Consider the following 115,343-nt stretch of genomic DNA (forward strand, 5'->3'; position numbering starts at 1 on the left):
CCCGCGGTTCGCCGAGCCGCAGCTGTCCCGGCACCTGGCACTGGTCGCGCGGCTCCAGGTGGTCGCCGACCGGCACGGCGTGACCCCGGGGGCCGTCGCGGTCGCGTGGACGCTGCACAACAGCGCGGTGGACGGCGCGATCACCGGATTCCGTCGCCCCGCCCAGGTGGACCCGGTCGTCGCCGCGGCGGCCCTGGAACTCACCGAACAGGACATCACCGAGATCGAAGAAACCGAAGGAAGGTGACGACCATGACCACGATCGGATTCGTCGGTCTGGGCGCCATGGGCAGCCGGATCGCAGGCCGCCTATTGGACGGCAACCAGGTGTACGGCACGAACCGCACCCAGTCCAGGGCCACTGAGCTGATGGACCGGGGCATGGCCTGGCGCGCGACCCCGCGCGAGGTCGCCGCGGAGGCCGAGGTGGTCTTCAGCATGGTCAGCGACGACGCGGCCCTGGAGGCGGTCACCTCCGGCCCGGACGGGATTCTCGCCGGACTGGCCCCCGGCGACGTCTACGTCGACATGAGCACGGTCAGCCCGCAGGCCAGCCGGGAGCTGGCACAGCGTGTGCAGGCCCTGGGCGCCACCCTGCTCGACGCCCCGGTCTCCGGCAGCGTCACCGCCGCCGCCGACGGCACCCTCGCCATCATGGTCGGCGGGCCGGACGAGGTCTTCCACGCGGTTGAGCCGCTGCTGCGCCAACTCGGCCGTACGGTCACGCATGTCGGCGCGAACGGCCAGGCACTGCTGCTCAAGCTCGCCATCAACATCAGCCTCGCCGCGCAGATCCTCGCCTTCAGCGAGGGCGTCCTGCTGGCCGAACGCGGTGGAATCGACCGGACACTGGCAGCGCAGGTGATGTCCACCAGCGCCATCGGATCGCCGACCGTGCAGGCACGCGTCCCGCTCATACTGGACCTGCCCGAACACGGCTGGTTCGATGTGGAGCTCATGCACAAAGACATCGGGCTCGCCCTGGACGCCGCCGACGACCTGGGCCTCCCGGTTCCCTCGGCCTCCGTCACCGACATCATGCTGACCAAGGCCGAACAACTGGGCTACGCACACCGCGACATCGCCTCCCTCTACGAGGTCCTCGACCACACGGCCGCGGGACCCCACCGGCATGCCGGTCCGAACCCCGTGGACGTGCCGGAACGAGAACCGGCGGGAGTCGCGCGTGAAGCCTGACCAGCAGGAGGCGGCCCCACAGCGCGGCAGACCGCGCAGCGAGAAGGCCCGCGAGGCCATCCTCGACGCGGCGGGGGAACTCCTCCTGGAGCGTGGTCTGTCCGCCGTGAGCATGGACACGGTCGCCGCTCGGGCGGGCGTCAGCAAGGCGACGATCTACCGCTGGTGGCCCACCAAGGAGACCCTCGCGGCGGACGCGCTTTACCACGAATGGGCCGAGGTCCCACCGGCCCGTGACACCGGATCGCTCCGCGGCGACCTGCGCAGCCTCCTGCGCCCCTGGGTGGGGCTCGCCGACCGGCGTCCCTACGGACGTGTGGTCGCGGCCCTGCTCACCCAGGTACAGACAGATCCACAGTTCGCCGAGGAGTACCACGCACGTTTCGTCGAACCCCGTCGGGACCAGGCCCGTGTGATTTGCGGGCGCGCGATCGAACGCGGCGAGATCTCCGCGGACACCAAGATCGAGGTCGTACTCGACCTGCTCTACGGCCCGGTCTACCACCGGCTCCTGCACGGTCACGCGCCGCTCAGCGACCGGTTCGTGTGCGACGTCATCGACACCGTCCTCGACGGTGTCGCGCCGGCCCGGCCCCCGGTGGCCCCCGCGGGGTGATCCGTTCAGCCGACCGCCGGCCGGCCGAGTCGCGGGCCGAGCTCGGTGGCGATGTCGGTGAGGATCTGGACGTAATCGTCGTGGTCGAAGGTGAAGGGCAGCGCGAACGCCACCTCGTCGACCTCCCGGAACGCCGCGTGGGCGTAGAGCCGTTCGGCGATCTCCTCGCTGCTGCCGACGAGGTCCGGGGCGAACATCATGCGCGCCGGTCCCTGTGGCGTGGCGGTACGCGGCATCCGCTTGTGTGCGTACTCCTCGTACCTCGCGCGCTGCTCCGCAGTGGCGCTGTCGGTGGGGATGACGACGAGGCCCTGCGAGACACGGGCGCGGTCACCGTCGGGATGGTGGGCGCGGAAGGCCCGGATGTGCGAGAGCTGGATCTCGGCGAAGTCCTCGGACTCCTCCGCCTTCACCACGCTGCTGGTCAGGAAGTTCATGCCGTGTTCGCCGGCCCACCGGGCCGACCGCAGGCTTCCGCCGCCGTACCACATACGCCGGCCCAGGCCGGGGGAGTGCGGCTGGACGCGGTCGGAGAACACCTCGAATCCCTCGACGCCGCTGAAGTCCGTGGCGGGTTTCCCGCGCACGAGGTCCAGCAACCGCTCCATCCGGTCGTAGCTGAAGTCCTCCGTGTCGGCCGTGTCGGGGTAGAGCGCGCTCTTGACCTGGCCGTAGTGCATCGGCGGGCCGACACTGAGGCCCGGATTGAGGCGGCCCCGGGACAGGATGTCGACCGTCGCCAGGTCCTCGGCCAACCGCAGCGGATTTTCCCACCCCAGGGGGATGACCGCGGTGCCCAGCTCGATGCGGCTGGTGCGCTGCGAGGCCGCCGCCAGCACGGCGACCGGGGAGGAGATGCCGTACTGGAGATGACGGTGTCGCACCCACGCGCTGTCGAATCCGAGCCGCTCACCCAGCTCGATGATTTCCAGTGTCGATTCGTGGCCCTGGGCGGGGTTGTCTCCGTCGAACAGTCCGATGGTCAGGAAGCCCAGTTTTCGCAACGGGTCCGAGGGCAGTGGCACGGGGCTCCTCCATCATCCGCGGCGACTTCCGCCGAACACCAGTGCTGACTCCATTGTGGCAGGCGGGGCCCGTGTGCCGACGGCCAGGCACCGGTCGAGGAGCAGACGCTCCGGTTCGGTGATGTTTCAGGAGGGGCGGAATCGGCAACCCGCTCACTATGGTGCAAATCGGCTACACGATGATGACCGAGCAGACCGGCCCCCGGGCCCTCGTGGAGGACCTGGTAGCCGCGGAACGGGCAGGCTTCGACTTCTCCGTCATCTCCGACCACTACTTCCCCTGGCTTGCGTCCCAGGGCCACGCTCCCTACGCGTGGAGTGTGCTCGGCGCGGCGGCGCAGGCCACCGAGCGGATCCCGCTGATGACCTACGTGACCTGTCCGACCGTCCGCTATCACCCGGCCGTGATCGCGCAGAAGGCCGCGACCATGCAGCAGCTCTCCGAGGGGCGATTCCGGCTCGGGCTCGGGTCCGGAGAGAACCTCAACGAACATGTGGTGGGTGCGGGCTGGCCCTCTCCGCGGATTCGCATCGAGATGCTCGAAGAGGCGGTGGAAATCATCAGGGCACTGTTCGCCGGGGGCAACGTCAACCACCAGGGCGCCCACTTCGACGTGGCGAACGCCCGGCTCTGGGACCTGCCGGACGAGCTGCCGCCCATCGGCGTGGCCGTCTCCGGCGAACTCTCCTGCTCGCTCGCCGGCCGACTCGCGGACCTGGTCATCGCCACCGAGCCCAAGCCCGACCTGCTCGACTCCTTCGACCGGCACGGCGGAAGCGGCAAGCCTCGTGTGGGCCAGCTCCCCGTCTGCTACGACACCGACCGGGACGCGGCCGTCGCTCGCGCGCACGACCAGTTCCGCTGGTCCGTCGGGGGCTGGCCGGTGAACTCCGAGCTCCCGGGTCCTTCGGGATTCGCCGGGGCGACCGAGTACGTCACTCCGCAGGACGTGGCGCAGACGATCCCCTGCGGTGACGATGTCGACCTCTTCGTCAAAGCGGTACGCCCTTATGCGGAAGCCGGATTCACCGAGATCGCCCTCGTCCAAGTGGGCGGCGACCAGCAACTCCCCTTCATCGCCTGGGCCGAGAAGGAGCTCCTGCCCGCACTGCGCGAACTGTGACCGACGAAGACACTGGAGAGACCGGACACCATGAGCGACAACGAAACCTCGTCAGTCAAATCCTCCGGCGACCCGACCGCCGCGGAGGCCTCGTCCCCCGATCTGGTGCAGGTGGTGCTGGGCGCCTGTTCGGCTGCCGACGCGGACACCGTGTTCCGGGCGCTGGGTTCCCGCTTCGCCTCCGATCGCGGCGACGACACACCGGCGCAGCTCACCGACACCCACCCCGATACATGGACCAGCGCCTTTCTCGTACCGCACGGAGCCGCGCCGCTGTCCGGGACGATCCTGGCGGGGGCCGTCACCGTAGACCTCCAGGGAGGTCCCGTGGCCGTCGGCCGGTTGCGCGAGACTCTCGCCTCCGGCTTCGCCGTCGAGGCGACCGGATCGGCCTCCGGCGACCAGGAGGTGGATCTCCAGCTCCGGCTGACGGGCGCCGGCAACACGGCGTGACGAGGACAGACTCCAAGCCCGGGGTGGACCCCAAGCCCGGGGTGGACCCCAAGCCCGAGGTGGACCCCAAGCCCGAGGTGGACCCCAAGCCCGGGGAAGCGCTCGCTCGCAAGGCGTGAGGCGCGTCGCAACCCGGGATCAGTCGAAGAAGTCGGCGACGACGGCGGCGAATTCGTCGGGGTCGGCCAGTCGGATGCCGAGGGTCTCGGCCTTGGCCCGCTTGGAGCCCGCGTTGTCTCCGGCGACGACCAGGCTGGTCTTCTTGGAGACGCTGGAGGAGGAGCGGCCGCCGGCGCGCTCGATCAGCTCGTTCATCTGGTTGCGGCTGAGCTTCTCCAGCGCGCCGGTCATCGCACCGGTGACGACGACCGTCATCCCGGCCAGCGGTCCGCCCGACGGCTCGGCGGAGGCGCTCTCCGCGTCGGCGGCGACAGGGACGGGCGGCGTGGCGCCGGGCTCGGTCATGTTCACCCCGGCCGCGACGAGCTTCTCGATGAGCGGGGCGAGTTCGGTGAGCTCGGCGACGATGGTCGGCGCCTTCTCGGTGCCGATGCCCTCGACCTGCTCCATCGTGTCGGCGTCGGCGGCCCGGACGTTGTCCATGGTGGCGAAATACCGGGCGATCCGACGGGACATGGAGCGGCCGGTCCCACGGACACCCAGCGCGCACAGCACCCGCGACAGCGGCCGCGTCCGCGCCGTGCCGATCGCGGTGAGGAGATTGTCGGTGCTGGTCTCGCCCATCCGCTCCAGGGTCAGCAACTGCTCACGGGTGAGAGCGAACAGGTCGGCCAGGTCGGCGACCAGGCCCGCTTCGACGAGCTGGACGACGCGGGTCGTGCCGAGGCCCTCGATGTCGAGCTGGTCACGGCCGACGGCGTAGGAGAGGGAGGCGACCAGATGGCAGTTGCGGCCGTTCGCACAGCGCCAGCGCTGTTCACTGCTGTCGATGCCGGAACCGCACCGCGGACACACCTCGGGGAAGACGATGGGCCGTTCCTCGCCGGTACGCAGATGGGCGACGGGGGCTTCTACGCGAGGGATGACGTCGCCGGCCCGGTGGACCATGACGTGGTCGCCCAGGTGGAGGTCGCGGCGGGTGATGTCCGCGGGGTTGTGCAGGGTGGCGTAGGTGATGGTGGCGCCGTCGATCTCGACGGGTTCCAGCACCGCGCGCGGGGCGATGATGCCGGTGCGACCCACGTTCCACTCCACCGCCAGCAGTCGGGTGATCTTCTCCACGGCGGGCAGCTTGTAGGCGATCGCCCAGCGCGGGGCGCGTGAACCGGATCCGGCGGCCTGCTGGTCGGCCGCGAGATCGGCCTTGATGACGATCCCGTCGATCCCGAACGGCAGCTCGGCGCGCAGCGCCGCGATCTCCTGGACCCGGGCCAGCACCTGCTCAACCGAGTCGGCGGTGGTGCCGGGCACGGCGGTGGTGGCGGTGGTGTTCACCCCGAATCCGGCCGCCTGCGCCATGAGCTCGCTGTGCGCGAACTCGCCCAGCCGTGTCGCGAGCACCTCCTCGGTGTCGGGCAGCGGCAGCAGACCGTAGCCGAAGAACGTCATCGGCACGGTGTAGGCACGGTCCTTGGCGCGCAAGGTACCCGCCGAGGCACCGCGCGGATTGGCGAACGGCTGCCCACCGTGCGCGGTACGCACCTCGGTGGCGTGCTCGAACTGTGCCGTGGTCATCAGGACTTCGCCGCGCACCTCCACCGTGACCGGCTCGGCCAGCTCATCCGGCAGGCCCTCGATGGTGCCGATCGCGTGCGAGACGTCCTCCCCGGCCGTCCCGTCACCGCGTGTGATCAGCCTGGTCAGGCGGCCGCGGGTGTAGCGGGCCGCGATCGCGAGTCCGTCCAGCTTGGGCTCGACACTGAACCGGCCGACGTCATGGCCGATCCGCCGGGCCAGTGACGCCGTCCAGGTGGCGAACTCCTCCGCGGAGAACACGTTGTCCAGGCTCAGCATCGCCACCGTGTGCGGCACATCCCCCTCCACGGCGCCGCTGGCGACCTTCCCGCTCGGCGAGCCCGGCAGCACCTGATCGGGATGGTCGGCCTCCCACGCCGCGATGCCACGCACCAGCCGGTCGTAGGCGTCGTCGTCCAGTACCGAGGTGCCGCCCGTGTAGTAGCCGGCCGAAGCCTTCACCGCGTCCTCGACCGCCTGCGCGTAGGCGGCGGCATCCACGATCACAGCAGCTGGTGATGTCATGCCAGTCATCTTGCCCGCCACCACTGACAACGCCCCGGCACGCGGGCCGGGCCCCGCGCACGTCAGGTGAGTTCGAGAAGCCCCCTGCGTACGGCTTCCGAGACGGCGGCCGGTCTGTTGGCGACCTCGAGTTTGCGGTAGATGCGGACGAGGTGGGTCTTGACCGTGGCCTCGCTGAGGAACAGTGCCTCGGCGATGGCACGGTTGCTGCGGCCCTCCGCCATCAGGCGGACGACCTCGATCTCGCGCCGGCTCAACTCATGGTCCGGACCGACCACTTGGCCGACGAGCGCAGCGATGATCTCCGGAGCCAGCCCCACGGAACCCGTGGCCGCCGTGCGGACCGCCCGGAACAACTCCTCGGGCGCCCCGGCCTTGGGCACGTAACCCCGGGCGCCCGCCTCCAACGCGCGGACGACATCGGCCCGTCCGGCATAGCTGGTGAGCATCACCGCCGCCACCTTCGGCGCCTCGACGGCGAGCCGTCGGATGGCCTCGACGCCGTCCATCCCGCTCCCCGAGCCCCCGAAGCGAAGATCCATCAGCACGACGTCCGGCATCAACCGCGCGGTCAGCCGGACAGCTTCCTCAGCGCTGCCGGCCTCGGCGATCACCTCGAGGTCCGGTTCGCCGTCCACGAGGGCGCGCAGCCCGGCCCGTACGACGGCATGATCGTCCGCGATGAGCACGCGCAGCGGTTCCGCGGTCATCCGGCGGTCACCGGGGGCGGGGGCGCCACCGACTGGAGGCGGGGCCGTACGGACACCGTGGCCCGGATCGTGGTCCCCCCGCCTTGCGCGCTGCTGACGTGAAGGTCACCGCCGTACTCGCGCAGGCGTGCCCGGGCGGCGGGGAGACCGAATCCGCGGCCCGTCCGCGAGTCGGTCAGGAGGATCCAGGCCGGGTCGAAGCCGACTCCGTCGTCGGACACCTCGAGGTCCACCTGGTCCGGCTGATGGCGGAGCGTGAGGAGTACGTGCACCGCGTGGGCGTGCTCGCGTACGTTCGCGAGCGAGCTCTGTGCGACACGGAACAGGGCCACGGCCGCGTGCTCCTCGAGGACCGGCTGGTGCTCTCCCACCGACCGGAACCGCACATGAGCCGCGGTCCCGCCCGCCTCGGAACGGGCGCACAGCAGACGCAGCGCGCCCTCCAGGCCGGTCTCGGCGACGTCGGAGGGGGTCAGGTCCCGGAGGATCCGCCGGGTCTCGGCGAGGTTGGTGTCGAGGCCGTCGGCCACGGCACGGACGCGGGTCCGCGCCACGTCCGGCCGCTTCTCCCAGTCACGCTCGGCGGCCTGCAGCAGCATCAGACTGCCGGACAGATCCTGGGCCAGCGTGTCGTGCAGATCGCGGGCGATACGGGTCCGCTCGGCCAGCACACCGGCCTGGCGTTGCTGCCTCGCCAAAGTGTCGCGGGTGTCGCGCAGTTCCTCGACCAGGCGCTGGCGGACCGCAGCGTCCCGCTGCTGGGCGCGGTACATGGCAACGGTTCCCCAGACGGCCGCCACGGGGATCAGCACGAGCTCCCCGCCGAACGGACCACGGGAACGGATCAGCGCCAGAACGAGTACGACGGTGATCGCGGCGACCGCCGCCAGCGCGGAGCGGCTGCCGAGCACACGCAGTGCCGCACAGGCGAGCGGGACGGCACACCACACGTAGTCCGGCGTCAACGGCACCGGAGCGATCCAGATGAGGAGGATCCACAGTGCGAGGAGCAACGGAATCCAGAAACCCCGCCCCAGCCGACCGAGCCGGTCCAGCAACGCCAGCCCACCCGCGTACACCACTGCCAGCAGCACGCTGACGGTCACTATGTGCCAGCACAACGGGGAGTTGAGGCGGGTGAGCCGTACGAGGGAGGCGCCGACCACGAGGAAGAACGCGAAGTGTGACAGGTGCGCCAGGGTGGGGCGACCGCCACGAACGGTCGGCGGAACGCAGTCGGGCACGGCAGATTCCCTCCGGCGGGCCAATCCCTTCGGCCCGGCCAGTGAGTCTATCGGCGGTTTGTATGACTCACGTGAAGGGTGGGGCTGTTGGTCCGTCCGGTCCGCGCCCGGACGGACCAACAGCCCCAACTGACGCTAGGCGCCCGGGTGCAGGCCCAGCCAGCCCGGTGTGGCGTCGCCCGTGACCTCGCCGAAGTACAGGGCGAAGGTCTGCTTGAGGCGTTCGACCTCAGCGCGGTCGGCCATGAACTGGGGGAAGTCGAGGTACACGTCCGGGTACTCCCAGAGGGGCTTCATGCCCGCCGGAGGCGTCACGTCGGTGCGTACCGACCAGCCGTTGGAGGTGGTCTGCTGCCGGGCGGTCGAGAGCTGCCAGTTCAGATAGAGCTTGGCGGCGGTCGGGTTCTTCGCCTGCTTGAGGATCGCGGCCCGCTGGCCCCACGCGATGAAGGGGTGGCCGTCGGGGACGATCAGCTTCGTCGGAGAGGTGGCGGACTGGAGCGGCGAGCCGCCCACGCCGACGGCGATCGTCCTCTGCCCGGCGACGACAGCGTCCACCGCCAGGCCACCCCGCAGGTACTGGTTGTCCTGGGCGGCGTACGCGGCCACCCAGTCCCAGCCGTACTTCTCGACGTACTTCGTGAAGAGGTAGAGGGTCGCGTCGTCGTCGTGCGGGTAACGCGACGCGATCTTGCCCTTCCACTTCGGGTCGATCAGGTCGAGCGGGGTCGTGGGGGCGTCCGACCCGGCCGCGGCGATGTTGTAGACGAAACTGAAGGCGTTCGCCTGGACCGCGACGCAGGAGCCGTTCTGCTCCTTGAAACCGTCGTAGACCTTGGAGAAACCGGCCGGCTTGTAGCGCAGCAGACGGCCCTCCTCGTCCCAGCGCGTGAAGTCCTGCAGTGTCTGGAGCTGTACGACGTCGGGGACGAGGGTGTCGGTCGCGAACTGATTGTCGACGCGGGCGTCGTGGAACTTGCTGTAGTCGACGATCAGCGTCAGCTCGATACCGGGGAAGCGGCTGCGGAAGGCCTGCCTGGTGGCTTCCTGCTGTGCCTGGAAGTCCCCGCCGGCATAGATGACGAGTTTGCCGTCCTCCGCCAGTGCGGCCTCGTAGAGCTCGTCGAGCGTCCTGGTCTCCTCGGCGCCGGTGGCGGACCGTGACGCGGCGGGCGAGGCCGCGGCGGCGGGGGCCGTGGTGGCACCGAGCGCTCCGAGACCGAGGGCGGTACCGGTGGCGAGCACACGTCGCCTGCTGATGAAGCTGGACACGCTGAAGCACCTCTCTGCGGGGGGTGAGGTCGTACGGGCCACGGCGCCATGGTCAGGAGTGATTCTGCTGCCGCCGAGACGCACCGCGCGTCGCCCGTACGGAGCGGCCGACCGGCGGAAGGTGGAAGCCGCGTTCAACCCAACGGTTGAACGACCGCGGTGACAGCGGGCGGAGAGCGCCCCTCGGCTCCTGGGGCGCTCTCCGTCGGACTGCCGCCGCGGCTGCTGTACGGCTCCTGCGGCTCCGGTGGATCACACGGCGGTGAGCCCCGGTTCGCCTGCCGTTACGGCCCAGGAAGCGGTGGTGCTGACCGGCGACCGGCGGACCGCGATGCTGTCGACGGTCCGGGCGTCGGTGGTCCACTGCTGTCGGCCGATGTCGAGCCGCAGGTATCCGCGGCGCGAGCCGTCGAAGTAGCGGACGTGCGGATTCAGGAGCGGGTTGTAGGCCTTGAGCGGCGCGTCGAAGGCGATGGGGAAGTCGGAACTGATGCTGGTCGCGGTGAACTCGACCGCGACCGGGTCGCTGTCCAGGTCGTCGCGGTCGATCCGCAGATCGCTGAACCACGACGAGTGGATGTCCCCGGCGAGCACGACAGGGTTGGCCACCTGCGCGTCCCGCAGGAAGCGCAGGAAGCGGGCGCGGGCCGGGTCGTATCCGTCCCACTGGTCGAGGTTGGCGATGGGCGGCAACGGGTGTGTCGGGTCAAGGAAGTTGGGGAATCTGATCTGGCTCATCATGACCTGCTGGGCGATGACGTTCCAGCGCGCGGGGGAGCGCCGCAGCCCCTGGCTCAGCCATTTCTCCTGCGCCACGCCGGTGAGGGTCCCGTCGGTGTTGCCCAGGCCGGCCGCGATGCTGCCGAAGTCGGTGGAGAAGCCGCCGGGCTGGTCGGTGCGGTACTGGCGGGTGTCGAGGACGTTCAGCCGGAGCAGGTCGCCGAAGTCGAAGCGGCGGTAGAGCCGGTAGTCCGAGGAACCGTTGACGAATCTGCGCCGCAGCGGCATGTGCTCGTAGTACGCCTGATAGGCGGCCGAGCGCTGGCGGGCGAGGGCGGCGGGGTCCTGATGGCGTGCGCCGGTGTCGTCGATCTCGTCGACGAGGCCGGCGTAGTTGTTCTCCACCTCGTGGTCGTCCCAGGTGACGATCCAGGGAAAGGCGGCATGGGCCGCCTGCAGGGCGGGATCGGTCTTGTACTGCGCGTGCCGGCCACGGTAGTCGGCGAGGGTGACCAACTGGTCGAGTCCGGAGGCCTGCGGGGCGGTGTGCAACCGGTCCGCGTAGGCGCTGCTCGGGTCGTACTCGTAGATGTAGTCGCCGACGTGCAGGACCACATCGAGGTCCTCCTCGGCCAGCGCGGTGTACGCGGGCCAGTAACCGTTCTGCCAGTCCTGGCAGTTGACCAGCCCGATCCGCAGCCCGTCGGGGCGCGAGCCGGGCGCGGGGGCGGTACGGGTCCGGGCGGCCGGCCCGATCTGACGGCCCGTACGGAACCGGAACCAGTAGTCGCGACCCGGCGCCAGGCCGCGTACCTCCGCGTGGACGCTGTGCGCGTGCGCGGGTTCCGCGGTCTCGCTGCCGCGCCGGACGACCCTTCGGAACCGCTCGTCAGTGGCGATCTCCCACTCCACGCGCACCGGGCGGGTCCCCATGGACGCGGCGTCGTAGGGGTCGGCGACCAGCCGGGTCCACAGGACGACCCCGTCCGGCAGCGGGTCGCCGCTGGCCACACCGAGCTTGAAGGGATCCTGGTGCACCGGCTCCGCGTGGGCGGTTCGGATGTTCAGCGCCTGTGCGCCCGCCACGACGGCGGAACCGACCAGCAGGCCGCGCCGGCTCAGGGCGGCTTGCCGGGGCCGGGGTCTGGCAGGGGACGAGGAAGGTTCGTTCGTGGGTGACACCACAGGCCTCCGTATGCCGATGCATGGGCTGAGCCAAGGACCGGGGTGAGCCAAGCACACTGTGATTGACCCGCCAAGAACAAGTGGCGATTTACGAGAGGGAGTTGGGCACGGCGGCCCCCGTTCGCACGGGCGCGGCACTGTCCTGGGCCGAGTCGGCGCGAACGGCTCCGGGAGGCGCGTCCCCGACCGCGACCGCGACCGCGCGTCGGGCCTGTGACGGCCTTCGGCTGCTACTTGGTGCGGTCGACGTGGTCAACAGCGGCATCTCCGGCTCGGCCCGGCACGAGGCGAGGGGCACGTCACGTCTCGCCGCGCTGTCGGCGGGCTCGTGCGTGAAGCAGCGAGACAGGCGGGTAGGTTCGCCCGTCATGCGGCACTTCGGCCCGGACATCCTCACTGTCGCCGACGAGCTCACTGAGGCATACGTCGAGATCTTCACCGCCCCGCCCTGGGAGCACCGGGACCCGGAGACGACCCGGGCGGCGTTCGGCGAACGGCTGAGGACGGATGCGCGCCGCCCCGGTTTCCGCGCCATCCTGGCCATCTCGGACGACGGCAAGGTGGGCGGCTTCGTCAGGGGCTGGACCACCGAGGCCCCGTTCCGTACCGACCGTGTCTACGGAAAGGTGACCAGGCGACTCGGTGCAGACCGGGTGAACGAGTTCCTGGTCGGAGCGTTCGAGATCGACGAGCTGGGGGTACGGCCAAACGCCCGCGGCAGCGGTCTGGGGCGCCGACGGCTGTACGCCCTCACCGCCACCGCCACCGCCACCGCGCCCGGCGGCAGGGCGTGGTTGCTGACCTGGAACCAGGCGCACGACACGCTCGCGTTCCACCGCCGCGTCGGCTGGTGGGAGCCCGACCCTGTACCGGGCGACGAGGCGGACATCGTCGTGTTCCTGGCGCCGGGCTGATCTCGGGGTTCACCTGCGGTGACAAGTGTCCGTGGGGCCTGTTGCGCGACCGCCGCGACCTGTGACTGCCGCGATGTCGCGCTGTTGCCGCGGTAAGCGGAGACGGTAAGCGGAGACGGTCAGCGCAGAGGGTCAACGGAGACGCCCCGCGGCGCAGGGCACGCAGGTGGTCGCCGCCGGGCGCACCTCCAGCCGCTCCGCCGGGATAGGCTCGCCACATCGCTCGCACCGCCCGTAGGCGCCTCTCTCCAGCCGTTCCAGAGCCCGGTCCAGCTCAGCCAGGTGGTCGGAGGCCTGTGCCAGCAACGAGGCGACATGGGCCCGCTCGAAGGCTGTGCTCGACCCCTCCGGGTCGTGCTCGTCGTCGACCGCCACCAAGGCATTCGCCTCGACGATTGCGTCGAAGTCACGACTCAATGCCGCGATCCGCGCGCTCGTACTGGCGCGTTCGACCGCCAACCGCCGGAAAACGGAACCGCGGTCGATTGGCGGAAAGGCGGGGGACGAATCGCTCATCGGCGGCACAACATCAGCGCCCTGGTTCGTATTCCGCACACCGAACGCTCGGGCCGCTCGGAAGGTGCTCACGGCCTGTGACGCACGGATTCTCGCGGGTGGCCCCTGGTCCTGGTTCTGGTGGCCGTGTGAAGGTCAACCGCCGAACAGAACGGACCGACTCCACTCCGACGGACGTCAGTGTCGCCCGCGGAGTTTGCCCAGCAGTCGCTGGGCCTGGGACCGGCGCCGCGGATCGGCGGAGGCGCGACGGACCTGCTCGATGGTTCGGCGGCCCTGCGGGCTCCTGGTGAACTGCTTGATCTTGTCCATGAAACCAGGCATAACTCTCCTCCTGTCACGAGGCGGTTGAAACGGATCGGTGCACAGCCCGTATACCCCGCTGCCGCGAGGAAAGCCCACGTCCTGCGAGGTGAGACGAACGAGTCTCGCCGACCCGCATCGGAGGCCCGTCAGCCGGCGAGAACGCGGCGCAGTTGCAGGGCCAGGTGGGTTTCCAGGGCGCGCTGTGGGGTGTTCCATCCCTCGCCGAGCACCTGTCCGACGCGCTCCAGACGCTGGGTGACGGTGTTGACATGCACGTGCAGGTCCGCGCTGGTGCGCGTCAGGCTCTGCCCGTGCTCGAAGTACGAGTCGACCGTGTGCAGCAGGCTCGTGCCTCGCCGTTCGTCGTAGGTGATCAAGGGGCCGAGGAGGCGGTTGACGAAACCGTGGGCGTCGGCGTGCCGGCCGAGGACGAGGCCCAGGAAGCCGAGGTCGGTCATGGCGGCGGCCGAGCCACCGCGGCCGAGGGCCTGCAGGGTGCCGAGGCACCGCAGCGCCTCTGTGTACGCCTCGGGCGCGTCCGTGCCGGAGAGCGCGCCGCCCGCCCCGACGGTCACCGGCCGCGCGAGCGCGGTGCGCAGTTCGGACGCGACATCACGGGCGACGGCGGAGGCGTCTTCGCCCGGGACGAGGAGCACGATACGACCCTCATGGCGGCCGGCCAGGCCGCGGCGGGCCTTCGCCCACGCGCCGGCGGCGCTCGCGATTCGCTCCGCGGGGACGGCGTCGCAGGCGGTTACGGCGACCACATGCGGCTCGTCGAGATCGGTGCCGAGCCGGCGGGCCCGTTCCTGAACGGCGAAATAGTCGCCGTGGCGTTGTGTGAGCAGATCGGTGAGCAGTTCACCGCGCACCCGCTCCTCGGCCTGTGCGAGCGAGGAACGGAACAGCAGAAGGAGCGCGGTCACCAGAACCCCGCGTTCGAGGATCACCCCGTCCGTGGCGTCGAGTTCGCCCGCACCGGAGATCAGCAGAGCACCCAGAAGTTGCTGATCGGCCGCCACCGCGGCGACCGTGCAGGGACCGCAGGTCACATTGTGTCCCTCGGAATGCGAGCGGGCCATCGCGTCGGCCAGGGTCGGCTCGTCGGGGAAGCCCTCAGCCGGAGGCGTCGCGCCGGTCCGGCTCAGCGGACGCGCGTCGGGCCCCACCACGACCACGGAGCCGCCCAGCACGTCGGCGACCGCACGGGCGATGTCGTCGACACCGCCACCTCGTACGGCGAGATCGGTGAACCGCTCATAGGCCGCCGCGGCGCGCTCGACGGACGCGCTGCGGGCCTCGACCTTCCGGTTGGCGGTGTTGAGCTCTTCCAGGGCGGTCCGCGTCTCCTGGAGCAGACGAGCGTTGTCCAGGGCGACGGCCGCGTGCGCGGCGAGGGAGCTCAGCAGGTTGACCTCGTCGCGCGCGAAGCGGCGCTCGCTGCGGTCGGCCGCGTACAGAACTCCGATGACGTTCCCGCGGAGGCGCAGCGGCACGCCGAGGATGGCGACCAACCCCTCTTCGGTCACTGCTTCATCGATCGCCCGCGTGTGCTGGAACCGGGCGTCGCCCAGGTAGCTGCTGCTGAAGTAGGGCGACGCGGTCTGCACCACGAGGCCGCCGAGTCCCGCTCCCAGGGGCATCAGCAGCTGCTGGAACTTCGCTGACACCGATCCGTTCGTCTCGCGCATGTACGCGTGGCCGCGCACCGGGTCGTACAGGGCGAGGTAGGCGGTGTCGGTGTCGAGCAGTTTGCGAGCCCGGCGCACGATCGCCTCCAGCACAGCGTCGACGTCACGCAGCGCCACGAGGTCGCCGACCGTCTCGTACAGGGCGGAGAGTTCGGCCTCCCGGCGGCGGCTCCTGTCCAGTGCCGCCCGCACCCGCAGCGCCAGGAGCTTCGACTGCTCCAGCTCGGCGAGGGCCTCGGCGCTCGCCCCGCTCGCTCGGGCGGCGATGAGCGGCTCCTCGAACTCGGCTGAAGGGGCGTTTCGCGCGAGGAACTCCAGGAACGTCCGGTCGCTGTCCTCCAAGGTCACAACGCCGACCGTACTTGCTCACGTGCGGCACGGGAAGGCGATGACCCACATGAAGCCCCGCAGGGCTGTGTGGTTCATCTACATTGCCTTTCGACCAGGTGGGATTGAAGATCATCGACACCGTATACCTGGGCGACCCAGCCCTCACGCCTACAGGAGGACACGCGATGGCAACGGCGCCCCCGCAGGATTCGGAACGGACAACGCGCCGGGAGAACTGGCTGGCGCGCATGGCACTGCGCTTCACCGCCTTCACGGAGAAGTGGCTGCCCGACGCGCTGGGCTTCGTACTGGTGGGCACCTTCGCGGTCTTCGCACTCGGTCTCGCGACCGGCGAGAAACTCCTCGGCGCACCCTCCGATCCGGCGGCGACGACGGGTTACGGCCTTGTCGACGCGTGGGGTCAGGGATTCTGGTCGCTGATCACCTTCACCCTGCAGATGGCGATGATCATTATCGCCGGGTACGCGGTAGCGGTGTCGCCACCGGTCGGCCGGCTGATCGCCAGGGTCGCGCGGGTGCCCCGTACGCCGCGCGGCGCGATCGCGTTCACCGCGGCCGTCGCGATGGTGAGTTCATATCTGAACTGGGCGTTCAGTCTCATCTTCACCGCCATCCTCGCCAAGGAGATCGCGCGCCGGGTCACGGGCGTCGACTACCGGGCGCTCGGCGCGATGGCCTTCCTCGGCCTCGGAACCGTATGGGCCCAGGGACTGTCCGGATCGGCGGCGCTCCAGGTGGCCAGCGCCGCGTCCAGTCCGCCCGCGGTCCAGGAGGTCATCGCGGAGGGCCGGGGCAGTGGCCTCATCCCCCTGACGGAGACCATCTTCCTCTGGCAGGGCATCGTGGCCACGGCGATCATCTTCGTCATCGCCGTCGGAACGGCCTGGCTCCTGTCGCCCTCACCGGAGCGCGCGAAGACCGCCGAACAACTGGGCATCGACCTGGGACCCAGTGTCGGCGAGGAACGCTCGCAGCTGCGCCGCAGCCGGCCCGGAGAGTGGATCGAGTACAGCCCCGTCTTCGCGATCCTGCTGTTCGCGCTCGGTGCCTGGTACCTGGCCCGGCACTTCGCCCAAGCGGAGGGCAGCGCTCTAAACGCCCTCGACCTCAACACGATCAACCTCATCCTCATCCTGCTCGCGCTCATCCTGCACTGGCGGCCCGTACGCCTCGCGCAGGCCGTCAAGGACGGAACGCCGGCGGCCTCCGGTGTCCTGCTCCAATTCCCTCTGTACGGCGGCATCTTCGGGATGATCGCGTTCACCGGGCTGAGCAAGACCATCGCCGGCTGGCTGGTGTCGGTGTCGAACCAGTTCTTCTACCCGGCGTTCATCGCCGTCTACAGCTGCATTCTCGGCGTCTTCGTCCCCAGTGGCGGCAGCAAGTGGGTCATCGAGGCGCCCTACGTGCTCGACGCGGCCAACCAACTCCAGGTGAACCAGGGCTGGGTGGTCGTCGTCTACGACCTCGGTGAGGCCAGCGCCAACCTGCTCCAGCCCTTCTGGATGCTGCCCACACTCACCATCCTGGGGCTCAAGGCACGCGACATCATGGGCTACACCTTCGCCATGTTCCTGGTCTGCTTCCCCGTCGTACTGATCCTCGTCACCCTCCTCGCCCGCACTCTCCCGTTTCCCTGAAGACCAGGGCCTGAGCAACTCACTACCCAGGCCCCACCGGACATCGGCCGGATGCCTCGCCTTCGTCAAGGCGATTCGGGGAGCGGGGTGTTGAGGGGAGCGATCGGAAAGTTCAGGGCGCGGAGTGACCGGCAGGCGCGAGGGATCACGCCGGTGGGTCCGTTCGGCCGTGCGCGCGAGGTTGCGGCCCGCCCTACGGCAGCGGCGGGCGGCGGCCCCGGGTCGGCCGGGCGGTCCGTTCCGGATCCCTGGGTGGCGAGGACGCGTCGACCTCCGGAGTCAGGGCACCCGCGGGGGATGAGGCGAAGAGAACGACAGGAACGAGCAAGCGGGCGAGACGCGGCAGGCGTGAGCACACTCACCGGCCTGGAACGAGCGCTGGAGCGCTTCGGACAGCGGATGCTCGGGCAGATCCGGGACAAGGAACCGGTCGAGCTCCTCGATGCCCTGCGTCGGGAGTGCGACGACCACGCCATCGTGTGCAGCGAGAGCCGCGTTGTCGTCCCCAACGCCTACGACGTCGAACTGGCCGAGTTCGCCCACGAGGAACTGGAGCGCAACGGTGACGACCGCATCGACCAGGTACTCACCGACACCCTGGCCCGGCACGGCGAACGCAAGGGCTACGAATGGGCCGGCCCGCTCGCCGTGCATGTCACCAAGTCCCGCCACGTCCCCAACGGCCGGTACCGCGTGGCGAGTCGAGTGATGCCGCACGTACGGGCCGACGCGTTCCTGCCGCCTGCCCGAGCGTAGGCGGCGGCCCTGCGGGTGGCGTGACGGTGCCGCGGGGGCCTTGCCTACTCTCCTCGGTGTCGCCAGTACCAGACGGCACAGATCAAGGCAGCCACCAGAAAGGTGACCGGCAGGATCAGGCCGGGAACGCGGGCGACCGTCACAGGGCGGCCTCGACGGGAGATGAGCCGCGTGAAGACGTGGTCTCGGCCATGGTCGTCTTTCTCTTCGGTGGTCTTTCTCTACGCGATGCCGGAACGGGTCGGTCGGCCGTGCAGGACCGGCCGGATGTCGTAGCGGATGGTGCGCGGGCACGCTCGCCTTGAGCAGGTGGCCCGCCACACGGGATCAAGCCAGATCCTGATAGTGACCTCAGGCTCGGCCTTCTGGCCAGCCCTCGGGCAATCGGAGGTCTGTGCTGGTGGTCGGGGGCACTCTGCTCCGTGTCCGCGGCGGGTCGGGCGCGGACACGGGTTGCAGCTCCTGCGGGTAGGTCTTCCCGCAGGACCGGGGTGCGGTGAGCAGGCCGGCGCCGCCCGGTACGCCGGCCTGCGGCCTCTCCCCAACACCCCGGCGTGTGTTGGCTGAATGGTCAATGGTCGACACGGGACGCAGCGATGGCGGCGGGTCAGGTTGCGGTCAGGCGGCGGGTCGTGGCCGCGCCGGAGCGGTCGACGGCGGCCCTGACGACCGCGAAGGTGGCGCCCTGGAGGGCTGCGGCGAGCAGAACCTGCCGCCAGGGGCGGTCGAGGTCCGTGGTGGCGTCCGCGTTCTCGTCGTGGCCGAGCAGCCGCCAGGTCTGGTTGAACGCGGCGCCGGCCAGCAAGCTGCCGACCGCGCCGAGCGCCAGGCCGACAGGCTTGTAGAGGAACTTGGAGGCTTTCACCGGTGCCCCTTGCGCACACGGCGCGCCTTGCGGGAACGGCGCGCGAGCAGCAGGACGACGGCGGTGCCCGCGCCGGCCAGCAGCGCAGTGCGGTTGTCCCGTGCCATCTGCGCCGTCCGGTCGGCCCTCTCGCGGACCGGCTGCGGGGCCCTGTCGTGCGCGAGATGCCCGGCCTCGGTGACCTTCTCCCGGATCTGTACGGCTGCACGGCCGGCCTTGTCGCGTACGGGCTCGGGGGTCTTGTCCTTCACCAACTGCGCGGCGTGGGCGGCCGTGGCACGTACCTGAGCAGAGACCTGAGCGGCCTTCTGGCCTGCCTGCTCCCTGGCCTCGGCGGCAGTCTCCATGGCGCGGCCCTTGACGTCGGTCTTGGCGGCCAGGGCTTCGACGGTCTGCCCCAACTCCTCGCGGGTGTGCTCGACCTGCTCGCGCAGCTCGTCGGGCGTGGGCACGTGGCGGCTGTCCTCGGGCTTGTGCTGGGTCATCGGTGAGCCTTCTCCCTGATCTCGGCCGCGTCGGCCTTGACGCTGCCTATGGTCTGCTCGGGCACGGGCGGGGTCGCCCTGCTGATCTGCCGCTTGGCGGTCACGGCGAGAGCCACGGCGATCACGGCCAGGGCAGCGGTGACGATCAGAGCCGAGGCCCACACCGGCAGCGTCAGCGCCAGGGCGGCGATCACGGTGGCGGCCAGGGCCTGCAGAGCCAGCGCGCCGACCAGCCCGGCGCCGCCGAACAGCCCGCTGCCGAGGCCGAATTGCCTGCCTTTCCGCGCCATCTCCGCCTGCGCCAGCCGCATTTCGTCGCGCACCAGCTGCGACAACTGCTGCGAGGCGCGCTGGACCAGCTCGCCCACCGGTTGCTCGGTGTCGCTCCGGTTGCCTTGGGGGTTGACCGTGGCCATGGCAGTTCACCCTCTCTCTTCGCCGTCGTAGTGGTCGTGTTGGTGCCGGGTACCCGGTGAAGCGATCCGAACCCTCGCCGTCATGTGCCGGACGGGGTTACTACTGCTCCCGGAGACGCCGCTTGTCCCGCTCGTCCCACTTCCGCGTGTCGCGTGCCTCGACGTAGGGCTCGGCCTCGACGGGAAGGCCGCCGACGACGGCGCGTTCGCGGGCCAACTCGGCGTCGAATTCCAGGCCCAGGAGGATCGCCAGATTGGAGATCCACAGCCAGAGCAGGAAGACGACGACTCCGGCGAAGGTGCCGTAGGTCTTGTTGTACGAGGCGAACGTCGCCACGTAGAACGCGAACCCGGCGGAGGCGATCATCCAGATCAGCAGCGCGAGGAAGCTGCCCGGAGTGATCCAACGGAAGCCGCGGACACGGGCGTTGGGCGTCGCCCAGTAGAGGATCGCGATCATGATGGTGGCCAGCACCAGCAGCACCGGCCACTTGGCGATGGACCACACGTCCAAAGCGGTGCCGCCGATCCCGAACGCGGCGCCGGCCTGCCGGGCCAGAGCGCCGGTGAAGACGACGATCAGCGCACTGGCGACCGCCAGGACCATCAGCACAACGGTGAGACCCACGCGGACCGGCAGTACCTTCCAGACCGGCCGTCCTTCGGGAATGTCGTAGACGACGTTCGAGGTGCGGATGAACGCGGCCACATATCCGGACGCCGACCACATCGCCAGCGTCAGACCCACGATCGCCATCACCGAGCCGGTGTCCGCGTTGCCCTGCAACTGCTGCACCGCGCTCGTGATCACATCACGGGCTGAGCCCGGGGTGAGTTGGGTGAGGTTGTCGAGAACGCTGTCCGTCACCGACCTGCCGGCCAGTCCCAACAGCGAGACCAGTACCAGCAGTGCGGGAAACAGCGACAGTACTCCGTAGTAGGTCAGCGCCGCGGCGCGGTCCGTCAGTTCGTCCTCCTTGAACTCGCCGATCGTCCGCCGCAACACCGCCCACCACGACTTCTTCGGCATCTCCGAAGGAGTGTCCGGAGCATCCCGCTCCACGTCCGCGTCCGGACCGAAGCCCTCGTTGGGCACGAGGTCGCCCGACGAGGTCTGCCCGGGGCCGTCGCTCCCGCCACGCGTCGCAGGATCCTCGGGTGTGTGGTGCGGGGGCTCCCCGTCGTGCCGATCCGAGGTGCGCCGGTGTCCGAAACCGCGAAGGCGTGTCATGCACGACGGGTGACCCGGTATTCGCGTCCCACACCGCCCCGGCTCTGTCTGCGTGTACGACGACAGTCGGTCGGCGCAAGTGGCTGAGCGCCGGCACCCCGAAACGGTGCCGGCGCTCAGCCACTGAGCCGCGATTCCATCAGCGTCTGCGGGCCCGGCTCGCCCAGCCACTGCCGATCCCCGCCACGTGCAGTGCCAGCAGGGTGAGGCCGAGGAGCATGACATTCCCGGACGAGAATGTGTCGTTCGTGTCGATCTCGGCAGCGTTGATCAAAAAGGCGATGAAGAACAGCACCGCCGCGGCAATACCAAGCATGGAACAGCTCCCCTGATTCGTCATGTCGTCGTGGTGCGTTACGTGTTCCCCCGAATCCCGCCGCCAGACCCGCAACTCCGAACCGGGCAACGCACGTTCGCGTGTCCGCTACAGCGAGGCGGCTGCCGGCCGGTCGGTGAGAGGCCGATGAGGCAGGGATGCCTGCGAGCGTCGGTTTCGAGTCGTCATCCTCGAATCGACAGTGCCCGTGATTCTCTCCGTTCTACGATCCCCCGCATGCTGCTGAGCCGGATGTTGCGGATGCTCATGGTCATCGCTGTGGCCCTCGCCGTCGCCCTCACGGGGGTGGTGGAAGGTGGCGTGAGTGTGGCGCGGGCCGAGGGGAGCCGGCAGTTGCCCGACCGGCAGCTGCTGTTCTACAACCACGCCTACGGAGTGCTCGACCGGGAGACCGCCGATGCCATCGAACACTCCGAATACCTGAGGGAGTTCGCCAACTTCCAGGTGCGCACCACGACCGGTGCCGGCGGGCAGACCTGGACCGGTCGCTATCTCATGGGCCGCGAGACGTACGTCGAACTCTTCGGGGTCGGCGATCTGCCCGGTCAGGACGGCGCGTTCGGCTCCACGGGGATGGGCATCTCGACCGAGCGTGCCGGCGACCTCGTCACGGTGACGGAACGGGTGCGGGACCAGGGGGTCACCCCGGTCGAGTTCCGCCAGACGCGCGACTTCGGTGACGGTGTCCCGGTCCCGTGGTTCGACGCCATCCTTACGACCGACCAGTACGACGCCTTCGGGGCCTGGGCGATGGAGTACCTGCCGGAATACTTCGCCGATCCGCGCAGCAAGACCGAGCCGGCCGACTACCCCGGTGACATGGGCAGGGAGCGCTACCTGTCCGACGACTACAGCAGCCATCTGATGCGTGACGTGACCTCCATCCGCCTCGCGGTCACCGAACGGGACGTCGCCAGCACGGTGCCGTTGCTGCGGGCCGGCGGGTTCGTCGTCAGGTCTACGGCAGGCGGTGGCGTCGTCGCGCTGGGCGGCGGGACCACGATCCGCCTCGACGCCGTTGCGCGCGACCAGGTCGGCCTGCGGCAGATCGGCCTGTCACTCAACCGCTCCGTGGGGTACCGGCATCAGGAACAGATCGGCCGGTCGACGCTGGCCGTCGGCCCGGGCACCCGTGCCGTCTGGACTTTCGACGACACGGAGTGAGCCAGACGGTCGGGAGTCCCAGGAGCGCCGAACGGTGCGGACCAGGGGAAGGTGTCCGAAAGGAGGGGGCAGGCCGGCGCCCCTTCCCATCGGGCCGCGGCGCCGCGCCCAGGTTCTGACCGAACAGGTGTGAGCGATCTCAGTCGAGGGCGTGCTCGCGGCCGGTCCGCAGGATTTCGGTGGAGAGGCCGGGCTGGACCTGGTGGACGGCGCGGGCAAGCGTCATCGCGCCGACCAGCTCGCTGAGCAGCCGGATGGCGCGCTGCCGGGCCTCGACCGGATCGGGCCGCTCCCCGTTCTCCTCGGCTTCGCGCATGATCTCGGCGGTGAAGCCGGTCAGGTAACCCTCGACACCTTCGGCGTACGCGCTCTGTACGCCTTCGCTCTGTCGTCCGGCGTCGGTGACCAGGGAGGCGGAGGGGCAGCCGCCGTCCACGGCGTCGCGGTGGCCGGCGGACAGGTACCCGGCGACGACCCGCTCAAGCGGTGAACCGGCCTGGCCGGGGCCTTCCTCGATCGTCCGGGCCAGCCCTCCCAATGAAGCGTCGAAGGCGGCGTTGCACACCTCCACCGCCAGGTCGTTCTTGGACGCGAAGTGGTTGTAGAAGCCGCCGTGGGTGAGCCCCGCTTCCTTCATCAGTTCGGCGATCCCGACCGCGTCGATGCCCTGCGAGCGGAACATACGGCTCGCCGCTTCGACGATGTTCTGCCGGTTGCGGGCCTTGTCTTCCTTGGTGATCCGCGGCATGACCGTCCTTTCTCCTCACCCTCGGCTTGACCTTTTCGATGATGCTCCTCATCATAGTTGGTAGTTCTGATGACGCCCATCATTAATACATGCTGTGGGAGAGAGTTCCATGCGCACGATCGCCTACGACCAGCAGGGAGACGCCGCACAGGTGCTGAGCCTGCGCGAGGAGCCGGCCCCGCCCGCCCCGGACGCCGGGCAGGTGGTGGTGCGGGTGTTGTCCCGGCCGATCCACCCCGGAGATCTCATCGCAGTGGAGGGGCTGAGGGGCGGGCCACTTCAGCGGTACGCCGTGCCGCGGAGCCCTGGTGTGGAGGGGGCGGGCGTCATCGAGGCTGTCGGTGAGGGTGTGGAGGGTCTGCGAGCCGGTCAGCGGGTGGCGTTCTTCCCGGTGCCGGGCGCGTGGAGCGAACTCGTGACGGCGCCGGCCGAGCTGGTGGTGCCGGTGCCCGAGGGAGTCAGCGCCGAGACCGCGGCGTTGATGCTGGTCAACCCGCTCACGCTGCTCACCTTGTTGCGGGCCGTCGACGATGCCCGGCACGGCGAGGGCGGGCCGGTGGTGCAGACAGCCGCTGGTTCGTCGATGGGCAGGCTGGTCGGCGCGGCCGCGCTGATGCATGGCTTCCCGCTGGTCAACCTGGTGCGGAGCGCCGCGGGTGCACAGGCGTTGCGGGAGCGTTTCCCCAGGCTGCCGACGATCTCGACGGCAGACCCGGACTGGCGTACCCAGGCCCGGGACGCCATCGGTGGCCGAGGTGCCCAGGTCGTGCTGGACGCGGTGGGCGGATCACTGACCGGTGATCTGGTCGCGCTGCTGGCCGACAGCGGCACGCTGATCACGTACGGCGGCCTCGGCTCCGGCAGCACGCCGGTGGAGTCGCTGGGGCTGGTCCCGCGGGAACTGACCGTGCGGGGAGCGTCGGTGGGCCGGTGGCTGACCCGCACGACCGAGCAACGGGCCGAAGACGTCGCCTTCGCCACCCGCATGGCCGAGACCGCCCCGGAACTGCTCGAAGTCGCCGCCACCTACGACCTCGCCGACTTCGCCGAGGCCATCGCCCACGCCCGCCGCCCGGGCAAGAGCGGAACCGTCCTGCTCACCAGCCCCGCACCGCGGGAGTAGCGACGTAGTCCCGTTCAGCAGCCGCGCACCGCGCCCAGGAGTGGAACAACTCTGGCCACCAGCCCCGCACCGCGGCAGGAGCGGAACAGCCCTGCCCACCAGGCCCGCACGAATACCTCGACGAAGGGCACCTCGTGATGAAGATCGGAACGCTCGGCGCCGGAACCGTCGCCCAGGCCATCGTCCGGCACGCCGTCAGCCACGGCCATCAGATCGTGCTGAGCAACAGCCGCGGCCCCGCCTCGCTGACCGGCATCGCGGAAGGCCTCGGCCCGCTCGCCGGCGCGGGCACCCCCGAAGAGGCCGCCGCGGCGGAGGTCGTCGTACTCGCCGTCGGCTGGCCCCAGGTGCCGGACGCGGTGGCCGCCCTGCCGCCCTTCGACGGGCGCATCGTCATCGACGCCACCAACCAGTTCGTCTCGCCGCCCCCGCACTTCGAGATCGCCGACCTGGGCGACCTGACGGGCAGCGAGTACGTCGCCTCGCTGCTGCCCGGTGCCCGCGTGGTGAAGGCGTTCAACACCCTCTACGGCCAGTACATCGCCGCCGACCCGCACCACGAGGCGGGCCGCCAGGTGCTGTTCCTCGCCGGTGACGACGCCGAGGCCAAGGCGACGGTCAGGGACCTCACCGCCGGTTTCGGCTTCGCCCCAGTGGATCTCGGCGGGTTGCGTGAGGGCGGACGCCTCATGCAACTGGGCGGCCCGCTCTCCGGCCTCCACGTCCTCAAGCAGGACTGAACCAAGCCCCCTGCCCACCCATCACTCTCAGCCGGATGTCCCCGGCCCTCGAACAAGGAAGCCCCTCTCATGGCCAGCCAGTCAGGAACCTCCACCGTCCAGCCCCTGCTGCAGCCCGTCCGACTGGGCGCGCTGGAACTGCCCAACCGTGTCGTCATGGCCCCGATGACCCGTGCCCGCGCCCACAACGCGGATCTGGCCCCCACCGAACTACAGGCGACCTACTACGCCCAGCGGGCCGGCGCCGGTCTGATCATCTCCGAGGGGACCTGGGTCAACGACGAGGCAATCGGCTACATCAACGTGCCCGGCATCTACAGCGACGCCCAGACCGTCGGCTGGAGGAAGGTCACCGAAGCCGTCCACGAGGCGGGCGGGCGGATCGTCTCCCAGCTCGGTCACGTCGGCTCGGTCTCCCACCCCGACCACCTCGGCGGCCGTCTGCCGGCGGGGCCGTCGGCCGTCAACCCCGGCGAGAAATCCTTCACCCCGGCCGGGCCGAAGGACACCGTCACGCCGCGTGCGTTCACCGCCGCCGAGATCGCCGAGACCATCGCCGGTTACCGGCAGGCCGCCGCCAACGCCCGCCGCGCCGGGTTCGACGGACTGGAGATCCACGCACAGGGCTCCCATCTGATCCCCCAGTTCCTCAACCCGCGCCTCAACCAGCGCACCGACGCCTACGGAGGCAGCACCGAGAAGCGTGCCCGGTTCCTCCTCGACGTCGTCGACGCCGTCAGCGAGGTGTGGGGCAGCGACCGCATCGGCGTCAAGCTCTCCCCGTACTGGACAGGCGGATCCTTCACCGCGGACGAGCAGACGCTCACCGACTACGACCAGGTGATCAAGAAGCTCGGCGACAGTGACCTGGCCTACCTCCATCTCCTGGGCCGCCCCGACGCGGTGACCGGCACCACCGAGGAGCGCATCGCCCCCTTCGCCCGGTACCGCGCCCAGTACCGGGGCAGCCTCGTCGCCAACCTCGGCTTCACCCAGGACACCGGCAACGAGATCATCGAGCGCGGGTTGGCCGACGCGGTGTCCTTCGGCGCCCCCTTCATCGGCAACCCCGACCTGGTCGAGCGGTTCGCCCAGGGCCACCCCTTGGCCGAGAGCGACCGGGCCACGTACTACGCCGGTCGTACCGAGGGCTACACCGACTACCCCACCATCGCCCAGGCGTGACATCGAAGTCGGTGAAATCGCAGTCACCCAGGTAAAACCAGCAAACCACTCAAGGAAGACCAACATGAGCAGCAATATCCGAGCGATGATCGCGGACGTCGAAGTCGAGAACCTTGATGCCGCCATTCCCTTCTACCGCGAACTGGCAGGGGACGTCGAAGTACGGCGATTCCCCTACCAGGAGCTGGAGTTGGCCTTGGTAGGGCCGTTCCTGTTGTATTCGGGCCCACTGGACACGCACGTCTCGCAGACGGCGACCGTCCTCGTCGACTCCCTGGACCTCGTGCTCGAAACCTTGGACAAAGCGGGGGCCGAGCTGCTGGAAGAACAGAGTGAAGTTCCCAACGGCACCCGGATCGTGGCGCGCCACCCGGACGGCTCCGTCTTCGAGTACCTGCAGCCGCGTAGTTGATATCAGGGCCGTTCGAACCCGGACGGTCGGGCCCTCCGGAGGACGGCCGGAAGCGGTCGGCGTGTGTTTCGCCCGCCCGCTCTGTACGCCGAGGCTAGTACGCGGGGTTACTCCCGCTGTCAGACGTCCTCCGGGGCTCCGCCCGGCACCGTGGGTCAGGTGAAACTAAGCCGCCCCGCACGCCGGGCCAACCTGGTCGTCCATGTAGCCGCCTCCGCAAGCTGGCTCGGGCTCACGCTCGGGCTGCTCGCTCTCGGGATCACCGCGGCCACCACCGGCTCCGCGGTGACCGTGGAGGCCTCCGTCCGGGCCATGAAGCTCTTCGCCGACTGGCTCCTGCTCCCCGTCGCGTTGCTCACGTTCCTCAGCGGGCTGGTGCTGTCCCTGGGCACTCCGTGGGGGTTGGCGAGGCACCGATGGGTCTTCACGAAGTTCTGGCTGACCATGGCCACGATCACCGCCACCGTCTTCGCGCTGCGCCCGGGAGTGAACCACGCCGTTGCCGCCGTCGCCGCGGGCGGACCGCTGCCCGACGCCGGCGACGTCCTGTTCGGGCCCATCGTCTCCCTGTCCGCGTACGTCTTCATGACAGTGATCTCGGTGCTCAAGCCCTGGGGACCGACCCGACGCGGCCGCAAGCTGCGCGCGGTCGCCCGCACTCCGGTGGATGCTGGCCGAACCCACCAGACCGCCTGAACCATTCAGATCGGCATACCCTCCCGGTGTGCCGCGGCGGATCCCTTGACGGTGGCCGCGAGTTTCCTCACCGTCGGGTCGGACCCGTTCTTCCGCAGGTCGACCGACAACTGCTCGGCGTGGGTGAGGTGTTCGCGCAGCGCGGAGCGCAGGAGTCCGTCGAACTGCGCACCTGTCGCGTTGCCCAGCGCCTTCAGCTCCTCGGCGTTGACCATCCCCGGCATGTCATGGCCCTCGTGCGGGTTGGTGTCCGGTACGCCGGTCGCGGCGAGGAGTTCGCGCAGGGCTGTCAGGTGGCTGCGGTTGTCACGGGCCACACCGGCGGCCCAGGTCTTGAGTGCGGGTTCACCGCCATGGTGCGGCACGAGTTCGAGGATGGACCGGGTCTGGTCGTCCATGGCGATCAACAACTGGAGCCAGGCGATGTCCGTCGTACTGAACGTGCTCGTGGCTCCGGAAACGCCCGCCGGGGAACTGTTGGTGACGGTTGCTCCGGAGGATGTGCCGGCCCGTTGCTGGGAGCCGGCACACCCGGACATGATCAACAGGACACACAGCAGCGTCACGACGAGCTGTGCCCGGCCCCCACGGTCCGTTGGCGGTGCGGGTTTCGCCATGACCGTCTCCTGTCTCGGGGCCGTGGTGCGTGCCATGTCCCCCGTGTGTGGGGCAGGTTGGTCGCGCCGCTCAGGAGGGGTTGCCGTCAGCACCGCACTTGACGATGGCGTTGATGCAGTTCGTGGTCCTGCGTGCCATCTCCGCCGCCGGCCAGGCGTTGAAGAAGTCGGCATGCATCGTGTAGCCGGCACCGGATGCCAGACGTAGTCCCGCTGTCGCGCCGGTGACGGGGTAGCGCAGTACCTGGCGCAGCTTCGGCACGGGCACGGGGTGGCTCGCGGGGCACGCGCCGCCCACCGGGTAGGCCATGTGGCTCTTGTGGTCGGCGGAGTCCAGGTCCCTGCCGTTCCAGCACTGTGGGAAGTCGAGGTAGGACTCCAGGTACGAGTCGGCCGGGCAGGTCACGAAGTCCTTGGAGGGATTGACCTCGCCGTGCCACAGGCACGACCAGCGGGCGACGGACGAGGGGTCGGTCGCACTCGTCGCCTTCGCGTTGCCGGCGACGATCCTGAGGCCCTGGGGGAGGGGCTGGGTGCGCTGGATGATGTCGTCGCGCACGCCTTCACCGAGGTAGTAGAAGGTGGTGCCGGTGGGCTCGACCGGCTGGTCGTTGCGGTACAGGGTCGGCACCCAGTAGGCCGAGGTGTCCACGGTCGGGTTGCAGGTGCTGGCCGAACCCAGCAGATTCGTCACCGTGGTGTTGGCGTTGGTCACCCGGCTGCCGAAGAAGCTGTGCATGTGGGACGCGCCGGGCAGCCCGGGGGCGACGATCGGGTCGTCGGGGAGGCGGTGGCTGTAGGGACACTCGGCCAGGAACTCAGCGACCTTGACGACTTCGGCCCCTGTGGTGGTCGAGCGGTCGGCAGTTGCCTGCGTCGCAGCCGCGTACATCGCGGTCACCACCAGAGCGAACGCCGCCAACACGGCAGTCCAGCCAGGTCGTTTGCGAACTCGCGCGGTGGATGGGCGTGGGGAATCTGCTAACACGGCACTCCTCCTTGGGGAGTGGGGGGTGAGCGGAACCGGTACCGGAACCGGTTCCGGCGCTCTGTCTCGGGAGTGAAGTCACATGACATGGCATTGTCAATGCTTCTCGTCGGCATTAGTACGCCTGCGCGCCGTGATGGCTTCAAGACTTCAAGTCGACCGGAGGGGGAGTGCCCACGCTCTCGGTCCGCGGGAGGCCCGCGCTCGCGTCCCCGGAAAGCAGCGGGGCACGTGCTGCGCAGGGACTGCGTGCCCCACACACCCGTCGGGCACCGTCGCGACGCGACGGGCAGCGGCGCTCGTACGAATGGACGGGCTCGCCGTGCCCCGCCGTGACCCGCCTTCCAGTTTCAGGAGGTTGAGGCATCTTGGTGCGACGTTGGGACGGGCATGCCGTGCTTCGGGCACGAGCCGGAGGCTCCGCCGCGTGCTCGGTCGGCACGCTGTCCGGCCGCCATGGAGGGGTCGGCGAGGACGACGGTGAGCAGGAGTTGCCGGGCCCGATCGACATCGAGCTCCGCGGCCCCTTGTCACACCGCCGTCCCTCGCCGAGACTGCCGCGCCAGGCCCTGCCGTCACATTCCCGTCGTCGCCCGGAGGGCGGCGTCAGGTGCGTGCATGGCGTCGCGAGGCAGACGGGAATGTGACGACAGGGCCTAGTTGCCGCCAACCGGCAGCACGTTGTCCGCGTTGATCCGCGCCGCGTCCGAGCGCACGGTCACCGACGAGGCGTCCATGGACTCCGTATCGGCACGGGCGTTGAGCCCGCCGGCGTACCGGTTGCCCTCGATGAGTACGTCGTCCGAACCCCGGAAGACGTACAGCCGGGAGGAGTACGGAGCCGTCGCGCCCGTGGCCCGCCTGATCACGTTGTCCGTGAAGGACAGCCCGCCCACACTCTTGGCGTCCACCACGGTGACATCGCCGACCTCGAACGTGTTCCGCTCGATCCGGATGCCGTGGTGCACCGGATCCGCGGCGTTGAGCACCTGGTTGGTCGGCTCGACGAAGATGACCGGGCCGGTCGAACTCACAAAGGTGTTGCGGCGGATGAGGACGTCCGAGACGGCTCCCGACTCGTACCACTGGTAGGCGTCGGCGGAGATGTAGATCGCCGCCATCGTCGTGCGCTCGAAGCGGTTGTTCTCGATCACGACGGGCTTGGGCGTGGTCACGAGGATCCCGCGCGTGGGCACGTTGCGGAAGACGTTGCCGGAGATCCGCACGCTCGGCGTGTACGTCAGGTTCTCCACGTCCGTGCCGCCGATCTTGACGCCGACGGGCACCGGCCGGTCCAGAGTGATCGTCATGTCGGTCAGTGAGGTGTCGTGGTCCTGCCCGCTCGGCCCGTCGACGGCGGTCACCTTCGCCGTACCGCCGGGAACCGGAAGCATCGTCGCGCTGTCGACCAACTGGACCTTGTCACCGACGTAGAACTGAGGGAATCCCGCGGTCTGCGGGTGCTTGTAGCTCACCGTCAGGCTGTTCGCCGAGGGCTGCGCCGCGACCTGCAGATAGGTGCCGTGGATGTTGATCGGGTCGTCGTGCGGGCCGTCGAAGACGCAGTTGGTGATCGACACCTTGCCCTTGACCCCGGACATCTGGATGAAGTCGGCGAACCCGGCGGTGGCGCGGCCGGAGTCCGGATCCGGTGAGAAGTCGACCCGGTCGATGGTGATGTTCTCGCTGAACTGCCCGACCAGACCGAAGGTCTGTAGCTCCCGGGCGACCAGATTGCGGACCGTGACGTCGGAGGACTCCCAGATGAACGCTCCGGGCTGCTCCCGCTCGATCTGCCGCATCTGGTACACCAGCCCCTGGTCCGAGGGGGTCGCGGAGCTCGTGTAGTCGATGCGGATGCGCTGACCGCCCAGGTCGGTCATCGACGCCACATCGCTGAACAGCGGGTTGTCACCGCGCCAGGATCGCTGCGCCGTCGGGTCCTTGATCTGGGTGTACTCCAGACCGTTCACGCCGGACCAGTACGGCTGTCCGGTCACCGGGCTGCTCTCGCCGAGCCAGGTCACCTTGTTGTCCGCCACGGTGTACGGGCTGTCGGCCGGCACGCTCAGGATCCGGTAGGCGCGCCCGTTCTCCACCCCTGCCGTCCTGACCGTGGCGTCGACGACCTTCGGCGCGACATAGTCGAAGGTGAAGCCGGTGAAGGTCACGTTGTGCGAGCGGATACTGGCGAACGCCGTCTGTAGCCCGTGGAACAGCAGGGTCGATCCGCGGCCGTCCACCACCACATCGCGCATGTCCTCGATGAGCAGCCCGATCGACTTGTCGCGGTAGCGCTGATCGGCGCCGACCGTGTTCGACACGTACAGTTCGCGCACCTCGGCGCTCTCCGGGTACAGCTGGTAGGTACCGCGCGGGAACACGATCCTGATCGGCCCCTTCACGGTCTTGGCGTGCCGGAGCGCAGCCTTCACCGCGGGTGCCGAGTCGGTGCGTCCGCGCGGATCGGCACCGAAGTCCGTGACGTCCACCGTGGTGGACCTGGCCGCGCTCACCGTTGCTCCGGTGGCGGTCGGCGCCCCGATCAGGCCGAGGCAGGCGGAGAGAACGGCGAGCACCAGCAGTCCGGCGAAAGGGCGGGATCTGCTCGGAGTACTGCGCTGCGAGGTGATCAAGGCTGCGGCTCCTTGTCCTGGCATGGACACGCTGGGGGGCGTGTGCGCGTCATCCTGCCCCAGGAACCCACGAAACAGAACAGCAACCACCAGTTTCAAAAGTTTTACGGACTTCAGGCCGCGCCCGGGCCCCTGGTACCCAACAGATCCCCACTGACACGACGAGAGGGTGAGGCGGTGGGGTGGCCACCGCCTCACCCTCGGAGCCCGGAGAGGAGCGCGTCGTGCGGAAGAACGCGGCTCAGCGCCGGGTGAGCCCCTTGTCCACGGCGTGGATCAACTCACCGTCGGCGGTGTCTCCGTCGAGCGACCAGATCATCGCCCCGCCCAGCCGATGCCGACGGATGTAGTCGGTCTTCGCGGTGAGGACCTGCGGATCGTCGTACGTCCACAGGGTGGTGCCGTCGAAGAGCCAGGCGTGGCCGTTTCCGCGATCGCGGTAAACGGTGTAAGTGCCGGAGTCCGCAAGCTTCTTGAGCGCCTTGTAATCCTCGTACCCTGCCTGCCAGGTCGCCGGCGCGGGGGCCGTCGCGGGCTGGTTCAGGCCGTCACCGCCCCCGGTCACGCCGGTCCAGCCCTGCCCGTAGAAGGGCATGCCGACGACCAACTTGCGCGCCGGTGCGCCCCGTTCGAGCCAGGCGTCGACAGTCTGGTCGACGCTGAAGTCGTTCTTGGCGTACAGCGCGGACTGCTGGTTCGTGGTCGCCTCACCGGAGACATGGAAGTCGTAGCCCTGAAGGTTGACGAAATCCAGATCCCGAGTGATGCGCGGTACGTCGAAGCCCGCGTCGATCTTCTCGGGGGCGGTCGGCACGAACGCCGTCAGCTCGTAGTGCTTGCCCTTTTTCTGGGTGGTCGCGTACGCGTCGAGCTGCCGCCGGAACTCGTGCACGAGCGCGGTGAAGTTCTGCTTGTCCTCGGGGCGGTAGACCGTGTCGGTGTCCCCTGCGGACCCCGGCCACTCCCAGTCCAGGTCCACACCGTCGAAGAGGCCGGCCGCGGCGCCCTGGCCGCCACGTGCTCCGTCGACGGGAAGGTTGCCCTTGATGTACAGGTCGAGGCACGAGGCCACGAACGCCTTGCGGGAGGCGGCGGTGCGGGCCGCGTCGGAGAAGTGGGTGGACCAGCTCCAGCCGCCGAGGGAGATCAGCACCTTCAGGCCCGGGTTCTTCGCCTTCAGCTCGCGCAGCTGGTTGAAGTTGCCCGCCAACGGCTGTGTGTCGCTGTCGGCGACGCCGTCCACGGAGTTCTCCGCGTCCAGCGGGCGCACGTAGTCCGCCCAGGCGTCGGCCTCCCCGGGGATGTTCCCCGTGAAGCACTTGCCGTCCGAACTGACGTTGCCAAAGGCGTAGTTGACGTGGGTGAGGCTGGCTGCCGCTCCGCTCGTCTCCAGGTCGGCGACCTGGAAGTCGCGGCCGTAGACACCCCATTGGGTGAAGTAGCCGACGCTCTTGTAGGCGGGGGACTTCGCAGTGTGAGGGCCATCGGCGGACGCGGGGGCCGTGGCGAGGAGAGTGACGGGAAGGGACACGGCGCAGGCGGCAAGTGCCAGCCTGCTGAGGAGTCTTCGACGCATGCCCGGAAGCTATTGGTCTGTACCATCTGCGGTCAAGAGTACGGCTGGTGCTCGACCGGGATGATTTGAGGCTTGCCCCCGCGCTGCCGGACCACCGCAACGCGTAGCTGCGTACGGAACGTGTGCTTCACCTGTCCGCTTCACGTTCCCGGGGCCGTCTCAGGCACCCACGCGGCCGGACCGGGCGTCGTTCATCTCCTCCTCGTGAAGCACCGCCCAGTCGGCCAGGGCCGAGAGCGGTTCGAGGAGTGTGTGTCCGAGTGGGGTCAGGCTGTACTCGACGCCCGGCGGCACGGTCGGGTGCACCTCGCGCCGCACCAGCCCGTCGGTTTCCAGAGCGCGCAGCGTGCGGGTCAGCATGCGCTGGCTGATTCCTTCGATGGCACGGTGCAGTTCGTTGTACCGGTGGGGGCGGCCGCCCAGGAGGATCACCAGCAGCATGCTCCACTTGTCGCCCAGCCGCTGGAACACGTGCCCGACCGGGCACGCCGCCAGCTCGTCCTCCGGTACCGGGCGCGGCAGTTCGTGAGCGAGCACCGAGGGAACACGGGTGTGCGTACCGGACATAAAAGTGCCTTCTTTCAGCATCCGACCCCGCGGCCCACGATGGACCGGTCGATGCCGAGCCTATGGAGGACACCGTGCCTGGCCAACCACCGAAGACCGTGATCATCAGCGGCGGTACCGACGGCATGGGCCGTGCGACCGCTCTGGCACGGCTGGCCACAGGTGACCACGTCACCGTGATCGGCAGCAGCGAGGCCAAGGGCCGTGCACTGCTCGACCTTGCCGCGAACCCGAACCTGCGTTTCCTGCGGGCGGACTTGTCCTCGGTCGCCGAGACCGAGCGGGTCGTCGCCCGCATCGCCGAGGAGCACGACAGCGTCGACGCGCTGGCGTTGTTCGCGAACCGGGTGAGCCCGAAGCGCAAGGAGACCGCGGACGGACTGGAGTTCACGTTCGCTCTCTACTACTTGAGCCGCTATCTGCTCAGCCACCGGTTGCGCCCGCTGTTGGACGCGGGCGCCGACCCCGTGATCATCAACGTGGCCGGCGTCGGAACCACCTCCGGCCGCATCCTCTGGGAGGACCCCCAGCTGACGCGCCGCTACGGCCAGGTACGCGCCCAGCTCCAGGCCGGCCGGGCGAACGACCTGCTTGGCGTCGCGTTCGCCAACCAGGCGGGGAGCAAGGCGCGTTACGTCCTCTACCACCCCGGATTCACCCGCAGCGGGACCGGCAGCCTGCAGAACCCGCTGGTCCGCGGATCGGTCGAACTGCTCGCGAAGTTCTTCGCCCGCCCGGTGGCCGACGCGGTTCAACCGATCGTCCGGTGGATCGACCGACCGCCCACGGACCCGCTCTCCGCGATCGACCGGGGCAAGCCGGTGGACAAGACCCTGAAGACACTCAACCCAGACGACGCCGCACGCCTGGCCGCCTACACCGAAGACCTGCTCCGCGGCCGCTGAGGCGTCGTGCCGAGGTGGGCCAGGCGGTCCGGCGCAACACCGCCGGTACGGCACCCGTGAACTCGGGAGCCGTACCGGAACGGCCGGCGCGGTGGGATCAGTTGGTGAAGGTGAGGTACTTCCAGGCCCCGTGCGTCGTGGAGTTGACGCTGTCGCCCGAGGAGCCGTTGATGTACGACGAGCGCACTCGGGCGCGGATGCCGGACGTACCCGGCGCTTCCAGGCTCACGGCCGACTTGCCGTTGCTGCCCAGTGCGAAGTACTCGGACCCTGAGTCGTACCAGGTGCCCTGGGCGTAGACCTGGAGCTGGAAGCGCTGCTTGCGGCCCGCGTAGTAGTTCATGGTCGTGGTGAACACCGGGTCGGTGTTCTTCCGGAAGTAGTAGTACGTCGTGGAGCCGATCTTGCCCGTCTTGTAGTGCTTGGAGACGGCGGTGGAGATCTTCGCCTGCGCGTACGCGGTCGACTTCACGGTCTTGGCGGCGGAGCGGGCGTCTCCGGCGAAAACGGCGGTGACGGCGGTGTCCCGGGTCATGTCGACGGTCGCCGACAGATTGCCACTGGAGTTGACCTTTGCCGTCTTCAGCAGCTTCTTCGGCTTGTCGGTTCCGAAGGGGTCGGCGTAGATCGCGACCGTGCGGTTCTTGTACGTCGCGCCGAGATGAGCGGTGAAGGTGACGTCCTTGCCGTACGAGTACAGCTTGCCGTTGTTGGTCAGGCTCAGCGTGGTCGCCTTGCGCGAGACCTGCACCGCATCGGAGCCCGAGGCGGAAGCGTGCGTGGCGTCGCCCGCGTAGGACACCTTGTAGGTGACCTTGCCGCCGGCGGGCGGTGTGTCCGCGAAGGAGAAGCTGCCGTCGGCCTTCGTCGTGACGGCGGCCAGTGCCTTGCCGCTCGGCGACTCGATGTCCGTACGGGTCACCTGCAGGCCGGTGCCCGCCGGAAGAGGTGCTTTCGAGGTCAGCTTGCCGGTGACCGTGAGCTTCTTGGCCCGGTCCGACGTCGCGGGGGCCGACACCTTGAGGGTGGGCAGCTCCTTGGTGGGGTCGGTCAGGGCGCGCAGGGTGTACGTGCCATAGGTGTTCACGGAGACGGCGAACACCCGGCTGCTGTCCGGAGCCCAGGCCAGCGCACCGTCCACGAGGGTGTCGGCGCCGCTGCTGTTCCCGGCGTTGGGGAAGTCGTACTCCCGCACCGGCGTCAGGTCACCGGGCCGGTGGATGTGGACGTCCGGCTCGTACCAGGAGAGGCTGCCGCCCGCGACGCTGCCGTCGGGCGCGATCTGTACCGCGTTCGGGTACGGGTCGATCGGGTAACCCGCCTGCTCGGTGAGGTCGGTGGCCGAGTAGGCGCCGATGCCGTAGCCGTACTCCGGGTCGCCCCACGAGGTGAGGACCTGGCTGCCGTCGGGCGTCAGGTCCAGCTGCTTGACGGCGGTGTCCATGTTGCCCTTGACCCGCAGCGTGGCCCCGTCGGCCGAGACGTCGTACACGGCGAGGTCGCCGCCGTTTCCGGCCACCAGGACGCCGGGGACGGCCGGGTCGGAGGCCAGGAACATCCCGAAGGCGCCGTAGAAGTCGACGTCGCCGCGCTGGGCGAGGTGGACGACGGGTTCGGCGCCGGAGACGTCGAGCGAACCGAAGTCGGTGCCGTGGGCGAACCAGATCCGGCCGTCCACCACCTCCAGGTCACCGGGAGCCGCGCCCACCGGGTAACTCGCGGTCTGGGTGTACGTGCCCGTCTCCACCGAGACGATCCGGTTGGCGTTCTTGACGGCCGCGTAGATCTGCCCCGAGTCGGCGGACAGTGCCAGGCCGCGCACGCCGGACAGCCCGGTCAGGGTCGCCTTGACGGCGCCCGCGTAGTCGGTGACGACGATCTTGCCGCCGGTCGGGTCGGATATGTACACCCGACGGTGGGCGCCGTCCACGACGATGTCGCCGACCGACTTCACCGGAAGGACCTTGGCGGAGTCGGCCACTGCCACTCCCGCCGTGCCCGCGGTGAGCGCCACGGAACTGAGGACAACCGCGAGTGCCGTCGCGGTCGAGATGCTGCGCCTGCGCACAGTGATTGAACCCCCACAGAGAAAGCCCGGTGGTCACCGGGCTGAAACGGCTCGGCTGTGTGTCCCCCCTAGCGCCGCGTACGGGCGCGTGGACACTGCCGAGGAGGCAGCGTATGACATGCCAGTGACAGTTGATGACTGGATTGACGTGGGGGACGGGGAACCGGCCGCTTCGACGTCCGAGCACTGCGAGGGTTGTACCGTCCAGGTCGGTTCCGGCCTCGCCACCTGCGCGAGTCGCCGCACCGGCGACCGATCCACCGTCGAACCAAGCACAGTCGACTGAAGAGAGGGCCGATCATGTCGGCGCAGGAGGGCCCGCCCCACAGTGACACCACGCAGTCGCGCCCGGGTAGGCCGGAGCACCTGGCCGTTGAGGACCGCTGAAACGTACGACCGGAGGGGACACGCTCGCCATGGGGACCGCTGTGCACGTGCCGCAGACGCGGGACATGATCGGGGACGAACTCTCCGGAGACGAGGCGCTCACCGCGCTGCGGCACTACGGAGGCCGCCGGCTGCTTCTCGACGCCTTCGCCCGGTTCCGCTATGCCGACGGATTCACCAGCTCCCGTTCACTCGCGTTCCAAGTCGTCCTGGGCATGGTGCCGTTCACCATCGCGCTCGTCGGTGTGGCGACCACGGTGCATACGGAGAGCGTGGGACGGATCATCGAACTCACCCTCGGGCACATCGTGCCGGGTGCCAGCTCGCGGCTGGTCGCGGAAGCTCTGGACGGCACCGAACGCAGCGCCGGTTCCGGAGCCTGGAGCGCCGTCGCCATGTGGCTGGGACTGGCCTTCGCCGTACTCAACCTCGCCTCGGCGATGGCGCAGGTCGAGCGAGGCGCCAACCGCATCTACGGCATCGAACGCGACCGGCCCTTCCTCGCCAAGTACGGGCGGGCCCTGCTCCTCGCCCTGGCCGCGGGTATGCCGATGGTTCTCGGGTTCCTGGTGCTCGTCGCGGGGGATGCCGTCGGGGACGCGGTGGGGGAGACCTTCGGCTGGCCCCGGGAGCGGCTCGACTGGTGGGGTGTCCTCCAGGTGCCGCTGGGTGTCGCCCTCGCCTGGGTCGCCTCGGCGGTGATCTTCCGCTGGGCTCCGCGCAGGGACCAACCGGGATACACCTGGCTGGCGTTCGGCTCGGCGGTCCATCTGGTGCTGTGGGTCACAGCCACGTGGCTGCTGTCGCTGTACGTCGCCGAGAGCGGATCGTTCGGCACGGTGTACGGACCGCTGACGGCCTTCGTCGCACTCCTGCTGTGGGCCAACCTCACCGGCGTGACGCTGTTCCTCGGCATCGCCTTCGCCGCTCAGCTCGAAGCGGCCCGGGCGGGAATCACCGACGCCGTCAAGCCGGACCCGGGGCCAGGTGCGTGACCTCGGGGCCCTGCGGCTCCCGGGGTTTGTGTTCAGCCTTGACGTGTCTGGTTCAGACCTTTAGTTTTTGCGCGATTGGTCACACACTGGCCTTCTGGTCATGGATCTGAATGCCTTGCACTGCCCCCACCATTGCGAAGGGCGACAGCATGACACGATCCCATCCCCGGTCCTCCCTGTCTCGGGCAACTCGCTTCCTTGTGGCCGGTGTTGTCGCGGCGGCGACGCTCGCCGCGACCGGCGGCACCGCTCAGGCGGTGAACGAGCCCGTCAACGTCTGGCTGACCACCACATCCGACTCCGCCGGACGGAACGTGACGCGTGGTCTGGCACAGCAGACAGCGTTGCAGTTCGGCCCCGCGGGCGGAACGGCCCAGCACACGATCACCGTCGACGAGAACACCACGTACCAGCAGTTCGAGGGCGCCGGTGCCTCGATCACGGACACCACCGCCTATCTGCTGCGTGGCGGCCCGATCAGCGCCGCCACCCGCGACACCGTCATGCAGAAGCTGTTCTCGCCGACCGCGGGCATCGGGCTGTCCTTCGTCCGCAACCCCATCGGAGCCTCCGACCTGTCCCGGCCGGGCAATGTCTCGCTCGACGACACCTGCTGCACCCTCAACGACTTCGGCGCCAACGGATACGACACCAACGTCCGCCTCCTGACCGCGCAGGCCAAGCAGCTCAACCCGGCACTCCGGGTCAAGGCCGTGCCGTGGAGCTCACCGGGGTGGATGAAGGACAACGGGCGCATGGACCAGATGGGCTGGCTCAAGTGGGAGTACTACCCCATGTACGCCCAGTACCTGGTCAAGTACATCCAGAGCTACCAGGCCGCGGGCGTCCCCGTGAACTACATCTCGGTGCAGAACGAGCCCAACTGCTGCCAGGCGAGCAACCCGACGGCGATGAACTACCCGGGCATGAGCTGGAACCCCTCGGGACTCGTGGAGTTCACCAAGAACCACCTCTACCCGGCCTTCCGCGCCGCCGGCATCACCACCAAGGTTCTCGTGCACGACTGGAACTACGGCGACTACGCCAGCTTCGGCTCGGCGATCCTCGCCGACGCCGGTGTCCGCAACGACCCGCTCTTCGCCGGGATCGCCTGGCACGGCTACTCCGGTGACCCGGCGGTCGGCACCCAGGTCCACAACCAGTACCCGACGGTCAAGCAGTTCAGCACCGAGCACTCGGGCGGCACCTGGATCACCAACCAGCACAACGAGGACCTCGCCGACATCGTCAACTACGCCCGCAACTGGAGCAGCAGCGTGGTCAAGTGGAGCCTGGCGCTGAACCAGAACATGGGGCCGCACAACGGCGGTTGCGGCACCTGCACCGGACTGATCACCGTGCAGGAAGGCGGCTCACGGGCCGGACAGGTCGACTACACGGTCGAGTACTACACCACCGGCCACCTCACCAAGTTCGTCAAGCCCGGTGCGTACCGCATCGCCTCCACCGCCAACAGCACGGTGCAGAACGTCGCTTGGCGCAACCCCGACGGATCCAAGGCTTTGATCGCCCACAACGGCGGCACCAGCACCCAGTCCATCCGGGTGAACTGGGGCAGCCAGTCCTACGTCTACACACTCCCGGCCCGCACCACCGCCACCTTCACGTGGTAGACGACACGCCCCGCCTGCCTTCAGCGGCCCGTCGGCGCCGCTGAAGGACAAGCGCTCCCGGCTCCCTGCGTGACGCACCCGGCCTCAGCCGGCCACGCGTCGCGCAGGCGGGCCGGTGGTGACCCGCGGAGGCACTCCCGGCGGACACGGTGTCAGCCGGAGGCAACAACCCTTACAGGGTCGTCCGCCGGGGTGCCGACGCGCAGCCATCGGTACCCGTAGGCGGGCAGTTCGACGCGGAGCATGCCGTCGTCGGGCACCGTGAGACCGGCGTGCCCTTCGTCGAGCAGATCCATGAGCCTCCCGCCAGGCCCGGCCTCGGGCAGCCGCAGCCGCACGGTGACGGGGCCGCCCGCGAAGTTGTGCATCGCCAGGACAGTCCCGTCGGTCCCGTCGGTGGTGCAGGCGATGTGCGCCAGGACCGCTCGCTCCCCGGTGTCCAGGAGGCGGTAGTCGCCCCAGGCCAGTTCGGGAGCCTCCCGGTAGCGCTCGATGAACAGTCGCATGCGGCTCAACATCGACGCCGGGTCACGACTCTGTTCGTACACGTTGACCTTCTGGGGTCCGAACGCACCGTCCGCCAGTGGGTTGGGAAAGGCGTCCGGACCGGTACGGGAGAAGCCGGCGCCCGCCTCCGGGGTCCATTGCATGGGTGTCCGTACGGCCTGGCGTCCCTCGGCGGCCAGGTTCTCGCCCATGCCGAGCTCCTCGCCGTAGAAGAGCACGGGTGTACCGGGCAGGGTGAACAGCAGGCTGTAGGCGAGTTCGACGCGGCGCCGGTCGCCCTCGACCATGGGCGGCAGCCTGCGGCGCAGCCCCCGGTCGTACAGCTGCATGTTCGTGTCCGGGCCGAAGGCCGCGAACACCTCGGCCCGTTCGGCTTCACTCAGCTTGTCGAGGGTGAGCTCGTCGTGGTTGCGCACGAACGTGGCCCAGTGGGCGTCGCGCGGAGCGGCGGGGCGGTCCCGTAACGCGGCGGCCAGCGGCCCGGCGTCCTCGCGTGCCATCGACAGGTACATCTGCTGCATCGCGATGAAGTCGAAGCACATGGTGAGCTCGTCGCCGCGGCCGCCGGCGGGTTCGCCGAAGAAGCGGGCGGTGTCGTCGTAGGGCAGATTGACCTCGCCGAGCAGCACTGCCTCGCCGTTGCGACGGCCGAGAAAGGCGCGCAGGTCGGCGAGGTACTCGTGCGGGTCCGGCAGCGAGCCGGCGTCGGCCTGCCCGTCCGTCTCCAGCAGGAAGGGCACGGCGTCGACCCGGAAACCGGACAGCCCGAGCTGTGTCCAGAACCCCATGACGCGGGCTATCTCGTCGCGGACCTCGGGGTTGGCGACGTTGAGGTCGGGCTGCTGCTTGTAGAAGCGGTGCAGGTAGTACTGGCCGCTGCCCTTGTCGTACTCCCACAGGCTGTCCTCCGCATCGGGGAAGACCACACCCTTGGGGCCGTCCTCGGGGGGCTCGTCCGCCCAGACGTACCAGTCGCGGTGGGCGGAGTCTCGGCCGGATCGCGCGTCCTGGAACCAAGGGTGGTCCTCGGAGGTGTGGTTGACGACGAGGTCGGCGATCACACGGATGCCGCGGTCCCGGGCGGTGCGGACGAACTCGGTGAACTCACCGAGAGTGCCCAGGCGGGGGTCGACACCGTAGAAGTCCGTGATGTCGTAACCGTCGTCGCGCTCTCGCGTCGGATAGAAGGGCATCAGCCACACGCAGGTCACGCCGAGACGGTCCAGATGGTCGATGCGCTGTGTGAGGCCCGCGAAGTCGCCGATCCCGTCGCCGTTGCCGTCCTGGTACGTCTCGACGTCCAGGCAGTACACCACCGCGTTCTTCCACCACAGGTCCGACGTACGGGTCAGACGCATCGGTACTCCTTCACCGTGGCGGGAAGCGGGCGGGTGACGTCGAGTCGCGGCAGTACCTCGGCCCCGAAGGCGTCGATGAACGGGCCCTGTTCGCGGCCCACGTGATGCAGCATCACCGCGTCGAAGCCGAGGTCGGCATACTCCTGCAGCCATGCGGTGTGCTGTCCCAGGTCGGACGAGATGTTGACCGAGTGCGCCACCTGCTCGGTGGTGACGTGTTCGCTGACGATGTCGAACAGTTCCGCGGAGTCGAGGTCCCAACTGGCCGGGGGCGCATGCACGTTGGTGCGCCATTGGTCGTACGCCAGCGCACGGGCCTCGTCCTCGCCGGGCGCCCAGCTCAGGTGCGCCTGGAGGTACAGCGGCCCACGGCCGCCGACGTCACGGTACGCGTCCACGATCTCGCGCAGCCGCGCGCGTGGAGCGTTGACCGTGATCAGACCGTCCGCCCACTCGGCACACCAGGCCGCGGTCGCCGTGCTGCACGCGGCTCCGATCAGCGGCGGTACGTGGGACGGCAGCGTCCACAGCCGAGCCCGGTCCACGGTCACGAGTCCGTCGTGGCTGACCTCCTCCCCCCGCAGCAGTGCTCGGATGACGTCGACGCACTCGCGCAGCCGTGCTGTGCGGACGTCCTTGCGGGGCCAACCCGCTCCTGTGATGTGCTCGTTGGAGGCCTCGCCGCTGCCGAGCGCCACCCAGAACCTGCCCGGATACATGGCCGTGAGACTGGCGACCGCCTGCGCGACGATCGCGGGGTGATAGCGCTGGCCGGGCGCGTTCACCACGCCGAACGGCACCCGGTCGGTGGCCTGGAGGGCGGCGCCGAGCCACGACCAGGCGAATCCGGACTCGCCCTGGCGGACGCTCCATGGTGAGAAGTGGTCCGAGCACATGGCGGCGGTGAAGCCCGCGCGTTCGGCGTGCACCACGGCGTCGAGCAGATCCGCGGGCGGGACCTGTTCGTGCGAGGCGTGTAATCCGTAGACAGTCATGACAAGCGACTACCCCCGGGAGGGACCCTCATCCAGGGGCCGGACCCTACCGCGGGCGCCGGATACCCGTCCGTTTGAGCAAGGGGTGGCGGGTACCCGAAAGGCCGACCGCAGACATAGGAGGTGCCTCCCTCATGGAATCCGGCACCAGCACAGATATCCAGCCGACGCATGAGAGTCGTGGGACCGGCGACGGTCCGGTCGCACGACCCGATACCCCGAACCCACAGCGCGCCGACGGCGGTGAGCTGGAGAGCCCCGGCCAGGAGAGCCACATCATCCGGGGCGAGGACTGAGCCGCCTCAACCTTCCTTGCCGGGGGGAGTTTCCGGCACCGACGGCGCTGTCTGGAGCTTGGTGACCGTCTCGGCGACCTGCGACTGGAACAGTTCCGGGAGTGCGTCACCTGTGACGGCGCTGACGAGGTTGTCGGCCACATGGTGAAGTTTGGTGTTGGTGTTCTGGGAGACCGAGACCAGGACCTTCCAGGCGTCCTCAGCGCTCAGGCCGAAGGAGGCCATGAGTACTCCACGGGCGAGGTCGATGACGGGCCGCGTCTGCAGGGCCCGCCGGAGCTGAACCAGTTCGATCCGCAGATCCTGGTTCGCTTCGCCGAGCGACGTGGTGTGGCCCCCTTGGCGGGGTGCCGCTCCGGAATGTGCATCCGAGGCGCGACCGGCCTCACCCGCTATGGCGAACAGGGACAGCGTGCCGGTAACCGAGAAAAGTCGGCGTACCGCGGTGCTGGTCGCCTGGATGGCGATGGTCTTGCCTTCGTCCAGGGCGCGCCGTCGCAGGCGCAGCAGGACGTTGAGTCCGGAGCAGTCGCAGAACTCGACGCCGCTCAGATCGAGGTCGATGCCGCGTGCCGAGCGGGCAAGGGTCTGGCGCAGACCGTCGTGCAGTGCCTGCTCCGTGACGATGTCGATCGCACCGGACACCACGACGAGCGTCCAGTCGCCGGCGGGGTGCGTTTCGATCCCCAGCAGTGGCCTCCGGTGATCGCTCGACGGTAGGTCCGGCGGCGCCGAGGGGGTGCCGTTGGCCACCGTGAGCTGCGTGGGAAGTGTGCGTTCTGGCATGGCCGCCACTCCATTGACATCCCGTGGTTTTGTGCCCTCCTCCAGCCTCAGCCCGGCGTCCATCGCACGTCAAGAGATACAGGAAATAAACTTCGCACTTTTGAATGCGTGAATCAATTGTCCTATCCTGAGGACATGCATGGAGTACCCGAATCACACAGCGGCTGGACGTTCCTCACGAACCACGCGCGCGTGCTGGCTGCGATCGCCGAGGATCCCACCACTCGCATCCGCGACATCGCCGCGCGTTGCAGGCTGACCGAGCGTGCCGTCCAGAAGATCGTTTCGGATCTGGAGATGGACGGCTACCTCACCCACACCCGTCAAGGACGCTCCAACGCGTATCGCATCGAGGACGGGACCCTGCTGCGGCACCCCGCCGACCGGGGGTTGGCGGTGGCGGAGCTGCTGTCGCTCCTTGCAGCGCACGAGGCGGAACACACCGAGGGCCAGAAGAATTTGCAGTCGACGGCCCCCCACCCTCGCAGCCCGGAAGCCGACCGCTGACAAACGGCCGTGGTGTCCCCCTCGGGGCACGTGGCTCTCCCGGACGAGTTCGGGGTTTCGTACTGGATCAAGAGGGCACCCCCAGGGACCCCCTTACCGGGCCTGGACACCGACATCAGCGTCGCCGTGGCTGCGCAGCGGTTCCTTCATCTTGGCGACGGCGAAGCCCCAGCCCTGTTCGACGGTGGGTTTGGCGGGACGGCGATCTCGTCCGGGTTGGTGAGTACGTCGAGTGCACTCAGGGCATCCACGATGACGCGGGCGACGGTTCGTGCCACGGATTCGTCCAGGTCAGATGGTGAAGTGGTCGGGGTCGGCGGCCTTCCAGTCGGCCGCCCAGTCGGCGGGCGGCTCGACCAGCAGTTGTCCGGGGGAGAGCCACTTGTACAGGCCGTCGTAGGAGCGCACGGTCTGCGCGTCGATGCGCCGCCGCAGCATGTGCGGGCGGAGCTGGGCGGGGTCGGTGACCCCCATGGAGGCCATGATCTGTAGTGCGCTGCCGACGGTGGCCTCCTGGAGGCGCCGCACCCGCACGGCCTTGTCGCCGACGTCGAGCGCGCGGGCGCGACGCGGGTCCTGGGTGGTGACTCCTACGGGGCAGGTGTTGGTGTGGCAGCGCTGAGCCTGGATGCAGCCGACCGCGAACATCATGGCGCGGGCCGCGTTGCCGTAGTCGGCACCCTGGATCAGGCGTTTGACGAGGTCGGCCCCGGTGGCGATCTTGCCGCTTGCGCCGATCCGGATCCGATCCCGCAGGCCCGCGCCGACCAGGGCGTTGTGCACAGTCATCAGACCATCGGTGAGCGGAGTGCCGACGTGGTCGGCGAACTCGAGCGGCGCGGCACCTGTGCCGCCCTCCGCGCCGTCGACGATGATGAAATCGGGTGCGGTGCCCTCCTCGATCATCGCCTTGCACACGGCGAGGAACTGGCGCCGGGAACCGGGGCACAGCTTGAAACCGGCCGGCTTGCCGCCGGACAACTCCCGCATCCGCGCGATGAAACGGACGAGTTCACGAGGTGTGGAGAACGCCCGGTGGTACGGCGGTGAGACGACCGTCCGTCCCTCGGGGACGTCCCGCACCCGGGCGATCTCCGCGTTCACCTTGGCCCCGGGCAGTACACCCCCGATACCGGGTTTGGCGCCCTGGGACAGCTTGAGCGACACGCATCTGACGCTCTCGCCCGACGCCTTCTCGGCGAACTCTCCGGCATCGAAGTCCCCGTCCCGGGTCCGGCAGCCGAAGTAGCCGGTACCGATCTCCCAGACCAGGTCACCGCCTGGGCGCAGGTGGTACTCCGACAGTCCGCCCTCACCGGTGTCGTGCGCGAAGCCGCCTGCCGCGGCTCCCTGGTTGAGTGCCAGGATGGCATTGGCCGACAGCGAGCCGAAGCTCATGGCGGAGACATTCAGCAGTGCCATGTCGTAGGGCCGGGTACAGTCCGGGCCCCCGATCCGTACCCGTGGCGGATGCTCGGGCACCGGGCGGGGCACCATCGAGGGAACCAGGTACTCGTAACCCGCCTGGTACACGTCGCGTTCGGTGCCGAACGGCTCCTCCGCGGCGGTGCCCTTCGCCCGCTCGTAGACGATGCTGCGGATGTCCCGGTCGAAGGGCCGCCCGTCGAAGTTCCGCTCGACGAAGTACTGCTGCAGTTCCGGACGGATGCGCTCCAGCAGGAAGCGGGCGTGCCCGATCACCGGGTAGTTGCGCAGCACCGAGTGCCGACGCTGGGTCAGGTCCCACACACCCGTTATCCCGAGCGCGGCCAACGGCACCGCCGCCATCCACCACCAGGGCGACACCACCACGGCCACACCGGCCACTGCGAAGGCGGCGCCCACGACCACCGCGATCATTCCGGTTCTCAACACGACCCACGAGTAACCCGTAAGACCCGTCTCATGCGCACCAGCCGCACGCCACCAGGCGCGACGTGGTCGTCTCCCGGCCGGCAGAGTCGGCGGCAGCCTCTCGGGGCTGGGTGTGTCAGGTGCGGGAGTGAGGGGGGCGTAACCGCCGACAGACCCGGACCGGGGTGGGTCGGCCCGGCTCGCGACGCCAGTGCCTCCCAACGACAGCTCCGGCGCGTGCCCGCCGACGAGTCTGCGGAGATGTGCTTGCCTGCCAGTAGCGCCCGGTCGCGCAGTTCACCGGCGTGGAACGGATCGACACCGAGCTTCGGCAGCCTCCGGAAATGGTCCGGTGCCGTGGGACTCTGCCCGAACTGCTGTGCCCTTGCCAGGCGGACCGGCCTCGGTGTTCACTGACCGCATGCTCCGCCTCACCGAGGGTTTCTGGCCCTCGCGTCGCGTCTACCTCTTCGACGGTTTCTGTCGCTAGGGGGCGTCGGGCTGCTCCCCGAGGAGCCGTTCGGCAACCCCCGGGCCATGTCGCGTGTCCGCACCGCGCATCCGGCTCCCTGTGTCGACCTCCCCGCGCCGCTCCCTGCGCAGTTCCGTGAGCGGTGCATCCGCCGCATCCCAGGAACAGAGGCTCACCATGTCCGTGACCGATGAACTGCTGGCCAACAACGCCCGCTACGCCGAGACCTTCACCGGCCCGCTCCCCCTTCCGCCCGCGAAGAAACTCGCCGTGCTGGCCTGCATGGACGCCCGGCTCAACGTGTACGCGATCCTGGGGCTCGCCGAGGGCGAGTCGCACGTCATCCGCAACGCCGGTGGTGTGGTCACCCAGGACGAGATCCGGTCGCTCGCCATCAGCCAGCGGCTGCTCGGCACCGAGGAGATCATCCTCATCCACCACACCGACTGCGGCATGCTCACCTTCACCGACGACGGCTTCAAGGACGCGGTCCAGGCGGAGACGGGGATCCGGCCGTCCTGGGCTGCCGAGGCGTTCCCCGACCTGGACGCCGACGTACGGCAGTCGATCGCCCGTATCAAGGCGGATCCGTTCATCGTGCACAAGGACCGTGTACGGGGCTTCGTGTTCGACGTCGCCACGGGCAAGCTGAACGAGGTCGTCTGACGCGTCGGCCCGGGTCGCCGACCTACTTCTGGCCGCTGCCCTTGGCCAGCGGGGTGATGTCGATGCGGCCCTTCTGTAGGACGTCGCCGAGTTTCCAGGCCGTCGTCAGATGGTGACGGGAGTCGGGCGGGGTCACCTCCAGGCCGGTCGGGTTCTTCTCGGCCTTGGTGGGCTCGCCCGTGGCGCCGACGACGGTCCAGTGCAGCGTGGTGTGGACGCTCTGCCCCGGCTTGAGGGTGATCAAGGGAGTGTGTCCGGCGTCGCGGACCACATGTGTGGTGACGTTCGTGCCATGGGAGTTGAGGAGCTGCAGGCCGACGTACCCCTGGGTTCGGACGGTCTTGTGGGTCTTGTTGGTGAGGACCACCGACGCGTAGCGCTGGCCGGCCCCGGGGTCCAGGGCGTGGATCCGGACGCTCAGGGAACTGGTGTCCGCCCACGCGGGCCGCGCCGCCGTGGTTCGCGACTGCGACGCCGCGGCGGCTTGAGAGGAGCCAGCGGTGAAACCCACAAGAGCCAGGGCGGATGCCGCAGCGATGGCTCCACTGGTGACGCGGAGCCGGGTTCGCTGGTTGTTTCGCATGATTGCTCCCCTTCTGGGCGCCTCCCCGTTCGGGGCACCGTTATGGAAGAGGAGTGCGGCGAAGAGCCTCCGGTTCACAGGATTCGCGATCTTTTGCTTTGCCAGGCGCTCTGTTGACCCTCGAGTGATACTTCCTGCACGGTCGCCGCAGTGGCCCGCTGTTCGAAGCCGTCGGCGAGCTGGAAGTCGTCGTTGAGGAGGCCCTGGCGATGGGCGACGGGTCAGCTCTCGTCGACCGAAAGGGCGTACAGCCGTGGAAGGTTCACCACGATCGCCTCCTGCGTGCTGCGGGCGATGACGACGACGGCCTCCTCCACGGGGTCGGGGTTCTCCTCACGGTGCGGCACGAAGGGCGGTACGAAGATGTAGTCGCCGGGAGTGGTCCGCAGCCGTACTTCCTCCGGCCCCTCTCCCGAGTCGTCGACGAAGACGAACTCGGGGTGCCCGCTGACCACGTAGATGGCGGTCTCGGACTCACCGTGGTGGTGGTCGGAGGAGGCGGTCGCCGGGGCCACGTGGGTCTGGCCCATCCACAGCTTCTCGGACCCGACGGTCTTCCCGCTGACGGCGGCGAACCTTCGCATGCCCCCCGTCTGTGCCGTGTCGCCATCCAGGGAATCCGCACGGATGTGGTGCAGACGGGCCCGCAGGGGTGCCGTCAGGTCGCCCTGGGAGGTGTGGAGGTGAGGGTGGAAGCCCTCGCCGGGGGTCGTCAACGGCTCGCTCATGGCGGGGACGCTAGAGCGGCGCCGGAAAGGATGTCAAGAGGTGTCCATTGGCCTTCATCTGCGGCAATGTTGCCGCAATGCCAGCGGTGAACCGGTGGAGACCCGCACCGGCGGCCGACTGTCGGGCATGATGTGGGCATGCATATCTCCGCGAAGGCGGACTACGCCACACGGGCCCTCCTGGAACTTGCCTGTGAGCCCGAGCGTCCGCTTACCTGTGAGGCCATCGCATCTTCACAGGAGATCCCGTTCCGGTTCCTGAAGTCCGTGGTGGGCGAGTTGAGGAAAGCAGGCCTGGTACGCAGCCAGCGCGGTTGTGAGGGCGGCTACTGGCTCGGCAGGCCCCCCGAGGACATCACCCTCCTGGATGTCGTACGCGCCATCGACGGCGAGGTCATCACCCTGCGCGGCGAGCCGCTGGCCGGGCTCGACTACCCCAGTCCCGCGAGCGGAATGCCCGGGGTGTGGCGGCGGGTCGAGGCGGGTGCGGCGGCGGTCCTCGGCGGACTGACCCTCGCCTCGCTGCTGCCCGCCGACGCGCTCGAAAGGCGGCAGAGGGTCGGCGCCGCGTGACGGCTGTCCCGGAAGTCGTGGAGTACACCGACCCGCTGTGTCCCTGGGCCTGGGGATCGGAGCCCGTCTTCAGAAAACTGCGGTCGGCTCTGGGTGACCGGGTCCGCCGGCGGCGGGCGTACGCCATCCTCTTCGACCACGACCACGACCACCACCCCGCGCCCCGACCCCGCGGCCGAAACCGCCTGGTACGCGCGATACGTGGAGGAGATCAGCGGGCACACCGGAGCTCGGCGCGCGGAGCGGCTGAGCCGGGTGGCGGCCAGTTCCTGGCCCGCCTCGCTCGTTGCCAAGGCCGCGGAACTCCAGGGCGCCGACGTGGCCGAGCGGGTGCTGCGGCGGCTGCGGCAGGCAGGCCGCCCGCACCGCGGGGTAGCAGGCGGCGAGTGCGCCGGTCACGAGGGCTTCGCCCCCGCTTCGCCGATGCCTGCCGGCACCAGGAGATGGGTGCTGGGCGGGTTCGTTCTACCTGACCCCTGCGGCGTCCAGCAGCGCCGCCGCCGTTACCGTGCCGATGCCGGCGAGTGCCTGGGCCTGTACGACGGCCCGGGCACTCGTGCCGTCAAAGACGATCGTGAGCTGCACGGCCAGGGTCTCCGGATCCGCTGCCTCGGCGGCGACGAGCTGGGTCCGGAAGAACTCGGTCAGGTGCTGCTTGAGATGGCGCGCGACCACACTGCCCGGGTGCCCGGGGTCTTTGAGCTCCACCGCCGCACTCACGAAGGGGCAGCCGAGGAAGTTGCCCTCCGCTGCCATCCGGTCCTGCCGCTCGAAGACGGTCAGGATGCGCTCACGCGGTGAGTGGTCGTCGTCCGTGGAGGGGAGCAGGGCGGCCTGGTACGCCGGGCCGAGGCCGGCGAGGCTCTCCGCGATCACCTCGTCCTTGGACCGGAACAACTGGTACATCGACTTCTTCGACACCCCGGCGGCCTTGCACAGAGCGTCCACGCCCACGCCCATGCCGTCGCGGTAGAAGAGTTCGCCCGCTGCTTCGAGCAGCCGCTCGCGGGGTGTCGTCGACGTTGTCATGTCATGGAGGGTACCGGCTTGGCTTGCGTTTGGAAACCGATCGGTTTACGGTCTGGGGAAACAGAACGGTTTCCCCCTCTCTCCGGAGTCGAAAATGACCACTCTCGAAGGCGCCGTCGTACTCGTCACCGGCGGCAACCGCGGCATCGGCAAGGCGATCGTGGACGATCTGCTCACCCGTGGCGTCAAGAAGGTGTACGCCACCGCGCGTACCCCTCGGCCGAGCGCCGACCCCCGCGTCGTACCGCTGGCCCTGGAGGTCACCGACCAGGCCTCGATCGACGCACTGGTGGCCGCCGCGTCCGACGTCACCGTGCTGATCAACAACGCCGGCGGAAGCTCACCGGACACCTACCTGGACGCGCCGATCGAGGACATCCGGAACGTCTTCGAGACCAACTTCTTCGGCCCGCTGAACGTGACCCGCGCCTTCGTCCCGGTGATCGAGCGCAACGGCGGCGGCCACATCCTCAACGCGCACTCGGCGCTCTCCTGGGTCGCCTGGCACGGCGCGTACTCCGCGACCAAGGCAGCGTTCTGGCTGCAGACCAACGCCATCCGTATCGAGCTCCTTGACCGCGGCATCGGCGTGACGGGCCTGCACATGGGCTACGTCGACACCGACATGACCGCGGCGGTGACCCAGCCCAAGTCGAAGCCCGCCGACATCGCCAAGGAGGCGCTGGACGGGATCGCGAAGGGCGCGTTCGAGGTACTCGCCGACGAGACGTCCCGTCAGGTGAAGGCCGCCATCTCCGGTGATCTCACCATCCTCTACCCGCAGCTCACGGCCTGACGCCGCACTGTGCTGGCTGCCCGTGGTCCACGCACCGCGGGCAGCCGGCCTACGCGCCAGGTGTATTGACCAGCGGGGTTGTCGACACGGCTGTCGCCGAAGGTCTGCCGGGGAACCCAGTCACTTCGAGATGGCGAAAACCGTGGAAGGTGAAGCGCGGCTCGTACGTCTCCTCGCCGCCGCCCTTGAGCGTGTACGTGTCTGTCGCTGCGGCGCTGCGGCGCAGCGCGGATTCGCGGTGGAGGGGGTGCCGTTCGGATGGAGCACTTCGGCGCGTCTCAGACGTACGGTCGTTCCCGCGTTGCTCGAGGCTCGCGGCCGACCCGACCTGACCCCACCATGTTCTGGCCCAGATCGAGGACGAGGACACCTGGTTCACCCTCGGGAACCAGATCCACGCGCTGCCCTCCAGAGAGGGCGCGTCCGTGCGGGCCGGGGGAGCGGAGACCCATTCCGCGGACCACTGTCCCGACGCGCGGGAGACGACGCGGACCCGATAGGCGCTCTGGCGCACCCCGTCCCGTCCGCCCGAAACCAACGGCCGGCTCAGCCGCGGGTGTTGAGCGTCGAGGCCCAAGGCGCGCTGAACGTACGCGACGGTCGGAACGGTGACGCGCAGGGCGCCGCGTTGCGCCTGCGCCGGGGCGTTCAGGGGGCGAACGCCTCGGTCAGGCGCACGGTGAAACCGTCCTCCTCCATCAGGATGACGGTCACGCCGAAGGGGGAGGGGTGGTCCAGGTCGAGCGGGGTGAACGAGAAGTCGACCGCGGCCCGGACCGGCGGCACCAGCTCACCGCCCGGCTCTGGCTCAGGAGCCGGAAGCCACTGCGGCTCGACGGGGACCGAGCCGTCGGGGGAGTGGGCCGGTGGCTGCTCGGCGTAGGGGAACCGGTGGAGAGTATGGCCGTCCTTCGTGGCGTGCACCATGTTCAGGCACGGCGCCGGACCGACGACCGGCAGCTTGCAGGCGGCGGCGACATCGCCGGTCTCCCAGGCCAGGACGACTTCGTCGGCGCCGGCCGCCGCGGCGATGTTCGAGAGCTGGGCAATGCCGGTGAGCGCGTCGTCGCCGGTCTTGATGGGGCGCACCCAGATCAGGCCGACCAGTTCGCCGCGCACCAGGGGCATGATGACCGGGCGGGGCACCTCGCCCTCGCCCAGACCCGCGGTGTACGCGTTCTTCATCGAAGCGACCAGTGCGTCCCACACCTGCGTGTCCACGAACTCTCCCTCACCAACGGCACGTTCACGAGCATGCTGACCCTGCCACGACAGCCTCGCCGCCGCCAGCCGCGGTAACCCTCCCGGGGGCTTGACCACAGTCGGCGTCCGCCGCCTCCCGGCTCGACCCGCGGGTAACTCCGTCAGGGCTTTCCCCATCGGCCTTCGAACGGGGGCTCGCTCCGCGTGGCCGTCCAGGTCCGCGACGGCCGAGGAAGCGATTCGCCGTCGAGCGCGACGCTGGGCTTCGGTTTTGGGCTGCTGCTCCGGCTCGGGCCCCGGCTCCGGCTCGGGCCTCGGGCTCGGGCCCCGGCCTTGGGCCCCGGCCCCGGCTCCGGCCCAGCCCACCTCAGCTCAGCCCAGGCCTCAGGCTCGCCCCCAGGCCCGGCCCCGGACGAGCCCTCCCACCGTCCGGCAGCGGCCGAAAAGCGCCCCGCGTCAAGACGAACCCCCAGCAAGCAGGGGCCAATTCGAGCCTTTCTATTGGCGCATCCATGACAAGATCGCCTGTGCGATGTCACTCTGATCTTCGCGCGTTCACCCTTCCTTCACACCCCCACGTCTTGCACGCCACGGAGTTCTGACACGCCTCGCGTGTCATCTCGTGCCGTGCCCTTCCCTGCTCAGCGCGTCGCCGGCCGGCCACACCATGCCGGCCTGTCTTCCGGCCTCCATCACAGGCCTCCGCCGCATAAGGAGAAGCCCTTGCTCCGGCCACACCGCACCTTCAACCGACGTAGATACACGGCAGCGTTGGCCCTCACCACCGCGGGCACTCTGCTCGCCGCAGGTTTCCAGGCCGGCGTCGGGTCCGCGGCCCCCCGCGACCGCGGTGACGGGAAGATCGTCGCCACGCCCCGGGCCGGTGCGGCCCCGGCGGAACTGTCTCCTGACAAGCACGCCGCGCTCATGAAGAGCGCGGGTCTTGCCGTCGGCGACACCGCCAAGAACCTTGACCTCGGCTCCAAGGAGAAGCTGATCGTCAAGGACGTCGCGAAGGACGCCGACGGCACCACGCACACCCGCTACGAGCGCACCTACGCCGGCCTGCCGGTCCTCGGCGGCGACCTGGTCGTGCACGTCAAGGACGGCCGCACCACGGTGTCCGAGGCCACCGAGGCTGCGATCAAGGTCCCGACGATCACTCCTCGCATCACCTCCAAGACCGCCGCCGGCAAGGCACTTGCCGCTGCCAAGAAGGCCGACGCCAAGAGCCCCGCGGTCGACGGCGCGCCGCGGCTGGTCGTCTGGGCCGGCGGAGCCGAGCCGGTCCTGGCCTGGGAGTCGGTGGTGGAGGGCCTGCAGCACGACGGCACGCCCAGCGAGCTCCACGTCGTCACCGACGCCGCCTCGGGCAAGGCCCTGTTCGACTTCGAGCAGGTGCACACCGGCAGCGGCACGGGGCAGTACAGCGGCACGGTCGATGTCGGCAGCACGCTCTCCGGCTCCACGTACCAGCTGCAGGACCCCGCCCGGGCCGATCAGAAGACGTACGACCTGAACCAGGGCAGCTCGGGCACCGGAACCCTCTTCACTGATGACAACGATGTCTGGGGCGACGGCACTCCGGCCAACCGGCAGACGGCCGGTGTGGATGTCGCGTTCGGCGCCGCGGCCACCTGGGACTACTACAAGGACGTGTTCGGCCGCAACGGCATCCGCAACGACGGAGTGGCCGCCTACAGCCGGGCGCACTACGGCAACGCGTATGTCAACGCCTTCTGGTCCGACAGCTGCTTCTGCATGACCTACGGCGACGGCGCGAGCAACACCCACCCGCTGACCTCGCTGGACGTCGCCGCGCACGAGATGACCCACGGCGTCACCAGTGCCACCGCCGGCCTGGTCTACTCGGGCGAGTCCGGTGGCCTCAACGAGGCGACCTCGGACATCTTCGCCGCGGCCGTGGAGTTCCAGGCCGACCTGGCCGCCGACGTTCCCGACTACCTGGTCGGCGAGAAGATCGACATCCGCGGCAACGGCACCCCGCTGCGGTACATGGACAAGCCCTCCAAGGACGGGGCGTCCCGCGACTACTGGGACTCCACGCTCGGCAGCGTCGACGTCCATTACTCCTCGGGCCCGGCCAACCACTTCTTCTACCTGCTCTCCGAGGGCAGTGGCGCCAAGACGGTCAACGGGGTCTCCTACGACAGCCCGACCTCCGACGGCGTGGCCGTGACCGGCATCGGCATCGAGAACGCCCAGCAGATCTGGTACCGGGCTCTCACCACCTACATGACCTCCACCACCAACTACGCCGGCGCCCGGACCGCGACCCTGCGGGCAGCGGCCGACCTGTTCGGCGCGTACAGCGACACCTACCTCGCCGTCGCCGCCGCCTGGGCCGGCATCAACGTCGGTGACCGGATAGCGCTCGGCGTCAACGTGGCCCCGATCGCCGACCAGACCAGTGGTGTCGGCCAGACGGTTTCGCTGCAGGCCGAGGCCTACACCACCAACTCCGGTGCCAGCCTGACCTACGAGGCCACCGGCCTGCCGGACGGTCTGACGATCAGCGACACGGGGCTTATCACGGGCATCCCGACCACTGCCGCTACCAGCGAGGTGACACTGACGGTCACCGACAGCACCGGCGTGACCGCCTCGGTGACCTTCGACTGGCGGGTGGCGTACATCTACGCCAACGGCACGCGCGTCGACATCCCCGACGTCGGCGCCGCGGTGGACTCACCGATCGTCATCAACGGCCTGAGCGGCAACGCCTCGGCCGCCACCCAGGTCTACGTCAAGATCATTCACACGTACCGCGGTGACCTGACGGTCGACCTGGTCGGCCCGAACGGCACCGTCTACTCACTGCTGAACCACAGCGGCGGTTCCGCCGACAACGTCGACCAGACCTTCACGGTCGACGCCTCCGCACAACCGATCAGCGGCACATGGATCCTGAGGGTCCGTGACACGGCCTCGATCGACGTCGGCTACATCGAGCGGTGGCAGCTCACTCCCTGACCTCCTCTCCTGAGCCACCCTGCCCGTCCGGACCGCTTCGCGCGGGCCGGGCGGGCAATGCCGTTCACCCCCGGGGTGACGGACGCGCGGCGGTCACCTGCCTCTGTGAGCGGCCCGACGTCTCAGGCCGTGCCGTCGACGGGAGTGTCCTCGCGCATGCCCCACGGCGCCCCGTACTCGCTGAGCAGGTCGAGGAACGGCTGGGGAGGCAGGGCCTCGGGGCCGAGCACCCCGCTGCCGTACCAGGCTCCGGACGCGATGAGTTCGAGAGCGGTCACGGGGTTGATCGCGGTCTGCCAGACCACGGCCTGGGAGCCGTACTCCCGCATCGACCACTCGTTGTCGACCACGTGGTGGAGATAGACCTCTCGGGGCCGCCCGTCCCTGGTTCCCCTGACCCATGTGCCCGCGCACGTCCTGCCGTGCATACGGTCCCCGAGACCCGCCGGGTCGGGCAGACAGGCGGCGACCACGTCGCGCGGGGAGACCGCGACCCTGCCCGTGCCGCCGCTGTCCACGATGACCGGATCCGTGCGGTCCAGGCCCAGCTTGTGCAGGGTCCGCAGGACACCGATGAACTCGTCGCCGAGACCGTACTTGAAGGTGACACGCCGGGCCTTCAACCACCTTGGGATCAGCAGCACTTCCTCGTGCTCGACGTTGACGCACTCCACCGGTCCGATGCCCTCGGGAAAGTCGAAGACCTCCGGCTCGCTGAAGGGCGGCGTGGTGAACCAGCCCCGATCCGCTTCGTAGACGACCGGTGGGTTCAGGCACTCCTCGATGGTCGTCCAGATGCTGAAGGACGGCGCGAAGTCGTATCCGTCCACGACCAGGTTGGCGCCGTCACGGATGCCGATCTCCTCGATCTCGTCGAAGAGTTCGTCGGCGGCGTAACGGGCGAAGACGTCCGACAGGCCAGGCTCCACACCCATGCCGACCAGTGCGAGCCGGCCCGCCGCCGTCCACTCGGCGGACCGTGCGAACTGCGCGTCCCCCAGCTTCACTCCGCACTCCTCGTACGGGCGTGCCGGGTGCGGCCGGGACAGGGACATCGCCATGTCGAGGTAGTGCGCGCCGTGGGCGAGTGCCGCGTCGAACAGGGGCAGCACGAAGCGGGGGTCGGTGGCGTTGAGCAGGACGTCGCAGCGGTGTTCGGCGAGGGCGGCCCGTACGCCGTCCGCGTCCGAGGCGTCGAGCCGTACGGCGCTGAATCTGCGCTCGTCGGCCCCGACACCGGCGACGGCCGAATCAGCCCGTGCCCGGTCGTAGTCGGCGACGACCATGTGCTCGAAGAAGGAACGACGGGCCGCGATCCTGGTGATCGCGGTGCCCACGCCGCCCGCTCCGACCATGAGAACTCGCACGGCTGCACTCCTTCGTTCCGTCATCGGCAGGGACGCCTCCGCTGCCGGTCCGGTGCGCCAGGACGATATCGGGTTCGCCAATGCCGACGTCGTCGGATCAGGCATGCCGAAAGCGCGTTGCGAAGCTTCTCAGCAGCCAACTTGCCTCTCTGGCCGTCCGTTTGGAGGCTCGTCCGCAGCGGCAGCGGGGTATGGCCGGGGTACCCATAGGGTGACCCCCATGTCTGCCGCCATGAGTTCCACGAAAGCCCGCGTCGCGCTCCGCGCATCAGCGCGTATCTCCGTTGAGTTGTTGCTGGTCCTCGTGATGACCGGGATGACCCTATGGCTTCTCGGCCGGATGTGGTCGGTCGTGTGGCCGCTCATAGTCGGGCTGTTCCTCACCACGCTGACCTGGCCCGTGGCTCGGTTTCTGCGCCGGCGCGGGTGGCGCCCCGCCCTGGCCGCGTCGGCGGTGACCGTGTTGTTCCTCCTGGTGGCCGTGGGCATCGTGGCGCTGATCGCGGTGCCGGTGGCGTCCCAGTCCGGTGACCTGACCGATGGCGTGGTCGCGGGCATCGAGAAGGTGCGCGAGTGGGCCGCCGGGCCGCCGCTCAATATCGCCGACGATCAGATCGCGGATGCTTCCGATGCCGCGATCGCCCGCCTTCAGGACAGTGCCAGCAGTCTTGTCACCGCTTTCGCCACCGGTGTGAGCACGGTGATCAATGGCGTGGTCACCGCTGTGCTGGCGTTGTTCCTGATGTTCTTCTTCCTCAAGGACGGCCCGCGGTTCCTGCCGTGGCTCACCCGTCAGCTGCCGGGTCGGCTTGCCACCGACGTTCCGATCGTGGCCGCGCGCAGTTGGGACACCCTGGGCGCGTTCGTGCGTTCCCAGGCAGTCGTCGGCCTGCTGGACGCCGTACTGATCGGCATTGGCCTGTGGATATTGGGAGTTCCCCTGGTGCTTCCGCTGGCGGTGCTGACCTTTGTCTCCGCGTTCATTCCGATCGTGGGCGCGCTGTTCGCGGGTTTTGTCGCGGTTCTCATCGCGCTGGTGTCGAACGGCCTGACGGACGCACTGCTTGTGCTGGCGATCATCGTGGTGGTGCAGCAGCTTGAGGGCAACGTGTTCCAGCCCATGATCCAGAGCCGGGGCCTGGGCCTGCACGCGGCGGTGATCCTGCTGGCCGTGACGCTGGGCGGCAGTCTGGCCGGCATCGTGGGAAGCCTGCTCGCCGTACCGGTCGCCGCGATGATCGCGGTGTTCTGGAACTATCTGCGCGAGCAGCTCAGCGACCCGCCGCAGGAGCCGGAGACCGATGAGTCGCACTCCGGCGCCCCCGTCCCGTCGTAGCAAGTCACCCCGGCCGGGGATCGCCGACGTCGGCACCACTCACGCGCCGGACGAGACCTTGGTCGTCCGGTCCGGGGCGGAGTCATCCGGCTCGGCGGATTCGAGCGCCCTGTTCCGGCGGACGGAGGACAGGAAGGAGGCCGCGATCAGGACCACGCCTACCAGGCCGGTGATGATCTCGCTGATCTGGTGCTGAATGGTGATCAGCAGGATCGCGGCGAGGGCGCCGATGGCGTAGTGCGCGCCGTGTTCCAGGTAGACGTAGTCGTCGAGGGTGCCCTGGCGGACCAGGTAGACGGTGAGCGACCGGACGTAGAGGGCGCCGATGCCGAGGCCCAGCGCCATCCAGAAGATGTGGTTGGTGATGGCGAAGGCGCCGATGACACCGTCGAAGGAGAAGGAGGCGTCAAGCACCTCCAGGTAGAGGAAGAGGAAGAACGCGGCCTTGCCGGCGAGGGCGGCAACCGGTACCTGTTTGCCCTCCGCCCTGGCCTTCTCCTCGTCCTCGTGTTCGTGCTCCTCCCCTTCTTCGAGCCTGTCCTCGAAGTATCCCGAGAGACCGCCGACCACCAGGTAGGTGATCAGACCGGCGACGCCGGAGAGCAGCACCGTGGCGGACTTGTCCGCGTGGCCCGTGCTGACATGGGCGTGGGCGGCGAAGGTCAGCGCCGAGACCAGCAGGACGATCAGGGCGATGCAGACCGACAGCATGTCGACCTTGCCGAGCTTGGCCAGCGGGCGCTCGATCCAGCCGAGCCACTTGATGTCACGGTCCTCGAAAATGAAGTCGAGGAAGATCATCAACAGGAACATGCCGCCGAAGGCGGCGATCGCCGGGTGGGCGTCGGTCACCAGCTCCTCGTACCGGCCCGGTTCGTCGACGGCGAGCCGTACCGCCTCGACGGGGCCGACCTGGGCGCTGATGGCGACGATCACGACCGGGAACAGCAGCCGCATACCGAGCACCGCGATCAGAATGCCGACGGTGAGGAAGATCCGCTGCCAGAAGGCGTTCATCCGCTTCAGGATTCCGGCGTTGACGACCGCGTTGTCGAACGACAGCGAGATCTCAAGGACCGAAAGGATCAGTACGACCCCGAAGGCCTCCCATCCCCACTGCCACGCGGCGAAGGCGAGACCGAGCGCCGTGACGGCCAGCGGCCAGCGAAATGTTCTGAGGATCATCTTTTTTCCCCTGTGGTGAGGGCGACTTCCGAGGGGGTGGAAACTCTCGATGACTGTGTCAGGAATGAGCCTTCACGGCGAGGACCGGGCAACCGGCGCCCCTCAGGATTTGCCGGTGCTCCTGACCGGGGAATGCGGCAGCGGAGTTGGCTGTTACAGAAAGCAAGAAGCTGACATGCGCGAGTCAAATCGCGAGGTGAGCGGAAGGAGGACCTCATGGCACGCAGCACCGCGCGCCCCGTCGTCACGCTGAAGTCGACGGCCGGGACCGGCGTCACCTACGTGACGCGCAAGAACCGTCGAAACGACCCCGACCGACTCGTCCTGCGGAAGTACGACCCGGTGGTCGGGGAGCACGTCCCGTTCCGCGAGGAACGCTGAACCACGCCCGGAGCCATCGGGTGCACGGAACCAGGGAAGGAAACCGCATGAGGTCCCGTATTCACCCCCAGTCCCAGCCGGTCGTCTTCCGGGACCGCGCTGCCGACGTCGCGTTTCTGACGCGCTCGACCGCGCAGTCGTCCAGGACGATCGAGTGGGCGGACGGCAACACCTACCCGCTGATCGATGTCGAGATCTCGTCCGCGAGTCATCCCTTCTACACAGGGACCTCGCGGGTCATGGACACCGCCGGCCGCGTGGAGCGCTTCGAGCGCCGCTACGGCCGGGCGGCTTCGGCCCAGCACTGAACCACGCAGCCTCGGCCCCGCGCTGAACCGTGGGGCCGGTGCCGGTGCCGGTGCAGGTGCAGGTGCAGGTGCAGGTGCCGGTGCCGAGGAGAGAAGGAGAGCAGAGCTATGAAGGTACGCAAGTCCTTGCGCTCACTGAAGTCCAAGCCCGGGGCCCAGGTGGTCCGTCGGCGAGGCGTGGTCTTCGTCGTCAACAAGAAGAACCCGCGCTTCAAGGCCCGCCAGGGCTGATAGCCGACGCCGGCAGCTCAGGGGTTACGGACCCCCGGCAGCCTTGCGTGTCCGAACATGCGGTGGGGCGTCTCGGAGTTCCTTTCCGGTGACGTCCGCCGGATCGCTCTGATCAGTGGGCCGGATATTCGTTGTGTCCGGGCGACGGGTATTCCGTACGGTCCGTGCATGACGGACGAGAATGAGCGGGCAGTGCAAGCGGCCATCGACGGGGAGTTCCGCCTCAAGGATCCTGAGGTGCGTGCTTCTCCGGCCCTTGTCCGGGAGCTCCTGGATCCGGAGTTCACGGAGATCGGAGCGTCCGGACGCTGGTGGGACGCCGAGTCGATCCTCACGGTGATGAGTAAGGGAACGGTGACTCCGGAGTCGCCCATCGAGGCCCGCGACATGTCCGGAGTCGTATTGGCTCCGGGGATCGTTCACCTGACGTATTTCTCCGACCATCAAGGACGCGGTGCATGGCGGAGCTCCCTCTGGCGCCTGACGGAGACCGGCTGGCGTCTGTACTTTCACCAGGGCACTCCGGCCGGCTGAAGAGCCGGCCGGAGATCCCGTAGGTCGTCTACGACCAGGTCAAGAGGATCTGGTCCGGGCAAGGGCGCAGCTCGCGGCACCCCGCCGAGGTGGGACCGCTTGAGTGATCAAAACGGCAGGGGATTAGCATATGAGCGCCTCCTAGCTCGAAAGATGGACCCGTGACTGTCAATGACGACTCGTTCACCAACTGGAAAACCCGCGAGGAGATCGCGGAGTCGATGATCCCCGTCATCGGAAAGCTGCACCGGGAGCGGGACGTCACGGTCCTGCTCCACAGCCGCTCCTTGGTGAACAGGTCGGTGGTCAGCATTCTCAAGACCCACCGATTCGCCCGGCAGATCGCCGGTGACGAGCTCTCGGTCACCGAGACGCTGCCGTTCCTGCAAGCGCTCACCACGCTCGATCTCGGCCCTTCCCAGATCGACATCGGCATGCTCGCCGCGACGTACAGGACCTCCGGCAGCGGCCTGTCGGTGGAGGAGTTCACCGCTCAGGCTGTCGCCGGGGCAACCGGTGCCAACAAGGTCGAACGCTGCGAGCCCCGCGACGTGGTCCTCTACGGGTTCGGCCGCATCGGCCGCCTCCTCGCCCGCCTGCTCATCGAGAAGGCCGGGTCCGGCAACGGTCTGCGGCTGCGCGCCGTCGTCGTCCGCAAAGGGGCCGGCCGGGCCGCCGAGGATCTCGTCAAGCGCGCCTCGCTGCTGCGCCGTGACTCCATCCACGGCCAGTTCCACGGCACGATCACCGTCGACGAGGCCAACAGCAAGATCATCGCCAATGGCAACGAGATCAAGGTGATCTACTCCTACGACCCGGCGTCGGTGGACTACACGGCGTACGGCATCAAGGACGCCATCCTCATCGACAACACCGGCAGGTGGCGCGACCGCGAGGGACTGTCGAAGCACCTCCGCCCGGGTATCGCCAAGGTGGTCCTGACCGCGCCGGGCAAGGGCGATGTCCCCAACGTCGTCCACGGCGTCAACCACGACATGATCAAGCCGGACGAGCAGATCCTGTCCTGCGCGTCCTGCACCACCAACGCGATCGTCCCGCCGCTGAAGGCGATGGCGGACGAGTACGGCGTCCTGCGCGGCCATGTGGAGACCGTCCACTCGTTCACCAACGACCAGAACCTGCTGGACAACTACCATGAATCCGACCGACGCGGCCGCTCGGCGCCGCTCAACATGGTCATCACCGAGACCGGCGCCGCCTCCGCTGTCGCCAAGGCGCTGCCCGACCTCAAGGCCAGGATCACCGGCAGCTCGATCCGTGTCCCGGTGCCGAACGTCTCGATCGCCATCCTCAGTCTGCGGCTCGCGCGCGAGACCACCCGTGAAGAGGTCCTCGACCATCTCCGTAATGTGTCGCTGACCTCGCCGCTCAAGCGCCAGATCGACTTCATCAGCGCCCCCGACGCGGTCTCCAGCGACTTCATCGGCTCGCGCCACTCCTCGATCATCGACGCCGGGGCGCTCAAGGTCGAGGGCGACGACGCGATTCTCTACCTCTGGTACGACAACGAGTTCGGCTACTCCTGCCAGGTGATCCGCGTCGTCCAGCACGTGTCCGGGGTGGAGTACCCGACCTACCCGGTTCCGGTGTCCTGACCTCGGCGGACTGTCGAAACCGGGGTCCCGGCAGGCGGGCGGCAACTCATTCCGATCGGCATCGGGTTGCCGTCCCGCCGGCACCCCGCAGTCCGTCGCCGCCGATGCTGACAGGGGCAGGGGCTTCACCTGATTCCTAGGAGATTTCTATGAATCCGTGAGGTGTTTGAACACGCCGGGGCGCGGCTGCGTACTGGGGCAGGGGATTGCCGTACCGAGCCGTCCATCACGCGTAGGAGCACTTCCTTGAGACGCAACACGCGCAGACGCCCGACAGGCGCACGGCGCGCGACCTCTGCAGCAGTCGCGCTGATATTGGGGGGAGTCGGGCTCGTCACGGTCAACGTCTACGCCTCGGCGACCGAAAGCGGTTCGGGCAGCGAGTCCGGGCAGGACAACCAGGTCCTGTCATCGGCGGGTGCCACGATCGACTGCCCGGACGTCGGTAGTCAGCTCACGACCGTTCCGGATGCGGCCAGGGAAGACGTCGACAAGGAACTCGCTCTTCTGGACCAGCAGATCACCGAGGCCTATCAGCAGTTGCAGGTTGCGGCGCAGGCCGCGGATCAGGGCGCCGACGTCGACGACAGCGAGATTCTGAATCCGCTGACGGAGAAGCGTACGGCGGCGATCGACCGCATCGTGCTCGCCATCGATGGCGCGGGGGACCGTCCGGAAGGACTCGAGGCCCTCGCGACCTGCACATTGCTCGATTCCGCCAACCAGTCCGGCAGCGGTGAGACCAGTGACGCGGGCGGCGACGGCCAGGGCGCTGAGGACCAGAACCAGGGCGGCGGCGACGCGGCAGCGGACGACCAGCAGGGCGGCGACGCCGGCCAGGTCGGCAACGGGCCCGTGGCCGCCGACTTCCAGGACATCAACTCGGTGCAGCCCAACGTGCAGAGCCCGCAGGCCCAGGACAACGCCTCCCGTGGCGAGTTCACCACCAGCTGCGGGGTGAACGCCAACGGCCTGTTCAACTCCGACAACGTGATCGTGGCTCCCGGCGTCACCAACGGCGCCCACCACTTCCACGACTACGTCGGAAACCAGTCCAACAACGCCTTCGCCAGCGACGACGACCTGGCCAACAGCGACACGACCTGCGAGGACGAGGGCGACAAGTCGTCCTACTTCTGGCCGGTACTGAGGCTGCAGAACGGAACCCAGGAACAGGACGCCGGGTCGGCCGGGGGCGGAATCGAAGGCAACGCCGGTGAGATCGTCACGGCCAAGCAGGTCACGCTGACGTTCGTCGGCAGCCCGCAGAGCGAAGTCACCGCCATGCCCCGGCTGCTGCGCATCATCACCGGTGACGCCAAGGCGTTCGTCAACGGCAACGCCAACGCCAACGCGTCGTGGAGCTGCACCGGGTTCGAGGACCGGCAGCTGAAGGACAAGTACCCGATCTGCCCGCAGGGCAGCGATGTGGTGCGCACCTTCAAGTTCCAGAGTTGCTGGGACGGCGCGAACATCGACAGCGCCAACCACCGCACCCACGTGGCCTTCGCGGACGCCCAGGGCAACTGCCCGACCGGGTTCCGTGCCATTCCGCAACTGGTGCAGCGCCTTGTCTACGACGTCGACGCACCGAGTCTGGACGACGGAGGCAGGACGACACCGTTGTTCGCGGTGGACTCCTTCCCCGAACAGCTGCACAAGCCGGTCACGGACCACGGCGACTTCATCAACGTCTTCGACGAAGGCCTCATGCAGGAGATGGTCGACTGCATCAACAGCGGCCGTCAGTGCGGTGCGGGTGCCGACCCGGGCACCGGTACCGAGGAGCCGCAGGAGCCCCCCGCCTCGGAAGAGCCCTCGCAGGAGCCCTCCGCCTCCGAAGAGCCCCCGCAATCCCCGACGCCCAGTGCGGACGACCCGTCCTACGGGCAGGGGAACGAGGAGCCCGGCAACAACGGGGGCGACAATGGCGGCGACGGCGGTGACCAGAGCTCGGAGCCCGCGACCACCACACCGGCCACCGAACCGGCCGGCGAAGTCTCGCCCGACGCCCCCGTCAGCGTGGAACCCAAGGTCGAGACGCCTTCGGCCACCTACGAGGCCACCGCGCCGTCGTCCCACGCCGGCTCGGACGAGGATCACGGCAGTGAGGTGGGCACCGCCGCGCAGACACCGCCCGCCGGCGGGACGGACCCGTCCGACGCATCGGGGACCGAACCGCAGACAGAGGGCACGGGCAGTCTCGCTGCCACGGGAGCGCAACTGTGGCCGGCCGCGCTGGGCGGAGTCTTCGTGATCGCAGGCATTGTCGTGCTCCGCCGCATCAGGCGCGGGCAGATCTGACAGCGCTCCCAGGAGGACGCTTGAACGGTGGGGGGCCTGCCCAGGCAGGCCCCGCCACCGTTTTCCCGGTTGGCACGTCCACGAGGAGCGGCTCGACCGTGCGTCGCCGAGCCGGACGCACCGATGTCGGGGCGGCTCGGCTATGTCGTTATTATCCGAAAGAGGGGCAATATGTACCTTGCCTTGATGGTGCGCGTTGATGATGTGCCTTGATGAAGCAGCTTCCTCCCGGGGTGGTCGATGTCCCGCAAGCGACCGACGGACGACGGCGACGAGCTGCTGGCCCGGCTCGGGTCGCTGACCGCGCAGGCGCGTGAGCGTGCGGAGTTCCAGCGCTCGCAGGTCGAGTTGGCCATCGCGCTGCAACGCGGCATGCTCCCCGGAGCCATGCCGACCGCCCCCGGATTCGACGTGGCCGTCCGGTACGCACCGGCTTGCTACGGCCTCAATGTGGGCGGTGACTGGTACGACGCCTTCGAGCTGCCCGACGGACGTATCGGGCTCTCCATCGGTGATGTCCAGGGACACAACATCGAGGCGGCCGCGTTCATGGGCCAGGTCCGGGTCGGGCTTCGGGCGCTGGCCTCCGTCACGAGCGAGCCGGGAGAACTCCTCGCACGGACTAACGACCTCCTCCTGTCCATCGGCACCGACCTCTTCGCCACCTGCACGTTCATGCGGCTCGACCCGTCCACCGGAGTGCTGGAGAGCGCACGGGCCGGGCACATACCGTGCGTCTGGGCGACGGCGGACGGAAAATCCGGCATCACCGAGGACGAAGGAGGGCCACCGTTGGGCGTAGAGGGCGGGACGGAGTACCCGGTCACCCGGTACCGGCTCACCACCGGCGGATTGTTCGTGCTGTTGACCGACGGTGTGGTGGAGGGCCCTTCGATGAGCGTCGAGGAGGGGCTCGATCAGGTGGTGCGACTCGCGGGCATCGCCGCCGTGGCCGGCCTGTCGGCCGGTTCACTCGCCGCCGGGGTGATCAAGGGCGCAGAGCGCGTCGGACACGAGGACGACGCGGCCGTACTGGTGGTAGGCCACGACCCGTCGGGCCTTCGGCCCTAGATCCTGTCGTCACATTCCCGGCTGCCTCGCCTCGCCGACGGGGCGGCAGGGGTGTCTGATGGCTGCTGTGGTGGGTACACGCGAGCTGCGCCGACCGGCCGTCGTCGCCTTCCAGACGCTGGCCGTGGCCGCCTGCTACTTCGCGGCAGGGCGCCTGGGACTCCTGCGGCGGCTCACTGTCGAGGGCGCGGTCTTCACACCCATCTGGCCGCCCACGGGCGTGGCGGTGGCCGGCCTGTTGATCTTCGGGATCCGTTGCTGGTTCGGGATCGCGATCGGTGCCCTCCTTGTCGTCATCACCCTCGCCTCGCTCCAGCCCCCTGCGATCGGCATCATCGCGGGCAACACCGCCGCTCCCGTCTGCGCCTATCTCATGCTGCGCAGACTGGGCTTCCGGACCGACCTCAGCCGTCTGCGCGACGGCCTCGCCCTGGTGTTCCTGGGGGCCCTCGGCAGCATGATGATCAGCGCCACGGTTGACGTCGGCGTTCTGGTTCTCACGGGCAAGATCGCCGCGCACAACTTCTGGCCGGTGTGGCTGGCGTGGTGGGTGGGCGACGCGATGGGTGTCCTGATCGTCACCCCGGTCCTTCTGATGCTGTACCGGATACGTCTGCCGTTGCGCGCGACGCGATGGAAGGAGGCCGCGGTACTGACGCTCGTCGCCTGCGTCCTCGTGCCGATCGCTGCGTACAGCCCGATCAGTCTGCTGTTTCTCGTCTATCCGCTGCTGGTCTGGGCAGCGCTGCGTTTCCCGCAGGGAGGCAGTGTGCTCTGCGCCCTCTTCGCCTCCGTGCTGGCCACCGTCGCCGCCACGGACCGGGTCGGTCCGTTCGGGCGGTTGAGTGATACCGCGCTGATGATCAAACTCCAGGCCTTCAACGGAGCCATGGCCCTGACCGCTCTGCTCCTGTCGGCCGTGATCACTGAGCAGCGCAACACCAGACGATCCGTCGAACTGGCCTGTCAGGATCTGGTGGAGGTACTGGAAAACCTCACCGCGGGGAACGCCTCACCGATGCCGATGCCGCTGCCGCTGCCGGTGGACGACGGGGGCAAAGGGCGACACAACGATGCGGGACAGAACAATGCGCGGTGAGTCATCCGTCGCCCCAAGCGTTCGCAGCGGCCGATGGCCGGACCGTCCCGGCGGCACGTCCGGCGCGGCTTCCGGCCGGCGTCGCACCAGGGTGCGACCGCGTAGGTCCGGTGAGGAAAGATAAGACCACAAACGAAGAACAACCGATGTGGAGGTGCGCGCCCATGCCGCACGAGCGAGCGGGCCGACAGGCAGGCCCCGAGGACCTCGTCGATGTAGCCCGGTTGGTCACGGCGTACTACTCGCTGCACCCCGACCCGGCAGAACCCGGTCAGCGCGTCGCCTTCGGGACGTCCGGGCATCGCGGGTCCTCACTGGCGACCGCGTTCAACGAGGACCACATCGCGGCGACGAGCCAGGCGATCTGCGAGTACCGCGACGCCCAGGGCATCGACGGGCCACTCTTCCTGGGCGCCGACACCCACGGCCTCTCGGAGCCCGCCAAGGTCACCGCCCTTGAGGTGTTCGCGGCCAACGAGGTGTCGGTGCTCCTCGACAGCGCGGACGGCTACACGCCCACACCGGCCGTCTCGCACGCCATTCTCGCCCACAACCGGGGTCGGTCCGCGGGCTTCGCGGACGGGGTCGTGGTCACCCCCTCCCACAACCCACCCGCCGACGGGGGCTTCAAGTACAACCCGCCGAACGGAGGCCCGGCGGGCTCCGAGGCGACCGGCTGGATCCAGGACCGGGCCAACGAACTCATCGCGGGCGGCCTCAAGGACGTACGCCGCATCCCCTACACCAGGGCCCTGACCGCCCCCGGCACCGGCCGCTACGACTTCCTCGGCACCTACGTGGCCGACCTGCCGCAGGTACTGGACCTGGACGCGATCCGGGCGGCCGGCGTGCGCATCGGCGCGGACCCCCTGGGCGGGGCCTCGGTCGCCTACTGGGGACGCATCGCCGAACAGCACGCCCTCGATCTCACCGTGGTCAACCCGCTTGCCGACCCCACCTGGCGGTTCATGACGCTGGACTGGGACGGCAAGATCCGTATGGACTGTTCCTCGCCCTATGCCATGGCCTCGCTGATCGAGCAGCGCGACCGCTTCCAGATCGCCACGGGCAACGACGCCGACGCCGACCGCCACGGGATCGTCACACCGGACGCCGGACTCATGAACCCCAACCACTACCTCGCCGCCGCGATCTTCTACCTGTACTCCCACCGCGAGCAGTGGCCCGCGGACACGGGGATCGGCAAGACGCTGGTGTCGTCCGGGATGATCGACCGGGTCGCCGCCGACCTGGGCCGTCGACTGGTCGAGGTGCCGGTGGGATTCAAGTGGTTCGTGGACGGACTGTCCGACGGCTCACTCGGCTTCGGCGGGGAGGAGTCGGCCGGTGCGTCCTTCCTGCGCCGCGACGGCTCGGTGTGGACCACCGACAAGGACGGCATCATCCTGGCTCTGCTCGCCTCCGAGATCACCGCGGTGACCGGGAAGACGCCGTCGGAGCATTACGCCGCGCTGACCACACGTTTCGGCGAACCTGCGTACGAGCGTATCGACGCCCCGGCGACCCGTGAGGAGAAGGCCCTCCTGGCGAAGCTCTCGCCCGCGCAGGTCAGCACGGACACCTTGGCCGGGGAAGCGGTCACCGGGGTACTCACCGAAGCTCCGGGCAATGGCGCGTCCATCGGCGGCATCAAGGTGACGACCGCCAACGCATGGTTCGCCGCCCGTCCCTCGGGCACCGAGGACGTCTACAAGATCTACGCCGAGTCCTTCCTCGGACCCGACCACCTCCGCCAGGTCCAGGAGGAGGCGAAAACCGTGGTCTCGGCGGCCTTGCGCGGCTGACAGCACGCGGGTGGGTGCGCGGCGTCAGCGTGCTTCTTGGCGTCGCGGTGCGAGTACGAGCCGAGCCGCGCGGGGGCGGATGTGCTGCCGGACAGCACGCCGAGCCGTACCCCCGTCCGGGGGGCGGCCGAACGCCTTGACAGGTGTGCGGGCGGGCGCGACAGGGGGCCGCGTCCGCCCGCCGTCACGTGCTCGTCCGCGTCCGCCCGCGGTCACGTGCTCGTCCGCGTCCGCCCGCGGTCACGTGCTCGTCCGCGTCCGCCCGCGGTCACGTGCTCGTCCGCGTCCGCCCGCGGTCACGCGCTCACCCGTACCGGTCGCCGCAGCAGATAGGCGGCCGCGCTCGTGACGAGGACGGCCATGCAGGCGATGAACACCAGCCCCGCATCCTCCAGGCCGATCGGGCCCGCCAGTACCCCCACACCGATCACCGGTACCGAGATGCCCGCGTACGCCACCACGAACAGCGTCGAGATCACCGCCGCACGCTGGTCCGGGGGAGAGGCCTCGGCCACCGCGGACAGCGCTCCGCGGAACGCCAGCCCCTGCCCGACGCCTGCGACGAGCGCGCTCGCCACCACCAGTGACAGCAGGTCCCACCGCAGCGCACCCGCAAGCAGCGCAAGGGCGACGAAGAGTGCGGCACAGCCCAGCGGCAGCGACCGGCCCACCCCGACCCGGCCGACCAGCAGTTGCCCGGCGACCGAGGCGAAGAAGCCCACCGCGACGACAAGCCCGCTCACGGCGTGGTTGTCCACGTTCAGAGACTCTTCGAGGAACGTCGGGCTGACCGCGGTGAACACCCCGAACAGTGCGAACCCCACGAACGAGGCGATCGCCGCGGGCCCGAACACCGCCCGCACCTGCGGGGGCACGGCCGGCCGCTGCGGCCGGACGGTGCTCAGCGGCCGTCGTTCCCGTACGGTCTCCGGCAGACGCAGCAGGACGACGGCCGAGCCGGCCACCAGCACGAGGTGCACGGCGAACGGCAGGTACAGCGGCCAGTCGGCGTACTGCGCGAGTACTCCGGCGAGCAGCGGACCGCAGCCGAGCCCGCCCATGTTGACGGCCGTCGCCACGAACGTGGCCCGGGCGGCGCCGCCGTGTGGTGCCAGCTCCAGCACGTACACCGTGGCGGCCCCGGTGAACAGGCCGGCGGACAGTCCCGACATCAGCCGGCCCGCGTACAGCCAGGTCAGCCCGTCGGCGGACAGGAAGCAGACCGCGCTCAAGGCCGAGAATCCCAGGCCTGCCAGCAGCACGGGCCGCCTGCCGACGGCGTCGGAGGCGTTGCCTGCCAGCAGCAGTACACCGATGACCCCGAAGGCGTACACGGCGTACACGACGGTCACCATCAGCTCGGAGAAGCCGAACTTGTTCTGGTAGAGGCTGTAGAGCGGGGTCGGCAGCGTGGTGCCGGCCATGCACACGGCGAACACCGCCCCGCCGAGCAGACACTGGCGCCACCCTGGGCGATTTCCGTCCATACCGCCGACAATAATCCCGGGCGTCGCACCCGGCGCGTTGCTCGTACAGGAGGTCGAAGAAGGCGTCCAGGCGGTGGCGGACGTGCGCAGCGGGTGCCGCCGGGCGCGGAAGGGCATACCGGAGTGGGTGTGCTGCCAAGCGCCGAATTAAAGAAACGCTTGCGTTTCGTTCCAGGTCACCGTAGTTTATGTGTACGAAACCGTTTCGTATTGATGGGAGCTCGGGGCGTGCCCAGCCGCAGCAGTAGCAAGTCCGACGTATCGCGTGAGGCGGGATCCGCGGCGCTGGTCCGGGCCGTCCTGGCGCGGGCTGCGCGATGACCACCTCTCCGGTGTTCCTGGCTGTCGCCCTCTCCCTGGTCTCCGCGGTCTGCTACGCCACGGCCGCCGTGGTCCAGGAGAGGACCGCCGCCAGAACGCCGAACCTGCGCGGCGCCCTCACCCGCGGCTCCTGGTGGTGGTCGGTCCTCCTCAACGCCGCCGGCGCACTGCTGCACGTGGTCGCCCTGCGGTACGGTCCGCTGACCCTGGTGCAGCCGCTCGGCGCGCTGACCCTCGTGGCGGCAGTGCCCCTGGGCTCGCTGGCCGCCCGCCGCCGGACCTCCGGAACGCAGTGGCGCGGCATGGCCCTCACCCTCGTCGGGCTCACCGCGCTCCTGACCGCCACCGCCTCGGGCAACGCGCCGGACAAAACCCTGCACGCCACCGAGGTCCTGGTGGTCGCGCTCACCGCCGCCACCGTTGTCGCGGTGCTCGTCCGGCTCGCCTCGGGCCGCTTCGCCCCGGGCGGCCTCGCCTTCGCGGCAGCTTCCGGCATCGCTTCCGGAGTCGGCTCCACGCTGGCCCAGAAGCTTGCGGTCGGACCGGCGTTGTCCTGGAGCGTGGCGGTGGTTACGGTCCTCACCGCCGCGTTCGCCGCGGCCGGGCTGCTGCTCTCCCAGAAGGCCTACCGCAGCGGCCTCGGCGGCCCCCTCGCGCTGCTCACCCTCGTGAACCCCGTCACGGCGTCCCTCATCGGCATCATCCTGCTCGGCGAAGGCTTCCAGTACGGGGCGACCGGCACCCTGCTCGCCCTCGCGGGCGCAGCGGCGGCCGGCCGCGGTGTGGTCCTGCTCAGCAAGCCCCAGCCCCACCACGACGACCCTGACCATCCCGACCGCTTCGACGACGGTGACGACCAGCCGCGCCTGCCACGCCGGACGAAGCCGGTCGCCGCGCCGGGCCTGCGACCCACCCGGCTTTTCCGCACCGCGTTTGCGTCCACCGGACGGATGCGCCCGGCCACGGCCGACCTCACCGGAATGAGCCGGGCCATCTGAAAGGGAGAACACGAACATGACGACTCTTCACCTACGCCCTCGGACATCCGTGCGTGCGGCGGGACTGGTGGACGTACCCGCCGTGGTGCGCCTGATCGCACCGACCCTGCCTTCGCCCTCGACCTCGCCTTCAGTCCCGGCCTCGGCCCCGTCCTCGCCGTCATCCCCGGCCCTGGACAGCTCTGCACTGGACTGGGAGCGGGCGCAGAGCGCCATGAGGCTTGTGCTGGCTCACCATGCCCTCGAAGAGGGTCAGGTATGGGTGGCCGAGCATGAGGACGGCGCGCTCCTCGCGGCTGCCGTCTGGCTGCCGCCCGGCGTGGAGTCCGAGCCCCCCGAGACGTACTTCAGCGGCCTTCTCTCCCGTGAACTCGCCATCGGCCCTCAGCATCGTCCGGTCCTGCCGGCGTTGCTGAGGGAGGCGGAGCCCGACGGGCCGCACTGGAAGGTGGTCATCGCGGGCGCGCTGGACGACACGAGCGCCTGGGATCATACCGTCGCCGCCGAGCTGCTGGCCCCGGGACTGCGCGCCGTTGACGACCAGGCCGCCACAGCCGTCGCGATCACGGTTTCCGCCCGCCACGCGGACCAGTTGCGGCCCCTCGGGTTCCGTCGACCGCGTGAAGTCGACCTCATGCCGGGCGCGAGTGTATGGCTGACGACTCGTCACCCGAGGGCTCGGGTGGAGGGCTGACGGCCCCTCGTTGCCGACGATCGCGGTGACTCCGTCACCGGGTTTCAATGACTCCGTGTCGTCCCGCGTGGTTCACGCGGTTCACGCGGACACGCGCATTCCGCGGCTCCCAAGCCTTAATACGGTTCCGTCGTCAGAATATGAAGTCTTCTTTACTCGTGTCGTCGTTTTGCCTCGTCGGGGGCGATCGTTGGCGGTGTGGAATCTTTCTTCCCATATGTGGGTTTCGGGGGGATTCTTCTTTCGTGGTACTCGGACGGGGTATGTGTGAGGTGTCCCGCCTTGGGGTCAACTCCCCTGTTCTCTGTGGGAGGAAGGGAAACGTCAAGTGTTGACATTCGCCGAACCTGTGATTGATGATTGCGGCTGCATCACGGAGTTTCGGAGGGGAATTCGAATGAACAAGGAAATGGCGCGAGCAGGTAATTGACCAAGGTTTTGCGCCAGCTCGAACGTGAGGCCATGAACGTCACATGCGACAGGCCCGCCGAAAAGATTTCGGGAAACAAATCACTGGGCCGCTTTCGCCTGCCTCACACCGTCGCCTCGCCTCTTCATCGCTGACCTGACGTCTGCTCCGCATCCCGCTGCGGTATTCCGCGGTGACGGCAACGACCCGCGTCCGGTCATCGGCCCCGTGCGTGCCGTCACCCTCAGGGCTGCCTTGTGTGTGAACGCAGCACGACGTCGTGGTCGGCCGCCGACCCTGTTGCCCGCTCCCTCCACCACGCCCGCGCGACGGCGGGCAGGTCGTTCTGGAAACCGTCGGCAGTCCGGTGGTCCCGACTTGTCGCGCTCGATGTCAACCAGCCCCACACCGACGGGAAGGCCAGGTACTGCCGGTGAAGAACACCCCTCACTCTGTCCCCGCTCCACGCGCGTCCGCCGACACGGTCACGTACGCCACCGAAGAGACGCCGCGCATCCGGCCCGCCTCCTTCGCCCAGCAGCGACTGTGGTTCCTGGCTCAACTGCCGGGTGCGAACGCCGCGTACAACGAGACGATCGCCTTCTCGCTGACCGGCCCGCTCGACCACGACCTGTTGTCACATACCTTCGACGTCCTGACCGACCGGCACGAAACTCTGCGGACGCGGCTGGTGGCCGAGGAAGGGGTCGTACGCCAGCACATCGACCCGCCGGGTGCGGGGTTTGCCCTGTCGTTCGAGGACCTCACCTCCGTCACCGACCCCGACGCGCGCGTGGCTGCCCTGCAACTCGACGAGGCGAAAGGGCCGTTCGACCTCGAGGCCGGGCCACTCGGGCGCGGTCGCCTTCTCGCTGTCGGGCCCAGGCGCCACGTACTCCTGCTGACGTTCCATCACAGTATTTACGACGGCGTCTCGATGAACGTCATGATGGACGAAGTCGGGCAGATCTACCAGGCGTTGTCGACGGGCGAGCCGAATCCGCTCCCGGCGCTCGCGGTGCAGTACGCGGACCATGCGCGGGCCCAGCACGAAGCCGTACTCGGCGGCGCGCTCCGAACCCAGGAGGACTATTGGGTGCGTGCACTGGATGACGCGCCGCCCGTCCTGGAACTCCCCGTCGACCGTCCGCGCCCGACGGAACAGCAATACGGGGGCGGGCGGGCCGAGTTCAGCCTGGACGCCGAGGTCACCACAGGGCTCCGCGGCCTGGCCAGACAGCACGGCGCAACCCCCTTCGTGGCGCTGTTGACCGGCTGGGCGATTCTGATGTCCCGGCTGTCGGGGCAGGAGGACATCGTTGTCGGCAGTCCGTTCGCCAACCGGCGCGGCCCGGGGGCTTCGGGCCTCATCGGCTTCCTCGTCAACTCGCTCCCGCTGCGGATCGATCTGTCCGGTTCCCTCACCGCCTCGGAGGCACTCGCCCGCACCCGTGCCGTCGTACGCGAGGCACTCCGTCACCAGGATCTGCCCTTCGAGCGCATCGTGGAACTGGTCAACCCGCCGCGCAGCGCCTCCCGTACGCCGTTGTTCCAGACCATGCTCGCCTGGCAGCCCGACCGGCGGAACCTGCTGCACCTGCCCGGAGTCGAGGCCGAGCCGCTGCCGATCGCCCAGGCCCCGGCCAAGTTCGACCTCGCCCTGTTGGCAACCGAGTCCGACGGCCGCATCACCGGTCACCTGGACTACGCGACGGCCCTCCTGGACCACACCACCGCACAGCGCTGGACGGACCACCTGCGGCACCTGCTCACCGACATGGCCCGCCATCCCGAACGAGACATCCGGGCCCTGGAGTTGATGGATCCGCAGGAGCGCCGCCGGGCGCTGCTCGACGGTGACGCCACGCAGGCTGCCGACGCTTCCGGCCCGGAGGAAACCCTGCGCACCGCGTCCGGACTCGTCGAGCTCTTCGAGGCCCAGGTCCGCGAGCGCCCCGCGCAGACTGCGGTCGTCGACCGGGACCGCTCGCTGGACTACGCGGCACTCGACAGCCGCGCCAACCGCCTCGCGCACGCCCTCGTCGCCCGGTCGGTCCGCCCCGGCGACGTCATCGGGCTGCACGCGAAGCGGTCCTGCGACCTGGCCGTCGGCATCCTGGGCATCCTCAAGGCGGGCGCCGCCTATCTTCCGCTCGACCCCGGTCAGCCCCTGGAACGCCTCGCAGGCATGGTCGAGGACGCCGCCTGTCCCCTCGTACTGACCGACCACGACACTGCCGACCGCGCGCGGGAGTGGCTCGACCTGAGTGCGGTGGAGGCCGAGGGGGCAACCGGGGAGACGCCGCCGACGGGCGTCGGCCACGCGCCGGACCGGCCGGCCTACGTGATCTTCACCTCCGGTTCCACGGGACGGCCCAAGGGCGTCGCGGTGGAGCACCGCAGCGTCCTCAACCTCTTCGCCGGCTGGCACGCCCGTATGGGCACCGCGCCCGGGGAGGCCGGCTCTGCCTGGTCCAGCATCGGATTCGACGCCTCGATCCATGAGTTGCTACTGCCGCTGACCACCGGCGGTGAGCTGCACATCGTCCCCGAGGACCTGCGCGGCGACCCCGAAGCCCTGCTGGCGTGGATGCGTGAACACGCGGTGACCCAGGCGTTCCTGCCCCCCGCCTACGTCAAATGGATCGACGAGGACCCCGCCGGCCGGCTGCGCGGGCTGCCGCTGCGCAAGCTGCTGACCGGAGTCGAGTCGCTCACCGAAGCAGCGCTGTACCGCATGACACAGCACCTCCCCGGCCTGCGGATCTGCTTCGGTTACGGGCCCACCGAAGCGACCCTGTACAGCACCGCCTACTACGACCCCCGCCCGCTGGAGCGCCCCTGCCCCATCGGCCGCCCGCTGCCCCATACCCGTATGTACGTGCTCGACGACCGGATGGAGCCCGTCCCGCCCGGCGTGGTGGGGGAGGTGTACCTCGGCGGAGCGTCGCTGGCCCGCGGCTATCTGGGCCGCCCCGACCTCACCAAGGAACGCTTCCTGCCCGATCCGTTCGTGCCCGGCGAACGGGTCTACCGCACCGGGGACCTCGCCCGGCGGCTGCCGGACGGTCAGGCCCACTACGTGGGACGCGCCGACGACCAGGTCAAACTGCGCGGATTCCGGATCGAACCCGCGGAGGTCGAGGCGGCGCTGATGGCACTGCCCGGCGTCCGTGAAGTCGCGGTCCTCGCCGACCACGACGCGGCGGGCCAGCCCCGCCTGGTGGCCGGCATCGGCCGGGGCGCAGAGTCGGCCCGGACCGCCCACGACTGGCGCACCGCTCTCGCCCGCCGACTGCCCGACTACATGATCCCCGCCGTCTTCCTCGATCTCGACGCCCTGCCGCTCAACCGCAGCGGGAAACTCGACCGGCCCGAACTGCTGCGCCTGGCCCAGGAGTCGAGCTCCAACCAGGTCAACACGGCCAGTCCGCGCGACCATGTCGAGCACGGCCTGTACCGGATCTGGCAGCGGATCCTGCTCCACCCCGACATCGGCGTCAGCGACAACTTCTTCGAGATCGGCGGCACTTCCCTGTCGGCCATCAAGATGTCCCACGCCGTCGGTGAGACGTTCGGCCGCCGCATTCCCGTGGGCGAGGTGATGATGCGGCCCACCATCGAAGCACTGGCCGAACTGCTGCGCGAGGACGGCGCCGCGCGCGCACCGGGCAGCCTCATCGAGTTCCGTCCCGGTACGGGCCCGCGTGTGGTCTGCGTGCACCCGGCCGGCGGCACCGCCTTCTGCTATCTGCCCTTGGCCGAGCTCCTGCCCGAGCAGGTCGGGCTGTACGGCATCCAGTCGCCAGGAGTGAACCCCGGCGAGGAGCGACTGCCCACCGTGGAGGCCATGGCCGAGGCGTACCTGCGGCTGCTCGAACCGCTTGGCGAGGGACCACTCGTCCTGACCGGCCTGTCGTACGGCGGCCTCGTCGCCCACGAGATGGGACGCGTCCTGGCCCACGGCGGGCGCCGGGACGTCAGCGTCGTACTCCTCGACACCCAGGCCACCGACGACGTGTCCGCACGCGAGGAGATCGGCGTCGTCGACGCGGCCGAGTTCCGCGACAAGCTCGTGAGGTTCAACGGGATGTATCCCGGCATCGACGACGCCCAGGTCGATCGCTACTACCACCTCTACAACCACAACCGGCTCACGGCCAGGGAACACCTCCCGGCCGCCTCCCCGGCACGCCTGGTCCTCGCCCAGGCCGTTCCGGACGGCACCGACAGCCCCTTCCACGCCGAGGTCCGCGCCTTCTGGCGGCGTCGCGCGCAGGGTGACTTCCGCGTCGAGACGATGGCGTGCGACCACTGGGAAATACTGGAGGGCGCCGGAGCGGCCCAGGTCGGCGCACTGCTCGCCGCCGAACTCGCCCACCACGCAAGCCAGTTGGCCCTGCCCATACGGGAGCTGTGATGGACCTCCGACCCGCTCGCAGCGACTCTGCGCCCCCGGTCGGCACAGGGCACGCGCCCCTCGCCGACGCAGTGCTGGACCAGGCCCGCCGCACCCCGTTCGCCGTCGCGGTCGAGGACGGCAGCCGGGTCCTCGACTACGCGGAACTCGAACGGGCCAGTGGTCGGGTGGCGGCGCGCCTTCGCGCGGGCGGAGTGCGCCCCGGGCACGCCGTCGCCGTACACCTGCCCCGCTCGTGGGAGCTGATCTGCGTCATGCTCGGCATTCGCCGTGCCGGAGCCACCGTCGTACCCCTCGACCGGCTCAGCCCGCCCGACCGACAGCGGCACATCCTCGACGACTCGGGCGCCGTCGCCGTCATCCACGACGGCGGGTACCTGCTGGGCGCGCACCTCGTCGCGTGGGACGTTCACCTTCTGCTGAGTGATGACGGGTCCGGCCTGCCCGCCGTGCCGTCGGGGCACCGCGGCGACACCGCCACGGGCTTCGTCTTCTACACCTCCGGCAGCACGGGGCGCCCCAAGGGCGTGGAGGTCACCGACGAAGGAGTGCTGCGGCTGGCCCGGCCCGGTTACCTCGACCTGCCGCCCGGCGCCCGCTACGCCTGCCTGTCCAACCCCGCCTTCGACGCCCTCAGCTTCGAGGTGTGGGTTCCGCTCCTGACCGGCGGCGTGTGCGTCGTACTCGACGACACCCAGGTACACAGCCCGCACCAACTCGCCGGAGTGCTCGGCGAGCGCCGCGTGGACACGCTGTTCATCACGACGGCCCTGTTCAACGCCGTCGTCGAGCAGGTGCCCGACTGCTTCGCCACCACCGAACAGGTACTCGTCGGCGGTGAACAGCTCAACGCACGGATCGTCCGCCGCTGGTACGCGACCAACTCCGCCGCCCGCACCGTCCTGCACAACGTGTACGGGCCGACGGAAGCGACGACCTTCGCCCTGTGTCACCCCATCCCGCGGGACTTCGACGGCGACACGGTTCCCATCGGGACCGCGTTGCCCGGCACCGGCGTACTGCTGCGCACCGAGGACGGTCGCACCGCCGAGTCGGATGAGGTGGCCGAACTGCTGCTGTCCGGAGCGGCGTTGGCGCACGGCTACCGCAACCTGCCCACGCAGACCGGGCAGAGCTTCGTACGACTGCCGCACGAGGACGGCGGCGAGCGGCGCTGGTACCGCACCGGCGACCTCGTACGACAGGACGCCGAAGGGCGAGTGACCTACGTCGGCCGGGCGGACCGCCAGGTCAAGGTGCGCGGCTTCCGCATCGAACCGGGGGAGGTGGAGCGGCAGATCCTGGCGCACTCCGCCGTCCGCCAGGCCTACGTGTGCACCCGCCGCGACGACGCGGACCGCCACGAACTGCTCGCCTTCCTCGTCCTGGGTGACGGTGTCGTGGGTGACGCTGTCCTGGGCGACGACGGCTTGGGCGACGCTGTCCTGGGCGACGCTGTCGTGGTCGACGGTGCGCTGGGCGACCGCGACTTGGGCGACGACCTCTCCTTCGAGGCCTACGACCGCCATCTCGCCGCCGCCCTGCCTGCGTACATGCGCCCCCACCACACCTTCCTCGTCGCCGAACTGCCCCTGAACGCCAACGGCAAGGTCGACCAGGCCGCCCTGTTGCGCGCCGCCGGGACCCCGTGGCGCGGCACGCGCGAGGGCGACGCACCCGTCGACGCCGACCAGCGGTGGGTGCTGGAGGTCGCCGAGGACATCCTCGGCGTCACCGGTCTGCGTCCCGGTGACCGCTGGGTGGCGAGCGGCGGCGACTCGCTGAAGGCGCTGCGTTTCCGCTTCGAGATCCTCAGCCGCTTCGCCGTCGACCTGCCGCACGACCTGGTGCTGCGGGCCGACTTCGCCGCCCTCGCGGACGTCGTCCACGCCCCGGACACGGCCGTGGTCGAACACCCACCCGTGCCCGCCGCCTCCGACGAGCCGACCGCACCGGCCACCAGCGAACAGGAACGCCTCTGGCTCCTGCACCAGCGAGAGCCGGGGGACCGTTCCTACGACGTGCCGCTCGCCTTCCGCGTCCAGGGCCGGATCGACACGGCGGCACTGCACCGCGCGGTACGCGCACTGGTGGCCCGGCACGTGGCCCTGCGCACCCGGCTGGTTCCCACCCCGCACGGGCTGCTCCAGCAGACCTGCGATCCCTACGACCCGTGGGAACGGCCCGAAGCCTGCGCCGATGAGGAGTGGCAGGACACCGCCGACCGGTTCTTCAGCCACCGCTTCGACCTGGGGGACGCCCGGATGCTGCGGGCCGCCTGGGTGGCGCGGGCCGACGGCGGACTGTTCCTGCTGCATCTGCACCACGTCGCCGTGGACGGCTGGTCGCTCAATCTCCTCTTCCACGACCTCACCGACGCGTACGCCGCCGCGCTGGGCGGCGGGCAGCTGACCGGTGGTGTGTGGTCGTCCGATGGTGTCCAACCGTCCGGTGGTGAACAGGCGTCCGGTGGTGACCAGTTGTCCGGTGGTGAACAGTTGTCGGGTGGTGTGCAGTCGTCCGCCATCACGCCGTTGGACTTCGCGCGTTGGCAGCGCACTTGGCACACGAGTGCTGCCTACGAGCGCCGTCGCGCGCGCCTGCGCTCCCATTACGGCCGTGACGGCGAACCGTCACCCGCACTGCCGATCCCCGGCGCTCCGGGTGCGCCGGCGGCCCGGCTGCTGCGCACCTCGCTCGACCCGATCCGACGAGGCGCACTGGACCGCCGCGCTGCGCAACTCGGCCTGACAAGGTTCCAGTTGCTGGTGTCCGCGTTCGCCATGAGCGTGTACGGCGTGACCGGCCAGGGCCGTCCGCTGATCGCCACGCCGGTGGCGAACCGGCCCCGCCCCGAATTCGCGGAAACCGTCGGGATGTTCGCCAACACGGTTCTCCTGGATCTGCCCATGGAACCGCACCGGTCGCTGGACGCCCACCTCGCGGTCCACTCCGACACGGTGGGCGCCGTGCTGCGGGACCAGGAGGTCGCCCTTGCCGATGTCCTCGCGGACCGGGCCTTCCGCGAGCGAACCCCCTTGTTCGACTACCTGTTCGTGCTGGAGAACACCGAGTTCTCGGCGCTGCGCCTGGACGACTGCGAGGTGCGGCCGGTGTGGCCCGAGCCGCTGGGCGCCAAATGCGCCCTCACTCTGTCGGTGGTCGAGCACGAGTCCGGGTTCGACTGCCTGTGGGAGTACCGCGACGATATCGGCGCCGCGCGGGCGGAGGCCGCGGCCCATCTCTTCCAGCAGGCGCTCGACCACGTGACCGGTGACCGTGCGGCGCTCGATCAGGTGGCTGCCGACAGTCAGGCCCGCCAGGCGACGGCCGACGGCGACTGTAAGCCCCGCGCCCACCAGCCCGACGCCGCCGCCCCAACCCTCCGCGAACTGGTCGCCCCCTACCGCCGAGCCCTGCCCGACCACGGCCAAGGCGCCGAGCGGGCACCGGACTTCGCCACCGTCGCCGACGGCTTCGCCCGGCAGGTGGCGCGCACCCCGCACGCACCGGCCGTCGCCGCCGGCGATTCGACCCTCACGTACGCCGAACTCGACGCGCAGGCAGCCGAGTTGGCCACCGCTCTGCGCGCCCGCCACCACTTCCCGGCCGATCCCGCCGCCCCGGCGGCGGTGGCCCTGTACCTCCAGCCCTCCGTCGAACACATCGTGGCGCTCCTGGCGGCCGCCCGCCTCAACCTCACCGTCGTCCCCCTCGACCCCGCATACCCGCCACCCCTTCTGCGGCACGTGCTCGACCGGGCCGACCCGCTGTGCGTGCTCGTGGCGCCCGGGGACGAAGACGTCCTAGACGCGATCGCGCCACCCTCCCTGCCACGGCACGCCGTCACCCTCGCCGAAGCACCCAGACCCGCGTCCGAACGCCGCCCTGCGCACCACGGACTGCGCCCGCTCTACACCCTGTTCACGTCCGGCTCCACCGGCACTCCCAAGGGCGTCCAGGTCCCGGACCGGACCTTGTGCAACCTGCTGACCTGGCAGCGCACCGACGGCGGTCTGAGCGGGCCCGCCGTCACCCAGCAGTTCTCCATGCTGTCGTTCGACGTCTCCTTCCAGGAGATCTACACCACCCTGTGCTCCGGCGGACTGCTGCGCCTGGTGCAACCCGCGTGGCGGCATGATGTCCCGTCCCTGCTGCGAGAGTTGGAGACCGGGCGAGCGGAGCGGATCTTCCTGCCGTACGTGGCCCTGCAACTGCTCGCCGAACACGGCGTGCGCACCGGACAGTTCCCCTACCGGCTGCGCGAAGTCGTCACGGCGGGGGAGCAGTTGGTGTGCACCGATGCCATCCGCCGCTGGTTCGCCGGTATGCCGGGCGCCCGCTTGTTCAACCACTACGGTCCCACCGAGACCCACGTCGTGACCGGTCTGTGCCTGGACGGCGATCCCGCCGGGTGGCCGCTTCGCCCGGCGATCGGACGACCGGTGGCCAACGCCGTCCTGCGTGTCGTCGACGACGGCGGCCTGCCCGTACCGCCGGGCGTCACCGGAGAGTTGCTGATCGGCGGACTCATGGCCAACCGCTGCTACCTCGGCGACGCCGCGCCGCATCGCGACCGCTTCACCGAGGACCCCGACCTGGGGATCTTCTACCGCACCGGGGACCTGGCCCGCTTCGACGCGCAGGGCCTGCTGCACTACGCGGGCCGTGACGACACCCAGGTCAAACTCGGCGGTCACCGGCTGGAGTTGGGGCAGGTCGAAGCCGCGTTGTTGCAGTATCCAGGCGTGACCAACGCGGTCACGGCCGTGGCGGACGGGCGGCTGGTGGCGTGCCTGCAATGCCGGGGCGAAGACCCCGATCCCGCGGACCTCGCGGACCATCTGGCCGGGCTGCTGCCGGCTTACGTACGCATCGGAAGCTTCCGCCGATTGACGGAGCTGCCCCGCACGCCCAGCGGCAAGCTGGACCGGCAGGCGGCGCTCACCGTCCCGGGCCGCGAGCTGCGCGCGGCCCGCTCGACGGCCCCGGCCCTGTCGCCGCTCGAAGGACGACTGTCCGCACTGTTCGAGACGGTGACCGGCAAGGCGATCACCGTGGAACAGCGGTTCTTCGACGCGGGTGCCACCAGCCTGGACCTGATGCGCTTTCAGCTCCGCTGTGCGGGCGAGGACGATCTCACCTTCGCCGTGCCGGAGTTGTTCGAGCACGTCACCCTCCGCGCCCTTGCTCGCCTCCTCGACCGGCGAGGCGCCGACTCCGCCCCCGGGACCGACGGTGTCGCCGGCGAGGCGGTCGCATCTGCTGCGCCGCAGCCGACGGGGGAGCGGGCCCACGTCGGCGAGGGCGGAGACGAGCGGCTGGAGCCCATCGCCGTCATCGGCATGGCCGTACGGCTCCCCGGTGCCCCCGACCTGGCCGCCTTCTGGGACCTGATCACCTCCGGCCGCCGCGGCATCGAGCACTTTCCCACGACCGACGGCCGCGTCGGCGCGCGCAGCCAGTTGGCGGGGCTGCTCGACTTCGATCCGGGCCGCTTCACGATCAGCCCGCACGAGGCGCGGCTGATGGATCCCCAGCAGCGGCAACTGCTGATGAACTGCGTCGAGGCACTCGCCCACGCCGGGGTCGGAGACCCGACGACCCGCCGAGTCGGACTCCTGGCCGCCTGCGGGGAGAACACCTACTTCCAGAACATGCTGCGCGAGGCCGACCCGGCCGCGCTGCCCGACACCTTCCGGCTGGCCCTGCACCACGAGAAGGACTTCCTGGCCACCAAGGCCGCCTACCATCTCGGTCTGACAGGCCCCGCGTTCACCGTGCAGTCGGCGTGCTCCAGCTCGCTCGTCGGTGTGCACATCGCCGCGGGGATGCTCCGCCAGGGCGACGCGGACATGATGCTCGTCGGTGGCGTCCTCGTCGACACCGAACTGACCGACGGCTACACCTACCGGCCGCAGCACATCTTCTCGCCGGACGGGCACTGCCGACCCTTCAGCGCGGATGCCTCCGGCACCGTCGGAGCCAGCGGCACCGGCGTGGTCGTACTCAAGCCCCTCGCCGCGGCCCGCCGCGACGGGGACACCGTCTACGCCGTCATCACCGGCTCGGGAATCAACAACGACGGCTCGGACAAGCTCAGTTACAGCGCTCCCGCCCTCGCCGGGCAACGCGCCGCGATCCGCACCGCACTGCACCGCAGCGGACGTACCGGAGCCGACCTCGGCTATGTGGAGGCACACGGCACCGGTACCCGCCTCGGGGATCCCGTGGAGGCGGCCGCGCTGCGCCAGGCGTACGGCCTGGCGGACGACGCGCGCGTCGCGCTGTCCTCCGTGAAGAGCCAGATCGGGCACCTGGGCGCCGCCGCGGGCGTCGTCGGTCTGGTGCGGGCCGTGCTCGCCGTGCACCACGGGATCGTCCCGCCCACCGCGGACTTCGACCGTCTCAACCCGGAGATCGACGACGGCCCGTTCCGCATACCGACCGCGGCCGAACCCTGGCCGCGGGACGTACCCCGGGTGGCCGCCGTCAGCAGCTTCGGCATCGGCGGAACCAACGCCCACCTGCTCCTTGAGCAACCGGACGCCGCGCCGACCGTGCACACCCCGCGCGAGCCGGTCCCGTGCCTGGTCCTGTCCGGCGCTTCCGCGGCCGCCGTACGCGCGGACGGCCGGCGCATCGCGGACTATCTGAGCGCCCACCCCGAGACCTACCCGCAGGTGCTGCGCCACCTTCAGGCCGGACGCCCCGCACTCGATCACCGGGTGGCGGCGGTCTGCCCCGACGCCGCGTCGGCCGTGTCCTGGCTGCGCTCGCCCACCGCGCCCGCACCACTGTCCTCACCGGCGCGCCCGGCGGACCCGGGGCGCGACCCGCGGGCGCTCGCCGAGGCCTGGACGGCCGGACACACCGTCGTATGGCCCGAGGGCCCGGCCGACCCGCCGTGGGACTTCCCGCCCCCCGCCTTCGACACGGCGGAGTACGACTTCCCCCGCGCCCACGGGACAACTGCACCGCGCGTGTCCGCCTCCCGGCCGCAGCGGCTGCCTGCCACCGACTGGCTGCACCAGCCGCAGTGGACCCGCCTGCGCCGGGCCCGTACCGCCGCCCACCAACCGAGCCGCACCGCCGTGGTGATCACCGCACCGGACACGCATCCCGACGCCTGGCGGTTCCTGGAGGGCCACTACGCCCGGGTGGTACGGGTGCGGGCCGGCCGTGCCTTCGTCGCCTTCGACGAGGACCGCTACGAGGCCGATCCCGCCGACTCCGGGCACCTCGCTGCACTGCTGGCCCGAGTGACCGATCGCGGCGGACCCGGCGTCGACTGGCTGCACGCGCTCCCGCTGGCCCTGCACGGCAGCGTCGACGAACGCTCGCTGGAGACCGCCCAGTGGGCCTGCCTCGACACCGTCGCCGCCCTCAGCAGGGCCCTGGCCGACCTCCCTGACGGGGAGCCGCCACGCGTATGGCTGCTGTCCCACCAGGCGCAGCCGGTCACCGGCGCCGTCCGCAGACCCGAGGCGGGGCTGCTCGCCGCGACCACCGAGACCCCCCGCCAGGAACTCGACGTAACCCTGCGCTGGGCCGATCTGCCCGGACCCGATCCGGCCGACTGGGCGCAACACCTGCCCGATCTGCTCCTCGACGACACCCTGTCCGGTCCGCTGCTCGCCCTGCGCGACGGCTTCTGGTGGCACCGCACCGTCCAGCCGGTCCCCGTACCCGAAGCCGTACCCACGACCTGGCCGGCCACCCCCGGAACCCACCTGGTCCTCGGCGGAACCGGCGGCATCGGCAGCACTCTTGCCGTACGTCTCCTCCTTCAGCGGCCCGGCACGCGTGTGGTGCTGCTGGCCCGAGGGGAGGGGATACCGGCCGTCCTGCGTCCGTACGCGGACCGTGTCTCCCTTGTCCCGGCCGACCTCGCCACGGAGGACCCCCGCACGGTTGCCGCACGTCTGGCCCCTTACCTCGACGGCCTCACGGGCATCGTGCACGCCGCCGGAACGGCCGCAGGCGGGCTCCTGGCCCGACGCGACCCCGCCACCGCGCGCCGCGCCACGGCGGCCAAACTGCGCGGCGCCCTGCTCGTCGAGCAGCTGATCGCCGAGCACGGCCCCCACTACGTGGCCTACTGCTCGTCGATGGCGGCCCTGTACGGCGGCGTCGGCCAGTTCGACTACGCGGCGGCCAACGCCTGCCTGGATGCCTTTGCGCGGTACGCGCCGCCCGGCGCAGACGACGTACACACCACCGTCCGGATGAGCATCGGCTGGGACGCCTGGCGGGAGGTCGGCATGGCGCAGCACGCGCTGGGTGCCGATGCCCGCCACCAGGAGCACCTGGCGGTCGCGCTCACCCCCGAGGACGGCGCGGCGGTCTTCGAGCGGGCCCTGCACCTGCAGCTGCCCCACCTGATGGTCAACACCACGCCTCTGGAGCAGGCACGCTTCTTCTACGAGCCGGAACCGGCACTCGCCACCTACGCGAGTGACGCCTCGGCCCGCAGTGAACCGGGCACTCTCCACGACGACATCGCGAGCGACCTCGCCGAGATCCTGCGCGACCTGCTCGGCGTGGACGCCGTAGACCCCGAGGCGCCGCTGTACGACCTCGGCGCCGATTCGCTGACCCTGCTGGAACTCATCGACGAGGTGAAACGCCGCTACGGCGCCGACATCGACCTGTCCCGGCTCAGCCACCGCGTCAGCCTCACCGAGATCCTCGGTCATCTCGACACCGCCACGCACCCCGCCGCATCCGCGGGCGCGGCGGTGGACGTCGAGGTGTGGCAGCGCGGCCCGGGCCCGGACGTGCTCTGCCTGGTCCATCCGATCGGCGGCGACATCCAGGCCTATCGTCCGTTGGTATCGGCCCTGCCGGACGATCTGACCGTCTGCCTCATCGCCGACCCGGCGCTGCGTGACCCGCAGTTGCCGGCCAGGTCGATCGCCGACCGTGCCGCGCACTATCTGGCAGCCGTCCGGGCGGCGTTCCCCGCACCCGACTGCCGGTTGCGCCTGGCGGGCTGGTCGTTCGGGGCGTGGACGGCCCTGTCGATGGCAGCCCTCGCCGAGACGGACGACCGCCCCGTCCACGCCCTCTACCTCCTCGACCCGCCACCACCCGGCGCCGCCGAACACCGAGCCGCCTACGACGAGCAACAGGTGGACGCCGTCTTCGCCCGCGAACTGGCCGGCAACGGCGCCGACCGCCTGACCGAGCCGGGCCGTGCCTACGCCGAACGCCTCGCGCGCTGCTGCCGTACGAACCTGGCGGCCATGGCCGAGTACAGCTTGCCGCGCCTCGCCCTGACCCCCGCCACCGTCTGGCTCGCCCAGCGCCCCGTCGACGACGTGACCTCCCTGGCCCCGGAGCCGACCCCGCCCGACGCGTGGGACGCCCATCTGCCCCGGCCGGTGCGTACCCACCGCGTCGACGCGACCCACTACGAACTCGTCGCCGCGCCCCACGTCCAGGAGATCGCCGCCGCCGTCGGGGACGACCTTGCCGACGCCCCGTCGAGCGCACGTGGTGCCGCCGCCCGGCAGTCCTGAGGCGTCCCACTTTCCCCACCCGCCCCACCGAACCATGGAGGTCTCTCATGGAGGACTACGCACTGCAGGCAGTCGAGCGGCTGACCACCCGGCCCGCCGAGCCGTACGACACCTTCTCGCTCGCCCCTGTCACCCCGCTGCTGGGCGCGGAGGTCTCGGGGCTCGACCTGTCACGGGAACTGACACCCCAACAGGAGAAGGAACTCAAGCACGCGTTCCAGACTCACCACGTCCTGGTCTTCCGCGATCAGGACATCAGCCCTGAGCAACACAAGAGGTTCGCGGGCGTCTTCGGCGAGCTGCACCCCGTCGCGCTCCCGGTCGAGGGGTCCGACCCCTACATCCTGGACATCAAGGCGAACAAGGAATCCCGGGCCGTCGTCGGCAACGGCTGGCACGCAGACGGCACCGCGGACGCCGAACCGTCCCTCGGGTCGATGCTCTACCTCACCACGGCTCCCGAAGGCGGCGGCGGTGACACCCTGTTCGCCAACATGCACCTCGCCTACGAGCTGCTCTCGCCGTCTATGAGGCAGTTCCTCGACGGACTGACCGCAGTCCACGACGGCGCCCTGCCCTGGAGCGCCGCCGGAATGACCCCGCCGCCCGAGTACGACATCCCGCGCACCGAACACCCCGTAGTCGTGCGGCACCCGGAGACGGACCGCAAGCTGCTCTTCGTCAACGCCCCCTACACCTCGCACATCACCCAGCTGTCCCGCACCGAGAGCAGCGCCCTGCTCGACATGCTGTACGCGCACATCGCCCGGACCCCGCTGCTGCACTGCCGTGTCCACTGGCAGCCGCGCACCCTGGTCTGCTGGGACAACCGAAGCGTGCAGCACCACGCCGTGTGGGACTACTTCCCGCGCACCCGCCAGGGCCGCCGTATCGCCGTCAACGGCACCCCGCTGCGGGCCTGAGCCACCGATCCCGGACGCGACACCCAGGCGGGCGGCCTTGGGGGTGCTGGAGTTGACTTCGAGCGCACTCCAGGGTGTTCGCTGGTGAGGTAGGGCCGCGACGTCGTGACGGAGCGGGCGATGACTTTCATGAGGAGTACGCCATGACACAGAAGGTCTGGTTCATCACCGGAGCCTCGCGCGGCTTCGGGCGGGAGTGGGCGATCGCGGCGCTGGAACGCGGTGACTCCGTGGCCGCGACAGCACGCGACCTGTCCACCCTGGACGATCTTGGCGCGACCTATGGAGAGCGGCTCCTGCCCCTGCAACTCGATGTCACGGACCGCGACGCAGGCTTTGCCGCCGTGCGGCAGGCGCACGAGCGGTTCGGGCGCCTGGACGTGGTGGTCAACAACGCCGGCTACGGCCACTTCGGCCTGGTCGAGGAACTCACCGAGGCGGAGGCCCGCGCGCAGCTGGAGACCAACCTGTTCGGCGCGCTGTGGGTCACCCAGGCGGCACTGCCGTTCCTGCGTGAGCAGGGCAGCGGTCACATTCTGCAGGTCTCTTCCATCGGTGGGATCAGTGCGTTCCCGCTGGTCGGCATCTACCACGCGTCGAAGTGGGCCCTTGAAGGGATCAGTCAGGCGCTGGCCCAGGAGGTGGCGCCGTTCGGCATCAAGGTCACGCTGATCGAGCCCGGAGGCTTCTCCACCGACTGGGCCGGCTCGTCGTCGAGCAGGTCCGAGCCGTTGCCGGCGTACGCCGAGTTCCACACGCAGGTGCAGGAGGAGCGCCGTCAGCGCATTGGCACCCCGGGCGACCCGCGCGCGTCCGCCGCGGCCGTCCTGGAGATCGTGGACGCCGCCGAGCCGCCGCTGCGGTGCTTCTTCGGTACGGCTCCGCTGGGTATCGCCAGGGCCGACTACGAGCAGCGCCTGGCGACGTGGGAGAAGTGGCAGCCGGTGGCGGAGCTGGCCCAGGGCTGAGCCCTCTCAGCTGCCCCGGGGCCAGTGAGGCAGGCGGCGGGCCTGACGCCCGCCGCCGGACCGGCTCCGCTTCTACGGTGTCCTGACGCCGGTCGGCGGCGACAGCTGGAACCCCGCCGCCCGACCGTGACCACCTGCGCCTGCCTCCTTGGGCATGCACGGGCGGGCGCTTGAGCGCGACGCGTGCTGGGTATGTTCGAAAGTCTCCGCATACATGCGTATCGCGCTGAAGTAGGGCTGGGTTCAAGGCAGTTGGGGGATGCTGTGGGATCAGGAGACGAGTACGACAGAGCTGGCCCGGGGTCCTCGGACCGGGGTGTGGCTTGGGGACCCGAGGGATCCCCGACGGCGGCTGCCCCGGACCGCGGGCAAGGCGGGGGCGAACCTTCGGCAGCGACAGGGGCCGCAGCTCCGGACGCGGCCCTGGACCCGGCAACGGATCCGCCCTCGGCACCGCCCTCGGCACCGCCCTCGGCCCTGGACTCGGCAACGGATCCGCCCTCGGCACCGCCCTCGGCCCTGGACCCGCCCTCGGCACCGCCCTCGGCACCGCCCTCGGCCCTGGACCCGGCAACGGATCCGCCCTCGGCACCGCCCTCGGCCGCGCCCGAGGACTCCGTGCCTCCGCCTTCGGGCCCGCCCGCGGCGCCGGGCTTCGCACTGTTCCCGCCACCGCCGGACCATCCGCCTGTGGTCGGCGCGTCGTCTGCGCCCGACCCCCTCCGCGCGCTGGCCGTGGCCCTGCTGAACCTGAGCGGCCTGGGCCTCGGTTATGCGCTGCTGCGCCGCTGGTTGGCCGCGGCTCTCTGCTGGGCCGTGACGGCCGTGCTGCTGCTGATCGCGCTGCCTGCGGATCCGGACGGCGTACCCGGTGGCCTGGTGGTCGCGTACGTCATCTTCCTGCTGCTCACCGCAGGCGACGGGGCCCGCCGCGGACTGCGTGCCCCCGCCGAGCCTGCGCCGCCGGCAACGAGAGCGCCAGGGCGGTCCGGTCTGCTGCGGCCACCCGTGGTCCTAGCCCTGGGTCTGGTACTGCTGGCGGTGCCGGCGGGCGGTGCGGTCGCCTATGACACCGCGCGGGACGAGGCCGTGGAGCAGATGCTGCTCGACCGGCTCGCCGACGCCGACGCGCTGGTCGCAAAAGGTTCCACCGACTCCTTCGCCGCCTCCAAGGAGCAGTACCGCAGAGCCCTGGCCCAATACGGCGAACTCGCCGAGGAGCACGAGGGGTCGAGGGCCGCGAAGCTCGTACCGGACAGGCTGGGGAAGTACTACACCACCGTCGGCGGCCCGTACGCGAAGGACGAGTACTGCGACGCCGTCGAACCGCTGACGTATCTGCGGACCGTCCCCGACGTGGTGGACAAGGACCTGCTCGGCGATCTCACCGAGTGGCCCGACGACCGCTTGGCCACCTCACTGTACGAATGCGGCGCGAGCAGGCTCGGGGCCGTGGGGGCGGGCACGGGCGGGGGCGAGTTCGGCGTTCTGATGCGTACGTTCCCGGACTCCGCGCAGGCCGACAAGGTGGAGCCCGCTGTCCGGGGCCGGATCAAGCAGCTGAACGGGGAGCTGTCCGGTGGCGACCGGGCTCCCTGCACCGTCACGGAGGAGGTGCGGCGGATCAGCGACACGGCGTCGGGGCTGCCCGCCAAGAGTGCGACCGCACTGACCGGAGAAGCCGCTGACGTGGTCGAGTCGGGGACCTACGCCTGCGGTGTGGACCAGTTCAAGGACGACGACTTCGCCGCGGCCCGCCAGACGATGACCGATTTCGCCGACACGTACAAGGACAGCAAGCGTCGCGTGCAGGCTCAGAACATCGCCATAGGCGCGGAGATCGCCGAGGAGGAGGCCGCGGCGGGCAAGCGCGTGCCGTCGGCGGCCAAACCGAACGGCTCCGGACTCGAACTCGTCATCAGCAATGACGCTCCGGACGATGTGGAGATCCTCTTCACCGGTCCGGTCACCGGAAAGGTCTCGCTCAAGGCCTGCGGAAGCTGCGAGACGTACTCCAGCGAGTCGAGCGGAAGAACCCTTGCCTGCGAGGACACCAGCAAGAACTACCCGAAGTCCAGACTGGTGCTGCCCGCGGGCGACTACTACTTCCTCTACAAGCGTGCCGACGACACGGTCGACAATGCCAACCACACCGCCACCAGCAAGATCGAGTCCGGCTACTCCTACACGGACTGCACCTACGTCGTCCAGAGCGACCCGGGGAACCTCGATCTGCCCGAACTGGAACTCCCCGAGCTGACCCAGCCATGAACCAACGAACCAGTCGGCGGGGACTCAGCAGGGCAAGGAGGTTGCCCTGCTGAGTCCCCGCCGGCAGGCGTTTTCGTACGCGTGGCACCACAGCCGAGGAAACCCATCACCACCGCGCCGGCCCGGTCCAGTCGCGGAAAGATCGCCACCGACGACGGGTAACGGGCGCGCTGCACCTGCCTGTCGACCTTCCGCGACCTCGGGGCAGATGCTCACCGACCTGCTCTTCGCCGGCTACGACATCATCGTGTCCCCGACGTTGACCCAACCGCCGGTGCGGATCGGGGAGGTGCGCGACGATGCGGATCCGGCGGCCGGGTTCGCCGCAATGACCGCGTTCATGCCGTACACCGGGGTCTACAACCTCACCGGCATGCCCTCGATCACCATCCCCTCACCCGGGACAGCGAGGGCCTGCCGATTGGCGTGCTGCTGGGCGCGCGGTACGCCGATGATGCGCTGTTGGTGTCCCTTGCGGCCGAGGTCGTTCTCTCGCCAGGCAACTTCGGCACGCCCTGCGGGCACAGGAGGCGGGTGTGCGCGTGCTTCGGTTCGGCAGAGGTCCGTGTCTTGGGTTCGGCGGAGCGGGAGTAGCGGGCCAATCCTGTGCGGCCTCTCGTCAACGCGATCGGACCGTGAGCCCTCTCCCACCGGCCGGAGTGCCGTGACTTCCCAGGCCATGGCACTCACGTCGGTCAGTAACGGCCGCCCACCACCTGGGCCGCCAGCGCATCGAGCGCGCGCACTTCGTCGGCGGTCAACTCGATGCTCTCGGCGGCCACATTCTGCTCCAGCCACTTCACGCGCTTCGTCCCGGGAATGGGCACCACGGGAACACCGAGGCGCTCGCTGCCCGCGTGCACCCAGGCAAGGGCGAGCTGCGCCGCGGTGACGCCCTTGTGCTCCGCCAGTGAGCGGACGCTGTCCGCCACCGCCTCGTTGGCGGTGGTCCGGAAGCGAGGAAGCCGCTTGCGGGCGTCACCCGCAGGCAGGGATGCCGCATCCAGCGTGCCGGTCAGGAAGCCCCGGCCGAGCGGCGCGTACGCCACCAGGGCCACTCCCAGCTCGCGCAGGCCGTCCGCAACCGTCGTCTCGAGATCACGGGACCAGATCGAGTACTCGCTCTGGACCGCCGTGATCGGATGAACGGCGTGAGCGCGCCGCAGGAGCTCGGTATCAACCTCGGAGAGGCCGATGTGCCGGATCTTTCCCTCCTTCACCAGCTCCGCCATGGCGCCGACGGACTCCTCGATCTCGGCGGTCTGCGGGGGCCGGTGCAGGTAGTAGAGGTCGATGTGGTCGACCCCCAGACGCATCAGGGAGGCGTCACACGCGCGCTTGATGTAACCGGTCTCCCCGCGCAGCACCCAGGCGTCGCTGCCCACGCGGTCGATACCGGTCTTGGTCGCCAGCTGGACCTCGTCGCGGCGACCGGAGATGGCGCGGCCCACGAGCACCTCGTTGTGGCCGAAGGCGTAGGCGTCGGCGGTGTCGATGAGGGTGACGCCCAGGTCGAGGGCGCGGTGGACGGTGTCGATCGCGTCGTCCCAGCTCGTGGGACCGTATCCCTCGCTCATCCCCATGCAGCCAAGTCCCTGGGAGGAGGTGGCGAGGTCGCCGAGTGAAATGGTGTTCATGAAATGTCTCCGTTCGTCGTCCACGGCGCACACTCGCAGCGTCGTCAGCGCGTACGGGGCCGCAGGACGGTTGTAGGGTGACAGAGATACCGGAGGACCCTCCGGTATCAATGACGTTATCGGAGGGTCCTCCGGTAAGCAAGCAGGGTCGGTAATGTCTGCCTGCCCAGGCGGCATGAGAGGCCCGGGGAGAGCGCGCATGCATGAACGTCAGGGGCCCCCGCAGCCGGTACGCGCCCACGCTCGTCGAAACCGCGAGAAGCTGCTGGCCGCAGCGCAGGATGAGTTCAACCGCGTGGGCAAGAACGCCTCACTGGGTGGCATCGCCAAAGCCGCCGGGGTAGGCATCGCCACCCTTTACCGGCATTTTCCGGACCGGGAGTCTCTCGTCCTGGCCACCTACGAGTACGAGGTGGATCAGCTGTGCTCGGCCGCGGACAGTCTCCTCAAGACGCTGCCGCCGGATCAGGCGCTCAGGGAGTGGATGAGACGCCTGGCGGACCTGTTGGTCACCAAGCAGCAGATGTCCGAAGCGCTGCAGAGCATGAATCCCTCCGACGGAGGGTGGGCGTCCGAGTCCTACGCGAAGGTCTTCGGCGCGATCGACTCCCTCGTCGCCGCGGGTGTGGCCGCCCGAGCGATCCGTTCCGATCTCGGGACGGCTGACGTGGTACTGGCCATGAGCGGGCTTCTCCGTCTGGACGTATCCGGTGACTGGCGGTCCCAGGCCGACCGGCTGATCGGACTCCTGATGGACGGCCTGCGGGCTGGGATTCGAAGCGACATCGGCGTCGACGGCGGCTGGAATGCCTGACCGGGTTCAGTGACCCGGGCCTCGTGGCTGCCTGTAGACGGACCGCGCCAGGACGCTCGGACGGGCTTGGGCAGGCATGTGCGCCGTAGCGCTGAGCATGCCTGAGCAACCCACCACCTGACGTGGGACGTCACGCCAGGCCACTCCGTTACGCAGCACGTGGAGGTTTGCCCGCCTGCCCTGCGCAGCGTTCTGAATTCGCCACGCCGCGATCACGGCACAGGCCTGAGGCATTGACTGCACGGCCTTGGCCTTTGGGCGAGTGGCTCCGTGGCATCCGCCAACGGAGCCTCCGCGAAAACCCGTTGGCGGGCCACGGTGACCACTGCTACTTTTCTGGAGGCCGTGCGAGAGGACGAGGAGGTGGTACCCGTGAACGCAGTATCGACATGGGTGCTCCCCTCTGGGGTCATGGTCGGGCGGTAGGTCGTCCGGGAGCGCCGTTTACGAGCACTCCCGAAAGGTACGACCATGCAATTCACTTCCGAACAACGCCTCGACGACGGTGTCCTCGAACGCGAGTTCACCCTCGGTGAGATCCCCGGCACCCTGTGGACGCCTGAATCCGCGGCACCGGCCCCGCTGATCCTGATGGCCCACAACAACGGCCTGCCCAAGGGGGCATCCCGGCTGGTGGCCCGGGCCCGGCACTGCGCGGCGTACGGCTACGCGGTGGCCAGCATCGACGCCGCCGGGTGCGGCGACCGACCCCGGTCCGCCGCCGACGAGCAGGCCCGCGCCGACCTGCGCCGGGCGATGCAGGCCGGCGAGCCGGTCGACGAGATCTTCGAGTCCTTCATCGGCCCGCTCGTCGAAAAGGCGGTCCCGGAATGGCGGACCACCCTGGACGCTCTCCTTGCGCTGCCCGAGATCGGCGGTCCGGTCGGGTACTCGGGGTGGACCGCCCTCGGCATCCGGCTTGCGGTGACCGAGCCGCGCATCGCGGCCGCCGGCTTCTTCGCCGGGGGTTTCGTGCCCCGCGCTCAGCGCGAGGAGGCCCGGCAGGTCACCATTCCGCTGCTGCTCCTGCTGCAGTGGGACGACGAGGGGAACCCCCGTCAGCGGGCCCTGGAGCTGTTCGACACCTTCGGCACCAAGGAGAAGACGCTGCACGCCAATCTGGGCGGGCACACCGGCACCCCGTGGTTCGAGGTGGAGGACGGGAACCGGTTCTTCGACCGGCACCTGAAGTAAGGCCGGACCGCCGGACCGGCATCAGTCGGTAAGCGGGTGCCGGCCGGGCTGCCGCTCATCGAGGAGAGGCCTGCGCCCCTCCTCGATGGCGGCAGCCATCAGATCCACAACCGCCCCGATCGCGGCGGTACCGGCCACCGGCGGTACCGTCCGGCCGGGGTGGCGCTCGGCCACCGGCGCGTCCATCACCTGGGCCCACGCCGTCAGGCACTCGCCCCGTACCCTGCGGACGGCCGGGCAGGCGGACCGACTCGACCACCAACGCCCGGGCCGGGCCGGGCCGGGCCGGAGTTGGTGGCCGGCGGCCGACCGTCTGCGAACCAACCGCAACATGGAGCACCACGCCACACTCCACACCGAACCCAAGTCACAGGCCGTAGGGACTTTGGGGACCCGAACGTCGAGCCTTACCCGGGTGGTCCCACTTCCACGGGCCGGTGAACTACCTGCCGGGCACCGGCTTGGCGATGAGCGCTATGGGGATGAAGAAGTTGGCCTGACCGATCGCGAGCATCAGGGTGGCGAGCGATTTGGCCTCGTAGTGCTCGGCTGCCCCTCGTAGTGCTCGGCTGCCTGTGCGTACAGCCCGTCGGAGACCCTCCAGCCGTCCGCGGGCGGCTGGAGCACGGCGTCCACAAGTGCCGACGCGGCACGCTCGGCACCGGTGAAGTACGGCGAGTCCTGCCAGGACGCCACCGACGTGATCCGGTCCTGCGACGGCTCCCCGGAGGGTTTATGAGCGCGGCGCCTGCCACTGTCACGGGAGCCGGCAGTGCAGGGGACGACGGAGGGCCTCCCATCGTGGCCGAGCTGGGTCAGCGGCATGACGGGAATGACGTCGGAAAGTTCGAGGTTGGCGGCGTGCCACCTGCATCACACCCGCCAACTCCGACCGAAGGCCGGGGAGTTGCAGGCGTGGTCAGCTCCCGTCTGCCGTCTCACCTTGTGGCGGGAGTACGACAGGTAACGGCCGTGAAGGAAGCGGTTTCGGGTGGGGGAGGGGATCCAGAGAGGGGCAGCCAGCCTGCACGCGTGGCCGCAGGCTCGGGGCCGCGAATCCGCCGCCCGCCGCCCCTCCCGAACCCAACCCAACCGGACATCAGCTCCCGAGCTTCTTGTCCAGGAACCCGGAAATGGTGCCCATCACCTTCTGCGTGGACCACGGCACCCCGGCCTTGACGTCACCGAGGAACGACATGTCTCCGTGGTTGGCACCCTTGACGACATAGCGAGTGGCCTCCACTCCCTTGGCCTTGAGGGCGTCGAGCAGGATCAATGACTGACTGGGAGAGATGATGTGATCGTCGGACCCCTGGAGCAGGACGAAGGGGGCCGAGGAGGAACCCAGGTAAGTGGCAGGGTCGGCTGCCTTGTTGGCGGCGGGGTCCGTTGCGACGGTCTTGGTGGAGCCGGGACCGAATACGTACGCATTGATGAAGCTGCCAGGCGCCATATACGTGGCCTTGGTCGCCGCATCGAAGTCGTCGGCGATCTTTGCCAGGTCGCCGGCGCCGAACTCGTCGACAACGGCCTGGACATCACTGCTCTGGTCGAGGTTGCCCCCCGTGACGAACTCCTTGGTCCCGTTGGTGGCACCAGCCATGGCCGCGAGGTACCCGCCGGCCGATTGGCCCCAGACGGCCACCTTGTTCGTATCGATGCCGTACTCGTCCGCGTGGGCACGCAGATAGCGGATGGCGGACTTCACGTCGGCGACGCCGTCCTTGTACGTCGAGCCGGTCGTCTCTGTGCGGTACTCGATACTCGCGACCGCGTAACCCTGATCCGCGACATAGGTGCGTTCGCCGAGGTTGGCCGACTTGTCCGCCATCACGAACCCACCTCCGGTGATGTAGACCACCAGGGGCTTCTTACCTGCCGTCTGCGGCACCTGAAGGTCCAGCTTCAGGTCGACCTTCTTACCGTTGGCCTTGGGTGACGAGTACGTGATGTCCTTGTGGTTCGTCACCTCGGTGTTGGTGCACTGCATCTGCGGGCCGTCCGGAGTGATGACCGTGCTTGAGCGGGTGCTGGTCGGCTTCACTGTCTTGGCCACCGGAATTGCCGGTGTGGGAGCCCCGCTTGATGCCCCGGAGGGAGCGGCGCTCGTGGCTCCGCTGGAGGGCGCCGGGCAGGCGACGGTCTTCGTCGCGGGGGATGGCGACACGGATCCGGCGGCTGTTGCGGACCCCCCTGACGAGCAAGCCGTCACGCCGAGACCGAGAAGCGTGATCCCTGCGATCACGCTGAGCGTGCTGCGCGCAGACATGGTGAACCTCTTTCTCAAGCGGAGATAATCTCTCCACTTATCAACGGTAGCACCGCCTTGGTCGATGTGCAGTACATGGGTAGCCCACCGAGGGGGTCGCTCTGGCCCTGACGGGCATCCCGAGGCGGGAACTTCAGCCGAATGGCGAGGGCAGGCTCCCGCTCACGGAAAGCGTGGGAGGAGGTGTTCTGTAGATGCCGACCGGAACGCCGACGATCGTGGAGACAACGCTGGGGTGACCCGATCCTGCCGGTGCGCGATCCCGAGTTTCCGGAATGGGGCCCTGTATGCAGGCGCTGACAGGTCCTGCCGCCGGCTCGCTACTCTCGTTCCTCAGCGGGCCTGACGAGGCCCATTACCTGCTCCACTGTTTCGTTGCTGAGGCTGGGAGTCGTCAGTGGAGTGTTGTCGGGGCGCTCTCTGAGACCGTTCAGAAGGACCTCGATGTAGCGGCGCCAGATATCTGGCCGCTTCCCCTGCGTGAACTGAGTGGCGGCGCTCAGCATGTGCTGGATGACGGGGATGTCGGAAGGGGTTACCTCAGCCCGGAGATCCCCGCTCTCCTGGGCCCGGCGGATCAAGGCTCCGAGGAAGGGGAGCATGCCTCCGCGCGCTGTCTCCATGGGCTCGGAGCTGTGGCTGCCCAGCATGATCACCTCATGGAGGCCGCGGTTCCCGGCGAGGTCGGCCGTCATCTCCATAAGGAAGTCGACGAGGCCTTCCCAAGGGTCAGGGTGAGCAAGCGCCTTCTCGGCCGACTCCTGCCGCATCGCGAGATCCTGCTCGAACAGGGTACGTACGAGGGCTTCCTTGGTGGGGAAGCGGCGATACATCGTACCGACGCCGACTCCGGCATGGTGGGCCACGTCGTCGAGTGTGACCCCCAACCCGCGCTGACCGAAGACCTCGCGTGCCGCCTGCAGGATTCTCTCCCGGTTGAGAGCGGCATCTCGCCTCAGGGGACGGCCACCATCCGTCGGCTTGCTTCCCCGGGAACTCTCAGTCATATCGACATGGTAGCCCTGTTGATCACACTCAGTCCTTGCCGTGAGGCAGGCGAGAGATCGCCTGCGGGGCTGCCGGCGGCCGCGTCTGCTCATCCTTCTCGCGATGTCACAGCTCCCCCACCGGTCACCGTGATCAGCTCCGCTACGGCGCCACCCGATCCACGCACGCCGCGTCGGCGGAAGGATCGTCCCGTCGTCGGTCGAGGCGAGGTGCCACCGGTGCCAACTCGCCCTGGCGTCTTGCGTATTCGGATGTCTTCATGTGTCGCTCACACCCACACCCGCCACGCGGTGAACCGCAGGGATGGGTGTAAGCGAAATCTGGAGATTACCTCTCCGGATGATTCCCGTGTCTGACCATCCAGGGAGGAAAGAACCCACCTCCGCCTGGGTAACTCTGTGACAGGAGATGCTGCCTGGTATCCGCTGGTGAAACGGCGGTGTGCGGGGGTGGTTCACCACCCGCAGGGGCGCGAGTCGGTCGAATCGGCGGACCGACTGTGAGCCTGCGGGCGAGTGGCGCGCCCCTCAGTCGGAGGTGGCGGCAGCCTCGACCTCGGCTACCGAGGTGCCCTCGGGGACACGTAAAGACGGACCCTGCGGATGAAGGACGTATGGATCCCCAGGCCCTTCAGGGCCGACGCATGTCCTTCACGCGGCGAAGCTTGCCCAGCGACCGCTCCAGGGTTTCCGGGTCTACGACGGCAACCTCGACGGAGACTCCGACGCCATCCTTGATTCCCTGAGCGATGGCCTTTGCGGCGGCCGCACGCTGAGGGGGACCGCTGTCGGGCCGTGCTTCCACGCGGACCGTCATGTGGTCCATCCGTCCGCGCAGGCTGAGTTCGATCTGGAAGTGAGGGGCAACACCAGGCGTACGCAGCACGATCTCTTCCACCTGGCTGGGGAAGACATTGACACCACGAAGGATGATCATGTCGTCGCAACGGCCGGTGATCTTCTCGATACGGCGGAATCCTGGCCGGGCGGTCCCGGGCAGCAGCCGAGTCAGGTCCCGTGTGCGGTAGCGGATGATGGGCAGGGCTTCTTTGGTGAGCGAGGTGAAGACCAGTTCACCGCTGTCACCCTCCGCCAGTACCTCATCGGTGAGCGGATCGACGACCTCGGGGTAGAAGTGGTCCTCCCAGACATGCAGTCCGTCCTTGGTCTCCACGCATTCCTGGGCGACGCCGGGACCGATCACCTCGGACAGCCCGTAGATGTCGACGGCGTGGATGTTCAGGCGTTCTTCGATCTCGCGGCGCATCTGCTCCGTCCAGGGTTCGGCGCCGAAGATGCCGACCTTCAGGGAGGTGGAGCGAGGGTCGATGCCCTGGCGCTCGAACTCGTCGAGGAGGGTGAGCATGTACGAGGGCGTGATCATGATGATCTCGGGCTTGAAGTCCTGAATGATCTGCACTTGGCGAGCGGTCATGCCGCCGGAGGCGGGGATCACGGTGCACCCGGCGCGCTCGGCGCCGTAGTGGGCGCCGAGGCCGCCGGTGAACAGGCCGTAGCCGTAGGAGATGTGGACTTTGTGACCCGGGCGGCCGCCGGCGGCCCGGATGGATCGGGCGACGACATCGGCCCACATGGACAGGTCGTTGTCGGTGTAGCCGACCACTGTGGGGCGGCCGGTGGTGCCGCTGGATGCGTGTACGCGGCGTACGTCCGACATCGGGACGGCGAACATGCCGAAGGGGTAGGTGTCGCGCAGGTCGGCCTTGGTGGTGAAGGGGAACCGGGCAAGGTCCTCAAGGCTGCGGCAGTCGTCGGGTTTGACTCCGGCCTTGTCGAACTTGTGCCGGTACAACTCCACGTTGTCGTATGCGTGCCGCAGCGTCGTGCGCAGTCTGGTGAGTTGGAGAGACCTGATCTCCTCGCGCGACAGCCGTTCGCTGTCATCCAGCAATGCCTTGGGAGGCGGCTCTCCCCGGCGCGCTTCCAGGTGCTCGGGCACGATGACTTCGCTGCTCATTGCGGCTCCTCATGTTGCGTGCTGCGCAGAGTGCGACTTCGGCCGCGGAACTCCGCGATCACTTCGTCGTCGCGCAGGACACTCACGTCGTAGATGCCGCTGCGGCCGAACCGAGTGCGTTCATGTGCCGTGGCCACCAGAACATCACCTTCGTGCGCGGGCGCGATGAAGTCGATGTCGGCAGCCGCGGCGACGGTGACGGGTCCGTGGCTGTTGCAGGCGCAGGCGAAGGCCGAGTCGGCGAGGAGGAACAGGAAGCCGCCATGGGCAATCCTGTGTCCGTTGACCATGGCGGAGGTCACGGTCATCCGGAGCACGGCAGTCCCGTCGCCGTGCTGCAGCAGCTCGATGCCGAGCCCTCGTGATGCCTCGTCATCGGCGAACATCCTGGTGACGGGATCAGGCGTCGTGCTGTTTACCTGGGTCGTCATTTCCACCACCTTGTGGACCGACCGAACATTCGGTTAGCGTGCGGCAAGGCCAAGTAATCCAGCAAGACTCCTGCCTGTCAAGAGGGGGACCGGATGCTCCAACAGAACCCAGAGGATCTTGACTCCCTCGCACGTCACAGCCCGCTGCTCGACCAGGCGGCCGCCGCGGCCAGCACTCCCTTGGAGCCATCGTGAACGACGGAGTGCGCGAGCGGCCTGAGCAGGCTGCCGGCCCGGGCCGCACGGTCCACGCGTCGGCCGCCGTCGCGCACCCCGGGTATGCCGGGGCCATCCTGCGCACGCCGCTGGTGGCACGGCTCGACTCGGAGGGGGCGCTGGATGCCGGCGTACACCACCGCCAACCCGGCGGCCAGCGCCACCTCGTCCGATGTCGCCCTCGTCGCCGGCCGCTTCGCGACCCTGCAGTCACGCCGTCCTGCCCCTGCCCTGCCCCAATTGAGGAGTCCGCCTGATGTCGGATGAGATCTACCTGATCGACGGAGCCCGGACCCCGCAGGGGCGCTACGGCGGCGCCCTCGCCTCCGTGCGCCCTGACGACCTCGCGGCTCTGGTCGTGGGCGAGGCCGTCCGCCGCTCCGCCATTCCGCGCGAAGCCGTGGACGAAGTCGTCCTGGGCGCCGCCAATCAGGCCGGTGAGGACAACAGGGACGTCGCACGCATGGCTGCACTGCTCGCGGGCCTGCCCCACACCGTGCCCGGCTACACCGTCAACCGCCTGTGCGCTTCGGGCCTGACTGCGGTGGCCTCAGCCGCTCACACGATCCGCGCCGGAGAGGCCGATCTGGTGGTCGCCGGGGGAGTGGAGTCCATGACCCGCGCACCCTGGGTGATGGAGAAGCCCGGCACCCCATGGGCCAAGCCGGGCCAGGTGTACGACACCTCTTTGGGCTGGCGATTCACCAACCCGCAATTCGCAGCCGCGGACCGGGCCGTCGCCACCGAGTCCGGACCGCAGACGCCGAAGATCACCCTGTCCATGGGGGAGACCGCCGAAGAGGTGGCGGCTCTGGACGGCATCACCCGTGCCGAGTCGGACGCCTTCGCCCTGCGCAGTCACCAGCGAGCTCTTGCGGCGCAGGAGGCAGGCCGCTTCGACCGGGAGATCGTGCCGGTCCCCGTCAAGGACACTTCGGTGACCCGGGACGAGGGCCCGCGGGCGACCACCACCCTGGAGAAACTGGGCTCCTTGCGCACCATTTTCCGCAAGGACGGCATCGTCACGGCAGGCTCCTCCTCGCCGCTGTCGGACGGCGCCTCCGCACTGGTGCTCGCCAGCGCGGCAGCCGTCGACCGCTATGGGCTCACCCCGCGGGCACGGATCATCGGCTCCGCCTCGGCCGGCGTGCAGCCCAACCTCATGGGACTGGGGCCGGTGCCGGCCACCGAGAAGGCGCTCGGCCGCGCGGGCTGGGGGATCGGGGAACTCGACGCGATCGAGCTGAACGAGGCCTTCGCCGCTCAGGCACTCGCCGTGATACGACGGTTGAAGCTGGACGATGAGAAGGTCAACGCCGACGGTGGGGCCATCGCCCTGGGCCACCCACTGGGCTGCTCCGGCGCCCGCATCCTTCTCACACTCCTCGGTCGGCTGGAACGGGAGAACGGCCGCCGCGGCCTGGCCACTCTGTGCGTGGGCGTGGGCCAGGGCGTCGCGCTCCTGGTGGAGCGGATATGAACGCCGGCAGTCACCCCGCGTCGTACGAGACCTTGCTGGTGGAGGAGCGGACCGACCGGGTCGTCGTCACTCTGCACCGCCCGGAGGCCCGCAACGCCATCAGCGGCCGCATGATCACCGAACTGCACGAGGTGTGCGCACAACTGGAACGCACCCCGAAGCTGCTGCTCCTGACCGGACACGGCGGTGTCTTCGCCGGCGGGGCCGACATCGCCGAACTGGTCAAGCGAGGCAGGGACGAAGCTCTGCAGGGCATCAACAGCCGGTTGTTCGAGCGAGTCCGGAGGCTGCCCATGCCCACGCTCGCCGCGGTCGACGGCTGGGCTCTGGGCGGCGGCGCCGAACTGGCGTACGCCTGCGACCTGCGCCTGGCCGGCCCCGATGCTGTTTTCGGCAACCCTGAGCCGGGCCTTGGCATTCTCGCGGCGGCCGGTGCCTGCTGGCGTCTGCCCGAACTGGTCGGTGAGTCGGTCGCCAAGCAGGTCCTGCTCGCCGGCCGCAACCTCGACGCCCGGGCGGCTCACGCCGCGGGCCTGGTCATCGACGTCGTACCGGCCGAGGAACTGCTGCGGGAAGCCCACGCGCTACTCGACCGTATGGCGCGTTCGTCGGCCACGGCCCTGCGTCTCACGAAGCTCGTCGTCGACTCGCCCGGCGCCCACCCCGTGGCCGACGACCTGGCACAGGCCGTGCTGTTCGAGAGCGAGGACAAGAAGGACCGCATGACACGTTTTCTCGACAGAAGGAGCCGGACATGACGTCAGCGCCCAAGGCCGTCGGAGTCATCGGGGGCGGACGCATGGGCTCGGGGATCGCCCAGTCCTTCGCCGCCGCGGGCTCGGCGGTGACTGTGGTGGAGAGCGGGACGGACGCTGCCGCCACAGCGCTGGAGCGGATCGGGGCCGGCCTCCGGCGGGCTGAAGAGCGAGGCCACCTTGCCGAGCCGGCAACGCTTGTCACGCGCCGCGTGACCCTCGTATCCACAGTGGAGGCCCTGCCCCCGGACGCCGAGCTGGTCGTGGAAGCCGTTCCCGAGGATGCCGCGCTCAAGGCCCGACTGCTCAAGGCGGCCGAAGAAGCGGTGAGCGAGACGACTGTCCTGGCCACCAATACGAGCGCGCTGTCGGTCACCGACCTTGCCGCTGTCCTGCGCCGCCCCGAACGTTTCCTCGGCATGCACTTCTTCAACCCGGTACCCGCCTCCGCGCTGGTCGAGATCGTGATCGCCCCCGACACCTCTCCTCACACGGTCCAGGCCGCTCTGGAATGGACCAAAGCGCTGGGCAAGCAGGACGTCGTCGTCAAGGATTCCCCCGGGTTCGCCAGCAGCCGCCTCGGTCTGGCCCTGGGCCTGGAAGCCATCCGTATGGTCGAAGAAGGTGTCGCCGCCCCTGAAGCCATCGACGACGCGATGCGGCTCGGCTACAAGCACCCCATGGGACCGCTGCGGCTGACGGACCTGGTCGGGCTCGATGTGCGACTCGCCATCGCCGAATACCTGCACGCCACACTCGGCGAGCGCTTCGCGCCCCCGCAGCTGCTGCGCGACAAGGTGGCGCGTGGCGAACTCGGGCAGAAGGCGGGACAGGGGTTCTACACATGGTGACCGGAGAGGAAGGCTCCGCCGGGACCGAGCAACCCGGCGTGGGGTACACCCGTGACGGCGCGGTCGCCGTCATCACGCTGCAACGGCCCAAGGTTCGCAACGCACTGGACGTCCACCTTCGGTGTGGCCTGCTGGCCGCTGTGCGACAGGCACACCATGAAGGCCGGCAGGTCGGGGCGGTGCTCCTCACAGCCCAAGGTGACCATTTCTGCGTAGGCCAAGACCTCAAGGAGCACGCCCAGGCACTTGAGGACGAGCCCACCACCGCCTTCGCGTTGCTGAGAGCCGAGTACAACCCGCTGGTGGAAGCCCTTCATACGCTGCCGTGTCCGCTGGTCGTGGCGATCGAGGGCTCCTGCGTCGGGGCAGGTCTTGGCCTTGCCCTCTGCGGCGATGTCCGGGTCGCCGGGCAGAGCGCACGCTTCACCACCGCGTTCACCGCGATAGGGCTTGCCGCCGACAGCGGGCTGAGCGCCACGCTGGCTCAGGCGGTCGGGCCCTCACGCGCCACTGCCCTGGCGCTTCTGGCGGAACGTTTCGGAGCCGAGGAAGCCCACCGGTGGGGACTGGTCCATCGCGTGGTGGCGGACGGTTCCGCCCACGCAGAAGGGTTGGTTCTGGCCCGACGGCTGGCCGCCGGCCCGACCGGCGCATACGCCGAGCTCAAATCCCTGTTGCGGGCCGCCGAGGGACAGGACCTGAAGGCCGTACTCGACCGCGAGGCCGCAGCTCAGGAGCGGCTGGGGGCCACAGAGGATCACCGTGGCGCGGTGCGAGCCTTTCTGGCCGGACAGCAGCCGTCCTTTTCCGGGCACTGACCCGCCCGGTGCTTGCCAGTCCGGGGAGGGCTCATCGTATGATGGACCGAACGAATGGTCGGTAGGTAAGGTGGTACAGATGGCTACAGCACAGTCCGTCGCGTCCTCCGGTAGCGACACCGAGCCGGAGCTGCGGTCCCAATTCGAGTCGACGATCGCGCGGGACCAGCGGATCGAACCGCGCGACTGGATGCCCGAGGGATACCGCAAGACGCTGGTCCGCCAGATCGCCCAGCACGCACACTCGGAAATCATCGGCATGCAGCCGGAAGGCGAATGGATCACCAGGGCGCCGTCGCTGCGCCGCAAGGCGATCCTGTTCGCGAAGGTCCAGGACGAAGCGGGCCACGGACTGTACCTCTACTCCGCTGCCGAGACCCTGGGAGTGGACCGGGCCGACCTGACCCAGCGGCTGATCGAGGGCCGCCAGAAGTACTCCTCGATCTTCAACTACCCGACGCCCACCTTCGCTGACGTGGGCGTCATCGGCTGGTTCGTGGACGGCGCGGCGATCTGCAACCAGGTGCCCCTGTGCCGTAGCTCGTACGGCCCCTATGCGCGAGCCATGGTGCGAGTCTGCAAGGAGGAGTCGTTCCATCAGCGCCAGGGCTACGAACTGCTGCTGACGATGATGCGCGGCACCGACGCCCAGCGCGAGATGGTGCAGGACGCCGTGGACCGATGGTGGTGGCCCTCACTGATGATGTTCGGTCCGCCGGACGATGACTCGCCGAACTCCGCTCAGTCCATCGCCTGGAAGATCAAGCGGCACACCAACGACGAACTGCGCCGGCGCTTCGTCGACATGACCGTGCCGCAGGCGGCGAAGCTCGGTGTCACCCTGCCCGACCCCGAACTGCGCTGGAACGAGGAACGTGGCCACCACGACTTCGGCACCCCTGACTTCTCCGAACTCAAGCGGGTGATCAGCGGTGACGGCCCGTGCAACACGGAGCGAGTCGAACGGCGCAGGGTCGCACACGATGAAGGCGCCTGGGTACGGGAGGCAGCCACCGCCCATGCGAGCAAGCAGGCCGCCCGAGCACGCGAGGAGGCAGCAGCATGAGCGAGTCGGAGAACGAGAAGCGGGACTGGCCGTTGTACGAGGTGTTCGTCCGGGGCAAGCGCGGACTGAACCATGTGCATGTGGGCTCGCTGCATGCCGCGGACGACCGGATGGCTCTCACCCACGCCCGCGACCTCTACACCCGGCGCAATGAGGGCGTCAGTATCTGGGCCGTGCGCTCGGAGTACATCGCCGCCTCCACGCGCGACGAGAAGGACCCCTTCTTCGCGCCCAGCGCGGACAAGGTGTACCGCCATCCGACCTTCTACGACATCCCTGACGATGTCCCGCACATCTAGGAGCCGGGGATGAGCGACGATCACGTCTACATGACTCTGGCCGAGGGCCACGACGACAGCGATGCACGCTGGGCGTTCGGTACCGGCTTCGAAGACCCCCTGCACGGCGTGGACACCTCGGTGCCCGACAGTATCGATGCCGCCGAACTGGCTGCCTCCTGCACGGCACTCGGCGACGACACCCTGGTCCTGGCGCAACGACTCGCCGAATGGGTCACCCTGGCACCGGAGTTGGAGGAGGAGGTGGCGCTGGCCAACATCGGACTCGACCTGCTGGGCCAGGCGCGACTGCTGTACGCCCGCTGCGGCCAGGCCGACGCCAGCGGACGCACCGAGGACGCCTACGCCTACTTCAGGGACGCCGAGGACTTCCGCAACGTCCGACTGGTCGAACTTCCCAACGGAGACTTCGCGTTCTCCGTCGTGCGGCTGTTCGTGTTCTCCAGCTGGCGTCTCGCTCACTTCGCCCGGCTCGAATCGTCGCCGGATCCCGTACTGGCGGCGATCGCTGCCAAGGCCCTGAAGGAGCTGGCCTACCACCGACAGTACGCAGCCGAGTGGATGGTGCGCCTGGGAGACGGAACAGAGGAATCCCACCGCCGCATCACCAACGCCCTGGCAGACGTGGCCCCTTACTTGCAGGAACTGTTCTCGGCCCACGATGGGCGGAGCGAAGTCCTGGCAGATCTTCAGCAGGTTCTGGACGCCGCAGGGCTCAGCATGCCGCAGGCTTCGCCCCTGCCCGGAGCGGGTCGGCACGCCGACCACACCGAACACCTCGCGCCTCTCCTTGCCGAACTGCAGAGTGTGGCCCGCGCTCATCCGGACGCGACATGGTGACCGCCCTGGCCGACGTCCGGCGCGCCCGGCGAGTTGCCGAGCAGGTGCCCGACCCCGAACTGCCCATGCTCACCCTGGCCGACCTGGGCGTCCTGCGCGACGTGACCATCACGGAAGACGGCACGGTGGTCGCAAGCCTGACCCCGACGTACTCAGGTTGCCCGGCCATGGCGGAGATGCGGGCCGACGTGTCCGCCCGCCTGCGGGAGGCCGGCTTCGAACGGGTGGAAATCCGCACGGTACTGAACCCGCCGTGGACCAGCGACTGGATCACCCCCGCAGGGCGCAGCAAACTCACCGAGTACGACATCGCCCCACCCCTGAAGACACCGCAACGCCCCGCCGGCCCGGTACCGCTGAGCCTCTCACCGATGCGCCGCATCGTGCCGTGCCCGCGCTGCGGGTCGGTGGACACCCAGGAGACATCGCGATTCGGGTCCACCTCCTGTAAGGCACTGTGGCGTTGCCTCACTTGCCATGAGCCGTTCGAGTACGTCAAGGAGATCTGATGGCAGAGCTGACGGCACCGACTTCCGGTGCCCCCGCGACAAGGGCACGCAGGCGCCGCCCGATGTTCCACTCCCTGCGCGTCGCCGGTGTACAACGCCTGTGCGAAGACGCGGTCGCTGTCAGCTTTGAGATCCCCGATGCCTTGGCGGAGGAGTTCCTCTTCGCGCCAGGTCAGTCACTCACTCTGCGCCGTGAGATCGACGGACGGGACGAACGGCGCTCGTACTCGATCTGCTCACCGGTCGGCGCACCCCTTCGCATCGGAGTCCGGGAGGTACCGGGTGGGCTGTTCTCCTCCTGGTTGGTCCACGAGGTAAAGCCCGGCGACACCGTCGAAGTCATGGCTCCCACAGGTGCTTTCACACCAGACCTCACAGGGCCCGGTCACCATGTACTCATCGCAGCGGGATCCGGGGTCACCCCCATGATGTCCATCGCCGAGTCGGTACTGGCGTCCGACGACCAGTCGAAGGTGACGCTCTTCTACGGAAACCGGCGCACCGACACCGTCATGTTCGCCGACGAGCTGGCCGACCTGAAGGACACATACCGCACACGATTCCAGCTCGCACATGTCCTCTCCCGGGAACTCCGTGAAGCCGACCTTCTCTCCGGCCGCCTGGACGGCGAGCGCCTCGATGCCCTCATCGACGGACTGATCGATGTCCCGAGCGCAGACCACTGGTGGCTGTGCGGTCCCCACGGCATGGTTCGGGACGCCCAGCAGGTACTCGCGAAACTCAATGTGTCCAACGAACGAGTGCACCAGGAACTGTTCTTCGCCGACGAGCCGGCCCAAGCGATCCGCCGCGAAGAGCCAACGGCCGACGGACCCGTCAGCGAGGTCACCATCACCCTCGACGGCCGCTCCACCACGGCCGCGCTGCCCCGCGCCGGCACGATCCTCGACTCGGCTGCGCGCATCCGTCCGGACCTTCCCTTTGCCTGCAAGGGAGGGGTCTGCGGCACCTGCCGTGCTCGAGTCACCCAAGGCGAGGCGGACATGCGCCGTAACTACGCCCTCGAAACCGCTGAGGTCGACGCCGGATACGTGCTGACGTGCCAGACGTACCCGCTCTCCGAGACGCTGTCCGTCGACTACGACAGCTGACCGAGCTCGGCGAACCAATGGGCACTCCTGAGCGACGGTCGTCTCTTCGTGGGCGGCCGTCCGCGCGAGGTCACGAGCGCATCTCAGAACTGCGTCTGTGTAAATCAGCAAACGCCACAGGGGCTGTGAGCCTGCCTGATTGCCCCTCCCGCATTGCATCGACGGGGCGTCACTTTCCCTGGGCTGTACGGATGGAGGACGCGGCTGTGCGGGCCTCCGACACCGGTATCGCCCCCGAGTAGCCCGAGGTGTCGAACGCCATCTCTGCGACAGTCAGGGTGCCGAGAGGCGGCAGTAAACGATTGCCCCAGCGATGCTCTTGGGCGGGCAAACTTCCATCCGTTCAACTCTCTTGACACCGGTTGCACGGCTGCCTTTACTTACCAGTCACGAGACGACCAATCGTTCGGTCGGTAGGTCTGAGGCCATGATCAGCCGCAGCCCTGGAAGTCTCTGCCGACATGGTGAAAGGCCTAGTCCACTCAGCTGCAGAGTCTCCATCTCCAGCCGGCGGGAGCGGCCCGGGCGTCATCCTGCCCCGGTCTTCCGCCGACTGCTGCTGGCGCCGTTGGTATCACTCACCCAGTGAACTCGGCGGAATCCAGTTGCGCAGCGCCCTGCTTGTTGCGACCAGCGAAGTCCGACTGCACGAGGCGTGGCAGAAAAATCGGGCTCAGCGCACAAGCCGGCAGGGCATATCCAGATGTTGATCGAGGCAGTGACAGACCGGCCTCGATCAGATCGGCAACTGAGCGATTTCATCCCCCATTTCGCTCCGGTATTCCTCTCCCCAAGCCCCGATGAACAGCTGCGGCGGCATCGCTCACCCTGTCAGGAGACAGCAGTGGCCATCGACCGAAACCTACCCGGGACAGTCACGACAAAGCGGGTACGCCCGCTGCAAGTGGCAACAGCGAGCTTCGTCGGAACCGCCATCGAGTGGTACGACTACTTCATCTACGGCATGGCTGCGGCCATTGCATTCGGACCGCTGTTCTTCCCCGGTGTCTCCTCGGCAGCGGGAACCCTGGCTGCCTTCGCCACTTACTCGGTCGGCTTCTTGGCCCGCCCGGTGGGCGGCATCGTCATGGGTCACTTCGGTGACCGGGTCGGCCGCAAGTCCATGCTGGTGATCTCACTGCTCACCATGGGACTTGCCACGGTGGGCATAGGGCTGCTTCCCACCTACGCCACCGTCGGCGTCTGGGCGCCGATCCTGCTGGTGACCCTGCGTTTCATCCAGGGCATAGGGGTCGGTGGAGAGTGGGGCGGAGCGGTCCTCATGGCTGTCGAGCATGCCCCTGATCGAAAGAAGGCCTTCTACGGAAGTTTCCCGCAGATGGGTGTGCCAGGAGGGCTCATTCTTGCCAACCTGGTGTTCCTCGGCCTTACGACCAATCTCAGCAGTGACGCGTTCCTGGCGTGGGGGTGGCGAGTTCCCTTCCTGGCGAGCGCCGTCATGGTCGTGGCAGGTCTGGTGATTCGACTCACCATCTCTGAAAGCCCGGACTTCGAGGCGGTCAAGCAGTCGAAAACGGAACAGCGCATGCCCATCGTGGCAGTACTGCGAGAACACTGGAAGGAAGTAGCCCTATCCGCCGGGGCGTTCATCGGAATCAACGCGGTCGGCTATATCTTCATGGCCTACCTGCTGTCCTACACGACCGCCGTGCTGGAACTGAACCGGAACCGCATCCTTGTCCTCACCCTCATCGCGTCCCTGGTGTGGCTCGCGGTTATACCCTGGGCCTCCGCTCTCTCGGACCGGCATGGCCGGCGAGTGGTGCTCAGGGTCGGTTCCCTAGGCCTTGTCGGGTGCGCACTCTTCCTGTTCCCAATGATCAACACCGCGAACTCCGCCCTGATTCTGCTGGCGCTCCTGGTGACGGCGGTATTCATGGGTATCGTCTATGGGCCGATAGCGGCACTGTTCTCGGAACTTTTCAGAGCTGAGATTCGCTATAGCGGGGCCTCTCTCGGCTACCAGCTGGGGTCGATACTCGGTGGCGGCCTGGCGCCAACCGTTGCCACAGGCCTTTACACGAGCTGGTCATCCACCACACCTATCGCCCTGTACCTCACGGCGGTGACGCTGATCAGCCTCGGCTGTGTGTGGCTGGTTACCCGTAGAACGGCTTGACGGTCGGGGTCCTCCAGAGACGGCGGTCAGAGATTGACGTCCGCTCTGGGGGACCTGTCGTGGACGCCCGCGTCCTCCGCTCGGTCGGTCGGTGGGGCAGCTGCAACGGGTCTTGGTTCGCGCCTGGATTGGCAACAGTCTGCACGGACGCCACGAACACCCGGTCGGGCAGGAAGCACCTACTCACACTATTTACATCTGCAATCTTCTCCTTTGTGGCGTGGAGGCTCACCGATGGTCGAAGACTTCATAAGGCTGATGACTGTGTGACCTCGTGCGGCTCGACCGGGCCGTGCCGTCATCGGAATTCGTTTCGTGTCGCGAGGGAAGCGCCTTACCGTGGCGCGGTGACGACTCAGATGATCATTCTCAATGGTGGTTCAAGCTCGGGAAAGTCCGGGATCGTACGGTGCCTGCAGGCCGAACTGGCCGATCCGTGGCTGACGTTCGGGTGTGACTCGTTCGTCGACGCCCTGCCGGCGAAGATGCGGGCGTCGGACGGGGGAATCGTGTTCGCGGCGGACGGCGAAGTGACCGTCGGGGCGGACTTCCGGGCGCTGGAGGCGGCCTGGAAGGACGGCGTCGTGGCGATGGCCCGTGCAGGCGCCAGAGTCATCATCGATGACGTCTTCCTCGGCGGAGCGGCGTCTCAGCAGCGGTGGCACAAGGCACTCGGTGGACTGCCCGTGTTGTGGGTGGGCGTCAGGTGTGACAGTGCGGTCGCCGCAGGCCGTGAGGTCGCACGAGGAGATCGCGTCCAGGGGATGGCCGCGGCGCAGGCGGATGTGGTTCACGAAGGGGTCTCTTACGACTTGGAGGTGGACACGACGCACACCGAGTCCCTGAGGTGTGCGCGAACCATCGCCGCCCACGTCGGTTGACCGCTGGATCACCTCTCACACCGTTTTCCCGTCGGCCTGGTCCAGGTGGGTCTATCAAGGGCCCCCGTCAGCTCAACTGGCTGGCTCACGCTGCGAGTTACGAACCACTCACCGGCGCATGGACCGGCAGCGCCACGAAACACGCTCGCGGCACTACCCGCCGGCGGTGAAGCGGGCTCGCCACAGGTCGCGGAGCAACGCGATCTCGGCCATGTGATGGATGAATTCGAGGTTGGCCCCCGACAGCACGCCGATGAAGGGGTCGTCGGGGTCGGAACCGTACGGGTACTGCGAGAAGCCGACCGTGTCGAGCTGCTCCTCCGTGACGGCACCTACGCTCGCGCGCCAGCGGTCGATCACCGGCCAGAACCGCTCGAGTGTCAGGGCGGCGGAGGGGGAGAAGTCAATCATCAGCTTCGGATCCTGCAGCCGTTCGCCGAAGGCCCACTCCCAACCGCCCGCGAACTGGTGGTGCAGGTGTCCCAGCCGCCAGGCGATGGTCGTGATCGGCGCCGTGTCCGGCTCCGGCTCACCGGTGTGGGCGAGGATCTGCTCGACCCGCTCGACACCCACGCTCCAGTCGTCGGCGATCTTGGCAACGGTCATGCCGCCGGCGGCCTGCCGGGCAACCTCGGCGTACTCGCTCGCCGGGATGTCCGCCGCGCCCAGGTCGAGCACCCACTCACCAGGACCGAACGCTCTGGGCGTCGCCGCCTCGCTCCGGCGCCGGAGCGACCAGCAACCGGGCACCGGCTCCCACAGGTACTCCTCGTCACCGAGCCCCGTCAGCCGCACCTGGGCCATCTCCCGGGCCTTGTCGAACTGCTCGAGCAGCAAGCCCAGACGGTCGGTCCGTGCACCCTCGGTGTCCATACAGATCTCCCCTTGCGGCCGCGTCGCGCACCTCACTGCGCTCAGGCGGAAAGTATCGGCTCACCTCGCCGGGCGCGACCGAATTCTTCGCCCACGGAGCGGTTCAGCACACCCGAACATCACCGCACGCCGCCAGGCTGTCCAGGAGACCGCAAGCCGCCGAACACGAGGACGGTGAGAGCATCGGCGAGAACCGATACGGGAAGCTCTCCGTCCGGCCGGTACCACTCGATGAGAGAATTCACGGTGCCGAAAACCAGTCGGCTTGCGAGATGGGGATCGATATCGGCCCGGATTCCTCCTTCCTGCGCCGCGAGTTCGACCAGTTCGGCCACACGGTGATCGAACTCTCGCCGTCGCTTGAGGACTCGCTGTTCGGTGGCGCTGTTTCCGTGGACTCTCAGTAGCAAGGTGACATACGGCAACTCGGCTGCGAGTACTTCGACGCTCCGACGTACGATGTGCTCAAGCCGGGCCGTCGGGGCGAGTTCGGCTGTATTGGGTTCGTCAATGAGAGAAAAAAGGGCATCGAGAGCACGGGTGACAGCAAGGTCCAGGAGTTCCTCCTTGCCGGAGACGTGGTGGTAGATGCTGGACTTGCTCAGGCCCAGGCGTCTGGCCAACTCCTCCATACCGGTGGCGTCATAACCACGCTCGTTGAAGACCTCCACTGCGATCTCAAGAAGAGATTCACGGTCGTAGTTGGGTCGGCTTCGGCGATCCTGATTCTGTGATGACACGTTATTCACCTGCCCATTGTCGCAACAGGCGCGATCACTGGCCTACCACTGCGCCCGGAGGGCGTGGGCACGGTCGACGCCCTTGCCCACGATTCTTTGATGAGGGTGTCGTCCACGGTCCGCTTCGGCTGCGGGGCGGGGAGCTGACGGTCACAGGGGATGATCTTGGAAGGAGTCGCTCCAACCCGCCCTGACGCCACGGCGTGGACCCGGACACCGTGGGACGGCTCGCCCAGGCCCGGGTCTCAAAAAAACTCGGACGGCGATGTCGAGAACCCGTGACCGGCTCCGTCCCTGCTGTGAACGCGACCACAATGGGTCGCATCAGCACCAAGGAGAACACGATGGCCAAGTACCTGCTCCTCAAGCACTACCGCGGCGCCCCGGCCTCGGTCAACGACGCACCCATGGACCAGTGGACGCCGGAGGAGATCTCGGCCCACGTGCAGTACATGCGCGACTTCGCGGACCGGCTTGTGGGGACCGGTGAGTTCGTCGGCGAGCAGGCGCTCGCCCCCGGGGGGACGTTCGTCCGGTACGACGGTGAAGGGCGCCCGCCGGTCACCGACGGACCGTTCGCCGAGACCAAGGACCTCATTGCCGGCTGGATGGTGATCGACGTCGACAGCTACGAGCGCGCTGTCGAGCTGGCAGGGGAACTGTCGGCCGCCCCCGGGAAGGGCGGGGAGCCGATCCACGAGTGGCTCGAACTTCGTCCTGCCTACGGCGTGCAGCCCACGGTCACGGAGTGACCTCCGAAGTGAACGAGGCCCTGCTACGGAGCCTCACACCGAGCGTGCTCGGGATCCTCGTCCGCCGCGGAGCCGACTTCGCGGCGGCCGAGGACGCCGTGCAGGACGCGTTGGTCGAGGCGGTCCGCGTATGGCCGGCCGACCCGCCGCGGGATGCGAAGGGCTGGCTGGTCACCGCGGCCTGGCGCAAGTTCCTCGATGCGACCCGGGCGGACACGGCCCGCCGCCGACGTGAGGACCTCGTCGACGAGCAGCCGGCCACCGGGCCCGCGCCCACGGTGGACGACACGCTCCAGCTCTACTTCCTGTGCGCCCACCCGTCGCTGACGCCGTCCTCCGCGGTCGCACTCACGCTGCGTGCCGTCGGCGGGCTGACCACCCGCCAGATCGCCCAGGCCTACCTGGTACCCGAGGCGACGATGGCGCAGCGCATCAGCCGGGCCAAGCGCACCGTCTCCGGAGTGCGGTTCGACCAGCCCGGCGACGTCGCCACCGTGCTGCGCGTCCTCTACCTGGTCTTCAACGAGGGCTACTCCGGCGACGTCGACCTCGCCGCCGAGGCCATCCGGCTCACCCGGCAGCTCGCGGCCGCGATCGAGCACCCCGAGGTGGCGGGGCTGCTCGCCCTCATGCTGCTCCACCACGCCCGGCGCGCGGCCCGGACCGCGCCCGACGGCAGCCTGGTGCCGCTCGCCGAGCAGGACCGCGCCCGATGGGACACCAAGTCGATCGCCGAGGGTGTCGGGATCCTGCAGGCGGCCCTCGCCCGCGACCGGCTGGGCGAGTTCCAGGCCCAGGCCGCCATCGCGGCACTCCACGCCGACGCGCCCACCTCCGCGGAGACCGACTGGGTGCAGATCGTCGAGTGGTACGACGAGCTCGCGCGTCTGACCGACAGCCCGGTCGTCCGGCTCAACCGCGCGGTGGCAGTCGGCCAGGCCGACGGACCACGCGCCGGCCTGGCCGCGCTCGCGGCGCTGGACGACTCACTGCCCCGCCACGCCGCGGTGGCGGCGTACCTCCACGAGCGTGACGGCGACCTGGCGACGGCGGCACGGCTGTACGCCGAGGCGGCCCATAAGGCACCCAACCTCGCCGAGCGCGACCACCTCACGCGTCAGGCCGCCCGGCTCAACGCCCGCCGGGATCGCTGACGGGCGCGATCAGGGGCACATCCACGAAGGGCCGGTTGTCGGCATCGATGACTGTGCCCTTGTGAGCTATGCCGCTGCCGAACCCTGCTGACGGGTTTCTGCCCGGCTCTCGTCTTTCCTGTGTTTTTCTCATTCATTAGAGATCTTCAGAATAGGTGGAAAATTTTCCCGCACCTGTTTCCTTAAACTCCTCTCAAGAACGCCTCCTAGTGTTTTCCGTGTCGAAGCCGAACGGCTTCGACAAAAGAACTAGGCAGCCGTTGAGCTGTGCGTATGGAGGAAGCATGAGCTTCAAGAAGGTCGTCCCGGTCAAGCCCGCCAAGCCTGCCAAGGCGAAGCCGGCCAAGGCCGCCAAGCCGGCGAAGGCCCGCAAGGCCCGCCCGATCAAGTAACCCTACGGTCGGACCTTCCTTCTCGGGTTGAACAACCCCTCACCCTCAAAGGAGGGGGAAAGCGGGCCTGCGGCTGCCAGTCGCAGGCCCGCTTTTGGCATGGCCGGCCGCCGACGAGCGGCGAAATTTCCCAGTTCCCGATTATTGAATATTCTTGATTCTTTTGAAGTGGGTAATCTGGAGGCTTTCTTAAGCCACCCTCAAGAACGCCTTCTAGTGTTTTCCGTGTCGAAGTCGAAGTCGAAGTCGAACGGCTCCGGCGAAAGAACTGAGCAGCCGATGGGCTGCGCTTATGGAGGAAGCATGAGCTTCAAGAAGATCGCCGCCGTCAAGGCCACCAAGGCCACCAAGCCCGTCAAGCCCGCCAAGGCCAAGACGGCGAAGCCGAAGCCCCACAAGCGCCCGATCAAGCACTGACCTGCCCCTGAGCGAAAGGCGGGTCCGCGGCATGGAGCCGCGGACCCGCCTCCCGCATGTCCAAGCCAACCCAGGAGTGGCAGTGACCTCATACAACGAACAGCAGACGATGCAACTGCGCCTGCCGCAAGCACCTCCCGTACGAGGACGTCACCGCCGCCCCGGCCTTCTGCGCCCCCACGGCACTCAGACACTGGTGGGACTGCAACCGCATACCGTCGCGAGGAGTGCCGACGGCGCCGAGACCGACGGGCCCCCCACCCTCACCATGAGGCAGGCGTTCGCCCGCTTCTGGCCCCTGACAAGGGGCGACCGGCGCTGGCTGGTGCTGATCTGTGTCGGTGTCATCGTCGCCGCACTGTGCGAGACGGCCGCGATCCTGCTGTTCGGCGAACTCACCGACC

Annotated in this window: 98 protein-coding genes and 3 pseudogenes (2 of these 101 only partly in view); 58 read left to right on the forward strand and 43 right to left on the reverse strand. The window is 69.0% G+C overall.

From position 1 onward, the window contains the following. The 3 genes in view from ACIPC1_RS11590 to ACIPC1_RS11600 are tightly spaced (at most 5 nt apart) and all read left to right on the forward strand, a layout consistent with a single transcriptional unit that may run on beyond the window. Positions 1 to 247, forward strand: the final stretch of a protein-coding gene (locus tag ACIPC1_RS11590) for an aldo/keto reductase (protein ID WP_402515683.1). It extends 719 nt beyond the left edge of the window; the window shows 247 of its 966 coding nt (coding positions 720–966); the start codon falls outside the window, past its left edge; it ends in the stop codon at positions 245 to 247. A gap of 5 nt (positions 248 to 252) precedes the next feature. Next, complete coding sequence (locus tag ACIPC1_RS11595) at positions 253 to 1,197, forward strand: NAD(P)-dependent oxidoreductase (RefSeq protein ID WP_402515685.1); 945 nt, start codon at positions 253 to 255, stop codon at positions 1,195 to 1,197. Next, positions 1,187 to 1,813, forward strand: a complete 627-nt coding sequence (locus ACIPC1_RS11600) for a TetR/AcrR family transcriptional regulator (protein ID WP_402515686.1) — start codon at positions 1,187 to 1,189, stop codon at positions 1,811 to 1,813. The genes ACIPC1_RS11595 and ACIPC1_RS11600 overlap by 11 nt, the downstream gene beginning before the upstream one ends. 5 nt (positions 1,814 to 1,818) lie before the next feature. Here the strand turns inward: ACIPC1_RS11600 and ACIPC1_RS11605 are convergent, their stop codons facing one another. After that, the gene (locus ACIPC1_RS11605; protein ID WP_402515687.1) at positions 1,819 to 2,838 is read right to left on the reverse strand and encodes an LLM class flavin-dependent oxidoreductase; all 1,020 of its coding nucleotides are present in this window, start codon (positions 2,836 to 2,838) and stop codon (positions 1,819 to 1,821) included. Positions 2,839 to 2,996: 158 nt separating this feature from the next. Here ACIPC1_RS11605 and ACIPC1_RS11610 point away from each other — a divergent pair, with 158 nt between their 5' ends. Genes ACIPC1_RS11610 through ACIPC1_RS11620 form a run of 3 tightly spaced genes read left to right on the forward strand, consistent with a single transcriptional unit; the run spans position 2,997 to position 4,534 of the window. Then, positions 2,997 to 3,962 carry an LLM class F420-dependent oxidoreductase gene (locus ACIPC1_RS11610; RefSeq protein WP_402515689.1) on the forward strand — a complete coding sequence of 322 codons (966 nt, stop codon included), beginning with the start codon at positions 2,997 to 2,999 and terminating at the stop codon, positions 3,960 to 3,962. A 30-nt stretch (positions 3,963 to 3,992) separates the two neighbouring features. Further along, positions 3,993 to 4,415 (forward strand): hypothetical protein, encoded by a 423-nt coding sequence (locus tag ACIPC1_RS11615; RefSeq protein WP_384384630.1) that lies wholly within the window; start codon positions 3,993 to 3,995, stop codon positions 4,413 to 4,415. After that, entirely contained in the window at positions 4,412 to 4,534 is a 123-nt protein-coding gene (locus tag ACIPC1_RS11620) for a hypothetical protein (protein ID WP_402515691.1), read from the forward strand. The genes ACIPC1_RS11615 and ACIPC1_RS11620 overlap by 4 nt, the downstream gene beginning before the upstream one ends. 19 nt (positions 4,535 to 4,553) lie before the next feature. On the opposite strand, the gene ligA is transcribed toward ACIPC1_RS11620, so the two are convergent. The 5 genes from ligA to ACIPC1_RS11645 all read right to left on the reverse strand — a co-directional run bounded on the left by ligA (position 4,554) and on the right by ACIPC1_RS11645 (position 11,763). Continuing rightward, entirely contained in the window at positions 4,554 to 6,635 is a 2,082-nt protein-coding gene (gene ligA, locus ACIPC1_RS11625; protein WP_402515692.1) for an NAD-dependent DNA ligase LigA, read from the reverse strand. A gap of 62 nt (positions 6,636 to 6,697) precedes the next feature. Beyond that, entirely contained in the window at positions 6,698 to 7,345 is a 648-nt protein-coding gene (locus tag ACIPC1_RS11630; protein ID WP_402515693.1) for a response regulator, read from the reverse strand. Beyond that, positions 7,342 to 8,589, reverse strand: coding sequence for a sensor histidine kinase (locus ACIPC1_RS11635; protein WP_402515694.1), 1,248 nt, complete (start codon positions 8,587 to 8,589; stop codon positions 7,342 to 7,344). Before ACIPC1_RS11635 ends, ACIPC1_RS11630 begins: the two co-directional genes overlap by 4 nt. A 135-nt stretch (positions 8,590 to 8,724) precedes the next feature. Then, a complete protein-coding gene (locus tag ACIPC1_RS11640; RefSeq protein ID WP_402515696.1) occupies positions 8,725 to 9,861 on the reverse strand; it encodes an ABC transporter substrate-binding protein in 1,137 nt (378 codons plus the stop codon). A 252-nt stretch (positions 9,862 to 10,113) separates the two neighbouring features. Further along, on the reverse strand, positions 10,114 to 11,763 hold the full coding sequence (locus ACIPC1_RS11645; RefSeq protein ID WP_402515697.1) for an alkaline phosphatase D family protein: 1,650 nt from the start codon (positions 11,761 to 11,763) through the stop codon (positions 10,114 to 10,116). Between the two features lie 83 nt (positions 11,764 to 11,846). Between ACIPC1_RS11645 and ACIPC1_RS11650 the strand changes: the two genes are divergently transcribed. Beyond that, the gene (locus ACIPC1_RS11650) at positions 11,847 to 12,680 is read left to right on the forward strand and encodes a GNAT family N-acetyltransferase (RefSeq protein WP_402515699.1); all 834 of its coding nucleotides are present in this window, start codon (positions 11,847 to 11,849) and stop codon (positions 12,678 to 12,680) included. Positions 12,681 to 12,812: 132 nt separating this feature from the next. Here the strand turns inward: ACIPC1_RS11650 and ACIPC1_RS11655 are convergent, their stop codons facing one another. The 3 genes from ACIPC1_RS11655 to ACIPC1_RS11665 all read right to left on the reverse strand — a co-directional run bounded on the left by ACIPC1_RS11655 (position 12,813) and on the right by ACIPC1_RS11665 (position 15,541). Continuing rightward, the gene (locus ACIPC1_RS11655; protein ID WP_402515701.1) at positions 12,813 to 13,196 is read right to left on the reverse strand and encodes a TraR/DksA family transcriptional regulator; all 384 of its coding nucleotides are present in this window, start codon (positions 13,194 to 13,196) and stop codon (positions 12,813 to 12,815) included. A gap of 177 nt (positions 13,197 to 13,373) precedes the next feature. Beyond that, on the reverse strand, positions 13,374 to 13,508 hold the full coding sequence (locus tag ACIPC1_RS11660) for a hypothetical protein (RefSeq protein ID WP_402516327.1): 135 nt from the start codon (positions 13,506 to 13,508) through the stop codon (positions 13,374 to 13,376). A 140-nt stretch (positions 13,509 to 13,648) separates the two neighbouring features. Continuing rightward, entirely contained in the window at positions 13,649 to 15,541 is a 1,893-nt protein-coding gene (locus ACIPC1_RS11665) for a helix-turn-helix domain-containing protein (RefSeq protein WP_402515704.1), read from the reverse strand. Positions 15,542 to 15,708: 167 nt separating this feature from the next. Between ACIPC1_RS11665 and ACIPC1_RS11670 the strand changes: the two genes are divergently transcribed. Then, entirely contained in the window at positions 15,709 to 17,184 is a 1,476-nt protein-coding gene (locus ACIPC1_RS11670; RefSeq protein ID WP_402515707.1) for a short-chain fatty acid transporter, read from the forward strand. 348 nt (positions 17,185 to 17,532) lie between these two features. Then, on the forward strand, positions 17,533 to 17,940 hold the full coding sequence (locus ACIPC1_RS11675) for a DUF3662 domain-containing protein (RefSeq protein ID WP_384384606.1): 408 nt from the start codon (positions 17,533 to 17,535) through the stop codon (positions 17,938 to 17,940). Positions 17,941 to 18,547: 607 nt separating this feature from the next. On the opposite strand, the gene ACIPC1_RS11680 is transcribed toward ACIPC1_RS11675, so the two are convergent. The 5 genes from ACIPC1_RS11680 to ACIPC1_RS11700 form a co-directional block, all read right to left on the reverse strand. Further along, positions 18,548 to 18,805: a DUF4235 domain-containing protein gene (locus ACIPC1_RS11680; RefSeq protein ID WP_402515709.1), complete on the reverse strand. Its 258-nt coding sequence runs from the start codon at positions 18,803 to 18,805 to the stop codon at positions 18,548 to 18,550. Continuing rightward, positions 18,802 to 19,290, reverse strand: a complete 489-nt coding sequence (locus tag ACIPC1_RS11685) for a DUF3618 domain-containing protein (RefSeq protein WP_402515711.1) — start codon at positions 19,288 to 19,290, stop codon at positions 18,802 to 18,804. Before ACIPC1_RS11685 ends, ACIPC1_RS11680 begins: the two co-directional genes overlap by 4 nt. Beyond that, a complete protein-coding gene (locus ACIPC1_RS11690) occupies positions 19,287 to 19,706 on the reverse strand; it encodes a phage holin family protein (protein WP_402515713.1) in 420 nt (139 codons plus the stop codon). The genes ACIPC1_RS11685 and ACIPC1_RS11690 overlap by 4 nt, the downstream gene beginning before the upstream one ends. Positions 19,707 to 19,806: 100 nt before the next feature. After that, entirely contained in the window at positions 19,807 to 20,937 is a 1,131-nt protein-coding gene (locus tag ACIPC1_RS11695) for a YihY/virulence factor BrkB family protein (protein WP_402515714.1), read from the reverse strand. Positions 20,938 to 21,076: 139 nt separating this feature from the next. Beyond that, a complete protein-coding gene (locus tag ACIPC1_RS11700; RefSeq protein WP_384384592.1) occupies positions 21,077 to 21,253 on the reverse strand; it encodes a hypothetical protein in 177 nt (58 codons plus the stop codon). Positions 21,254 to 21,490: 237 nt separating this feature from the next. Between ACIPC1_RS11700 and ACIPC1_RS11705 the strand changes: the two genes are divergently transcribed. Beyond that, positions 21,491 to 22,438 (forward strand): DUF5829 family protein, encoded by a 948-nt coding sequence (locus tag ACIPC1_RS11705; RefSeq protein ID WP_402515716.1) that lies wholly within the window; start codon positions 21,491 to 21,493, stop codon positions 22,436 to 22,438. Positions 22,439 to 22,577: 139 nt separating this feature from the next. On the opposite strand, the gene ACIPC1_RS11710 is transcribed toward ACIPC1_RS11705, so the two are convergent. Continuing rightward, a complete protein-coding gene (locus ACIPC1_RS11710) occupies positions 22,578 to 23,186 on the reverse strand; it encodes a TetR family transcriptional regulator (protein WP_402515718.1) in 609 nt (202 codons plus the stop codon). Positions 23,187 to 23,295: 109 nt separating this feature from the next. Here ACIPC1_RS11710 and ACIPC1_RS11715 point away from each other — a divergent pair, with 109 nt between their 5' ends. The 5 genes from ACIPC1_RS11715 to ACIPC1_RS11735 all read left to right on the forward strand — a co-directional run bounded on the left by ACIPC1_RS11715 (position 23,296) and on the right by ACIPC1_RS11735 (position 27,342). After that, positions 23,296 to 24,309, forward strand: coding sequence for an alcohol dehydrogenase catalytic domain-containing protein (locus ACIPC1_RS11715; protein WP_402515719.1), 1,014 nt, complete (start codon positions 23,296 to 23,298; stop codon positions 24,307 to 24,309). A gap of 137 nt (positions 24,310 to 24,446) precedes the next feature. Beyond that, positions 24,447 to 25,049, forward strand: a complete 603-nt coding sequence (locus tag ACIPC1_RS11720) for an NADPH-dependent F420 reductase (protein WP_402515722.1) — start codon at positions 24,447 to 24,449, stop codon at positions 25,047 to 25,049. Positions 25,050 to 25,118: 69 nt separating this feature from the next. Next, complete coding sequence (locus ACIPC1_RS11725) at positions 25,119 to 26,234, forward strand: alkene reductase (protein WP_402515725.1); 1,116 nt, start codon at positions 25,119 to 25,121, stop codon at positions 26,232 to 26,234. Between the two features lie 64 nt (positions 26,235 to 26,298). Then, complete coding sequence (locus tag ACIPC1_RS11730) at positions 26,299 to 26,646, forward strand: VOC family protein (RefSeq protein ID WP_384384575.1); 348 nt, start codon at positions 26,299 to 26,301, stop codon at positions 26,644 to 26,646. Between the two features lie 159 nt (positions 26,647 to 26,805). Further along, on the forward strand, positions 26,806 to 27,342 hold the full coding sequence (locus tag ACIPC1_RS11735; protein ID WP_402515728.1) for a DUF2269 domain-containing protein: 537 nt from the start codon (positions 26,806 to 26,808) through the stop codon (positions 27,340 to 27,342). Positions 27,343 to 27,347: 5 nt separating this feature from the next. On the opposite strand, the gene ACIPC1_RS11740 is transcribed toward ACIPC1_RS11735, so the two are convergent. The 5 genes from ACIPC1_RS11740 to ACIPC1_RS11760 form a co-directional block, all read right to left on the reverse strand. Continuing rightward, entirely contained in the window at positions 27,348 to 27,959 is a 612-nt protein-coding gene (locus tag ACIPC1_RS11740; protein WP_402515730.1) for a DUF305 domain-containing protein, read from the reverse strand. Between the two features lie 70 nt (positions 27,960 to 28,029). After that, the gene (locus ACIPC1_RS11745; protein WP_402516287.1) at positions 28,030 to 28,851 is read right to left on the reverse strand and encodes a DUF1996 domain-containing protein; all 822 of its coding nucleotides are present in this window, start codon (positions 28,849 to 28,851) and stop codon (positions 28,030 to 28,032) included. A 752-nt stretch (positions 28,852 to 29,603) separates the two neighbouring features. Then, positions 29,604 to 31,583 carry a glycosyl hydrolase family 28-related protein gene (locus tag ACIPC1_RS11750; protein ID WP_402515733.1) on the reverse strand — a complete coding sequence of 660 codons (1,980 nt, stop codon included), beginning with the start codon at positions 31,581 to 31,583 and terminating at the stop codon, positions 29,604 to 29,606. Positions 31,584 to 31,824: 241 nt separating this feature from the next. After that, positions 31,825 to 33,159, reverse strand: a complete 1,335-nt coding sequence (locus tag ACIPC1_RS11755) for a glycoside hydrolase family 18 protein (RefSeq protein ID WP_402515734.1) — start codon at positions 33,157 to 33,159, stop codon at positions 31,825 to 31,827. A 159-nt stretch (positions 33,160 to 33,318) separates the two neighbouring features. Continuing rightward, the gene (locus ACIPC1_RS11760) at positions 33,319 to 33,726 is read right to left on the reverse strand and encodes a winged helix-turn-helix transcriptional regulator (protein ID WP_402515736.1); all 408 of its coding nucleotides are present in this window, start codon (positions 33,724 to 33,726) and stop codon (positions 33,319 to 33,321) included. Positions 33,727 to 33,800: 74 nt separating this feature from the next. On the opposite strand from ACIPC1_RS11760, the gene ACIPC1_RS11765 reads away from it, so the two are divergent. After that, positions 33,801 to 34,631, forward strand: a complete 831-nt coding sequence (locus ACIPC1_RS11765) for an SDR family NAD(P)-dependent oxidoreductase (RefSeq protein ID WP_402515738.1) — start codon at positions 33,801 to 33,803, stop codon at positions 34,629 to 34,631. Positions 34,632 to 34,728: 97 nt separating this feature from the next. Here ACIPC1_RS11765 and ACIPC1_RS11770 read toward each other — a convergent pair whose 3' ends face one another. After that, the gene (locus ACIPC1_RS11770; protein ID WP_402515740.1) at positions 34,729 to 36,699 is read right to left on the reverse strand and encodes a YncE family protein; all 1,971 of its coding nucleotides are present in this window, start codon (positions 36,697 to 36,699) and stop codon (positions 34,729 to 34,731) included. Between the two features lie 416 nt (positions 36,700 to 37,115). Between ACIPC1_RS11770 and ACIPC1_RS11775 the strand changes: the two genes are divergently transcribed. Next, a complete protein-coding gene (locus tag ACIPC1_RS11775) occupies positions 37,116 to 38,081 on the forward strand; it encodes a YihY/virulence factor BrkB family protein (RefSeq protein ID WP_402515742.1) in 966 nt (321 codons plus the stop codon). Between the two features lie 149 nt (positions 38,082 to 38,230). Then, a pseudogene (locus ACIPC1_RS11780) lies at positions 38,231 to 39,712 on the forward strand (glycoside hydrolase family 30 beta sandwich domain-containing protein); the annotation flags it as partial. A 155-nt stretch (positions 39,713 to 39,867) separates the two neighbouring features. Here ACIPC1_RS11780 and ACIPC1_RS11785 read toward each other — a convergent pair. Both ACIPC1_RS11785 and ACIPC1_RS11790 read right to left on the reverse strand, forming a co-directional pair. Beyond that, on the reverse strand, positions 39,868 to 41,580 hold the full coding sequence (locus tag ACIPC1_RS11785; protein ID WP_402515745.1) for an alpha-amylase family protein: 1,713 nt from the start codon (positions 41,578 to 41,580) through the stop codon (positions 39,868 to 39,870). Continuing rightward, entirely contained in the window at positions 41,571 to 42,575 is a 1,005-nt protein-coding gene (locus ACIPC1_RS11790; RefSeq protein ID WP_402515748.1) for a TIGR03885 family FMN-dependent LLM class oxidoreductase, read from the reverse strand. Before ACIPC1_RS11790 ends, ACIPC1_RS11785 begins: the two co-directional genes overlap by 10 nt. Before the next feature lie 134 nt (positions 42,576 to 42,709). Between ACIPC1_RS11790 and ACIPC1_RS11795 the strand changes: the two genes are divergently transcribed. Then, complete coding sequence (locus ACIPC1_RS11795; RefSeq protein ID WP_402515751.1) at positions 42,710 to 42,871, forward strand: hypothetical protein; 162 nt, start codon at positions 42,710 to 42,712, stop codon at positions 42,869 to 42,871. A 6-nt stretch (positions 42,872 to 42,877) separates the two neighbouring features. Here the strand turns inward: ACIPC1_RS11795 and ACIPC1_RS11800 are convergent, their stop codons facing one another. Continuing rightward, positions 42,878 to 43,657: an anti-sigma factor antagonist gene (locus tag ACIPC1_RS11800; protein WP_402515754.1), complete on the reverse strand. Its 780-nt coding sequence runs from the start codon at positions 43,655 to 43,657 to the stop codon at positions 42,878 to 42,880. Positions 43,658 to 43,792: 135 nt separating this feature from the next. On the opposite strand from ACIPC1_RS11800, the gene ACIPC1_RS11805 reads away from it, so the two are divergent. Further along, positions 43,793 to 44,164, forward strand: coding sequence for a helix-turn-helix transcriptional regulator (locus ACIPC1_RS11805; RefSeq protein ID WP_402515755.1), 372 nt, complete (start codon positions 43,793 to 43,795; stop codon positions 44,162 to 44,164). 291 nt (positions 44,165 to 44,455) lie between these two features. On the opposite strand, the gene ACIPC1_RS11810 is transcribed toward ACIPC1_RS11805, so the two are convergent. Then, on the reverse strand, positions 44,456 to 46,024 hold the full coding sequence (locus ACIPC1_RS11810) for an FMN-binding glutamate synthase family protein (protein ID WP_402516289.1): 1,569 nt from the start codon (positions 46,022 to 46,024) through the stop codon (positions 44,456 to 44,458). Positions 46,025 to 46,667: 643 nt separating this feature from the next. Between ACIPC1_RS11810 and ACIPC1_RS11815 the strand changes: the two genes are divergently transcribed. Beyond that, entirely contained in the window at positions 46,668 to 47,156 is a 489-nt protein-coding gene (locus tag ACIPC1_RS11815; RefSeq protein ID WP_402515757.1) for a beta-class carbonic anhydrase, read from the forward strand. Positions 47,157 to 47,178: 22 nt separating this feature from the next. On the opposite strand, the gene ACIPC1_RS11820 is transcribed toward ACIPC1_RS11815, so the two are convergent. Both ACIPC1_RS11820 and ACIPC1_RS11825 read right to left on the reverse strand, forming a co-directional pair. Then, the gene (locus ACIPC1_RS11820) at positions 47,179 to 47,739 is read right to left on the reverse strand and encodes a DUF4232 domain-containing protein (protein WP_402515759.1); all 561 of its coding nucleotides are present in this window, start codon (positions 47,737 to 47,739) and stop codon (positions 47,179 to 47,181) included. Positions 47,740 to 47,960: 221 nt separating this feature from the next. Next, positions 47,961 to 48,467: a cupin domain-containing protein gene (locus tag ACIPC1_RS11825; protein WP_402515760.1), complete on the reverse strand. Its 507-nt coding sequence runs from the start codon at positions 48,465 to 48,467 to the stop codon at positions 47,961 to 47,963. Positions 48,468 to 48,605: 138 nt separating this feature from the next. Here ACIPC1_RS11825 and ACIPC1_RS11830 point away from each other — a divergent pair, with 138 nt between their 5' ends. Both ACIPC1_RS11830 and ACIPC1_RS11835 read left to right on the forward strand, forming a co-directional pair. Continuing rightward, positions 48,606 to 49,040: an RrF2 family transcriptional regulator gene (locus ACIPC1_RS11830; RefSeq protein WP_402515762.1), complete on the forward strand. Its 435-nt coding sequence runs from the start codon at positions 48,606 to 48,608 to the stop codon at positions 49,038 to 49,040. Continuing rightward, positions 49,037 to 49,394 (forward strand): annotated as a pseudogene (locus ACIPC1_RS11835) (DsbA family protein); the annotation flags it as partial. The gene ACIPC1_RS11830 and the pseudogene ACIPC1_RS11835, both read left to right, overlap by 4 nt. Before the next feature lie 111 nt (positions 49,395 to 49,505). On the opposite strand, the gene ACIPC1_RS11840 reads toward ACIPC1_RS11835, so the two are convergent. Beyond that, on the reverse strand, positions 49,506 to 50,069 hold the full coding sequence (locus tag ACIPC1_RS11840) for a TetR/AcrR family transcriptional regulator (protein WP_402515765.1): 564 nt from the start codon (positions 50,067 to 50,069) through the stop codon (positions 49,506 to 49,508). A 94-nt stretch (positions 50,070 to 50,163) separates the two neighbouring features. Here ACIPC1_RS11840 and ACIPC1_RS11845 point away from each other — a divergent pair, with 94 nt between their 5' ends. Next, on the forward strand, positions 50,164 to 50,865 hold the full coding sequence (locus tag ACIPC1_RS11845; protein ID WP_402515767.1) for an SDR family oxidoreductase: 702 nt from the start codon (positions 50,164 to 50,166) through the stop codon (positions 50,863 to 50,865). Positions 50,866 to 50,947: 82 nt separating this feature from the next. On the opposite strand, the pseudogene ACIPC1_RS11850 reads toward ACIPC1_RS11845, so the two are convergent. After that, positions 50,948 to 51,254 (reverse strand): annotated as a pseudogene (locus ACIPC1_RS11850) (family 78 glycoside hydrolase catalytic domain); the annotation flags it as partial. Between the two features lie 259 nt (positions 51,255 to 51,513). Further along, entirely contained in the window at positions 51,514 to 52,086 is a 573-nt protein-coding gene (locus ACIPC1_RS11855; RefSeq protein WP_402515768.1) for a hypothetical protein, read from the reverse strand. Positions 52,087 to 52,791: 705 nt separating this feature from the next. On the opposite strand from ACIPC1_RS11855, the gene ACIPC1_RS11860 reads away from it, so the two are divergent. Beyond that, entirely contained in the window at positions 52,792 to 55,062 is a 2,271-nt protein-coding gene (locus ACIPC1_RS11860) for a M4 family metallopeptidase (RefSeq protein ID WP_402515770.1), read from the forward strand. Positions 55,063 to 55,184: 122 nt separating this feature from the next. Here the strand turns inward: ACIPC1_RS11860 and ACIPC1_RS11865 are convergent, their stop codons facing one another. After that, positions 55,185 to 56,429 carry a saccharopine dehydrogenase family protein gene (locus tag ACIPC1_RS11865; protein ID WP_402515772.1) on the reverse strand — a complete coding sequence of 415 codons (1,245 nt, stop codon included), beginning with the start codon at positions 56,427 to 56,429 and terminating at the stop codon, positions 55,185 to 55,187. Between the two features lie 232 nt (positions 56,430 to 56,661). On the opposite strand from ACIPC1_RS11865, the gene ACIPC1_RS11870 reads away from it, so the two are divergent. Next, the gene (locus ACIPC1_RS11870) at positions 56,662 to 57,765 is read left to right on the forward strand and encodes an AI-2E family transporter (protein WP_402516292.1); all 1,104 of its coding nucleotides are present in this window, start codon (positions 56,662 to 56,664) and stop codon (positions 57,763 to 57,765) included. Positions 57,766 to 57,804: 39 nt separating this feature from the next. Here ACIPC1_RS11870 and ACIPC1_RS11875 read toward each other — a convergent pair whose 3' ends face one another. After that, positions 57,805 to 58,950, reverse strand: a complete 1,146-nt coding sequence (locus tag ACIPC1_RS11875) for a DUF475 domain-containing protein (RefSeq protein WP_402515774.1) — start codon at positions 58,948 to 58,950, stop codon at positions 57,805 to 57,807. A gap of 216 nt (positions 58,951 to 59,166) precedes the next feature. Between ACIPC1_RS11875 and rpmG the strand changes: the two genes are divergently transcribed. The 9 genes from rpmG to pgm all read left to right on the forward strand — a co-directional run bounded on the left by rpmG (position 59,167) and on the right by pgm (position 68,299). Beyond that, on the forward strand, positions 59,167 to 59,331 hold the full coding sequence (gene rpmG, locus ACIPC1_RS11880) for a 50S ribosomal protein L33 (RefSeq protein ID WP_402515776.1): 165 nt from the start codon (positions 59,167 to 59,169) through the stop codon (positions 59,329 to 59,331). A 47-nt stretch (positions 59,332 to 59,378) separates the two neighbouring features. After that, positions 59,379 to 59,639, forward strand: a complete 261-nt coding sequence (locus ACIPC1_RS11885) for a type B 50S ribosomal protein L31 (RefSeq protein WP_402515779.1) — start codon at positions 59,379 to 59,381, stop codon at positions 59,637 to 59,639. Between the two features lie 108 nt (positions 59,640 to 59,747). Then, a complete protein-coding gene (ykgO, locus tag ACIPC1_RS11890; RefSeq protein WP_054244622.1) occupies positions 59,748 to 59,870 on the forward strand; it encodes a type B 50S ribosomal protein L36 in 123 nt (40 codons plus the stop codon). A 168-nt stretch (positions 59,871 to 60,038) separates the two neighbouring features. Next, positions 60,039 to 60,404 carry a DUF4440 domain-containing protein gene (locus tag ACIPC1_RS11895; RefSeq protein ID WP_402515781.1) on the forward strand — a complete coding sequence of 122 codons (366 nt, stop codon included), beginning with the start codon at positions 60,039 to 60,041 and terminating at the stop codon, positions 60,402 to 60,404. 161 nt (positions 60,405 to 60,565) lie between these two features. Next, positions 60,566 to 62,020, forward strand: coding sequence for a glyceraldehyde-3-phosphate dehydrogenase (locus ACIPC1_RS11900; RefSeq protein ID WP_402515783.1), 1,455 nt, complete (start codon positions 60,566 to 60,568; stop codon positions 62,018 to 62,020). 246 nt (positions 62,021 to 62,266) lie between these two features. After that, the gene (locus ACIPC1_RS11905; protein ID WP_402515785.1) at positions 62,267 to 64,324 is read left to right on the forward strand and encodes a DUF1996 domain-containing protein; all 2,058 of its coding nucleotides are present in this window, start codon (positions 62,267 to 62,269) and stop codon (positions 64,322 to 64,324) included. A 240-nt stretch (positions 64,325 to 64,564) separates the two neighbouring features. Continuing rightward, the gene (locus tag ACIPC1_RS11910; protein ID WP_402515787.1) at positions 64,565 to 65,395 is read left to right on the forward strand and encodes a PP2C family protein-serine/threonine phosphatase; all 831 of its coding nucleotides are present in this window, start codon (positions 64,565 to 64,567) and stop codon (positions 65,393 to 65,395) included. A 67-nt stretch (positions 65,396 to 65,462) separates the two neighbouring features. Further along, a complete protein-coding gene (locus ACIPC1_RS11915) occupies positions 65,463 to 66,494 on the forward strand; it encodes an MASE1 domain-containing protein (RefSeq protein WP_402516294.1) in 1,032 nt (343 codons plus the stop codon). A 164-nt stretch (positions 66,495 to 66,658) separates the two neighbouring features. Then, positions 66,659 to 68,299: a phosphoglucomutase (alpha-D-glucose-1,6-bisphosphate-dependent) gene (gene pgm / locus ACIPC1_RS11920; protein WP_402515790.1), complete on the forward strand. Its 1,641-nt coding sequence runs from the start codon at positions 66,659 to 66,661 to the stop codon at positions 68,297 to 68,299. A 296-nt stretch (positions 68,300 to 68,595) separates the two neighbouring features. On the opposite strand, the gene ACIPC1_RS11925 is transcribed toward pgm, so the two are convergent. Further along, positions 68,596 to 69,786, reverse strand: coding sequence for an MFS transporter (locus tag ACIPC1_RS11925; protein WP_402515793.1), 1,191 nt, complete (start codon positions 69,784 to 69,786; stop codon positions 68,596 to 68,598). Between the two features lie 317 nt (positions 69,787 to 70,103). On the opposite strand from ACIPC1_RS11925, the gene ACIPC1_RS11930 reads away from it, so the two are divergent. The 7 genes from ACIPC1_RS11930 (at position 70,104) to ACIPC1_RS11960 (ending at position 90,314) form a co-directional block, all read left to right on the forward strand. Further along, positions 70,104 to 71,105: a hypothetical protein gene (locus ACIPC1_RS11930; protein ID WP_402515796.1), complete on the forward strand. Its 1,002-nt coding sequence runs from the start codon at positions 70,104 to 70,106 to the stop codon at positions 71,103 to 71,105. Positions 71,106 to 71,121: 16 nt separating this feature from the next. Then, complete coding sequence (locus tag ACIPC1_RS11935) at positions 71,122 to 71,799, forward strand: hypothetical protein (RefSeq protein WP_402515798.1); 678 nt, start codon at positions 71,122 to 71,124, stop codon at positions 71,797 to 71,799. Between the two features lie 842 nt (positions 71,800 to 72,641). After that, positions 72,642 to 76,628, forward strand: coding sequence for an amino acid adenylation domain-containing protein (locus ACIPC1_RS11940; protein WP_402515799.1), 3,987 nt, complete (start codon positions 72,642 to 72,644; stop codon positions 76,626 to 76,628). After that, the gene (locus tag ACIPC1_RS11945; RefSeq protein WP_402515802.1) at positions 76,628 to 86,152 is read left to right on the forward strand and encodes an amino acid adenylation domain-containing protein; all 9,525 of its coding nucleotides are present in this window, start codon (positions 76,628 to 76,630) and stop codon (positions 86,150 to 86,152) included. The genes ACIPC1_RS11940 and ACIPC1_RS11945 overlap by 1 nt, the downstream gene beginning before the upstream one ends. A gap of 47 nt (positions 86,153 to 86,199) precedes the next feature. Continuing rightward, a complete protein-coding gene (locus tag ACIPC1_RS11950) occupies positions 86,200 to 87,075 on the forward strand; it encodes a TauD/TfdA dioxygenase family protein (RefSeq protein ID WP_402515803.1) in 876 nt (291 codons plus the stop codon). Positions 87,076 to 87,218: 143 nt separating this feature from the next. After that, positions 87,219 to 88,043, forward strand: coding sequence for an SDR family oxidoreductase (locus ACIPC1_RS11955; RefSeq protein WP_402515805.1), 825 nt, complete (start codon positions 87,219 to 87,221; stop codon positions 88,041 to 88,043). A gap of 690 nt (positions 88,044 to 88,733) precedes the next feature. Continuing rightward, positions 88,734 to 90,314, forward strand: a complete 1,581-nt coding sequence (locus ACIPC1_RS11960) for a hypothetical protein (RefSeq protein ID WP_402515808.1) — start codon at positions 88,734 to 88,736, stop codon at positions 90,312 to 90,314. 357 nt (positions 90,315 to 90,671) lie between these two features. Here ACIPC1_RS11960 and ACIPC1_RS11965 read toward each other — a convergent pair whose 3' ends face one another. Both ACIPC1_RS11965 and ACIPC1_RS11970 read right to left on the reverse strand, forming a co-directional pair. After that, the gene (locus tag ACIPC1_RS11965; protein ID WP_402515809.1) at positions 90,672 to 90,839 is read right to left on the reverse strand and encodes a hypothetical protein; all 168 of its coding nucleotides are present in this window, start codon (positions 90,837 to 90,839) and stop codon (positions 90,672 to 90,674) included. Positions 90,840 to 91,009: 170 nt separating this feature from the next. Continuing rightward, complete coding sequence (locus ACIPC1_RS11970; RefSeq protein WP_402515811.1) at positions 91,010 to 91,951, reverse strand: aldo/keto reductase; 942 nt, start codon at positions 91,949 to 91,951, stop codon at positions 91,010 to 91,012. Positions 91,952 to 92,150: 199 nt separating this feature from the next. Between ACIPC1_RS11970 and ACIPC1_RS11975 the strand changes: the two genes are divergently transcribed. Further along, on the forward strand, positions 92,151 to 92,765 hold the full coding sequence (locus ACIPC1_RS11975) for a TetR/AcrR family transcriptional regulator (RefSeq protein ID WP_402515814.1): 615 nt from the start codon (positions 92,151 to 92,153) through the stop codon (positions 92,763 to 92,765). Between the two features lie 471 nt (positions 92,766 to 93,236). After that, positions 93,237 to 93,959, forward strand: a complete 723-nt coding sequence (locus ACIPC1_RS11980; protein ID WP_402515817.1) for an alpha/beta hydrolase — start codon at positions 93,237 to 93,239, stop codon at positions 93,957 to 93,959. A gap of 21 nt (positions 93,960 to 93,980) precedes the next feature. Here the strand turns inward: ACIPC1_RS11980 and ACIPC1_RS11985 are convergent, their stop codons facing one another. From ACIPC1_RS11985 to paaI, 6 genes are all read right to left on the reverse strand, one after another. Next, positions 93,981 to 94,145: a hypothetical protein gene (locus tag ACIPC1_RS11985; RefSeq protein ID WP_402515820.1), complete on the reverse strand. Its 165-nt coding sequence runs from the start codon at positions 94,143 to 94,145 to the stop codon at positions 93,981 to 93,983. 327 nt (positions 94,146 to 94,472) lie between these two features. Beyond that, positions 94,473 to 94,784, reverse strand: a complete 312-nt coding sequence (locus ACIPC1_RS11990) for a hypothetical protein (protein ID WP_402515823.1) — start codon at positions 94,782 to 94,784, stop codon at positions 94,473 to 94,475. A 274-nt stretch (positions 94,785 to 95,058) separates the two neighbouring features. Then, positions 95,059 to 96,015 (reverse strand): prolyl oligopeptidase family serine peptidase, encoded by a 957-nt coding sequence (locus ACIPC1_RS11995; protein ID WP_402515825.1) that lies wholly within the window; start codon positions 96,013 to 96,015, stop codon positions 95,059 to 95,061. A gap of 533 nt (positions 96,016 to 96,548) precedes the next feature. Continuing rightward, positions 96,549 to 97,235, reverse strand: coding sequence for a TetR/AcrR family transcriptional regulator (locus tag ACIPC1_RS12000; protein ID WP_402515827.1), 687 nt, complete (start codon positions 97,233 to 97,235; stop codon positions 96,549 to 96,551). Between the two features lie 631 nt (positions 97,236 to 97,866). After that, positions 97,867 to 99,213 carry a phenylacetate--CoA ligase PaaK gene (gene paaK, locus ACIPC1_RS12005; protein ID WP_402515830.1) on the reverse strand — a complete coding sequence of 449 codons (1,347 nt, stop codon included), beginning with the start codon at positions 99,211 to 99,213 and terminating at the stop codon, positions 97,867 to 97,869. Further along, positions 99,210 to 99,644, reverse strand: coding sequence for a hydroxyphenylacetyl-CoA thioesterase PaaI (gene paaI, locus ACIPC1_RS12010; RefSeq protein ID WP_402516297.1), 435 nt, complete (start codon positions 99,642 to 99,644; stop codon positions 99,210 to 99,212). Before paaI ends, paaK begins: the two co-directional genes overlap by 4 nt. A gap of 472 nt (positions 99,645 to 100,116) precedes the next feature. Between paaI and ACIPC1_RS12015 the strand changes: the two genes are divergently transcribed. The 11 genes from ACIPC1_RS12015 (at position 100,117) to cpt (ending at position 110,611) form a co-directional block, all read left to right on the forward strand. Continuing rightward, a complete protein-coding gene (locus tag ACIPC1_RS12015) occupies positions 100,117 to 101,340 on the forward strand; it encodes a thiolase family protein (protein WP_402515833.1) in 1,224 nt (407 codons plus the stop codon). Further along, positions 101,337 to 102,098: an enoyl-CoA hydratase/isomerase family protein gene (locus ACIPC1_RS12020; protein ID WP_402515835.1), complete on the forward strand. Its 762-nt coding sequence runs from the start codon at positions 101,337 to 101,339 to the stop codon at positions 102,096 to 102,098. Before ACIPC1_RS12015 ends, ACIPC1_RS12020 begins: the two co-directional genes overlap by 4 nt. After that, positions 102,095 to 102,946, forward strand: coding sequence for a 3-hydroxyacyl-CoA dehydrogenase family protein (locus tag ACIPC1_RS12025; RefSeq protein ID WP_402515838.1), 852 nt, complete (start codon positions 102,095 to 102,097; stop codon positions 102,944 to 102,946). The genes ACIPC1_RS12020 and ACIPC1_RS12025 overlap by 4 nt, the downstream gene beginning before the upstream one ends. Beyond that, positions 102,940 to 103,764: an enoyl-CoA hydratase/isomerase family protein gene (locus ACIPC1_RS12030; protein WP_402515841.1), complete on the forward strand. Its 825-nt coding sequence runs from the start codon at positions 102,940 to 102,942 to the stop codon at positions 103,762 to 103,764. The genes ACIPC1_RS12025 and ACIPC1_RS12030 overlap by 7 nt, the downstream gene beginning before the upstream one ends. Positions 103,765 to 103,843: 79 nt before the next feature. Next, the gene (gene paaA, locus ACIPC1_RS12035; protein ID WP_402515844.1) at positions 103,844 to 104,830 is read left to right on the forward strand and encodes a 1,2-phenylacetyl-CoA epoxidase subunit PaaA; all 987 of its coding nucleotides are present in this window, start codon (positions 103,844 to 103,846) and stop codon (positions 104,828 to 104,830) included. Next, positions 104,827 to 105,129: a 1,2-phenylacetyl-CoA epoxidase subunit PaaB gene (gene paaB / locus ACIPC1_RS12040; RefSeq protein ID WP_402515847.1), complete on the forward strand. Its 303-nt coding sequence runs from the start codon at positions 104,827 to 104,829 to the stop codon at positions 105,127 to 105,129. The genes paaA and paaB overlap by 4 nt, the downstream gene beginning before the upstream one ends. 9 nt (positions 105,130 to 105,138) lie before the next feature. After that, entirely contained in the window at positions 105,139 to 105,969 is an 831-nt protein-coding gene (gene paaC / locus ACIPC1_RS12045) for a 1,2-phenylacetyl-CoA epoxidase subunit PaaC (RefSeq protein WP_402515850.1), read from the forward strand. Then, positions 105,963 to 106,478, forward strand: coding sequence for a 1,2-phenylacetyl-CoA epoxidase subunit PaaD (gene paaD / locus ACIPC1_RS12050; protein ID WP_402515853.1), 516 nt, complete (start codon positions 105,963 to 105,965; stop codon positions 106,476 to 106,478). Before paaC ends, paaD begins: the two co-directional genes overlap by 7 nt. Then, complete coding sequence (gene paaE, locus ACIPC1_RS12055; RefSeq protein WP_402515856.1) at positions 106,478 to 107,590, forward strand: 1,2-phenylacetyl-CoA epoxidase subunit PaaE; 1,113 nt, start codon at positions 106,478 to 106,480, stop codon at positions 107,588 to 107,590. The genes paaD and paaE overlap by 1 nt, the downstream gene beginning before the upstream one ends. Positions 107,591 to 108,434: 844 nt before the next feature. Next, the gene (locus tag ACIPC1_RS12060) at positions 108,435 to 109,730 is read left to right on the forward strand and encodes an MFS transporter (protein WP_402515859.1); all 1,296 of its coding nucleotides are present in this window, start codon (positions 108,435 to 108,437) and stop codon (positions 109,728 to 109,730) included. 347 nt (positions 109,731 to 110,077) lie between these two features. After that, a complete protein-coding gene (gene cpt / locus ACIPC1_RS12065) occupies positions 110,078 to 110,611 on the forward strand; it encodes a chloramphenicol phosphotransferase CPT (protein WP_402515861.1) in 534 nt (177 codons plus the stop codon). 153 nt (positions 110,612 to 110,764) lie between these two features. Here cpt and ACIPC1_RS12070 read toward each other — a convergent pair whose 3' ends face one another. Both ACIPC1_RS12070 and ACIPC1_RS12075 read right to left on the reverse strand, forming a co-directional pair. Further along, positions 110,765 to 111,484, reverse strand: a complete 720-nt coding sequence (locus ACIPC1_RS12070) for a DinB family protein (protein WP_402515863.1) — start codon at positions 111,482 to 111,484, stop codon at positions 110,765 to 110,767. A gap of 119 nt (positions 111,485 to 111,603) precedes the next feature. Beyond that, a complete protein-coding gene (locus tag ACIPC1_RS12075) occupies positions 111,604 to 112,224 on the reverse strand; it encodes a TetR/AcrR family transcriptional regulator (RefSeq protein ID WP_402515866.1) in 621 nt (206 codons plus the stop codon). Positions 112,225 to 112,568: 344 nt separating this feature from the next. Here ACIPC1_RS12075 and ACIPC1_RS12080 point away from each other — a divergent pair, with 344 nt between their 5' ends. The 3 genes from ACIPC1_RS12080 to ACIPC1_RS12090 all read left to right on the forward strand — a co-directional run. Then, positions 112,569 to 112,976 (forward strand): YciI family protein, encoded by a 408-nt coding sequence (locus ACIPC1_RS12080; RefSeq protein WP_402516298.1) that lies wholly within the window; start codon positions 112,569 to 112,571, stop codon positions 112,974 to 112,976. Positions 112,977 to 112,984: 8 nt separating this feature from the next. Further along, a complete protein-coding gene (locus ACIPC1_RS12085; RefSeq protein ID WP_402516301.1) occupies positions 112,985 to 114,130 on the forward strand; it encodes an RNA polymerase sigma factor in 1,146 nt (381 codons plus the stop codon). Positions 114,131 to 115,207: 1,077 nt separating this feature from the next. Beyond that, on the forward strand, positions 115,208 to 115,343 hold the 5' portion of the coding sequence (locus ACIPC1_RS12090; protein ID WP_402516303.1) for an ABC transporter ATP-binding protein. Its footprint extends 1,646 nt past the window's final position; the window shows 136 of its 1,782 coding nt (coding positions 1–136); it begins with the start codon at positions 115,208 to 115,210; its stop codon lies beyond the right edge, outside the window.

Source organism: Streptomyces sp. NPDC087263 (assembly GCF_044744645.1).
Classification (GTDB): Bacteria; Actinomycetota; Actinomycetes; order Streptomycetales; family Streptomycetaceae; genus Streptomyces.

Coding starts and splice junctions, on each gene's coding strand:
- ACIPC1_RS11595 (WP_402515685.1), top strand. CDS start 253: ATGACCACGATCGGATTCGTCGGTCTGGGCGCCATGGGCAGCCGGATC.
- ACIPC1_RS11610 (WP_402515689.1), top strand. CDS start 2,997: ATGGTGCAAATCGGCTACACGATGATGACCGAGCAGACCGGCCCCCGG.
- ACIPC1_RS11615 (WP_384384630.1), top strand. CDS start 3,993: ATGAGCGACAACGAAACCTCGTCAGTCAAATCCTCCGGCGACCCGACC.
- ligA (WP_402515692.1), bottom strand. CDS start 6,635: ATGACATCACCAGCTGCTGTGATCGTGGATGCCGCCGCCTACGCGCAG.
- ACIPC1_RS11630 (WP_402515693.1), bottom strand. CDS start 7,345: ATGACCGCGGAACCGCTGCGCGTGCTCATCGCGGACGATCATGCCGTC.
- ACIPC1_RS11655 (WP_402515701.1), bottom strand. CDS start 13,196: ATGAGCGATTCGTCCCCCGCCTTTCCGCCAATCGACCGCGGTTCCGTT.
- ACIPC1_RS11660 (WP_402516327.1), bottom strand. CDS start 13,508: ATGGACAAGATCAAGCAGTTCACCAGGAGCCCGCAGGGCCGCCGAACC.
- ACIPC1_RS11670 (WP_402515707.1), top strand. CDS start 15,709: ATGGCAACGGCGCCCCCGCAGGATTCGGAACGGACAACGCGCCGGGAG.
- ACIPC1_RS11685 (WP_402515711.1), bottom strand. CDS start 19,290: ATGACCCAGCACAAGCCCGAGGACAGCCGCCACGTGCCCACGCCCGAC.
- ACIPC1_RS11690 (WP_402515713.1), bottom strand. CDS start 19,706: ATGGCCACGGTCAACCCCCAAGGCAACCGGAGCGACACCGAGCAACCG.
- ACIPC1_RS11695 (WP_402515714.1), bottom strand. CDS start 20,937: ATGACACGCCTTCGCGGTTTCGGACACCGGCGCACCTCGGATCGGCAC.
- ACIPC1_RS11700 (WP_384384592.1), bottom strand. CDS start 21,253: ATGCTTGGTATTGCCGCGGCGGTGCTGTTCTTCATCGCCTTTTTGATC.
- ACIPC1_RS11705 (WP_402515716.1), top strand. CDS start 21,491: ATGCTGCTGAGCCGGATGTTGCGGATGCTCATGGTCATCGCTGTGGCC.
- ACIPC1_RS11710 (WP_402515718.1), bottom strand. CDS start 23,186: ATGCCGCGGATCACCAAGGAAGACAAGGCCCGCAACCGGCAGAACATC.
- ACIPC1_RS11715 (WP_402515719.1), top strand. CDS start 23,296: ATGCGCACGATCGCCTACGACCAGCAGGGAGACGCCGCACAGGTGCTG.
- ACIPC1_RS11720 (WP_402515722.1), top strand. CDS start 24,447: ATGAAGATCGGAACGCTCGGCGCCGGAACCGTCGCCCAGGCCATCGTC.
- ACIPC1_RS11725 (WP_402515725.1), top strand. CDS start 25,119: ATGGCCAGCCAGTCAGGAACCTCCACCGTCCAGCCCCTGCTGCAGCCC.
- ACIPC1_RS11730 (WP_384384575.1), top strand. CDS start 26,299: ATGAGCAGCAATATCCGAGCGATGATCGCGGACGTCGAAGTCGAGAAC.
- ACIPC1_RS11740 (WP_402515730.1), bottom strand. CDS start 27,959: ATGGCGAAACCCGCACCGCCAACGGACCGTGGGGGCCGGGCACAGCTC.
- ACIPC1_RS11745 (WP_402516287.1), bottom strand. CDS start 28,851: ATGTACGCGGCTGCGACGCAGGCAACTGCCGACCGCTCGACCACCACA.
- ACIPC1_RS11755 (WP_402515734.1), bottom strand. CDS start 33,159: ATGCGTCGAAGACTCCTCAGCAGGCTGGCACTTGCCGCCTGCGCCGTG.
- ACIPC1_RS11760 (WP_402515736.1), bottom strand. CDS start 33,726: ATGTCCGGTACGCACACCCGTGTTCCCTCGGTGCTCGCTCACGAACTG.
- ACIPC1_RS11775 (WP_402515742.1), top strand. CDS start 37,116: ATGGGGACCGCTGTGCACGTGCCGCAGACGCGGGACATGATCGGGGAC.
- ACIPC1_RS11785 (WP_402515745.1), bottom strand. CDS start 41,580: ATGCGTCTGACCCGTACGTCGGACCTGTGGTGGAAGAACGCGGTGGTG.
- ACIPC1_RS11790 (WP_402515748.1), bottom strand. CDS start 42,575: ATGACTGTCTACGGATTACACGCCTCGCACGAACAGGTCCCGCCCGCG.
- ACIPC1_RS11795 (WP_402515751.1), top strand. CDS start 42,710: ATGGAATCCGGCACCAGCACAGATATCCAGCCGACGCATGAGAGTCGT.
- ACIPC1_RS11800 (WP_402515754.1), bottom strand. CDS start 43,657: ATGCCAGAACGCACACTTCCCACGCAGCTCACGGTGGCCAACGGCACC.
- ACIPC1_RS11805 (WP_402515755.1), top strand. CDS start 43,793: ATGCATGGAGTACCCGAATCACACAGCGGCTGGACGTTCCTCACGAAC.
- ACIPC1_RS11810 (WP_402516289.1), bottom strand. CDS start 46,024: ATGATCGCGGTGGTCGTGGGCGCCGCCTTCGCAGTGGCCGGTGTGGCC.
- ACIPC1_RS11815 (WP_402515757.1), top strand. CDS start 46,668: ATGTCCGTGACCGATGAACTGCTGGCCAACAACGCCCGCTACGCCGAG.
- ACIPC1_RS11820 (WP_402515759.1), bottom strand. CDS start 47,739: ATGCGAAACAACCAGCGAACCCGGCTCCGCGTCACCAGTGGAGCCATC.
- ACIPC1_RS11825 (WP_402515760.1), bottom strand. CDS start 48,467: ATGAGCGAGCCGTTGACGACCCCCGGCGAGGGCTTCCACCCTCACCTC.
- ACIPC1_RS11830 (WP_402515762.1), top strand. CDS start 48,606: ATGCATATCTCCGCGAAGGCGGACTACGCCACACGGGCCCTCCTGGAA.
- ACIPC1_RS11840 (WP_402515765.1), bottom strand. CDS start 50,069: ATGACAACGTCGACGACACCCCGCGAGCGGCTGCTCGAAGCAGCGGGC.
- ACIPC1_RS11845 (WP_402515767.1), top strand. CDS start 50,164: ATGACCACTCTCGAAGGCGCCGTCGTACTCGTCACCGGCGGCAACCGC.
- ACIPC1_RS11870 (WP_402516292.1), top strand. CDS start 56,662: ATGAGTTCCACGAAAGCCCGCGTCGCGCTCCGCGCATCAGCGCGTATC.
- ACIPC1_RS11875 (WP_402515774.1), bottom strand. CDS start 58,950: ATGATCCTCAGAACATTTCGCTGGCCGCTGGCCGTCACGGCGCTCGGT.
- rpmG (WP_402515776.1), top strand. CDS start 59,167: ATGGCACGCAGCACCGCGCGCCCCGTCGTCACGCTGAAGTCGACGGCC.
- ACIPC1_RS11885 (WP_402515779.1), top strand. CDS start 59,379: ATGAGGTCCCGTATTCACCCCCAGTCCCAGCCGGTCGTCTTCCGGGAC.
- ykgO (WP_054244622.1), top strand. CDS start 59,748: ATGAAGGTACGCAAGTCCTTGCGCTCACTGAAGTCCAAGCCCGGGGCC.
- ACIPC1_RS11895 (WP_402515781.1), top strand. CDS start 60,039: ATGACGGACGAGAATGAGCGGGCAGTGCAAGCGGCCATCGACGGGGAG.
- ACIPC1_RS11910 (WP_402515787.1), top strand. CDS start 64,565: ATGTCCCGCAAGCGACCGACGGACGACGGCGACGAGCTGCTGGCCCGG.
- pgm (WP_402515790.1), top strand. CDS start 66,659: ATGCCGCACGAGCGAGCGGGCCGACAGGCAGGCCCCGAGGACCTCGTC.
- ACIPC1_RS11925 (WP_402515793.1), bottom strand. CDS start 69,786: ATGGACGGAAATCGCCCAGGGTGGCGCCAGTGTCTGCTCGGCGGGGCG.
- ACIPC1_RS11930 (WP_402515796.1), top strand. CDS start 70,104: ATGACCACCTCTCCGGTGTTCCTGGCTGTCGCCCTCTCCCTGGTCTCC.
- ACIPC1_RS11935 (WP_402515798.1), top strand. CDS start 71,122: ATGACGACTCTTCACCTACGCCCTCGGACATCCGTGCGTGCGGCGGGA.
- ACIPC1_RS11945 (WP_402515802.1), top strand. CDS start 76,628: ATGGACCTCCGACCCGCTCGCAGCGACTCTGCGCCCCCGGTCGGCACA.
- ACIPC1_RS11950 (WP_402515803.1), top strand. CDS start 86,200: ATGGAGGACTACGCACTGCAGGCAGTCGAGCGGCTGACCACCCGGCCC.
- ACIPC1_RS11955 (WP_402515805.1), top strand. CDS start 87,219: ATGACACAGAAGGTCTGGTTCATCACCGGAGCCTCGCGCGGCTTCGGG.
- ACIPC1_RS11970 (WP_402515811.1), bottom strand. CDS start 91,951: ATGAACACCATTTCACTCGGCGACCTCGCCACCTCCTCCCAGGGACTT.
- ACIPC1_RS11975 (WP_402515814.1), top strand. CDS start 92,151: ATGCATGAACGTCAGGGGCCCCCGCAGCCGGTACGCGCCCACGCTCGT.
- ACIPC1_RS11980 (WP_402515817.1), top strand. CDS start 93,237: ATGCAATTCACTTCCGAACAACGCCTCGACGACGGTGTCCTCGAACGC.
- ACIPC1_RS11985 (WP_402515820.1), bottom strand. CDS start 94,145: ATGGACGCGCCGGTGGCCGAGCGCCACCCCGGCCGGACGGTACCGCCG.
- ACIPC1_RS11990 (WP_402515823.1), bottom strand. CDS start 94,784: ATGCCGCTGACCCAGCTCGGCCACGATGGGAGGCCCTCCGTCGTCCCC.
- ACIPC1_RS12000 (WP_402515827.1), bottom strand. CDS start 97,235: ATGACTGAGAGTTCCCGGGGAAGCAAGCCGACGGATGGTGGCCGTCCC.
- paaK (WP_402515830.1), bottom strand. CDS start 99,213: ATGAGCAGCGAAGTCATCGTGCCCGAGCACCTGGAAGCGCGCCGGGGA.
- paaI (WP_402516297.1), bottom strand. CDS start 99,644: ATGACGACCCAGGTAAACAGCACGACGCCTGATCCCGTCACCAGGATG.
- ACIPC1_RS12015 (WP_402515833.1), top strand. CDS start 100,117: ATGTCGGATGAGATCTACCTGATCGACGGAGCCCGGACCCCGCAGGGG.
- ACIPC1_RS12020 (WP_402515835.1), top strand. CDS start 101,337: ATGAACGCCGGCAGTCACCCCGCGTCGTACGAGACCTTGCTGGTGGAG.
- ACIPC1_RS12025 (WP_402515838.1), top strand. CDS start 102,095: ATGACGTCAGCGCCCAAGGCCGTCGGAGTCATCGGGGGCGGACGCATG.
- ACIPC1_RS12030 (WP_402515841.1), top strand. CDS start 102,940: ATGGTGACCGGAGAGGAAGGCTCCGCCGGGACCGAGCAACCCGGCGTG.
- paaA (WP_402515844.1), top strand. CDS start 103,844: ATGGCTACAGCACAGTCCGTCGCGTCCTCCGGTAGCGACACCGAGCCG.
- paaB (WP_402515847.1), top strand. CDS start 104,827: ATGAGCGAGTCGGAGAACGAGAAGCGGGACTGGCCGTTGTACGAGGTG.
- paaC (WP_402515850.1), top strand. CDS start 105,139: ATGAGCGACGATCACGTCTACATGACTCTGGCCGAGGGCCACGACGAC.
- paaD (WP_402515853.1), top strand. CDS start 105,963: ATGGTGACCGCCCTGGCCGACGTCCGGCGCGCCCGGCGAGTTGCCGAG.
- paaE (WP_402515856.1), top strand. CDS start 106,478: ATGGCAGAGCTGACGGCACCGACTTCCGGTGCCCCCGCGACAAGGGCA.
- ACIPC1_RS12070 (WP_402515863.1), bottom strand. CDS start 111,484: ATGGACACCGAGGGTGCACGGACCGACCGTCTGGGCTTGCTGCTCGAG.
- ACIPC1_RS12080 (WP_402516298.1), top strand. CDS start 112,569: ATGGCCAAGTACCTGCTCCTCAAGCACTACCGCGGCGCCCCGGCCTCG.